Origin of the sequence: Shewanella inventionis (genome assembly GCF_019931735.1) — a bacterium.
Taxonomy (GTDB): Bacteria; Pseudomonadota; Gammaproteobacteria; order Enterobacterales; family Shewanellaceae; genus Shewanella; species Shewanella inventionis.
Window position 1 is genome coordinate 1,499,460 of record NZ_CP082926.1, and the last position, 115,343, is coordinate 1,614,802.

Genomic DNA, 115,343 nt, shown 5'->3' on the forward strand with positions numbered 1-115,343 from the left:
AACCACTCGAACCGAGTTCACTGCCGCACAGGCAGCTCAGAAATATTGGCGTATCTATGACAAAGCTGCTGAGCAGTTCACTGCCGCACAGGCAGCTCAGAAATGTTGATTACATGAATAGTAATCAACAGAAGTGTTCACTGCCGCACAGGCAGCTCAGAAAGTTAGAACCCTTTCCATAAAGATTACGGCCATGTTCACTGCCGCACAGGCAGCTCAGAAATCGAGTTGTTTAATTATATGCAAGGTGAATGTGTTCACTGCCGCACAGGCAGCTCAGAAAAATAAAAGACACGGACGTCCTGAACTGGCTGAGTTCACTGCCGCACAGGCAGCTCAGAAATCAGAGCGATACCAAACAGTGTCAAGCCCCTGGTTCACTGCCGCACAGGCAGCTCAGAAATTTACGGTCTTTGATGTCGTCGTACGCGCTCGGTTCACTGCCGCACAGGCAGCTCAGAAATACCATGCCCACACATGGGCGCATAAAATACCGTTCACTGCCGCACAGGCAGCTCAGAAAGTTTCAAACTGACTCGCTAATGTTGGCGTGATGTTCACTGCCGCACAGGCAGCTCAGAAAACATAACGCAGCAGTACAACGCGGGTCGTTAGGTTCACTGCCGCACAGGCAGCTCAGAAATGATTGGTTGTTCACGACTGACTTAACGTCGAGTTCACTGCCGCACAGGCAGCTCAGAAAGATAACCGGTTAGTGTGGGTGTCTGACGATGAGTTCACTGCCGCACAGGCAGCTCAGAAAATAAAGGAAATAGTATGACTCAAGTACCAACTGTTCACTGCCGCACAGGCAGCTCAGAAATGCCAACTTACCGACAGCCTCAAGACTTAAATGTTCACTGCCGCACAGGCAGCTCAGAAATGAAATCATGCTGAGAGCTCAGTCGTTGGTAGGTTCACTGCCGCACAGGCAGCTCAGAAATTCAATGATTCATACGTAAATCCTATACGTATGTTCACTGCCGCACAGGCAGCTCAGAAAAGTCCAGAGCACTTTTGGCATCCCAATGGATTGTTCACTGCCGCACAGGCAGCTCAGAAATTTGCCATTGGCTGGGGTAATGGGGAGTCTTGGTTCACTGCCGCACAGGCAGCTCAGAAATTAGTCGATAATACCTCCTTGAATCGTTTTGCGTTCACTGCCGCACAGGCAGCTCAGAAATAATGGGTCGTGCTTTGGCGAAGGCAAATAAAGTTCACTGCCGCACAGGCAGCTCAGAAAATCTGAATTAGAATCAAATTCGTATGTATAAAGTTCACTGCCGCACAGGCAGCTCAGAAATTTAGGTGTGCGCTTTCTGAATATATGCTCATGTTCACTGCCGCACAGGCAGCTCAGAAATCAAATATAAGCGAAACCTCATCATCGGTATAGTTCACTGCCGCACAGGCAGCTCAGAAAAACAAAGCCATACTTGATGACGGGTCTGAAATGTTCACTGCCGCACAGGCAGCTCAGAAATACACAATTAGTATCTGTTAATCTCGGTAACGGTTCACTGCCGCACAGGCAGCTCAGAAATTCACTTTTTCTAACATCACAGTTTCATATGCGTTCACTGCCGCACAGGCAGCTCAGAAATGAAATAGATTGGCGAGTTTTACCATCCAGAAGTTCACTGCCGCACAGGCAGCTCAGAAAGCATTGATCTGTGCTTCAAATGCATTTAGTAAGTTCACTGCCGCACAGGCAGCTCAGAAATCTACGATACCAACCCTCCCTTCGTATAGCCAGTTCACTGCCGCACAGGCAGCTCAGAAAGATTAAATTGTTTATGTTTGCTGTAGTTGCATGTTCACTGCCGCACAGGCAGCTCAGAAAATCAAAGATATGAGCGCTCAGAACTTGATCGAGTTCACTGCCGCACAGGCAGCTCAGAAATTCTAGAAGAGTAAGCCTTACAAACTTAGAGCGTTCACTGCCGCACAGGCAGCTCAGAAAAGTAATCAAATCGTTTTACACTGGCGATACACGTTCACTGCCGCACAGGCAGCTCAGAAAGCAGAGAGCAAGCGCCTAGTGATATTGCTTACGTTCACTGCCGCACAGGCAGCTCAGAAATGGCAATTAAAGGGTTAAAAGTGGCGGCATTCGTTCACTGCCGCACAGGCAGCTCAGAAACGACTGTTCATGCACTCGCTTACACAACTCTAGTTCACTGCCGCACAGGCAGCTCAGAAAGATCTTCTTGGCTTTAAAGAGTGGTTTGATGAGTTCACTGCCGCACAGGCAGCTCAGAAATCTACAAGCTTGATCCTTCGAGTAATGAGTTGGTTCACTGCCGCACAGGCAGCTCAGAAATGATTGTTTTCCCGCTAAAAATCGGTTTACCGGTTCACTGCCGCACAGGCAGCTCAGAAAGTTGATAATGCTGAGAACAGCTCGAATTTCAAGTTCACTGCCGCACAGGCAGCTCAGAAAGCTAAAAAGATAGAAGGCTATAAAGGTGTCTGGTTCACTGCCGCACAGGCAGCTCAGAAATCTGGTATAGCGTCCCTAAATTGCTTTAGATGGTTCACTGCCGCACAGGCAGCTCAGAAAATCAGCAAGAACGGTTACTTGTGTGGAAATATGTTCACTGCCGCACAGGCAGCTCAGAAAAAGCACTTCTTGCACAGCGAAAACAGGGTGGCGTTCACTGCCGCACAGGCAGCTCAGAAATGATAGCGATTATGCAAACTCGATTGGCTTTAGTTCACTGCCGCACAGGCAGCTCAGAAAAGAAAACGAGTATATAGGCGATCTCATGGATTGTTCACTGCCGCACAGGCAGCTCAGAAATGATTATGAAATTAACAGAGAGAATCCGTTATGTTCACTGCCGCACAGGCAGCTCAGAAAGTAGAGTGCTAGTTTATCATTAAAACGATTATGTTCACTGCCGCACAGGCAGCTCAGAAATAAGGTTGGTGAGTGATGAACAACGACTTATGGTTCACTGCCGCACAGGCAGCTCAGAAATTATTATCGAATGAAATAACAACTAAATGCAAGTTCACTGCCGCACAGGCAGCTCAGAAAGCAAATGTTGAATGCTCACTAACAAATTCAGTGTTCACTGCCGCACAGGCAGCTCAGAAAGCAATGCTAGACGGTTACGACCCATACAAACAGTTCACTGCCGCACAGGCAGCTCAGAAATTATTCAAACCCGCTACCGTTCGTTCAGCAGGGTTCACTGCCGCACAGGCAGCTCAGAAAAATTCGTTATCGCAGTCAAACCGCGAATTTAAGTTCACTGCCGCACAGGCAGCTCAGAAAGTTGCTAGTCTGACATTTAACGAGATAGACAAGTTCACTGCCGCACAGGCAGCTCAGAAAAGTCAAGTGTTGTACTCATATTTTACTTATGAGTTCACTGCCGCACAGGCAGCTCAGAAATCGAGCAAGTGATGGTAATACATCTGTTGTAAGTTCACTGCCGCACAGGCAGCTCAGAAATTCTCTCAAAATTTGCGACCATGCAATCCGATGTTCACTGCCGCACAGGCAGCTCAGAAATCAGGAGCAGGAAGATTGGTGGAATGAGGGTAGTTCACTGCCGCACAGGCAGCTCAGAAAAGAAAGAGCCAAATCAACAGGCCGACCATTGCGTTCACTGCCGCACAGGCAGCTCAGAAAATCAACCGGTTGCGTGAAGGCAATATCAAGTAGTTCACTGCCGCACAGGCAGCTCAGAAAGCAATGGGAAGCCTTGTTCATGCTCAATAGGAGTTCACTGCCGCACAGGCAGCTCAGAAAATATTGGCGGGGCGGTTGGCGGTGACATTACCGTTCACTGCCGCACAGGCAGCTCAGAAATGAACATCATCAGCTCCATAAAGTCGAGCAACGTTCACTGCCGCACAGGCAGCTCAGAAAACAAAAAGCGGGTAAACCTTATCGCGCTCATTGTTCACTGCCGCACAGGCAGCTCAGAAATTTTGGGTATTCTAGGGGTTTTTGAAATATGCGTTCACTGCCGCACAGGCAGCTCAGAAATTTAAGTAGCTCGCCTTGGTCTGCTTCTTGTGGTTCACTGCCGCACAGGCAGCTCAGAAAGCAATTCGCAAGTGCGCAAGACGTTTGCGAGAGTTCACTGCCGCACAGGCAGCTCAGAAATCGTAGAGTGTGAAGCTGGTCGCGCAAATCCAGTTCACTGCCGCACAGGCAGCTCAGAAATGGAGATAAAAATGAAATCAATACGCAACCTCGTTCACTGCCGCACAGGCAGCTCAGAAATTTTAGCTATTTAAATCCGATGCTAATTTTCAGTTCACTGCCGCACAGGCAGCTCAGAAATCTCACTAATAACCCAATAACACCCGACTTCAAGTTCACTGCCGCACAGGCAGCTCAGAAAATTCGCAAGTATTATGCGGATTTGGGGAGACTGTTCACTGCCGCACAGGCAGCTCAGAAAACTATCATTCGTATCTGGCACGTGGCTTTTTGGTTCACTGCCGCACAGGCAGCTCAGAAATGGTAAGCGCGGCGCATAGGGATCACCTCACCGTTCACTGCCGCACAGGCAGCTCAGAAATGTCTATTTTGGCCCATACTGCTGCAAAGTCTGTTCACTGCCGCACAGGCAGCTCAGAAAATGTGTTTATTAGTCAGCCACCGACTGATCCTGTTCACTGCCGCACAGGCAGCTCAGAAATGGTCACAAATCACCGACGACGGCATTTATATGTTCACTGCCGCACAGGCAGCTCAGAAATTCTAATTCTGTAACTTTGTCAGAAATAGAAGGTTCACTGCCGCACAGGCAGCTCAGAAAGTAAGCAACACCGAATTAACTGACTATGTCGAGTTCACTGCCGCACAGGCAGCTCAGAAAAATCGGGCCAGTGATTACATCAAGCACATCCAGTTCACTGCCGCACAGGCAGCTCAGAAAAGTTACATCATCTATTATTTCTGCACGATTTAGTTCACTGCCGCACAGGCAGCTCAGAAATCAAGCACTAAAGTCTGCAAGCGGTTACAGAGGTTCACTGCCGCACAGGCAGCTCAGAAATTTAATGCGAAGTGTGACGGGTGAAGATACAGGTTCACTGCCGCACAGGCAGCTCAGAAATTATTAATTGCTTATACTTCCATCGGCTCATGGTTCACTGCCGCACAGGCAGCTCAGAAATGTTCGTCACGCACCATGCGCGGTACGCCATAGTTCACTGCCGCACAGGCAGCTCAGAAATCGTTGACTATCCATACTGCTGGCTTGGTAACGTTCACTGCCGCACAGGCAGCTCAGAAATCAATAACCAGGATTTAGGGCTAGAACTCAAAGTTCACTGCCGCACAGGCAGCTCAGAAAAGAGGGACTGGGAATTTGAGGAAATGATTATGGTTCACTGCCGCACAGGCAGCTCAGAAATTCCATTATGAAACCCTCTTTAAGTAAGAACTGTTCACTGCCGCACAGGCAGCTCAGAAACGAAAAGGCACGTAATCGCCCAATGCAATATCGTTCACTGCCGCATAGGCAGCCTAAAAAATTAAATTTTACTCAAAAAGATTCTTGAGTTTTAACACATTATGCATCTCTTGGTAGGCCTTTTTGTATTGCTCTTATAACCCGTTGGGTTTTGCGTGAAAGTGCTTCTTGTGGCGCTTTTTGCTTTTGTTGGGTTATGGCCCAGTCGATATGTTCGAGTACCATGTCGTCGACTTCGTCGCTGTGTTTACGTTGCTCGAGTGCGTTGATGATATTTGGGTTTGCTGGGGCATTGCCTAATGCTATGGCGATATTGCGTAGCCAGCGTTTGTGGCCTATTCGCCTAATGGCGCTGCCTTCGGTTTGGCGCAAAAAAAGCGCTTCTGACCAGTTAAATAACGTGATGAGTTCTGGCTGGATCAGTGCTGGGCGGGTATGAAAGTCGGTTTCGGCTGTTACTGGTGCCTGGCTGTTAACCGGGCAAACGAGTTGGCAGTCGTCGCAGCCGTATATGCGGTTGCCTATTAACGGCCTAAATTCTTCAGGAATGGCGCCTTGTAGTTCGATGGTTAAATACGATATACAGCGGCGCGCGTCGACCACGTAAGGCTCGACTATGGCATTGGTTGGGCACGATTTTATGCAGGCTACACAGGTGTTGCAGCCTTCTTTGATTGGGATGTCTAAAGGCAGTGGCAAGTTTACGAGTAACTCACCTAAAAAAAACCAGCTGCCTGCATCTGGATGTAAAATCAGCGAGTGTTTACCTGTCCAGCCTATGCCTGCTTTGTCGGCTAATGGCCGCTCTAGTACGGGGGCTGAGTCGACAAATGGCCTAAAGTCTGTGTCATTAAACCCTAAGGTTTTACAGTGTTCGGTGATTTGATCGCCAAGCTTTTTGAGCCGTTGGCGGATCATTTTATGGTAATCGCGACCGCCAGCATATCGCGAGATGTAGGCTAGGTTGGGGTCGGTTAAGTTACAGGCAAAACCTGCATCTGGTGGCAGGTAATCCATTCGGGCACAAATGACTCTTAAGGTGCCTGGGTGGAGTTCGTGAGGTCTTGCTCGCATCATCCCATGGCTGGCCATGTAATTCATTTCGCCGTGATAGCCTTTGTTTAACCAGCTTTGTAAATCAGCTTCGTGTTGGCTTAAGTCAATATCGGCCACGCCGATATGAGCAAAGCCAAGCGCTTTTCCCCAGTGTTTTATTTGTCTGCTAAGTGCATCAAGCTGGGCCTGTGTTAATGGGCATGGCTCAGTTGTTATAGTCGTAGCTGCGGTGTTTGGTGCTGGGGTTGTGGCTGTCATGGTGTTGTCATTTAGTAAACTCGCCGCAAATTATACGCGTTTTACTCGGCTTTGACACAGTTTCTGCCAGCAGCTTTGGCTGAGTAGAGCGCTTTATCGGCTTTGAGTAATAAGGGGGATAATTCTGTTTCGTTACTGTAGCTTGCCACTCCGGCACTGACGGTTTGCACTAAGTTAGGCGAAATTTGGCACCAATCATAATTGGCGATGGTGTCAATTAAACGAGTCGCGATGTCGATTGCCTGTTGCTTGTCGATATTAGGAAGCAAAATTAAAAACTCTTCGCCGCCTACTCGGCCTACCACATCGGTTTCGCGCATCATACTTGAGCAAATTGAGGCTAATTTGATGAGTACTTTGTCGCCGATTTCGTGGCCTAAATTGTCATTCACTTTTTTAAAGTGGTCTGCATCAAATGAAATGATAGAAAAGGGTTTACCAGACTGTTTGGCCGTTTTTAAAAAGCGCTGGCCTTGTGTGTAGGTGTCGCGACGGTTTGATAGGTTGGTTAGTTCGTCGGTTAATGCTAAAGCTTTAAATTGTTGTTTTCGCATAACTTGTCTGTATGCAAATACCGATACAATGGCTAAAATAATGGCCACGAGAACAATAATAATAATTTGCATTTGTTCATTGCGTTGCAGTATTTGTAGTTGCTGCTCTTTGTCTTTGTCTCGTTGTACTAACCATTCGTTTTCTGATTGTATTTTGTTTGTGTCAAATCGAGTTTGCATTTCTGCGTTGCGATCTGAAATGGATTGTTTGTCGAGTGCTAGGTGTGAGTTAACATACGCAGATAACGAGTAGTATGCATCGGACCATTGCGCTAACGCTTCATAGATTGTGCTTGTTAGCATTAAGGCTTGATTAAGGCCCCGAGTGTTTTCGCTTTCTCTAAATGCGCTTTGTGCTTTTTGGGTGTATGTTAACGCGATTTTGTGCTGACCAAGTTGATGATGAACTTCAGCCAGATATAAATTTAAGTAGCCGTAACTGCCATTATTGTTTGATGTGATGAGCTTTTCGGCTTGTTCGAGTTGTTTTTGTGCTTGTGTAAAGCGACGTAATTTAATTAAGTTACCGCCAATGTTTACAGACATGTTTGCCGCGGCTGCGGGTTCTTTTTCGTTAAGCCAAAATGCATGACTTTGTTTAAATCTGTCAATGGCTTGCTGATATTGGCCGAGCTCTTCAAGTGAATAAGCAATGTCGGTATTAATTTGTATAGCGGCAAAGAATTGCTTATTTTTACGGTAGTACTGTTCAATTTTTAATTGGTATTTTAGCGCTGTTTTTGCATCGCCAAAGCGTCGGTAAGTGTTAGCCAGCTCGCCTAAGTTGACGTTGGCCCAATAAGGGGTATTGAGTGTGTCATACAGATTTTGTGCTGTGATGAGATCTTCTAGTGCGGCAGAAAAGTGCCCTTTATAAGATAAAATGGTGCCTCGAATACTGCGGCCATCGGCAATTAGGCGTGGGTCTTCTAGTAAATAGGCATTTTCGATAGCGGTGTTTAAATCGTCAAAAAGCACATTGTTTTTGTTAAGGTAATGCAAGTGCCACGCTTTGCAATATTGTAAGTCTACCTGAATGAGTGATGGGCTAGGTTGGCTGTAAATCTTGAGGTACTCATTGGCATAATCTACCGCTGCGTTGAGTTGCTCTGGGGTGTCTGCGGGTAAGTTCCAGCAAGTTAATCTAATGTGTAATTGTTGCCTAATTGAATCGTTGGCAGCTAATGTATTTTTATACTCTGCTAGTAGCTTGTTTACTCTTTCTTCGGGTAAAAATTCACCACTGTCAAACAATCGATAAATTTCATCCGCCCGCGGGTTGTCGCTAGGGGTGGCATTTGCTTTGCCAGTTATTGTTATTAACAACAGCACTATTAGGCAATAAATGATTGTTGAGAATATTGATTTAAACAAAGCGACTGAGTCTCATTTTAATTATTATTGTTTAGATTAGCGTTTTTTTAAACAAATGTCTTGTATACAAACAATGCTATGCAACCATGGATGTTGATTTTTTGTTACACCTTAGCTGGGCAGTCATTGTGACGCTAAAGCATGTTTGCATTCGGTTTAACACCCGGGTATAAAGACGCCTTTGTGATGTTGGTTTGTATACCCAATCAACTTGACGATACGAGGTTTTGCGTATTCAGGTTGTTTGGGTATATACACTTGGCTTTATTCACCTAGCCTTGCAGAGTTGGCAGACAAGCGCCTGAGCGTTGGCCAAACATCATGTAAATTATTGCTAAAGTAGAGAGAGTATCATGAGCAAAGTTGATCAAGAATATGAAAAAGTAGCAAAGCAAATTTCATATAATGTGGCTAATAAAGTGTTACCCATGGACAAATTACCTGAAACACTATTAGAGGCTTACGAAGGCTTATTTAATGAGTTGGTAGCAGACAATGCCAATGTGTTTGCTCAAGCTTGGGATGCTTTACCAGGTAGTGCACAAAAGTTAATGACTAAAGCTGAGTTTCATGGTTTTTATATTGCCAATGCGTGGATGCAACTTAGCCGCGTTGCGCAAGAAATTGCAGACAGTGCCGATTCTGAAGAAGAAATGCAAAACAATGAATACGATGGCGTATTTGGCCGTTTAGCTGAGCAGTCGCTTAAAGAGTGCATTCGTAAGCTTAAAAAAGCCCGTACAGATCGCTCAATGTTTAACAGTTTTAAGCAGGTAATGTCGGCTTAATGTTTACTTAACCATTGTAAGCAAACATAAAAAATCCCAGCCTAGCTGGGATTTTTTGTTTTAAGGCGCTTAATATTAATTAAAACGAGGTGCGTCTATAGCGGCGATATTCTGGTTCCCAGAAGTTGGCCTCTATCGATTGTTTTAGCAGCTCATCGGTACATGGCAGTGCTAACCCTTGGTCAATGGCGGTTCGGGCTACTGCAAAGGCAATGTATTTGCTGACTTCTTGAATATCTTCAAGTTTTGGCAGTAACGAGCCGGTACCACTTTTACCCAATGGCGAGCATTCTGATAATGCCTGGCTAGACGCCATAAGCATTTCATCTGACACGCGTTTGGCGCCACATGAGAGTACGCCTAAACCAATACCCGGGAAAATAAAGCTGTTATTACATTGGGCAATTTCATAGGTTTGACCATTAACCACAACGGGCTCAAATGGGCTACCTGTTGCCACTAATGCTTGGCCAGATGTCCAGTGCAAAATGTCTTTTGGTGTGGCTTCAACACGGCTTGTTGGGTTTGATAATGGAAACACAATCGGGCGTTCACAGTGGCTGTGCATGGCACGAATGATTTCTTCGGTAAACAGCCCAGGTGCACCAGACACGCCAATTAATACGGTTGGTTTGGCATTGTTGACAACATCGAGTAATGAAATGTTATCGCTGTAGTTGTCCCAAGTGTTTACGCGTTTGCTTTGCTGAGCTAACTTTTGCTGAAATGGCAATAAGTTAGGCATGTTGTCCAGTAGTAAGCCCCAACGGTCTACCATAAAGACTTGCGAGCGAGCTTGTTCGTCGCTAATACCCTCTGCAACCATTTGCGCCACGATGGCTTCGGCTATACCACAACCGGCACTGCCGGCACCTAAAAAGGTGACTCGCTGCTGGCTTAATTTGCTGTTAGCGGCTTTACAAGCGGCTAGCAATGACCCAACGGTAACGGCTGCAGTGCCCTGAATATCGTCATTAAAGCTGCAATATTGATCTTTGTAACGCTCAAGCAATGGCATGGCATTTTTTTGTGCAAAATCTTCAAATTGGATTAACGCATCTGGCCAGCGACGATTCACCGCTTGCATAAATTCTTCAACAAATTCTGCGTATTCGTCGCCACCAATACGCTGGTGGCGCCAGCCCATGTACATTGGGTCTTCGAGTAAGTGCGGGTTATCTGTGCCCACGTCTAGGGTAACAGCTAAACAGTATGCAGGGCTGATACCACCACAGCTGGTATAAAGCGATAATTTACCAATGGGGATCCCCATGCCGCCAATACCCTGATCGCCAAGGCCTAAAATACGCTCGCCGTCGGTAACAACAATCACCTTCACTTTATGACGAGTAGAGTTATTTAAAATGTCGTCAATGCGGTCTTTGTTTGGGTAAGAAATAAATAACCCACGGTTACGGCGATAGTTTTTAGAGAAACGCTCACAGGCTAAGCCTACTGTTGGGGTGTAGATAATCGGCATCATTTCGCTGATGTGATTACGCAGTAAACGGTAAAATAAGGTTTCGTTGGTGTCCTGGATGTTGCGTAAATAAATATGCTTATCAAGGTCGTTGTTGAAACTTTTGAATTGATCGTAAGCGCGTGATGCTTGCTCGTCGATGGTTTCAATCACCCAAGGCAATAGGCCTTCGAGGTTAAAGTAAATGCGTTCTTCTTCACTAAATGCAGTGCCTTTGTTAAGCAGTGGTGATTCAAGGATCGCAGGGCCAGCGAAAGGAAGATATAGGGGGCGTTTATTATCGTCCATGGGGAACCTTAATGTGTGAGATCGTATTTGATCGTTATTAAAATATTTATCATTATAGATTATCACGTCTGGTATTTTTTGTGGTCTGTTAAGTGACTAAAATCACCTTTTTTATCTTGTACTTTTATTCAGTTGACTCAAGTGTGTTGTTTGAATGCATATCCCAGGGCGACCGCATGAGTGATTAAATTTCAAGCAAACTGGTAAATCCTGCCCTTAACACTTCTTCTAAATACTCAGGTTTCATCCATGCTCGTTTTTGTTTCATCGGGATACTTCCTTTAGATGATTCTGAGCGGAGCATATTTAACGATAGTTTGCGTAATAATGACCAATTCTCTGCTGCATGATTTTGATAAATCTGGCAATGGTCTTCACCCATTGAAGCATCCAAAACCCAGTGTAAACTGTTTTCGATAAACCAGTGAGAGCGCACTGCATCTGCAAATTTCTGCTCTGGTAATTCTGCCGAACTTATATAGTATCGATAGGTTAATGCCCCCTTACCATTGCAATGTCTATAGCTCATCGCCATGCCAATTGAATGTAAACCCTGCCATTCACTAAAGTCACCTTCAAGCTCATTTGCACTAAGTACATGATAAGCTCGCGCTTCAACTCTACCGTGTTTGTTCTCGATAGCTAGCGGTGATAAAGGGGCTTTGCGGACTGAGGAAAAAGCCGACATTATCGCGTCATGCAATGATTTTTGATTCGATTTTACAGCAAGTAGATAATCACCATCTTGCTTAACTATTTGTGCGGCGATTGACTTCTGACATCCCATTGCATCGATGGAAACAAGTTTTTCTCTTATATCTAAGAGTTGCAGCAAATCAGGAATGGCGGTGATTTCGTTAGATTTGTCACTGGTCTTTAACTGACCCAGCACTAACTTATTTTCGCAAGCAAATGCGTTGACCATGTGTATCGTTGATAAACGGTCATTACGATGATAAGAACGCTTTAACGTTTTTCCATCTATCGCAATAAGTTGGCCATCACTTGCACTATGGACGGCTTGCATCCATTGCATGAAACATGCACTAAACTCATCTGGGTCAATACGAGAAATAATTCGAGCAATCGTATCATCAGCAGGTACACCTTCCTTTAAGTAACCGTGCTTTTGAAACCACGCTAGATGACCATCAGCATAACAATGTATATCTGCCCAACCCTCAGCGCCTGCGATGACGGCACATAAGCTCACAAATAAGATATCCTCTAAAGGATATGTCACCTTGGCCGTTTGGCGCTGGTCGATGATGTTACTAAAGTGGCTTGTGAAGGCTTCGATATACATGCTTATACTCCTGAAAAGAGAGTATAAGATCACGAACGCTGTATTAGGTCAAATAAGATTTAATCGATAGCGTATTTTGTTTAAAAAACGTTCGCGATCTCACCCTGATGCATATCCCTAGGGACAAATATGAGTGACAAATATCAGAAACAAAAATGCGCAGCCTAAGCTACGCATTAATATAATAAGGTTACTGTATATTACTTACCACGATGTTTAATCGATAACCCTTTTACAAAATTACGTAACACTTGATCGCCGCAGGTTTTATAGTTTTTGTGGTCAGGGTTACGAAATAGTGCGCCAAGCTCAGATTTTGACATGGCAAAATCGGCTAGGGCTAAGGTGGCTATGATGTCTTCTTCACGCATTTCTAGGGCAACGCGTAATTTTTTAAATATTAAGTTATTGGTTAATTGCTTTAATGGTGCTGGCACTTCAGTACCGGGTTTTAGACCACGATTATTGATAATCAATCCATCTAAAAATTGACACATTAATTTGTCATTACACGCTTGATAACCTTCTTCGTCCTCTTTTTTCAGTAAGGCAATAATTTGATCTGAGGTGATTTCGGTATTAGCTTGGCTGAAAATGTTAATCATTTTGGCGTTTGAGTAGTCAAACACAAAACGAATACGGCGAAGAATATCATTGTTAATCATAAGGTTCTCTGGCGCGGCTGCGCATGTTTGGTTTAGGTCAAGTGACGAATGACTATTATAACGAGTTATGTGCGAAGCGTCAGATTATTCGTCAGTTTTTAATTGATTTCTTATGGCCAGGCGGATTTTGTCATGCAAACCAAATACGCGCTCCATGTTGTTTAGGTCCCATGAGGTGTTTTCTAAAATCACGACGCTTAATTGCGTTTGTGGGTAGTAGAGCATCAGGCTAATGTAGCCGGGCAGGTAACCTGTATGGCTGTATTCAACCAGGCCTGCATTCTGGCTAATTTGTAAACCATACCCGTAACCAAGTTCGCCCCATCGATATGGCCTTTTGGCATTAGGTGATGTCATTGCTTTTATGCTGGCAGAAGATAAAAACTGGGGTAAGCCTGAAATAAATGCAGCAATCCCTTGGCTAGTGGCCTGCATGGCGCCAAAAGCAATTAAGCCATTATCTATGGTGAGCTCATCTAACAGCACTTGTTGCTGTTGCTGCTCCATCAATCCGGGCACGAGTCGTGGCTGCTTTGCATATAGTTCAGTGATTTCACCTACGTCAGCGCTTATATCGAGCTGATATTGCTTAGCAAATTGGTTTACCAGGTCAGAGTAGGGCATTTGATAGCGCTGGCTCAGTATATCGCCAAGCAGTTTGTAGCCGTAATTTGAGTAACTAAACTGGCTGCCCGGTGTAAATTGCATTTGTGCATGTTGCTCCGTAGATGTTGGCGGGAGTATGCCTGAGGTGTGATTAAGTAATTGCGCGACAGTGATTGGTTGTTTGGTGGTGATATTAAGGTGATCGCTAATGTTATCGCTTAATGATAATTTTTGTTGATCAACCGCGCGCATAACTAACGTGGCAGTAATGGTTTTAGAGATGGAGCCAATGAGAAAGCGGCTGTCTGCGTGAATGCCTTCTCCTTTGGCTAAGTCGACATAAGTTTGCTGGCTGTCGCGGATTAATATATTGCCTGTAAAGGGTCTTGAGCCCTGATCGACTATTGTTTGCACATCGGCATTAGTTAGGGTTAACCCCAAGGCAGATAAAGGTAACAGGTTTAGGCTGAGTAATACCGCAGCTTGCTTTAACCTTTGTTTGACGCGGTTTATAACCATCATTTTAAAAACATCACTTTGTTAAATACCAATAAATAAACAGTAAGGCAAAACCGACTAAATACACTAGGCCAAGCCAGGATAGTGCCACCATTGCTGAGCCGTAGCGATGTTGTTTTGGGAGGTTATCACTCACCATTAAGCGGAAGTTTAACCAGGCAAAAATCACTGTGGTCATAAAGGCTAGGATCATCACAAACTCAAGCAGTGGCAGTAACGCGCCTTTAAAAAATAAAATCAGCAATAATGCTAATGTGCTTACCGTTAGCATGATAGGGGTTAAGTAACTGCGTTGTGAATGGCTGCTAGTTAATAATTCCCAGCCCATATCTAGGGTGCGGCTGTAGCCATCGATAACAGTGACTGTGGTGCTAAAAATACATAAAAACGCCACAATTCCAATCAAGTAGCGGGTTTCGCTGCCCATCACCTGGCTATAGAGGGTGATGAGTTGTGAGGCAAATACCGCCCCAGAATCTGAGAAGCGCTCACCACTGCCGTGCATTACTAATGCGCCCAGGGCTAAAAACACAATCGCCAATATTGCGGTGGTGACATACCCTAGGTTGAAGTCGAAAATTGCCTGTTTTGCTGTTACGGTTTGGCTTTTGCGTTTTTCAACGAGCCATAAGGAGTTCCAGGCACTGACTTCAATTGGGGCTGGCATCCAGCCCATCATTGCCACTAAAAAACCGACATAAGCCCATTGCCAGGGGGATTCACTGACCGATGGCGTAGCAAAGCCGGTTTGGTGATTAAATGCTAATGCAACGGCGATGAGTGTGGTGAGCGTGAGGGCAAGCATAATCACTTTTGTGAGTTTATCGAGCAGTTTGTAATGGCCAAATATCAGTAACGCCAGTGAGCTCAGCAATACGATTAGGGCTAATACATCAATTGAGAGCGGAATAAACTGAGTTAGCATGGCGGCCGTGAGCATGCATACCCCTGCTGTGCTGGCGATAGCGGCTATGATGTTTAACCCAGTAAACAGCATTAAATACCCTCGGCCTTGTTTTTGGTAACCCTGGAGTAAGCTTTCCCCTGTTGCGGCGGTATAGCGAGCGCCTGCGGCAAAAAAGGGATATTTTAGAATGTTGACCAACAATATTAGCCAGGCTAATTGCCAGCCAAACTCAGCCCCTGCACGTGTCGATGCGACTAGATGTGATGCCCCAATGGCGGCTGCTGCCATTAAAATACCAGGGCCGGTTGCTTGCAAAAGACTCTGCATTTGTGCAAAAAATGAAATGGAGTTTTTGTTGTGATTCATGATAAATAGCAAATGCTTATTGTTTTTGGTTAGAGGTTAATGCTTGTTCTATTCGCAATAGCGTGGCGTTTATTTGTTGTAGATTTTCCACTAATAAAGCCTCTAAAGCGGGTGGCTGCGAAACGTTTTCTTTGCGCTGGTTTAATAATGATTTTTGATATAACACCCGCTCTCTAAATGCCTGCACATCAAATACACCTACCAGATTAATTAATGCACCATGACCAGATTGCCCTGCGGTTTCAACGGTTAACTTGTGTATGCCAAATAAGCGCATTAAAGGGCCTTGAATCAGCGCCATGTCGGTGATTTTATCCAAAGGTATGGTGTTTTCAGTTCGGGTTAATAATCCTTTGCGCACAATGAGTTTTTGTTCGGTTAATTCGGCGCTCATGTTGGCAATATACCGTCTGACTGCCCATAAACCCAAAGGAAACCACAATAATAACAAGGGAATGCCAACAATACTGACGGTAAAAAACACTGCACCAGACACCAGCCAGTATAGGCCTAGGTTTGCATGAAAGTGTGCACTAACTTGCTGTTCGTCTGCCATAAAGCCTTCTTGAGGTAAGAATTAAAATTCACTTTTTTTACTTAAATATTCTTGATTAAGTATTTGGTTACATTTACATTACGGCCTTGTTTTGACAATGTGTTGACATTGTTAAAATATAACTTAACTTGAGTATGCAAATAAAAAATCCAACAAAGTCGTATGCGGTAATTTAGATACCGCAGTTTGCAGTAGTCATGGATATAAAACAATAAATTAACGTTAAGGATGATCATGAAAAAACCTAACCTATTACGCAGCGCTTGCGCTATCGCTGTTTCACTTTCTTTAGCCCCTATTTCACTTGTTGCACAAGCTGCTGATGAAGCACAGGCAAAAGTTGAACGTATCGAAGTGACGGGATCTCGTATCAAACGGACTGATATTGAAGGCCCTTCGCCAGTACAATCGTTAAACAAAGAAGACATTGCTAACATGGGCTTTGACAACCTACAGCAATTACTTGAGCGCATGCCAGCTAACGGCTCTGGCGCATTTTCTACTCGTGGTAACAGCCAAGACTCTACCGCAAACGGTGGCGCGTCTATCAGTTTACGTGGCTTAGGGCCTGATGCGACATTGGTATTAATTAATGGTCGCCGAGTTGGTGCAAGTGCCTTTGCTGAAGGTATTTCAAACTCGTTTGTTGATATTAACAATATTCCAGTGTCTGCCATTGAGCGTATCGATATTTTAAAAGATGGCGCATCAGCTATTTATGGTTCTGACGCTATTGCCGGTGTGGTTAACATTGTATTGAAAAAAGACATTGAGGGTCTTGAAGTTAACCTAGGCTACGGCGATGACAGCGGCACAGGTTATGACGAAACCACAGCAAGCCTTGTATGGGGCGTAAAAGCTGATAAAGGTAGTGCATCAGTTATTTTAGATTATTTTACTAACGGTACTTTGTCTGCCGAAGACATGGGCCGTTTTGGTACTGCTAATCAATCACCTTATGGTGGTGAAGATTACCGTTCATCACGCGGATTCCCTGGGTATTTCTATGTAAATGGCGTAAAAACCATTGACCCTGATTGCCCAGCCGACAGCGCAACGGCAAGTGGTAGTTGTTTGTTTGATTACGGCCCATACAATTTAACCATCCCAACGGCTGAGCGTGTTGGAGCTATTGGTCAATTTGATTATATGTTGGGTGAAGATTTAACGGCATTTTTAGAGTTGTCGGTACAGCACAACACCTCTGAAGCGGGCGGTGCACCAACGCCGTTAGATGAAGATGCCGGTTTAACCGTTCCAGGTACCCACCCAGATAACCCATTTGGACAAGATATTGATATTGGCCGTTATCGTACGGTAGATGCTGGCGCACGTCGTTGGGATATTGAGTCAGATACTATGCGTATTGTTGCTGGTCTTCGCGGTGTGGTAAACGATTGGGACTGGGAAGTGTCAGCTCAACGTGGCCGCAGCGAATCAACCCAAACAGGTGACCGTTCGCAAGGTTGGGTAAGAACAGATTACCTACAAGCTGAGATTGATGCTGGTAACTACAACCCATTTGGCGGCACCATTAACTCACAAGATGTGATTGACCGTATTACAACCAGCCTAGTTAGACAAGGTGAGTCGAACATTACCTCTTATGATGCCAGCATTTCTGGTCATGCATTTTCTATTGGCGATCGCGATATTATGATGGCCGCTGGTGCTGAATACCGTGAAGAAAGCGTTAGCGATATTCCGGATGAGCAGTTCCAACGTGGTTTGATTTTTGGTACTGAGGCCATTTCGGCGTTTGGTTCACGCGATCAACATGCAGCTTATGTTGAGTTATCTATCCCTGTTGCTGATAACTTTGAGTTACAACTTGCTGGCCGTTACGACAGTTACAGTGACTTTGGCTCAACTACTAACCCTAAAATTGCTTTCCAATGGGGTATTAGTGACGAATTAACCGCTCGTGGTTCTTGGTCAACTGGATTCCGTGCTCCTTCACTTGCGCAAATCGGTTTAGGCCCATCTGAAAAGAGTGATTTTTTAGTTGATAGCTATCGCTGTGCCGCTGACAACGTTGATTGTGAGTTATTAGATTACAACTTTATCTTTGCAGGAAACCCCGATCTTGAGGCTGAAGAGTCTGAAACTTGGAACGTGGGTATGATTTGGGCACCAAGTCAGCAATTTGATATTGGGTTTGATTTATTCAATATTGTTCAAGATAACAAAATTGACTCACTGCAAAACCAAGATATTTATGATGAGCACTGTGGTGACCAAAACAGTACTGTTTGTGTGCGTAATGCTCCACAAGCTGGTGAAACCTTTGGTACGATTGATGTAATCAACTCAGGCTTTGTTAACATTGGTTCGCAAGAGGTTCAAGGCCTTGATTTATCAACTCATTATGGCCTTGAGTTAAATAGCTATGGCGATGTTAAGTTTGGTTTAGAGTACAGCTATTTAATCAGCTTCGAAAAAGAAGTCGATGGCACAACGATTGATTACACTGGCGAGTATGAGTACCCAGAGCACCGTTGGTTAGCAACAACTAACTGGATGATGGATGACTTTGCCGCCAACCTAAACCTAAGTTACATTGGTGAGTTTGAAGACTACAACCAAACTCGTACCGTTGACTCGCAATTGTTAGTGGATATGTCTGGTTCGTATCGCTTTAGTGACATGGTTAAGTTGACTGTGGGTGTTAACAACGTGTTTGATGAAGACCCATCATTTGCTATTGGCGATGGTGATGCCGACCTTTACGGTTACGCAATGGGCGTACATAACCCACTAGGACGTTTCATTTATACTAAAGTCTCTATGAACTTCTAATGACTGCGTTATAAGATAAATATCAGCCACATTACACGATAAGTGAATGTGGCTTTTTTATTGGTTTTAATCTGTTGAATTAAAAATAACACCATCATTTGCAGTGGTATTACTTGTGCAGCACTTAACTTCAGGCGAGTATGATTGTGAGTTCAAGTGACACATTATTTTCCACAGTCAAACTTGTAGAACATGGTCTTGAGCTTAATCATGGAGGAGTCGTGCAATGAGTTTTAGTTTGTATCTATTTGCCTTTAAACATCATCAAGTTGATTATCGCAATGGTGACGAGTTAGCCAGTATGCTGTCGGCGCATGAAAATATTAATATCGTTGAAGCAAGGCGTTTTGACTATCAGCATGAAGACGGCGGTCGTGCTTTATTTAGCATCGCGGCCGACGAAAACGTGTCGAGTATTGATGTTACTGTTTTTCAGCTGACTAAAGGGTTAACCGATTACTTATTTGAGCTACAACAACAATGGCAATTAGTGCTGATTGATGTACAAGGTGATGTTAAAACATCAAATAATGAAGATGAACACCCAATTATCTTTGTGCTGTCTCAAGCAGACGTTGAACACCTTCCTAGTGATTATCATTCACCGCGTTGCGTTCTTGAAAATAAAGTCATGCTATACGATTACTTATCTACCTCGTTTACTGCTTGGCAGCGTTATCGCGATCAAGTTATCGGCAGGGGTAACTCTCAGCTTATTGATGACAGCAAGTGTTTATTCGAACTGATTGCTGCACCACTACCGTTAATGTTACGTCAGCAGCTTTGGGCCAAAATTCAGCCTAAGTTAGTTGAGCATGGCGTTGAGGATGCTTTTCATGATGTGTTGTCATCATTAGATGCGCAGTTAAATGGCCAAAAGCAGTGGGTATGGTTACAAGTAGATGTGCGCGATCATAATGAAGTGTTATGGCAAGCCAAGGCTATTGCAAAAACGTTAGATTTAGGCGAGTTCATTGATGATGACCGCGGTAAAGATGATTTGCTGGCCGACTCTGCCTGTTTGCATGCCTTGTCTGGATTTGATTTATGGCTGAGCCAATTTGGGCGATCATTTATTTTGATTGAAAATGGCGATACCTATTTCGGTTTTGTCGTAGCTGATGAAGATGTCGACAATACGCTCGGGTTATTTAAGCGGCTATCGATGAATGGACAAGCTATTCGGCACATAGCCGATGATTATGCCGCAGCGGTGAAAAAGTCGCTTGATGAAGCCAAAGCGATGGCGACTGAGAAGGGATTAATTAGTGAATTTCCGACAGATTACCCAATTTTAAAACAAGATACTGCTCAATCTGGCGTGATGATTATTCCTCTTGAGGTAAGTAAAACATCGTTGAAAAATAGCGTGGCAGAACAAGCTAACAATGCTTTAGCGTTAGGCAGAATACCATTGATTTGTTTATCAGCACCTTGGTGTGAACCTTGCCAAGATATGTTTGTTGTATTGCATCAACAAGGTGCGCAAAGTGTGATGCAACAGATTGTCATAATCCTATTAGATATAGAAGATTGGGGCGCACATTTAGGCAGTATTGATATACAACCTAGCTGTATCCCTGTGTTTTTTGATGTCAATGTAGATGGTAGTGCAGGCAATAATTCGGTTGATGGTAATGCTTGGGGAGAACCTGCAGATGCTATTGAAATAGCAGGTATTTTACGTGAGACCTTTGGATTACATTAAGCGGATTACATCCAATATTTAGCGGCCAATAAAAAAGGAAAACCTATGGTTTCCTTTTTTATTTTATGGCGTAGCTAAACGTTACACTAATTGAGTTGCAGCCCATTTTGCACGGCTTTCACGACTCTCGCTCATGCCGTTGTCTGCGCGGTAAGCTTTATAGGCTTCGGCATCAAGTGCCACTAAACTTACGTCAACCTCAAGTACTAATTTACACTCTTTTTTAATGCGCCATGCTGCTGTGCTATAGAGCTCTGTTAATGGCAGTGTGCTTAAAAACTCAGGATTATACTGGGTGTAAACCGCTTGAGTTGGGTATACCACAAAGGCTAAACGGCGTTTAGGCTCTTTTTTGAACAGCTCTTCAATGCCGTCTGTGGTGTTGAGTACTTGCATTTCGATGATGTCATCTATGTCGAGTAGCTTTTTTTGCACAGGTACTGGCGTGTCTGTTTCACCGGCTTCCCATGCTAATACGTCTTGGTGAGTGGTACTTGTGATGCTAGCAACTTGCTCAGTGGTTAGGCCCAAAGATAAGCGTAAATATTGCATTTCAATGGCGTTCAGGCCAGTATTTTTAGACATGTTTATTCTCGTATTCATTATATTGTGTATGTTTTTGGCGTGGTGGCCGTTTGGTTATTGTTCTAGCCAAACATCTTCTATCCAATCCCACAGTGACTCCCAGCCTTCTTCGCTAAAGTCGCCATCTTCCCAAAACTGCACTTCACCTTCTTCATTGATGCAATAAAAACTTTCGCCAACCTGACAAATGGCGATTTGGTCGCGCGGCATACCAATTGACCAGGCATAACTGGTGACCTCTGGTAGGTAGGTGTGTGAGTATGGATCGGCAACGGTGACGGGCTCTAGGGTGCCGTAAATTACGTCACTGGCATATAGCAGGTATTCTTTTAAATCATTGGGTAGGCCAATAAGAATTTGTTCTTCAACTTCAACAATTTGTTCAAATGTGGGCAGCTCAAGCGGAACGGGTACAGTTTCGCTTAATTCTTGCAATTGATCAATAATTTCGTTCATGTCTATGTCCGGCAGGAAGCTCTTTTGCGCGAGTATAGCAGATGTGGAAGACACTGAGTTTTTTCGGATAAAAAAAAGCGCTCAATGAGCGCTAAAGGGTGGAAACGGTAAGCCATGGGAGTGGTTAAGCTGCTTGAGTCGATGGCGCAGCGCTTTGGCGTTTATAGTACAACCAGGCTTTATGATATTGCTTATGTGAATCTTGGCGCAATTTAGCAATACTGGCATGTTCAATGTCGTTTAATGCTCTTTGCTCTGTTTTGGCATGTAGTTCAATGGCTTGAATTTGCTCATATACCTGGTGCTCTGGGCCACTTTTAATTTCGGCGATATCATTTAAATGAAACTGTACCTCAACCACCATTTGGCTTTTTGGGAGTTTTACCAGCACGTTTAAGTCGCGATACCCTGAGGTTTTTGGCTCAGCAAAACGGTTTTTTAACTGCACGACATCGGTCGATTTGCGCAATTGTTGGTAACTGGTTAGTAAGCTATTGACATCATTGGCGACCACACTTGCACGTGCGATATCGGTTAATAGGCTGGCATCGCCGTTAAACTTTAATTGCACTTTTTGGGCTGCGCGAGCATAACTTTTGGTTGCAGGAATAATCGCAGAGGTATAGCTGGTTTGGTTGATATGCGTGAGCAGTTCGATTAGTTCTTGCTGGGCTGCTGGAGCCCGTGCCATTAAGCTGTCTAAGTTTTGAGTGTCTTGTTGTGCAAGCCCGGTGGTTTGCTCGCTTAGGTTAATTAATTGCTCAATGTCATTGTGTGATTTTTGGCTGAAGTCTGAGGGCTCGTCGAGCTTGTTATATTTAATCTCATTGGGTTGAGCAATTGCGCCGCGGGTAGACAGTAAAATTAAGAAGATAAAAAAAGTACGAAATAACTTATTCATTGAATAGCTCCAGCGTAATGTCTGTGGAACCACTTTACCGTTTTTTGGCTGAATAGGGGCTAAATGAACAAGGTTTAATTATACCGAGGATATGGTTAGCGATTATGGGTGTATGTACATATATATCAGTGGTTTAATTTATTTTGTTATAAAAAAAGGGCATCAAACGATGCCCTTGTTGTGTGTAAGTGTGACCTAGGTCAGCTTTTACATGGTTGATTACCAGATTTTAACGCGGTTTTCTGGGGCGATGTACATTTTGTCGCCTTCTTTCACGTCGTAAGTGGTATAGAACTCAGGCATATTTGACAATGCGCCAAGTGCACGGAAGTGGCCTGGTGAGTGCGGATCAGTCGCTACGCGGTTACGCATGGCTTCTTCTTTCATTTTTACTCGCCAAATTTGAGTAAAGCCCATAAAGAAACGTTGGTCGCCAGTTAAGCCATCAATTACTGGTGCTTCTTTTCCGTTAAGTGACATTTTGTAGGCTTTATAAGCGATGGTTACGCCTGATAAGTCACCAATGTTTTCACCTAATGTTAGGCTTCCGTTAACGTGTAGATCGTCAAATACTTGGTAGCCGTTGTATTGTTCAATTAGGGCTTTGCCTTTTGATTCAAATGCTTTTAAATCAGACTCTGTCCACCAGTCACGTAAGTTGCCTTCGCCGTCAAACTTAGCACCTTGGTCGTCAAAACCGTGGCCCATTTCGTGACCGATCACCGCACCAATACCACCGTAGTTTACTGCGTCATCCGCTTCTAGGTTAAAGAATGGCGGTTGTAAAATCGCAGCAGGGAACACGATTTCGTTCATGGTTGGGTTGTAGTAAGCGTTTACGGTTTGTGGCGTCATGTGCCACTCGTCTTTATCAATTGGTTGACCCAATTTAGCGAGGTTTTTGTTGTGCTCAAATATAGCTGCACGTTTAGCGTTACCCACTAAATCATCTGCTTTAATGCTGAGTTTGCTGTAGTCATCCCATTTGTTTGGGTAACCAATTTTTGGGTTAAACTTAGCTAATTTGTCTTTTGCAGCTACTTTGGTGTCTGCGCTCATCCAGTCGAGTGAGTCAATGCTTGAACCATAAGCGCTACGAAGATTTTCAACTAACTGCTCCATGCGAACTTTTGCTTCTGGAGCAAAGTGACGCTTAACGTACACTTTACCTACTACTTCGCCTAGGGTGTCACTTACTGTGCTCACACCACGCTTCCAACGCGGCTCTTGTTCTGCTTGACCATTTAAGGTTTTAGAGAAAAAGGCAAAGTTTTCATTGTCTAATGCTTCAGACATGTTGCTCGCGTTGTGAGTTAAGGTCATCCAGGTTAGGTAGTTTTTCCAGCTATCAAGACTGTTGTTCTTGATCACTTCGCTTAACCCTTGAACATAGCTTGGTTGGTTAATAATGATATCTGTTTGCTTATCACCACCCACAGCTGCTAAATAGCCATCCCAGTTAATCTCTGGTGCCAATGTAGGCAAGTCTTTAACCTGGTATAGGTTATAGGTTTTGGTGCTGTCGCGGGTTTCAACTACGTCCCAATGCTTTTCAGCAATTTGGGTTTCGAGTGCAAGAATGGCTTCTGCATTAGCCTTAGCGTTAGGTAAACCTGCTAGGTTGTACATTTTTTCAATGTGTTCAACGTAGGCTTTACGTATGCTAACAAAGCGCTCTTCTTGGTTAAAATAGTAGTCTTTTTCAGGCAGGCTTAAACCATATTGCCAGATGTGCGTGGCATAACGGCTAGAATTTTTGGCATCGACTTCAACATAGAATGCTAATGGAGTGCCGCCGCCGTTGGCTTGGTTTTCGCCAAAAAATGCGGTTAATTCGTTTTTGTCTTTTAATGCAGTAATTTTGTCTAACTCTGCCTGGATTGGTGCAATACCTAGTTTATTTAAGGTTTCAACGTCCATAAATGAGCGATATAAGTCAGCCACTTTTTGCTCATCAGTGCCGTCTGCTAAATCAGAGGTTGCACTTAAATCTTCGATAATGGCTTTAACATCATCACGAGCGTGTTCACGTAAGTCATAAAATGCACCAATGTTAGTGCGATCGCCTGGGATTTCAGCATTCTTCATCCATGCGCCGTTTACATACATGTAAAAGTCGTCTTGAGGGCGAACTGACTTGTCGATGTTGTCAAAAGTAATGCCTGAGGTAAGCGCTTTTTCAACGGCAACGGCTGCAGCTGTTTTGGCCACGTCTGCTGCTGGGGCGACTACGGCTTTGTCATAACTACAAGCACTTAGGCCTGCAATTAACGAGGCACATAAACCTCCAATTACTAATTTTTTCATTGTGTTTCCTTTGCTTTAAATTTAGGCGCCTCGGGTTCAGGCGTGTGAGCATATTGTATTTTTATTATGTCGTTAGCTTTAAAATGGGAATTTGTGCTTACCATTTTTTGTGGTGATTTTATCACCTACATCGCTGACGATTTTTTGTGAAGACTATGTTACGGCCTTACTTGCCTATAAAACAAGGCACTTTTGGTCGTTTTTGCCTGATATGGTAAGGGGATGTGTAACTAAAAATTACGTATAGGGCAAAAAAAGCGTGGATTGATTTCTATTTAACCTTAATAGGTCGCATAATAGCGCCATTATCAAAAAGTGAGTGTGTATTGTGCGTTTAGACAAATTTATCTGTGAAAGTACCGAGTTAACCCGTTCATTGGCCAAAAGAGCCCTGCATCGTGGTGATGTAACCTGTGATGGCGAGGTGGTTAAAGATTCTGGTTTTAAGGTGTCACCACATATGGATGTGCGCTTAGAGGGGCAGTCTATTAGCATTGTGGGTGAGCGTTATGTGATGATGAATAAACCCGTGGATACCATTTGCTCAACCATTGATGAGCAATACCCATCGGTATTAAGTTTGATGGACATTGAAAAAGTCGACACATTACATATTGCGGGGCGACTTGATGCCGATACCACGGGTTTGGTGCTTATTACCAGTGACGGTCAATGGTCGCATAAAATTACTTCGCCCAAGAAAGACTGTGGTAAACGGTATTTAGTGGAGCTTGCCGATCCTATCGATAACAGTTTGATTTCGGTGTTTGCGAACGGCATTGAACTGCGTAATGAAGAAGGACTCACTAAGCCTGCATTGCTTGATATTATTACGCCGACTCAGGTGCGTTTAACCATTAGTGAGGGTAAGTATCACCAAGTAAAACGCATGTTTGCTGCCGTTGGCAATAAAGTGATTAACCTGCACCGTGAAGCGGTAGGCAGTATTGAATTAGATGCTGATTTAGCACCAGGTGAGTGGCGTTATTTAACCGATGATGAAGTGAATTCAGTAAAGTAATGCTAGCCTGGTTAAGCGAACTCTCGTTAAGGTTAATCTTAATCTGTAACAGCGTTGCTCAGCGATATTAGTGTCATGTATTATGCCTAACGATAGCGATGCCCAGCGATAGCGATGTCACTGGGCATTTTACTGTATGGCATTAGTCAACGGATGTAATGGTATTACTTCACGCTAATGCGGCCGCTGATGGTGTTGATATTGACCTGGCCGTCTCCTGATAAGCTTTTAAATTGTAAACTTTGGCTTGAAGAGTATTTTTGTTTTAACGGTTTATCGTCTGTTAATTGATTGTCAATTTTGCCGCCTGGGCCGCCGTCTATCATAAAATGAATATTGGGAGCAGCGTTAAAAGCCATTGTTACGTTGCCGCTAATGGTTTCGAGATTGCCTTTACTGAGCTGTGTGCCGAGGTTGAGATTTGCATCGCCACTGATGGTGACCAGATTAATCTGGTTTAATTGCTTTAGCGTCGCCTCGATATCGCCAGAAACCTGATCAATGCTCACTTGTGTAAAGTCGCTGTGAGTCTCTAATTCGCCACTGACTAGTCTAAATTCTGCCTCTCCCTGGCTTTTGTTGTCGTTTATATCCCCTGATACGGTTTCTAGATTGATTTTTCCGCTTAATTGTTCGCTATTAATGTTGCCCGATACCGTGGTCAACTTGTTGCTGCCACTCAGTTGTTTGGCCTCGATATTACCGCTGACTAATGCGATGGCGATTTGGCCGCCGAGTTTAGACAGGGCAAAGTCGGCAGATACGCCTTGTGCGTCTAAATTTAGCTGTGTGGGTAAATAAATAGTCAGTTGTGAGCCTTGTTTATTATTGCCTTGATAACTGCGCGGCAGCTTGTCTTCAATCACGACTGAATTGTCTTTTACATCAAATATAAAGCCTTCGCTTAGTTCATCAAGTTCGCCTTTAACTTGGATGCTGTTTTTGTCCCAACTCACAAACGCCACATTGCCACGTTGTACTTTGATACTGACGTTGGGGTTAGCTGCAATATCTTGTTGTTGGTCGACCGACTCTGCTGCCATGGTAAAAGCGCTTATGGCCATTAGTGGTGCTAACCATGCGTATTTAATGCTGCTCATAGGGTATTTCCTTGTGATGGGCGTGTGTGGGTAAAAGGCAATTTTTGCCCTTGTTGTAATAAGGTGATTTGACGCTGCATTATCCAGCGCCATAATTGCCAAAGCTGTTGGTTAGTCGGCTGTTGGATTAAGGCTGCTTGCACTTGAACTGAGGCACTTTCTAGCTCTGCAAGCGCCTTGGCAATGTCAGTTTGAATATGTTCATTTTGGTCTGCTGATAACTGCCAGCTCACGGTATATTGATTGCTTATAAAGCCATTTAGCTGGCTTTGATGGGTTTGGGCAATTTGGTTTATCAAGTCTATTAAGTGATTATCGACTTCAATTGAAGCAGCAGTGCCTGTTGTCGCCATGCTGACATTTGCCGTTTGCACCTGAGTTGGTTCTGGATGGTCGCGCCATTGCGTTAACCATAATATTGAGCACACTACCAGTGTTGCAGCGGTTGCTAATAGAGGGCGAACGACACTGTTATGATGCGTTTGTGGCGGCGTTAAGTGTGGCTGTATGCCATTCCATAAGTCAGTGGTTGGCGCAATCTCAGCTGGTAACGTGCCAATTAAATGGTCTAGGTCATGCTTTTTAGCGCTCATGCAAGCATCTCCTGTAGTAAATGTTTGGCATTGTGATATTGCGCCTTACTGGTGCCGACGGCAATGTTCAGCAGTGCTGCTATTTCGTTGTGTTGATAACCTTCAATGGCACATAACACAAACACAATGCGGGTTCGTTGCGGTAATCTGGCGATACATTTGTCGAGCAAATGATGATCGGTTAACTCGACGCTTGGCACGTCTTGATGGGCGACATCTTCTGCAGGTAAAAAGCGTCGCCATAACGATTGTTGTGCCTTGAGATCATTTATAGCCTGGCGAACACATAATCGATGCAGCCAGGTGGTAAATTGGCTATCGCCGTTAAATTGCGCCAACTTTTTCCATAAGCGAATAAAACATGCCTGGGTCATATCGTCAGCCAAACTGGATTGGCCACTGAGCCGAAAACAAATGGCGTACACTCGCTGATGGTGCCGGCGATACAGTTGTTCAAAGGCCTGCTGACACCCGGTGGTTGCAATGGCGACAAGTTGATTGTCGTCTAGCTGCGCAAGGTGATTTATTGGCTGTGAATTTGGCTGATTGATACCGGCATCCTTAATGTTCCAAACTGTCGATTATGATTGTGTAGTTATTTGACAGGTGCAAGTCGGTAAAAGGTTTATATGGAGGTAAAGTTTTTTCTTCAGTGTGGATATATAGCGAATGCCAGAATTTTTTGACACCGTGAACAACCTTGGAGAGATGGTGATTTAAGGCTTATAGCAGTTAAAAAAATGGCCTAGCAAATTTGCGAGGCCATTTTTCACCATTTTTCACCATTCTTAAGTAATAGCAGAGGCTATTTGAAAGTATGCGGGGTAATTACAAGGTAACGGTATTTACACCGTCTGGTGTGCCCACGAGTAATACATCTGCGCCGCGGTTTGCAAATAAGCCGTTAGTGACAACACCAACAATGGCGTTAATTTTAGTTTCCATGACTTTTGGATCTAAAATTTGCATGTTGTAAACATCTAAAATCACGTTACCGTTATCGGTAATAACGCCTTGGCGGTAGACTGGGTCGCCACCTAGCTTAACTAACTCGCGTGCCACATAAGAGCGAGCCATAGGGATAACCTCAACAGGTAAAGGGAAGTTGCCTAAAATAGGCACCTGTTTGGTGTTATCAACAATACAAATAAATTGTTTAGCCACGGCTGCAACAATTTTTTCGCGAGTTAATGCCGCTCCACCGCCTTTAATCATGTCCATGCGGTCGTTAATTTCATCTGCGCCGTCTACGTATACGTCAATAGAGTCAACACTGTTTAGGTCGAACACTTCAATGCCGAGTTCTTTGAGTTTTTTGGTTGATGCTTCTGAGCTTGATACCGCGCCTTCGATGTCGTCTTTCATCGTGGCAAGCGCATCAATGAAGTGATTTACGGTTGAGCCTGTGCCAACACCGACGATGGTGTCTGGTTTGACATATTGCAACGCTGCCCAGCCTGCTGCTTTTTTCATTTCATCTTGTGTCATTATGTGGTTCCTGTTGCTTGATAGTCAGAAATCTTAATTGAATTGGCGCGATTATAGCGCACATTAGTGTTTAGGCATTTGCTATGCATCATAAAAATGTGCATTTTTGTATGCGCTTAATACCCTTATGTTAATGTCGCTGATGAATTTTTTTTCTAACCTTACATCCATTACATAAGCCTTAACGGTAATGGTTTGTTGGTATTGGCCAAACGAGAAGTCATTGCCTAAATTAACTATGATGGGCTTATTTAAAAAAGTATAAGGAGAGCATTGGGTTGCCTCCCTTGCAAGTGCAATGGCTTTTTTGTGATCAACATGGATAGGCAGGGTAAATTTAACCACGACCATTTCATCTAGGGCACCGCTATTTGCATTAGACACGGCTGTTTTTAACGCTTCAGCGTTAGGAACCATAATGGTGTTGTCGTCAAATGTACGTAGCCATGTGACGCTCCATTCTAGTTTTATTACTTCGCCGTAATGGCCTGCTAGAGTTACCATATCGCCCACCCGATAAGGCGGATTAATCATAATAATAAAGCCCGCAATCATATTTTTAGCGGGTTCTTGAGTGGCTAATCCCACCACAATACTAATAGAGCCAACCACGGCGAGAATAAGGTTTTCGTGAGGGTTTATGATGCCAACAATGGAGTAAATAATTACCGACAACCACACAAATAAACGCACAAATGGGTAAGCTCTATTCCAAATTAAGCGGTATTTAGGCAGTGCTTTGCTTAATTGGTTTAATAAAAACTCGATAGCAACTAACAATAACCAGGCAAACAGACACAACAAGATAATGCTGGCAATTCGGTCAAACGATATGATGGCTAGAAATGCTTGTAGAGCTTCGCGTGAGTCGTCCATGTTGGCCTCGTTTAATTAAACAGTTTATTGTTATTGACTAGGTGACTGGCGATAATTTTTGATAATGCAGGTGTAATAAAATAAAAGTGCTGGGCAAAGTCTTGTTGTGAATATTGAGCAATAATTAAGCCCTGACGTGCCAGGTAAGCCAGTTGTAAACTGCTTTGTTCAATTGTTTGGGCAAAAATATGCGCGTGTTGTGCGACCCGCAATCCGCCATGAACGTATACCTCAGCCAATGAAAACAAGTCATTGTCTTGACACAACTGCAATGCCGATGAATTGATTTTACAAATACAGTGTGTACTGCTGTCGCCGTTACTCGACTCAGTATTGGTTTGTTGTTGAAACGAATATTGCAATAATAATATTGCGAGCGTCGGATGTCCCTGACTGATGGTGTGCAACTGCTTTAGTTGATCATCAAACGGATTCACGGCTTCATCTGTTTCATGTGCTGAGTGAGAGTTTTTAGATGATGTTTTAGCAAGACGATGCTCTGCAGGGGGAGCGACTTGTGTATCGTCTTTGCTAATTAACCCTAGGTTGACCAACTGTTTTGTTTGTATGCTGGCCAGTTCTTTGGCGCTGAAATAGTCGACAGTGATAACGTGCTTAATAAATTGGGTAATTTGATATTGTGCACTGAGTCGTTGCCAGGCAAATTTTTCACAACCCAAAATCCAACAGTGATGTTTGCGTGTTTCCATTACTATGGTGGCAAAGGTCACTAATGCTTGCGCATTGCCCATCATCCTCAGCATCAGCTTGTGTAAATCATCGATAACAATTAACTGTGCAGGTAGCTGGTTGATGGCGAAAATAATATCGGTAATACTGGTGTCTGTTAGCGTTGTGGGTGGCTTTATACCAAAGCAATAACACACATTTGCAATTGCGTCGCTTGCCGTTAGTGGAGCAAGATAAAAGCTCATGATTAGCCCATTTTTAGGCAAGGGTTTCGCTGTTGATTCTGGGTTTTCGGGTTCAACACTGTTAGATTGCACTAGGCTAGGTAATTGACCTAATAATGTAGACAACCCTGCGCCTGAGGGCGCTACAATGGCACTTATTTCACCGTGATGATTACGCCATAAATTAATCACGTCAGTGAGTTGCGCTATTTGGGAACTGCGGCCAATGAAGCCTTGCTCTGTGAACACAGGCATGGATGACACTGTGCTATCAAGGTTTTTTGGGGTTGCTTGCCCTTGATATTGATTGGCGATAGTTAACAGTGAAATCAGCCCATTTTGTGCGTCATCTGACTCAGTTTTAAGGCTTGCTTTTGGGGCGCGAAGTGTATTGAACCATTGGCTCAATTTATTTAAAAAACGTAAGTTAATATCCATTTACACTCTCTTTTTTATCGCGTGATTTAATCTTAACATGAAGTAAACAAAAAGCGTTATGTGTGGCGATAAGGGAATTAAGTCATGTATCAATTAACGTTGTCGAACAAGCTGTGGTTGCTGAAACGAATGAATATTAGCCATAGCTAATGCTTTTGCTTTGATCTGTGTTAATAACTTGCAAAAAAATTACTAAAAACCCATTCATAATGACTATTTATCTATTGTTGAGCTAAGCCTTTATCGTATACTCAATGCATTATAAGGTTTGTTTTTTTCAAGTGAGAGTCATGAAGCTCCGTTTCTTTTTAGCCTGTGCTTTATTGTGTTCAACTACGTTAAGCAGTTCTGCATCTTTTGCAGCCACAGCAGTACAAGGTAGCCCACAACAAGAATTAGCCTCAAGTAGCGCTATGTTAGTTGATTTAGCCACCAACGAAGTGTTGTATGCCAGTAATCCTCATCAACCTGTCCCAATTGCTTCGGTTACCAAATTAATGGCAGCGATGGTGACGTTAGATGCCAAATTACCCTTAAATGAAAAAATATCGGTTAAGATCACCGACTCACCTGTAATGCGCAATGTGTATTCGCGAGTGCGTTTAGGCAGTGTAGTGACTCGAGAGACAATGCTGTTATTGACGTTAATGTCGTCTGAAAACCGTGCTGCGACTTCGCTTGCTCATCATTATCCTGGTGGATTTAAAGCATTTGTGCGCGCAATGAATGACAAAGCGGCAGCACTTGGAATGAAACAAACCCATTATGTCGAGCCAACAGGTTTATCTCCTGATAACGTATCAAGTGCCAATGACCTGATTATATTATTAAAAGAAAGCCAAACTTACCCCATGTTAGGCAAGCTTAGTTCTACCCCAAAAAAGCATGTGATTTTTGAGTCGCCTCGCTATGCGTTAGATTTTCAAAATACCAATAAGCTGGTGTTTAAAAACAATTGGAATATTGCCTTAACCAAAACAGGCTTTACTAACAAAGCTGGGCACTGTTTAGTTATGCTAACTGAAATGAATAAACGTAAAGTGGCGTTTGTGGTGTTGGACTCATTTGGTAAGTACACCCATATGGCAGATGCGAGCCGATTAAAAAATTGGCTAGAAACAGGACGAACAACGCCAATCCCTGAGTCGGCAAAAGCGTACAAAAAACAGCGTCAAGCCGCGCAACAAAACAGAATTTAACGACGATTAGCAAAAAAGCCCAGTCATTTTACTGACTGGGCTTTTTTTTATTAACAATCCCGTCAACTTGCTGATATGGCCAATATCAATGATTAGGCCGGCAAACTACAGAAAAGTACCTACTTTTTTATTGATAGTGAAAGCCTTACACTGCAACGATTGAAAGAGTGGGAGGTTAACATGTTAAACATGGATTTTAGTCAGCGAGTGGTGATAAACACTCATGAGCTTGAGTGGCAAAAAAGCCCCGCACCAGGTGTGTTTCGTAAACGCCTTGCGCGTGAAGAGGCCGAGCGAGGCCATGCGACCAGTATTGTTAAATATGAGGCTGGCGCTAAGTTTAACTCTCATCCTCACCCATTAGGTGAAGAGATTTTAGTGCTCGATGGGGTGTTTTCGGATGAAACGGGCGATTACGGTGTCGGTACGTATTTACGTAATCCAGAGGGGGTTGTCCATGCGCCATTTAGTGTAGGCGGTTGTACATTATTGGTTAAGTTGCATCAGTTTCAACCTACTGACTCGCAACAAGTGAACATTGATACTCATAGCGCCAAATGGCTGCCTGGGCATGGTCAATTAAAGGTAATGCCATTGCATCAGCATGGTACAGAGTCGACCGCACTAGTAATGTGGCCTGCTGGAACTCATTTTCAACCGCATCGTCATTTTGGTGGTGAAGAAATTTACGTCATCAGCGGTGAGTTTATTGATGAGTTTGGCCGCTATCCTGCAGGTACCTGGATCCGCAGCCCGCATTTAAGTCAGCATAACCCGTATGTTGAACAAGACACGCTGATTTTAGTGAAAGTCGGGCATTTGTAATTTTACGCGTTAATATTGTTAATACGCCCTATTTGGCGCGGCTCAATGTTATTTATTTTTATGCGATTAATGCATCAATGGGTACTCAACAGACTCAGCTTAATACTGCTTCACTCTTTAAGGACAAAAAGTGCATAGCGATGTCTCGATAGCACGATTTAAACAGTTTCCACGTTTAATGTGGATATTGTTGTTTGGCTCATTTATTACCCGCGGAAGTTATTTTATGGTGTGGCCATTTTTGGCTGTCATCTTATATGAAAAATTTGCATTAACCGCCACTGAAGTGGGGTTAGTGTTGTCGGGTGCCGCGCTTATTTCAGTGTTTACTAGTTTTATTGGTAGCGCTTTGTCTGATCGCATCGGTCGCAATAAGCTTATGTACCTTACTGGGGTGCTATACATCATCTCTTTTTCGTTGTTGGCTCAAGTTGATAGCGTGAAAGGCTATGTGGTGGTGATGACCTTGTGCTCAATTGCCACATCATTGTGGCGGCCACTTACCTCGGCAACCATTGGTGATGTGATTGATGACCCTAAAACCCGCGAGCTGGCAATGCAGTCATTGTATTTTGTGGTCAATGTGGGCTGTGCGGTTGGGCCTATGCTGGGGGTATGGCTTGGACTCACGGGAAAGCAATCAAGTTTTTACATTACCGCAGCTGCATTTGCGATATTGATTTGCCTACTATTTTGGGGGTTTAGGCATCAAGCTCGTCAAATGGCGCCAACTTTTACAGAGCAGGTTCCCGACCTGCTTATCCCTGCTATGGGCGATGCAACATCTGCTGTTAAGCGTAAGCCAGCAATGGTAAGTCGCCAGCAAATTATGACCATTTTACGCCAAGATAAATTGCTGCAATGCCTAATTGTGGCAAATATATTATGCATGTTCATTTATGCGCAAATGGACAGCTCGTTAATTCAATATTTAACCCGTGAAGATGCCCCTGAATTGTTGACACTGATCTCGGCGATGATTTTTACCAATGCCCTGGTGATTATTTCAACTCAGTTTGTTTTATTAAGGATAATGGCGGCTTACAGTTTAATTCACCGTATTCAATTTGGCTTGATGTTGCTGATCTGTTCGCAGATTTGGCTGGCTCTTAACCCCATAGAATTATTTTGGGGCTGGATAGGTGCCATTATTGTGATGAGTTTGGCCGAGACCATTTTGTTTCCTACTATGAATGTTCACATTGACAGATTGGCGCCCAAACATTTACGGGGGGCATATTTTGGAGCCGCTTCATTTTATGAAATTGGCTTTGCCTTCGCGCCTTTGGGCGGCGGGATTATTTTGGATAATTTAGGCGGTTTTTGGCTGTTTATGATTGGCGCGTTGATGTCGTTAGTGGTGATTTATTTATACAGCATATTAGATACGTTAAAGAGGCCTGATTTTGCCGCGATGAAACTGGAGTGATCTTGGCTGTTGAGTGCGCAAGAGGCTTAGGATTAAGACTTTTTCACTATAGAAACAGACGCTATTTTGTTATTGTTTTTCAATTACAATAAACCTTAGGACAATTGTTATGAGTACAACACAGGTAAGCCGTTTTATTGCAACGTTAGATGAACGTGCACATGAGTTACGTTTTGAAGAAACCATGGCCTTGATTGATGCGAATTACGACTTTACCCCAAGTGCTTTTAAAAATGGCGATCAACTAAATGATGCTGGGCAAAATTCAGGTTCTTGTAAAGTGTTTGCTTTTGGGCAAATTCAGCAATTAACACAGCAGCAAACATTAACCTTATTTGGTGAGCATTATCGTGATGTGCTTGCCACACCTCAGGGTAGCGATCATCAAAATATTCGTCAGTTTATGCAGCACGGTTGGGCTGGGGTTTTGTTTTCTCAGTTGGCGTTATTGCTAAAAAATAAACCGCTGTAGCGTTGTGAAATCTAGAAAAAGCGCCAAACTTACCGTGAAAGAGCAAGTACTATCAACAGGATAAACGATATGAATCGCCATTTACTTCCGTTTTTGCTTATGAGTTTACTATTGGTGTGCACTGTAAATACCAGTGTTGCTAAAGATAATGAATCTAAAGGGCAAAGTAAGCAGCAATCTGAAAAGCATGAAAAAAAACATAAACATGATCAAGGTAATGATCAGGTATTTTTTAATAATGACCGCCAAGTTATCATTCATAATTACTACCAAACGAAGAGTAAAGCTAAAAACTGTCCACCAGGATTAGCAAAGAAAAACAATGGCTGCATAGCGCCCGGCAAAGTGAAAAAATGGCAAAAAGGTCATGTTTTGCCTGCAGATGTAGTTTATTACGATGTGCCATCTGAGCTGATTGTACAAATAGGCCGTACGCCAGAAGGACAGAAGATTGTGCGTGTAGGGACTGATCTTTTATTAATAAGTATTGGTACAGGTATGGTTATTGACGCAATCCAAGACCTAAATGATATTTTTTAAGGTGAGGTAATCAGTTTCAGTAAGTTAGTGGTGTTTACGTGGTTATGTTTAGGTTATCTTTGCCTGCGTAGCCACGTTATATTCGCGTAGACTAACTTGTCGAGCCAACAGTGTTTTGTTAGGTGTTGCTGACATATTTATATGTCGTTTGTGATTAATTTTTCCTTGCTCATAAGATCGCATTAACGATCAAATTGCATCTGTGATAAAACGCGCTAATAAGGACTCTGTGGCAGACCTCTCAAATAATTCATTTGATTGATACCAATCTCAACTGTGGATCTTCTCCGCCCATCTTGGTGCTAAAAACTATTAAATTTTGATGTTCCTCCTTACACTGTAAATAGCTTAATTACCTTGAGTTATATCGATGACACCCATTATTTGCCAAAGTGCGTTAGAAGCAGTTTCGTTAATACAAAGTGGTGAAACCCTATGGACACATTCTATGGGAGCCACGCCAACCTTGTTACTTGATGCATTAGCCGAGCATGCACTTACCAAGCATGATTTAACGTTATTGCAGTTACACACTGAGCATGCTGAGTCGTTAAGTCACCCAAATTTAAAAAAACATCTTCGTCATCGCTGCTTTTTTGGTGGTGCACCTACCCGTGCGCTTTTACAACAAGGTGATGCCGATTATGTGCCTATTTTCTTGTCTGAAGTGCCAAAACTCTTTCGCTCTGGCGAGCAAAAAATTGATACGGCGATTATTCAAGTGTCGCCACCAGACAAACACGGTATTTGCTCATTAGGGATCTCGGTTGAGGCCACACTCGCCGCTTGCCAGGTGGCGGGTAAAATTATTGCCCACATCAATCCTCAAATGCCCCGCACTCATGGTGATGGCTTTATTCACTACAACAAGTTGGCTGCGGTTTTTGAGCAAAGCAAGTCGCTGCCGCAACATGTAATCGACTCAAGTGATAAAACCAGCCAAGCAATTGGTCAACATGTTGCTCAATTAGTGCGTGATGGTGACTGTTTACAAATGGGCATAGGGGCTATTCCTGATGCGGTATTGTCGTGCTTAACACAGCATAAAAATTTAGGTGTTCACACTGAGCTGTTTTCTGACGGTGTGCTAAATCTCGTTGAGTTAGGGGTGATAAATAACAGCCTTAAAAAGGTGCATCCAGGTAAAATCGTGACCGGTTTTGCACTCGGTAGCCAACGGCTTTACGATTTTGTCGATGATAACCCGTCAGTGATTTTTATGGATATTGAACAGGTGAATGACACGGCAATAATTCGTAAAAACCCTAATGTGATGTCAATTAACTCTGCACTACAAGTTGATATATCGGGCCAAGTTTGTGCCGACTCGTTAGGCACAAAAATATACTCTGGCGTAGGCGGGCAAATGGATTTTATTCGTGGGGCTGGGTTGTCGGAAGGCGGTCGTTCTGTTATTGCTCTTCCTAGTACAGCCGCTAACGGCACTGTCTCGCGGATTGCTACGGTATTATCGCCAGGGGCTGGCGTTGTAACCACTCGTGCGCATGTGCATTATATACCCAATCAACTTGAAGATGCGGATTGTAACATCTGAAAATTGTCATTGATCCGCGACGTCAAATCGCCACCCATTTCCGGCAGTGTTTCTTTAAAAAATTTTGATAGAGCGGCCCTAAATTCGCGCTTACTTTTGAAATAAACGCTGTTTCTGGCATGCTCATTCATCACCTTCCACAGCCGCTCTATTGGGTTCAGATTTGGGCTATAAGGCGGTAAATAATGCAGCTCTATCTTAAGCAAATCGGCCATTTCTTTGACCTTCTTTGAGCGATGATAACCTGCGCCATCTAAAATGAGATGCAACGTGTGAGGTGGTGGATATTTCTCCCTTAACACCTCAAAAAATTGAACAATACTGTCGCCATTAACATAGTCATATTCGTTAACCGTTGCGTTAGCGATATCATCAAGGTCAATCGCACCAATCAGATTGATACGTGTCCGACTACCAGTGGTTTCAACGGGTTTATCTTGTCCTGTGCGGATCCAGCCATGCGATATTTTTGTCGCTTGGGTAGGATGAACTGCGTCGATAAAGAGAATAGTCGAATCCTCGCCACAGCTGGCTTTAAGGTTTTCATACTGCTCAACAAAAGCCTGTTGCTTTGCTTCATCAAACTTATGCGGCACACCTTTAGGCTTTTTGTAGCTAAAGCCATTTTTATGCAGCCACTTGTGCATGCCAGCGACAGTATATTTAACACCGAACTGCGCTAACACATAGCCGACAATTTGATGGTTATGCTGGTAAGTATGGGCAGTTAAATGGGTAATTAACTCCGCCGTTTGCTTAGCGGATAAATGGCTTTGTGAGCCGCCATTTTCAGGCTTGAGTTTATCCGACAAGGTATAGTCTGCAAGATGTCGCAGCACGGTGGATTCGTGAATGCGTAGCGCTTGAGAAATCATAACCGTAGACCAGCCTTCTGAGGTAAGGAGGACGGCTTTGATGCGATCACGAACTCGCCCATCGCGCGCTTGAGCATGCTGGGTTTCGAGCTGTTTCTTCTGGTCATCGGTGAGGTATATTTTCATGAGGTGTAGCATGATCCTGATTTGAAATAAAATCAAGCACCTTCAATGATCACCGGTATATTGTTACCGAGTATGGTTGTGCATATTTACGCGCTAAATCGTTAAGAGAACGTGCCCGTGCGCTAATTGATATTGCCCACCCTAAGTTTAGAGAGCAACTGTGCCAAGAAGCCTTTGAAGTTTGGCGACTTAGGGTTTAACTCTTGCTAGTGGCTATTGTTAGGTTTGGTTTTTATTTTGACTTATCTTGCGGTTTTTATAGGTTTTTACTTTGGAGATTCTGCATTTTTATAGATGAAACTCATCAAGTTTATAGTTAGCTTTATTTGAATGATTTCATTTACAAGGCTGGTATATTGAGTCGTTGTTGATCAAACACGACAAATGTTTTTACACTCATCATGTATATCGCAGTTCATCCCCTAACTGTGTGCTTAAGCAAAGTTTTATCGTGCTTTTTACCTGATAAGTCACATCGCTGTATCATTTTGTTTACTTTCGCACTCTATGTGTAAATATTTTTATACATTATTGGCTTGTTATTCAACTTTTGTCTTTTTTTATTCACTATTAAATCGACTGTATTTCTGTAAACTGCGCGCCTTCTAGGTGTTGTTGCATTGCGCATCACCAGTTTAAATGATGTATAAACACATTAGTTAAAGAAGGATAAACATAACATGCAGTTCCCAACACATCGATTTTACGAAGACATTATGGCTTTGTTTTGTGCTGGTGTAATGGTGTCTTTAGGTGTAACACTTTATAACAGTAATCAATTGCTCACAGGCGGTACGGCCGGGCTTGCGATTATTGGTATGCACTTATCATCTTATAGTTTTGGTGTGTTATTTTTTATCGTCAACCTGCCATTTTACTTTCTTGCATGGACCAAGCTGTCAAAGCGTTTCACCATCAATACCTTCATTTCTGTATCGATTATTTCGGTTATGACAGATTACATGCCGCGATTTATTCATATCGATAATGTCTATCCTGTATTTGCTGCAACGGTAGGCGGAATGTTGATAGGTGTAGGTATGTTGATTATGTTTAGGCATAAATCAAGCTTAGGCGGTTTAGGTATTTTGGCGTTGTATTTACAAAATAAGCATTCAATTCGCGCCGGTAATTTTGGCTTATTAATAGACACTATTATTTTAAGCTCATCGTTGTTGATGTTCCCAATAGAAGTGGTCCTACTGTCAGTGATGGGCGCCGCTATGCTTAATGTGTTGATTGCGATTAATCATAAACCTGGCCGTTATCAAGCTTATGTCGAACCTAAAAAGCCCAAAAACACCGTGATTTTTAACCCCGAAAAAGCGTAAATCAAACAACATATTCCACAGTTATGTCTAAACACTCAGTTATTTTGATGCAATTACAGCCATTAGTTTATGTCTTATTATGTGGTTTTTATTGATGATTTCAGATGATTATGTGTAAAAATCGAATTAGAATAATTAATCTAATGATTTTATGGCTCATTAATCGTTAATGGGTATTGAGGTTGTATCGCAGTATGAATAAATTGGCAGCTCCACGCCAAACAGGATTTACACTGATTGAGTTGGTCGTGGTTATTATTATATTAGGTATTTTGGCTGTTGTAGCAGCGCCTAAGTTTATCAATTTAAAGACTGATGCCCACATATCAGCGATTAATGGGGCTGTTGGGTCAATTAAAACAGCAGTGACATTATTTAAAACTAAAACCTTAACTTCAGGCAGTGCGATGACTGACACGGTTGAGTTTTCTGGTGTGAAAGGCAGTAATTATCAACCTTGGGCCGCAGCTGCGAATACCAGTGGCAGTGGTTTTAATTCGGGCTACACCACGCCATCTGAAATTTTTGAGGCGGCAGGCTTGGACATGAATGAATGGGCGTATCGAATTTTTGTGTTAAGTGGCAGTTATGTTGTTGCCGCAGCGCCTCAAGGGGTGCTTGATATCGCACAGCCCACATCGGCTCAAGTGATTGCAACCAATTGTTATTTCCAATACCACTGGAAGAGTGCAGGTGAACCAGAGATTACAGCCGTCACCACAGGTTGCTAACCTTTCCCTTTTTATAATCTACGGCCATGAAGGCCGTAGCGCTTATCACATAAAAATAAGAGGAAACCATGTTAATTTTCCTCTTAAGCATACTTCTCCCAAACATGGCCACCCAAGGTCTTTGGATACTTCTCCTAAACATGGCCACCCAAGATTTCTGGCGAATATTTAATCGTTAGTCTAGTCTTTAAGTATCCTTATATACTTGCAGGTAATGAATGATGGCGAGGCCCAGACAAACTATCGTGAGCTTAGAAGATACACCTTATTATCACTGCTGTTCGCGTGTAGTCCGTAAAGCCTTTTTGTGTGGTATTGATCATGCGACAGGCGAGAACTTTGAGCATCGACGCGAGTGGGTCGATTCACGCATTCTAGAGTTGGCGACGATCTTTGCTATTGATATTTGTGCATACGCTGTGATGAGTAACCATTTGCATGTGGTGTTAAAGGTCGACCCAGATAAAGCAAGACAATGGTCAGATAAAGAGGTGCTGATTCAGTGGCACAAAGGCTTTAAGGGTACATTGCTAACTCAAAAGTATCTTAAAGGTGAAGACCTTAACCAATTTGAACTTCAAACAGTTGATGAGTGCATTACAGAATATCGTAAACGTTTAATTGATATTAGCTGGTTTATGCGCTCCCTCAGTGAACCAATAGCAAGAATGGCCAATAAAGAAGATAAATGTACTGGTCGTTTCTGGGAAGGAAGATTCAAGTCTCAGGCATTACTCGATGAGGCCGCAGTATTAGCTTGTATGGCTTACGTCGATTTAAACCCCATCCGCGCTAATGTGGCCGCTACTCCTGAAACTTCTGATTACACCAGCATTCAACGCCGAATAAATTCAGCGATAAAAGGTGAGCAACCAACCGAATTATTACCCTTTATTGGTAATGAGCATTTAAACATGACTAATGGGCTAATGTTCAGTGTCAAAGACTACATCAAACTGGTTGATGACACTGGCAGAATTATTCGAGAAGATAAGCATGGCGCGATAAGCTCAAGTAGCCAAGATATCTTAAATAGACTCAATATTCCTGCTGAAAATTGGCTTAAAATCACTACTGAATTTGGTTCATTATTCAAAGGTGCCGTTGGTGCATTACCCGCATTAACTGAATATTGCGAGCATTTAGATCGAAAACGACGACAAGGTGCTTCAAACTGCCAGCGCTGGCTGTGTGCTTAAGCTCTAATATCATTCCTTAGAACATCTTATCTGATACTTGATCATTATCAAGTCCTTCTGCTGTGAAGTGTTTAACCAAATATCTGATTTTGTACATGTTAAGTGATCTGCAGTGAATAATTTTGCTGATTTTGTTTGTTGAGAAAAGAATAACCAATGTTGGTAACTCAAATCAAAAGGCGTTATGTTGTTAGATATAATTATGGGTGGCATTTTTAAAAGAGTTATTCAGTTATTTCTCATGATTTAATCATGGGTGGCATGATTGAAGAGATATTAAAAGAGTTATTCAGTTATTTCTCACGATTTAGTCATGGGTGGCATGATTGAAGAGATATTTTGAAAATATTATTTAAGTTTTTGTATAAAAAGATGTGTCTGCGTCAGAAATTTATTCTGTTAAATGCGGGCTTTAGATATAAAAAGGATGTTTTATGATAGATTTTAATAATAAAGGCTTTTTTAAGCTTAAGCAAAACCCTGACTTTGCTGAAAAAGTGACAGAGTTGCTGTTAGATGATGAGCGAATCGTCGACGCCTACAAAACGATGCGTGATGGGGTGGTGTTTACTAATAAGCGTATTATCGCGGTTAATGTTCAAGGTATTACGGGCAGTAAAAAAGATTTTACCTCTTTGCCTTACAAAAATATTGTGGCTTATTCTATCGAAACGTCAGGCACGTTTGATCTTGATTCTGAATTAGAAATCTACTTCTCGGCCATCGGCAAGGTAAAATTTGAGTTCACGGGTAAGTCTTCAATGTTGGAAATATCAAAGATAATTTCGAGTCATTTATTATAAGTGCCATTTGTTGCAGGGTGGGATCGCGAACGTTTTTTAAACAAAATACGCTATCGATTAAATCTTATTTGACCTAATACAGCGTTCGTGATCTTATACTCTCTTTTCAGGAGTATAAGCATGTATATCGAAGCCTTCACAAGCCACTTTAGTAACATCATCGACCAGCGCCAAACGGCCAAGGTGACATATCCTTTAGAGGATATCTTATTTGTGAGCTTATGTGCCGTCATCGCAGGCGCTGAGGGTTGGGCAGATATACATTGTTATGCTGATGGTCATCTAGCGTGGTTTCAAAAGCACGGTTACTTAAAGGAAGGTGTACCTGCTGATGATACGATTGCTCGAATTATTTCTCGTATTGACCCAGATGAGTTTAGTGCATGTTTCATGCAATGGATGCAAGCCGTCCATAGTGCAAGTGATGGCCAACTTATTGCGATAGATGGAAAAACGTTAAAGCGTTCTTATCATCGTAATGACCGTTTATCAACGATACACATGGTCAACGCATTTGCTTGCGAAAATAAGTTAGTGCTGGGTCAGTTAAAGACCAGTGACAAATCCAACGAAATCACCGCCATTCCTGATTTGCTGCGACTCTTAGATATAAGAGAAAAACTTGTTTCCATCGATGCAATGGGATGTCAGAAGTCAATCGCCGCACAAATAGTTAAGCAAGATGGTGATTATCTACTTGCTGTAAAATCGAATCAAAAATCATTGCATGACGCGATAATGTCGGCTTTTTCCTCAGTCCGCCAAGCCCCTTTATCACCGCTAGCTATCGAGAACAAACACGGTAGAGTTGAAGCGCGAGCTTATCATGTACTTAGTGCAAATGAGCTTGAAGGTGACTTTAGTGAATGGCAGGGTTTACGTTCAATTGGCATGGCGATGAGCTATAGACATTGCAATGGTAAGGGGGCATTAACCTATCGATATTATATAAGTTCGGCAGAATTACCAGAGCAGAAATTTGCAGATGCAGTGCGCTCTCACTGGTTTATCGAAAACAGTTTACACTGGGTTTTGGATGCTTCAATGGGTGAAGACCATTGCCAGATTTATCAAAATCATGCAGCAGAGAATTGGTCATTATTACGCAAACTATCGTTAAATATGCTCCGCTCAGAATCATCTAAGGGAAGCATCCCGATGAAACAAAAACGAGCATGGATGAAACCTGAGTATTTAGAAGAAGTGTTAAGGGCAGGATTTACCAGTTTGCTTGAAATTTAATCACTCATGCGGTCGCCCTGGCTGGTATATCAATACGAGTTAAAGGTGATTGTAGACAAAGTCTGCGCATCATCTTGTGCTAATTATATTGCTACTGCCAGTAATGATGTTATGGTCAAACAAGGTGGCCTACTAGGTTGGCATGGCGGTGCATTGCAGCCACTCTACTTATCTTTACAGCAATCCAAAAATCAAGTTGATAAATCTAACATAAAAGATGAACAATTTATTGCGAAATGGCGTCAAGCTGAACTCGACTTTTTCAACAAGGTAAAGGTGAATCAGATTGTGACGGTGATAGGCATGATGCCGGGGTTACACGATAAAAGAGACGCGCAGTTATTTAGTTATGATCAGAAAACCTTAAAGCGATTAGGCTTACACATTGCCTATGAAGGTGAGCAAGCAACCCATTCAAGTTCTGGTGAGTATGTAGTGCAAATTTTTAGTTTATCGCCTGAGGTATTAGACTTGTTGTTAATTCAACATAGTAAGATTTTAGAACAAGAAAAACTTGGCTTGTTATCACAAGGGATTTGATAATTATGAAAAAAATACTGCTCATTGGCTTAATCTGCATCGCGTTATTTGGCTATTTAGACAAAAACGCTCAAACCACACAAATAGTACAAAACATTTTCGCGGCTGATACCGTTGTCAGTGTCAGTGTCAGTGTCAGTGTCAGTGCCAGTGCCAGTAATAGCGCCTTACAAAATGCCATTGATAATCGACAAAGTAATGTTCAAGTGGCGGGTTCTGGTAATGTGATAAAAGTACTGTCAGATGATCTTAAAGGCAGTCGTCATCAGCGGTTTATTTTGAAAATTGCCAATGGTGGCACTTTACTCGTTGCCCATAATATTAATAACCGAACGGGTTATTTTTAATGTTTATCAATTTACGCTAAAGCAGTTTTTCGTGATAATTTATTTTAACTCAACATCATAATGGAATATGAATGCGTAATTTACTTGTTGTTTTACTTTTCACCTTAGCTGGATGTGCAAGCCAGCCTGAACCTTTCAGTGTGGTGATTGATCCACTCTCAGCAAACACAATTGTTTATAGTGGTGAAATCACCGCTGATAATGTCGGCTCTTTTGAACAGCTTATAACTAACAGCCCAACAAAAATAGAATCACTGATCATCAATAGTGGTGGCGGTGAAGTATTCGCAGGCATTCGATTTGGTGAGCTGGTTTATCAATACAAGTTAAAGGTGATTGTAGACAAAGTCTGCGCATCATCTTGTGCTAATTATATTGCTACTGCCAGTAATGATGTTATGGTCAAACAAGGTGGCCTACTAGGTTGGCATGGCGGTGCATTGCAGCCACTCTACTTATCTTTACAGCAATCCAAAAATCAAGTTGATAAATCTAACATAAAAGATGAACAATTTATTGCGAAATGGCGTCAAGCTGAACTCGACTTTTTCAACAAGGTAAAGGTGAATCAGATTGTGACGGTGATAGGCATGATGCCGGGGTTACACGATAAAAGAGACGCGCAGTTATTTAGTTATGATCAGAAAACCTTAAAGCGATTAGGCTTACACATTGCCTATGAAGGTGAGCAAGCAACCCATTCAAGTTCTGGTGAGTATGTAGTGCAAATTTTTAGTTTATCGCCTGAGGTATTAGACTTGTTGTTAATTCAACATAGTAAGATTTTAGAACAAGAAAAACTTGGCTTGTTATCACAAGGGATTTGATAATAATGAAAAAAATACTGCTCATTGGCTTACTCGGCATCGCGTTATTTGGCTATTTAGACAAAAACGCTCAAACCACACAAATAGTACAAAACGTTTTCGCGGCTGATACCGTTGCTAGTGCTAGTGCTAGTACTAGTGCCAGTCATAGCGCCTTACAAAGTGCCATTGATAATCGACAAAGTAATGTTCAAGTAGCGGGTTCTGGTAATGTGATAAAAGTACTGTCAGATGATCTTAAAGGCAGTCGTCATCAGCGGTTTATTTTAAAAATAGCCAGTGGTGGCACTTTACTCGTTGCCCATAATATCGATTTAGCCCCTCGCATAAATGGCCTTAATGTTGGCGATACCGTCGAGTTTTATGGTGTGTATGAGTTTAATAATAAAGGCGGGGTTATTCATTGGACTCACCACGATCCACGCGGGCAGCATATCGGTGGATGGCTGAAGCACAATGGCAGCACCTATCAATAAGCTATTGGGGTATGGGAGTTCTGTCGGGTGGGAATGTTAAACAATGCCTGCAAAAAAGACGAGTAAGTGGAGTGGCTGATAAATCATCTTGATGATGCGTTAAATGCATCATCAAGATGATAGGTGAATCAAAGTCTATTCAGGATCACTCTTTACTCAAGATCACTTTCAACAAAGAGTCACTTTTACTCAGGATCACTCTTTATTCAGGGTCACTCTTTATTCAGGATCATAGTCAAGCACTGGCGCGAGCCACTTTTCGGCTTCTGCTACTGTCATGCCTTTACGCTTAGCGTAATCTTCAACCTGATCTTTGCCGATATTAGTCACGCCAAAGTAGCGTGACTTAGGGTGGGCAAAATACCAGCCAGAAACCGCTGCGGTTGGGAACATGGCGTAGCTTTCAGTGATGTTAAGATTGATAGTTTCATCGGGTTTGAGTAAATCCCATAACAAGCCTTTTTCGGTATGATCTGGGCATGCTGGGTAACCCGGTGCTGGGCGAATACCTTTATAACGTTCACGAATTAACGCTTCGTTGTCTAAGACTTCATCGGCAGCGTAACCCCAAAACTCTTTACGAACACGTTCGTGCATGCGCTCGGCAAAGGCTTCGGCTAAACGGTCTGCTAAACATTTGAGCATAATGGCATTGTAGTCGTCGTGATTAGCTTCAAAGCGCGCTACGTGCTCGTCAATACCATGGCCTGCAGTCACCGCAAAGCCGCCCATGTAGTCGGCAACGCCTGAGTCTTTTGGCGCAACAAAGTCTGCAAGACAAAAGTTGTCGTTACCCACACGTTCAAGCTGCATGCGCAAATGGTGAGTGGTCATTTCAACTTTGGTGCGGCTTTCGTCGGTATACAGTTCAATGTCGTCATGATTAACCGTATTGGCAGGAAATAGCCCAATTACGCCTTTGGCGGTTAACCATTTCTCTTTGATGATGGTCTCTAGCATGGCTTTGCCGTCGGCAAACAGTTTACGCGCTTCTTCGCCCACGACGTTGTCGTTTAAAATTTCAGGGTAATGGCCGTGTAGTTCCCAGCTTCTAAAGAAGGGTGTCCAGTCGATGCGCTCCACTAAGTCTTCTAACGGATAGTCATCAAACACCTGACGCCCAAGTACATTAGGCGTAAATGGGGTGTAGTTTTCCCAGTCGTGTTTGCAACGGTTTTCACGAGCCGCTTCAATCGATACGATGGTTTTACGTTTGGTTTGCGACAGGCGTTTTTCACGCATAATGTCGTATTCAGCGTAGGTTTCGTCAATGGTGGCTTGGCGGGTTTCATTATTAACCAGTTTTGACACCATAGGCACAGCGCGCGAAGCATCGGCAATGTAAATGGCACCGTGTGGGTAATGTGGGGCAATTTTCACTGCGGTATGAATTTTAGAGCAGGTTGCACCGCCAATAATGGCTGGAATGGTTAAGCCTTCGCGGTGGAAGGTTTTCACGTTGTGGACCATTTCATCTAGGCTTGGGGTAATCAATCCAGACATACCAATAATGTCGATATTGTGCTCTTTTACCGCCTCGAGAATTTTCTCAACCGACACCATCACACCTAAGTCGAATACTTCAAAACCATTACACGCCAGCACCACGCCAACAATGTTTTTGCCAATATCGTGTACATCGCCTTTTACGGTAACCATCAAGATTTTGCCGTTCGATTGGCCTTCGACTTTTTCAAGTTCGATGTACGGGTTTAAATAGGCGACGGCTTTTTTCATTACCCGGGCTGATTTGACCACTTGCGGTAAGAACATTTTGCCGGCGCCAAATAAGTCGCCAACTACGTTCATGCCATCCATTAATGGCCCTTCAATCACATCAAGTGGGCGGGTGGCTTCAAGACGCGCAGCTTCGGTGTCTTCGTCGATAAATTCGGTAATGCCTTTAACCAGAGCATGAGACAGGCGCTCTTTAACGGGCCAGCTACGCCAGGCTAAGTCTTCTTTTTTGGCCACTTGCGTGCCGTCGCCGCGGTATTGCTCGGCAATGTCGAGTAACTGCTCGGTGTTGCTTGAGTCGGCCACTGGGCAAGGCAGATTAAGGACCACGTTTTCGACTTTGTCTTTTAGCTCTTTATCGATGTCATCGTAAATGGCTAATTGGCCCGCGTTAACAATCCCCATGTCCATACCTGCTTGAATTGCATGGTATAAAAACACTGCGTGAATGGCTTCACGTACTGGGTTGTTACCTCTAAACGAGAACGAAACGTTAGACACACCACCTGAAATCATTGCATGTGGCAGAGTTGCTTTGATGTCTTTGATGGACTCAATAAAGTCGACGGCATAGTTGTCGTGCTCATCAATACCGGTGGCGATAGCAAAAATGTTTGGGTCGAAAATAATGTCTTCTGGCGCAAAACCGACTACATCGACTAATAAGCGATAGGCGCGGGTACAAATGTCGGTTTTACGGGCGCGAGTGTCTGCCTGGCCTTGCTCGTCAAACGCCATCACAATCGCCGCAGCGCCATAGCGTTTCACTAATGTAGCTTGTTTAATAAAGGCTTCTTCGCCTTCTTTCATCGAAATTGAGTTAACAATCGACTTGCCTTGCACGCATTTAAGGCCAGCTTCAATGACGTCCCATTTAGATGAGTCGATCATAATCGGTACGCGAGAAATATCTGGCTCAGAGGCGATTAAGTTTAAAAACTTGGTCATCGACGCGGCGCCGTCGAGCATGCCTTCGTCCATATTGACGTCAATGATTTGCGCGCCATTTTCAACTTGCTCTCGCACTACATCGAGTGCTTCTTCAAACTTTTCTTCTTTAATTAAGCGTAAAAATTTAGCAGAGCCGGTGACGTTGGCGCGCTCGCCGACGTTCACAAATAATGAGTTTTGATCAATGGTTAATGGCTCTAATCCCGATAAACGACAAGCAACGGGGATCTCAGGTAGCGTACGCGGTGCATGGCGTAATACCGCTTCACGAATGGCACTAATGTGCGTTGGCGTGCTGCCACAACAGCCGCCGACAATATTAAGCATGCCTGCTTCTGCCCATTGAATAATGACCTCGGCCATTTCTTCTGGGGTTTCATCATAACCACCAAACTCATTAGGTAAGCCCGCATTAGGGTGGGCAGACACATAACATTCGGCAATACGTGATAACTCTTCTACATAAGGGCGCAGCTCTTTTGGACCAAGGGCGCAGTTAAGGCCAATCGATAACGGCTTAATATGACGCAGTGAGTTGTAAAAGGCTTCGGTTGTTTGGCCGGTTAATGTACGGCCTGATGCGTCGGTAATGGTACCCGAGATCATCACTGGTAAACGTTCGCCAATTTGATCAAATACGGTTTCAATGGCAAATAAAGCGGCTTTGGCGTTTAAAGTATCAAATATGGTTTCGACCATAATGATGTCTGCGCCACCTTCTATTAATGCGCTGGTTGATTCAACGTAGGCTTCCACTAATTGATCAAAGCTAATATTACGAAAGCCTGGGTCGTTTACATCTGGGCTGATTGAACAGGTGCGGTTAGTGGGGCCAAGTACCCCTGCAACATAGCGTGGGTTACCGGTTTGTGCGGCCACTTCGTCAGCTGCTTGGCGAGCGATGCGGGCACCTTCACGGTTAATTTCGGCAGACAAGGCTTGCATGTCGTAATCTGCCATGGCGATGGTGGTGGCATTAAAGGTGTTGGTTTCAATAATGTCGGCACCGCCGAGCAGGTATTTAACATGAATAGCTTTAATAAGCTCGGGCTGGCTGAGTACCAATAAATCGTTGTTACCTTTAACATCGCAATGCCAATCTTTAAAGCGCTCGCCGCGATAATCTTCTTCTTGCAACTTATGATTTTGGATCATGGTGCCCATTGCACCGTCTAAAATCACAATACGCTCTGCTAACAATGCGTTAAGTTGTTTAAGTGTTTGACTGTGAGAAGTCGATTTCGCCATAACAGTTACCTTTTTATCACTTTGTAGCAAATACCTTGTTTGAGATAAGCATACCCCCATTTTGATAAGAGTAGGGCGATAAAATCATTGTTAAGTGAAATGATTTTCTGCTAAATGATTATCTTTTGAATTGGTATTTTAGACATATAAACGTATAGACGTCCATAATACGCGAATGTAGACTCCTAGAGCAAGGCTGAATTAAATGAAGCGAGCTAAATAGCAACAGGCTGAGCTTGAACCCCATGCCATTCATGGTCACTAGATGTGTTATTTGATGGCGATGCATTGAATGCGGTGCTCAGAGATGCATTATTCGCTAACCTGGCGTTCACCTATGCTGCTATGATGTTACTTGATATTGCTTGATGTTTATTGAACAAGTCATGTTGATACAGATACTGCGCAACATGATGAAAATAATGCTCAATTCAAGGTTAGCTTTACATTGTATTGGCCTCAAACCGGGCTAATGACAGCTCCTTAATCGTTATGCAATTCAAGGTATTGGGAATTGGGATAAGCCCAAACTGTGCCCGCAACTGTAAATGAGCAATGGCTTTGCTCATAAGTCAGATACCAGCCTTGAAATGCCCTTAAAAACCATACCTAAGCGGGTGACTTAGGGGAGTGAGTATGTTGCGTTGTATTTCTATTAATCAGGCATGGCGAGGTGTGAAGCATGTCTGAATCTGTTTTAGATGTTAATCATCTTTTTTGGCAAGTTGAAGGTAAAACTATTTTAGCCGACATTCATTTTAATTTACCTCAAGGGCAAATGTTGGGGTTGATTGGGCCTAATGGGGCTGGTAAGTCGAGCTTATTACGTTGTTTATACCGTTATATATTACCCAGCGGCGGTAATATTGATTTGTTTGGTAAAGACTTAACCGCTTATTCGCCAAAGGCGTTAGCTCGCACTATTGCTGTAGTGCAACAAGACACTCCGCATTATTTTGACCTCACCACAGAGCAGTTGGTTACTATGGGACTAACGCCACATAAAGGTTTATTTGATGCAACCACCTCAGATGACAAAGCGCTCATTGAGCAGGCATTGAGTAAAGTCGGGCTAATTAAGCATGCCCATCAACCCTATGAGCAATTGTCTGGCGGTGAAAAACAACGTGCGCTTATTGCCCGCGCTATTGTTCAGCAACCTCAGATATTAATTTTAGATGAACCCACCAATCATTTAGACATTCGTTATCAAATTCAAATTTTAGAATTGGTTGCGTCACTCGGTATCAGTGTGATTGCGTCTATTCACGATTTGAACCTGGCCAGTGCCATGTGTGATAAGTTATTGCTGCTAGACAAAGGGAAATTGATTGCCAAAGGACACCCCACACAGGTGCTTACAGAACGCCAAATCAGTGATGTGTTTGGTGTTTGTTGCGAGGTTAATTCACATCCTCAACACCATAAGCCATTAATTAGTTATTTTTATGGATATCAAACCTCTAATAAAGAGGAGATAAATCATGATTAATGCTTTTCAACATCGCTATTACTATTGTGTCGGTTTTTTAATTTTCGCCACCATATTAACTCCAATCTTTGCGGCGAGTTTTGGGGCGGCTAATATTCACTTTGCAGATGTGATAAGCGTGTTTAAGTCTTTGTTTACCGCAAACGGCTTGGCCCCAAATGAGGTTAGTCCGTTAAATCAACGTATTGTATTAGAGCTGCGTTTACCGCGTATTGTGTTGGCGTTTGTCGCTGGGGCGGGATTATCGATTGCTGGCAGTGTATTGCAAACCGTAACTCGAAATCCTCTGGCCGACCCCTATTTATTTGGTATTAGCTCTGGCGCGTCATTTGGTGCGGTTTTAGTGATCTCGTTGTTTAGTCAATCAGGTTTATTGTCTCAATGGTTTGACGGAGTATTACAGGTGTCAATGTTAGGCGACAATGCATGGTGGTCATGGTCGATGCTAAGCCTTCCGTTGGGAGCATTTATCGGTGCCAGTTTATCGGTGCTTATTGTGGTTGTGTTGTCAGGCTTTGGCCGTTCTAGTCAGGTTGAGCGTATGTTGTTGTCGGGGGTGGCTACCTCATTTTTGTTTGGTGCATTAACCAGTTTGCTGCTTTACTTTTCAAGCCCACAAGCCGCTGCATCGGTACTGTTTTGGAGTTTAGGCAGCTTTGCTAAAGCCAGTTGGGCGCAATTATGGCTACCGAGTTTAACCGTGACGATAAGTTTATTGGTGATGCTGGCATTTAAGCGGCAAATTATGGCGTTGCAAGCCGGTGATGAGAGTGCACATACCCTGGGGGTAAACGTTGCTAAGCTTAGGCTAAGCATGCTGCTATTATGTTCATTAATTACAGCCGTGCTGGTGGCCAGTTGTGGTGGTATTGGTTTTGTTGGATTAATGATCCCCCATACTGTCAGGCTATTGTTTTCTGGCCGTCAGCCGATGGTATTAACCGCGGTAGTGGGCGGCTTGTTTATGGTGTGGATTGATGTTGTTGCTCGTTGTTTGTTAACAAATCAAGAATTACCCGTGGGCATTATTACGGCAGCACTTGGCAGTGTGTTCTTTTTATTTATTTTGCGTCATCGCCGCTGATTTTAGTGCCAAGGAAAATGACGAGCATGTACGACCTTTTATTCCATCTCGCGTTAATGTCTTTGTCGTCAGTTTTGTGTTTGTTTTGCAGTATTTGATTACAGAATTTACTGTCGTTAAGAGGGATTGCCACAGTGATAAATCAATGCATCTGTATTCCCGTTAAGCATTGACGATGTAATGTGAATAAAAAAGTGACAATTAATTAATCAAGCTACTAAATTGCATCGTACTAAAATTACCTTGGCAGAAGCGGTTAAAGCAAATTTGGGCAGTTTTGCAAGTGTACAAGGTTGGCGGCTGAACAAAAAATAATACTGTTGATAGCGGGTTTTATCGCTACTGCTGCGGCGTTAGTTGCGGTAAAATTAGCCCCACAATCAAGCGATTATTCAGCCTTTGCTTATGATTCTAAGATCAAGGGCGCAAAAGAATGTTACAACAACGGCAAGCAACACCTTTGCTGACGTTGGGTTTACGGCTTGGAGAGGGTAGATGGGTTGCATTAGCCTTACCCCTTATTCAGGCAACAATGAATTTTTATCATCAAATGGCCAGTGTTGCTGATGCTGGCGTTAATAATGTGGTTTAAGGGATCAAAATGTCTGGCGATATAAAATGGTTACGGCAGTTAAATTTATTTTTTGTGGCGATGAGTTTTTTTACTCGGATCCCCACACCATCTTGGGTAGTCATAGATAATGATAAATTGAATAAGGCCAGCCGATATTTTGGGTTAGTCGGTTTATTTATTGGGCTAATTTGTGCGTTAGTGTTTTGGTTAGCGCAACTCATTTTACCTGCTAGCATCGCAATTTTATTGGCCATGGTAGCTGGAGTGCTAGTGACCGGTGCATTCCATGAGGACGGCTTAGCTGACACGGCTGATGGGTTTGGCGGCGGTCATACGGTGGAAGACAAGCTGCGCATCATGAAAGATTCGCAATTGGGCAGTTATGGTGCCTTGTCATTAGGTTTGGTGTTATTGCTTAAATGGCAGTTATTGGTTGAGCTAGCGTTATACAGCCCAATGGCTGCGGTAAGTGCTCTTATTGCGGGTCATACATTAAGCCGGGTTGTAGCGTCTAGCCTGATTTTTAGTGAGCAATATGTTCGCGACGAAAATACAAGTAATCCTAAACCGATAGCACAAGGCCAACACTTAAATGATTTATTTATTTTAATCGCCAGTGGCATTTTTGTATTGCTATGGCTTAATGGTGTGGCGGCATTTGTACTGTTTATTACCTTGTGGTTGGTGCGCATTTTGTTGGGCGGTTTTTTCCGTAAACAAATTGGCGGATATACCGGTGATACATTAGGGGCTGCACAGCAAATCAGTGAAGTGTGTTGTTATTTAGTGATTTTAGCGGTGGGTTTAAACTAATGAACCATTTGGTGCTGGGCGGTGCGCGTAGTGGTAAAAAACGGTACGCTGAGCAATGTGTCGCCCAGTAAGCTGTTGTTGGGTATTGATGTGGCAACTGCAACTGCACTAGCCCCTGAAATGCCTGCACGTATTAAGCATCAGCAGGGTGTAATGCCTCGTTTGCGCAACGGGGCATTACACCAACAAGCCATCTTGATTGACTGCTTCAACTTACCTCTCTCTAACTATTTATTAGATGTCGAACTAAACAGTTGGCAGTGAAAAATCGTTATTGTTCAATGTATTGCGGGGTGAGTCTGTTGTCGTCAGTAAAATGTGGGCTCAGGCTTAGCCCCATGGGCGAATTTAGCTGCAAATGTGTTGCAAAGTCAGGCTGTTTTTCAAGCCGTTGCGCAAGAGGCTGCCAGAGTGACTTTGGTGGTTGCGGGCTTGCTTTTACATTAAAGCAATAACATTTCATTGCACTTGCACTCGATGTACACCCAATTGCACAACAATCCGATCTACGAATAGCCTTTCATGCGTATTGTTGCCTAAATAAAAGCGCACTTGGATATGAGCACACTGACAGGAACACAGATATGACAACCGATAATCAAAAAACTGAGCAAACTAAGGCAATTGATGCCACTAAAGCACAACGCCATAAAGCGCGTCAGCAAAAAGTAAAACAAGAAGTTGATGCAAAAATTGCCGCAGCACAAGATGAAAAGGGTATTTTGTTAGTGCTTACCGGTAATGGTAAGGGCAAATCGACATCGGGTTTTGGCTCCGTTGCGCGCGCGGTTGGTCATGGGCATAAAGCGGCCGTGGTGCAGTTTATCAAAGGCACCTGGGCGTGTGGCGAGCGTAATTTATTAGAAGGTGCAGGGGTTGAGTTTCATGTCATGGGCACGGGCTTTACCTGGGAAACCCAAGATAAAGAAAAAGACACCGCCGCTGCAATGGAAGCCTGGGTTGAAGCCGAAAAATTACTGAAAGATGAGACGGTTAACTTGGTACTGCTTGATGAGTTAACCTACATGGTGAGTTATCACTATATCGAGCTTGAGCGAGTATTAACGGCGTTAAAAAATCGCCCACCCATGCAGCATGTCATTATCACTGGCCGCGCTTGTCACCGCGACATTATTGAATTAGCTGATACAGTCAGCGAAATTACTCCGATAAAGCACGCGTTTAATGATGGCATTAAAGCGCAACTTGGGTTTGATTATTGATTTATTAATTGTCGCTGAAAGCATACATTGACAAATTTAACCTATACGTTGACATAAAAATGGTAATTGAAGTAAATGGGGTTTTTATAAGCTTAATAAAAACAATAAATTGAATGATTATTGAAGCATAGTCTGACAAATTCAAAAAAACTGCCGAAAAGGCAGTAATATTAGGTTTTTGATTTGTCAGTCAATGGGTACATTTTATGTCAGAGTATGCTTATATTTTTAGCTAAGTTATTGAAAGCAGAAAGAGGCGTATGTCAGGCTTGCTTCCATCGACAATTGTAATCATTCTCCCAACTAAGATACATCAAATTTAAATAGAATCGATCTTAAGCATAACCGCCCAACTGGGCAGACTTAATGTACTCGATAAAAGCCTTAGTGTGCCCATTTTCGCAAAAACTTAACGCTGAAATATTCCCAAATGCAGGTATTAGCTCATTATTAAACCAAAATATGGCCTGGTCTGAACATCCTGCCCACGCAAGTAAGAGAGGAAATACATAATCTTGTTCTTCGGCTGTAAAATAATGCCCTAATTTGAGTTTTAGTTGCTCAAAGGAAACTTGGGTAGTAGTCATTCGTTAACTCCTAAAGCTTTAATAACAAATATGCAGCGAATTAGCATATTTAAATATAACAGAGTCCGTCAATGAAGGTGTCTTAAGAGTCCGACTGCTTAGATTAACAGTAAGAAGTTTTGCTGGGCTTGTATTGCAAGTTATATTATCTAGAGCTTAACTACTAACTCGCTTTTGCCCCATTCCTACTTAGATCTGTAAAAACTAACAATTTCATAAGAAACTTTTTGACTTAATATTACTAATGATTGAACCTTATTAGGGGTTTCTTATTAGGAAATGTAAGGGGGGAGAAAATGAAAGCATTGCTTCTGATATTAGTTAGTGCTTTGGCCTTAAATGTACATGCTACTGAAAGAGTGGATTTTGAATATTGGTCTGTGCTAAAGCACGAGCATCATGAGAATTCTCATTTCAGCCACATCAGTAGGCTTTGATGTTGATAGTGAGCAACGGATTTGGTTTACCTGTGCATACAGAAAAGACGGTTTTCAAGCTGAATTCTTGAAACTAAAAATGACTGAGTTCGGGCTGGATTGAGCCCAAATGGATCAGAGCGAAGGTTTTGGTTAGATTCTAAAGCCGTGGCCAAATTAAGTTGACCACTACATTGATTGGTTAAGTTGGTTGACTTATAATCTGATCATGTTGATAAATTGTTCTATACTTAATCGAATGAGTACAAAACAATCGTAGTGAATTGTTGATTACCTAGAGTAAATGATAGTTTGCTATTTTCTTTACGAAGAAAGTCTATCAAAGTGATTTTAAATTTCTTATTTAGTCATCAAATAGCCGTCTTCCAAAGTTATCAATCACAATAAAAAATTTTCACATATTTTTTACATATGATTAATTACTGAGGATAAAAAAATGTTAAAACAATATATTCTTCCACTCATCATCACATCAATACTTGCTGGTTGTGGTGGTTCGTCAACAAATCCAACAACCCCACCCGATCCTACTGTACCAACCCCACCTACATCTAGCGCTACTACAACAGAAATTACGGGAGTTATTACTGGTTTTGGTAGTGTCTTTGTTAATGGTGTTGAATACGAAACCGACTCCGCAGAGGTTTCAACCGATGATAATGCAGGAGCAAGTGAAACCGATTTACAGATTGGTATGATTATTACGCTCAATGGTGAAATAAATGAAGACGGGACTACGGGTAACGCTAGTTCTATTCATTATGATGAACAAATAAAAGGACCGCTTGATAGTATCGATCTAATTGGCAATTCTTTGTCTGTGCTTGGACAAACCATTTTGTTTGACGATTTAACCAGTTTGGACAATGTCATACTCATCGAACTTATACCCGGAGACTTTCTCGAAATCAGTGGCTTTTTTGATGCAGATGGTAACTTGTACGCGACAAGAATTGAAAAAGAAACTGAGTCTACCAAGTTAAAAGTGCAAGGCATGGTTGAAATGCTAGACACTGTTAATAAAACGTTCACTTTAAGTAGTCTAACAATTGATTATAGTTCGGCAGTATTCGACGATTTTGTTGAAGCAGACTTGGCTGAGGATCAAGAAGTACGTGTTAAGGGCCTATCTTCAGCATTAGCCAATGATATATTTGTGGTGAGTGAAATAAAACTCAAAGAAAGCAAAGAAGTGCATGAAGACGGTGATGATAAACATACCGAAGGATTTATCACGAGTTTTGAATCAAATAGTAGTTTCATTGTTAATGACATTCACGTAATTACTGATGAAAATACCGAGTTTGAACATGGTTCAGTTGATTCTTTAATGTTAAACGTGCGGGTAAAAATTAAAGGGGAATATAATGCCACTGGTGATTTACTGGCAAAAGAAATCCGCATTCATCAACGAACTAACTTAAATTTAGAAGGTGCTATACAAGGAGTTGATTTAGATTTAAGTACAGTGACCGTACTTGACGTTGTGTTTGAAATTAGCAACCAAACAAAGATGAAAGATGAATCTGATAGAGGCGAACGTTTTTTTGATTTAGCTGATTTAACCGTTGGCGATTTTGTTGAAATAAAAGGCTTTATTGATAATGAAGGCAATAATATAGCAACAAAAATGGAGCGTAAAAATGAAGGCGATGATAATGATACAGAGTTAAAAGGCACTGTAAGTAATATTATAGACTTTAGTTTTGATATTGTCGGCGTGAACGTTAGTACCAATGAAAATACATTGTTTGAGGGTACTGATGGAGACGATGTCACCCAAGCAACATTTTTTGAACAACTGCAAAATGGCATGCTGGTAGAAGTTAAAGGTCAAGTCCTTGATGGTATTCTTGTCGCATTTAAAGTTGAAATAAAAGAAAACGAATCTGACAATGATCACTCCGATGAAGGTATGCACCGTACTGAATTAAGAGGAATTGTTGAGGATATTTCAGACCAGACGCTAGTCGTTTCAGGCCATGATGTTTTGATAACCTCAAACACTGAATTTGAATTTAATGATGACAAACTTCCTGCTGACGAATTCTGGAAAATAGTTGTTACAGGCGACCAAGTAAAAGTGAAAGGTCACGTGAGTGCTCAAGGAATTATTACCGCTAAGTCCATAGAGTTAGAGCGTTAAGGATAAGGAAAGTATGAGGATACATGATTTTAAAAATCAATAATGTATCCTCATAATACAAAAAACTATAGAAATGTATTTTTAGAAAACAGACCAAAAGCAGTCTATATACAGTGAATATGAAAGACTATTCTGGTCAAGCACAACCGGACACCTGACTTTGTAATTTCTCATAGCTGATTGGTGTTAAGTCACTGAGCTTTGTATGCAACCGTTCATGGTTGTAATACCTAATGTATTGTTCAACATCTTGCTTCATTATTTCTCGTGTCAAATGCACAACATTCAACAGCCGTTCATTCTTCAAACTACCAAAGAAGCGCTCAATAACGGCGTTATCCAAGCAGGCTCCCACACCACTCATCGAAGCTATAATGCCTTTTCCTTGAAATTTTTTACTCGTATATTGAGCGCCTCTATTGCTGTGAAACAGTATCCCCTGACCTCGTTGACGAAGCGTTGAGGCCATTTGTAACGCACGCTCAACTAAACTGACGGTCATCCGCTTTGATATCGCCCACCCGATTATGCGCCTAGAGTTTAAGTCCATCACAATCGCCAGATATAACCATCCTTGATTAGTTATTAAATAGGTCACATCGTGAGCTTACGGCAGCGTAGCTCAACTTATTTCAATTAACCTGATTTAATCATTGTAACTAAATCAACCCGGTCACAATGATGCCAGATAAACTCCTTAACACCCTCGCTAACTTTGAACAGTGGCGAAGCAATAAACCTTCTCGAGGTAGTGCAATCCCTGAAAATTTGCGCCAGCAAGCGATCGCCCTTTTACCGCATTATTCAAAAACAACCATTGTTAAAAAGTTGCGTATTAGTCATGAGCAATTCAATACTTGGCTTACCGCCAACTCATCAAGTGATGTATCCAATCACTTTATTTCACTACCCAATGCAACGCCGATAACCGAGTCGCTTTCTATCTCCCTGAAGTTCAACAATGGCAATTCTTTAGCCGTATCTGGCGAAGTCAGCGAAACACGGTTTGCTCAGTTAATTGAGGCCATAAAATCATGATCCATTTAACCCGTCATAGCGACATTTTGATTGCTACCCAGCCCGCTGATTTTCGTCAAGGCATTGATGGGTTAGCTACGCTGTGTAAACAACGCCTTCATTGTGAGCCTCGCTCTGGTACCTTGTTTGTTTTTATTAATCGTAACAAAACCATGGTGCGCGCACTCGCTTATGAAAATAACGGTTTTTGGTTGATGACAAAGCGTTTATCTAAGGGCAAGTTCTCTGGCTGGCCAACCATTAATAGTGCCATGACGTCCGTGGACGCCAAACATTTACGGCAATTGCTCAGCGGGAATTACCACCCATTATAAATAACCGCTTGATTTCATTTTAAATGGGATCATACTCCATCCTCTTTTTTATTCCCGCAGGCAAAAGGCTTATTGTGGCAAAACCTTTTAACGATATCGATGCACAATCTCTCGATGATTTAATCAAGCGAGTGATTGAAGCCAAAGAAAATAATCTTGCGCTTAGCGCTGATGATTATCAGTTATTGCTTGATGCGTTACTGACATTAACAACAACACAAAACAAGCTAGCTGACCACGGTATCACCGTGCATAAATTACGTAAGTTACTTGGGATTGAAAAATCATCAGAAAAACAAAGCGACCTGTGTAAAGCACAGAAAAAAACCAGCAAGAAAAGTAAAAAACTAAAAACACAGGATGAAGACTTTACACAGGTCAAACCGGTTATCATCAAACATGCGTTAAACGAAGTAAATAAAGGGGATAGCTGCCCAGAATGTTTGAAAGGTAAGGTCTATAAAGTCGAGCCTGGCAGTTTGTTGCGCATTACAGGGCAAACGCCTTTTACCCCAGAGCAACATATTATGGAGCGCTTGCGTTGCAATGCGTGTGGTGCCTATTTCACGGCAAACCTGCCCGATGAAGTATTACATGACGGTAATAGTCATCAAAAATATGGTTACTCTGCGCGTGCGTTAATGGCGATTTATAAATACTTTGCAGGGCTACCTTTTTATCGTCAAGGCAACATCCAAAAGCTATTGGGCGTCAACATCACTGCGTCGACGGTGTTTGACCAAGTAGAGCTTGTCTGTGATGCGATTTATCCTGTTTACCAGCACTTGTTTGAGTTGGCTGGCGATGCAAAGCACTATTACTTAGATGACACCACCCACCGTATTCTTGACGCCAAGCCAGTTGAAAAGAAAGTACGTAATAGCGAGAAAACACGCTTGCGCTCAGGTGTTTATACATCAGGAGTGATTGCCAGCTTAAAAACGGGCCATGATATTGTGTTATTTGAAACCAATATTGGGCACGCAGGTGAGTTTATCGACCGCATACTCTACAAACGACAAGTCACTGTCGCACCGATATTAATGAGTGATGCGCTCGCCAGTAATCAGCCAAGTACTTGCGAGGTTGAAACATCACTTTGTAATAGCCATGCAAGGCGCCAGTTTGTCGATGTCATTAATCATTTCCCCGAAGAGGTTGAAAATATACTCACACTCTATGGTGAAGTTTGGCGCAATGAACAGACAACCATTGAACGTGAACTCACCGCACGCGAGCGACTTGAGTACCATCAGCAACATTCATTACCCATACTTGAAGCGATTAAAAGTTGGGGTGAAAAGCACTTTACTAATGAAAGCATTGAAGAAAATAGCGGTCTAGGCAAAGCTATCCGTTATTTTTTAAAACACTATGACGGGCTGAGTTTATTTTGCCATCACGAAGGGGTAAAAATAGATAATAACCGCATAGAATCGATGTTAAAAATAGTGGTGCGAGATAGAAAAAATGCGATGTTTCGTAAAAGCTTACTCGGTGCGAACATTGGCGATGTTATCACGTCGATGATAGCAACAGGCAATGAAGCAGGCATCAATGTATTTGATTACTTTACGCGACTGCAACGAGATGCGGATGATGCAAAAAAGCATCCTGAAAAATACCTACCTTGGAATTATCTCGACCAATACCAATAATAAACCGCTCATAATCAAGCAATGCTTGGGCCAGTGGCCTAAGTATTGCCGTGCCTGAAATTTAAGAAACCAGATTTTTTGCTTTATTACTTATGTCACGCCATGCTGCCGTAAGCTCACGTCACATCACCCGCCCAAACCTGATTAGGCAAGGCTGCGGTGGTTTAAAGTTTTGGTTTAGAGCATTACCTGCAACACTGTCGCTGTGTTTTCGCTTCGTCGTTACTTTATAAGCTTGCCGCTGAGTCACGACTAAGCCAAGCTTACGCATAATAGAGCGCTGACGTGAGCCTAAGCTGTTACGACTACGCCTGAAAAGACACTTTGCCGTTTGGTATAGGTTTAGCTAATTTTCGCTAATAATCTTAGCGGGTCTCGTTAGCCAGTCATAATAGACACTGCGACTGACTTTCAGTTCCCTACAAACTGTTTTTATTTTGAATTGAGAGCGGTTGTTTCGAATATACCGAAACTTTAATTCATTTCTTTCGCGAAGAAGGCACTGGCCTTTTTTAGTATTTCTTTCTCTACCCGAAGCTGTTTAACCTTGTTCCTTAGAGATAAAAGCTCAGCATATCTGATTACCATACTTTTTTTAATCAATGTCAGATTAATTAGACTCCATGATCTAAATTATTTCTGTGCAAATTCCACTAACTATAATCGTGATGACCAAGCAACCAAAAAGGAGGTCATCATGGTCATATTAAACCGTGGGCAACGAAGTGGTGTCAAAAAGCCTTTTCGTCTTGAAGAAATTTGGCGAATTCGTACCAGACTTGAGATTGAGAGCAACTTGATGCAGTTAGCACTGCTCAATTTGGCAATTGATAGCAAACTTAGGGCGAGCGACTTATTACCTTTGAAAGTATGCGATATTTCTTCTCAAGACCGGATATTTAATCGAGTTAAGCATATCCAACATAAGACTGACATTGAAGTTCAGTTTGAAATCACGTCAAGAACCCAACAAAGTCTGATTAAATGGATCTTGCTTGCATCGTTAAGCGCAAGCGATTTTGTTTTCCCCAGTCCTAGATTAAAGCAACAGTCGATTAGCTACTCATACTATAGATACATTGTTAGGAAATGGGCATCCGATCTGGGATTAGATCCGAACCTATATGGAACCCACTCTATGAGGCGAACCAAGGTGACTATTGTCTATGCAAAAACAAAGAATATTCGAGCAGTTCAACTTTTACTAGGTCATACAAAGGTAGACAATACGATAAGATATCTTGGTGTTGAATTAGAAGATGCTCTCTTACTTTCAGAAAGTACAGATTGCTAATATTAAATGGCCCTACAACCTAGGGCTACTTTATCAGCTAAAGGCAACGGTTTTATTACTGGCAAATCTTTGCCCCAAAGCTTGTTTCGCATGCCTAGATTAGATTTGCTTGATACTGGCCTGTTGGCCTAATTTTAGTAATGCTACAGAGTGTCCATTGAACTAGGTCCACTCCAGATAATGCACCAAAGTGTTTACTATTTCTGTGACGATTTAAATAATACAGTGGCTTGTCTATCTATGGATACAGTCTCAACAGCAAGAATGGATAACAAAATATTAATCCTGATTCAAGTTAACTTTCCAATTGACTATGCTATAGAAATATTACTTGATGTTGAATCGATGCAGTTAGATAGGCTGAATTTTAGTTAAGTTACCAAGCCAGAAAGCCCAGAATGTTTAGTCTTCACTTAAAATTCAGCCAATTTTCAACTATTTAAATCACATACAAACTGATGCATATTTGGCTGTAACGCTGTTAGAGTACTTCGAGCATTGCCCCTCATTATTGCAAGCTCGAACTCTGAACTCTGTATTTTGATTAACACTTACTTGATATGCTTTATTTGTAGTTGTTGCGAAGTTTGAAAACGCATACCCTGAATTTATCTGAATCTCATAATAATCAGCATCATCATTATATGATGCCCAATTGAGAGAGTTTTCGCCGTAGCAATAATGGTAATTTACGTTTAAATCAACTTCTTGAAGATAACCGTACATTTCTCGAAGAGTAGAAATGTCTGTCGAAGTCATAACAGAACCACCTAGAGAAGACATACCGTCATTTCTCGAAATAGTTGCTTGACCATTAGAGCTAAAAGCGGTCGAGTGATAGTGCATTATAGAATTATAGTCGTAGGGGCCAACATCTTCCCCATCAGAAATATGTTGTTCAAAATTGTGCTCTTTCCCGGATATAATATTCTCCCAATTAATTGTAATATATGAATCACGATCTTCCCGTGATTGTTCATGCCAAAAGCCTGCAGCATGTAGGAGTTCATGTGTAGGTGTTCCGCCGCTAAAGCAACCATCTGCTAAACTAACATTTTGAGAGCCACCTCGCTTCCCTACTTGAGAGCTGCAACCTGAGCCCTTGTATATAGAGATATAGTCCGCTTGATTCGAGCGTTCGACAAAAATAACACCTGAAACATCTTCTATATCACTCATCGCCTGAAGAATTGAATTTATTTGACTGGTGCTATAATTTGTTGAAATGGTATAAGGAATTACACCCAAATCCCATCTATATTGACTACCGCTAATGATAACGGAATAAGGAGTTGGAGTGTTTAGAGTTTCAATATGCTCAGTGACAATGATATCTCCTTCAAAAATATATTCACCTTTTGATCTCTCAACTGTTAGAGTTTTGTGAACCAACACATTATTTTCATCGGCGCCTTCTACCAATATATCATACGTTTTCGAGTGTGAGTTTAGTGACAGTGTAATGCATGAAGATAAGATTAAATAGTTAAATAATTTCATTCCTTCGATCCTATTTACAATCAATAAAAGTCCGAAATTGGTTTTTATTCAGAAATTTAATTAGAAATAAAGATAGTAACATATGTAAAAATTTTGTTACCAAGATGTGATCTGCGTCTATTTACTGTTTTTATTTTGTTGCTAATATAAAAATTTATAATTATGTTTATTTATATCCAATAAAACTAAAGGATTAGTGTTATGCAATCTAAATTTTCATTTTCATTTTTGTTTTTTGTTTGCCTTATGTTCGCGTCAGCTTGTAACAATTCAGACGAAAAAGACGCTTCATCATATGAACAGTCAACCTCCATAGCTTCTTATATGCAACCGTGCACAGGTGTAAATCAAATGCTTTGCGTTTTGGCTGATGGCAAGCTCTTTTATGACGAAATTGAAGGCTTTACTTATATGTGGGGGTATACTTATGAGCTTACAGTCGAAGTCAATGAGGATGGCTCACCTTCTGCGGACGCTTCAAGTAAACAGTATTCATTGGTTAGTATCAACTCATCGGTTGAAGATGAATTGGGTGTGGAGTACGTCATTGATAATGTTGAACTTCTTGACTCAACAATTCATATGAATGATGGTGAGTACTTTTTTTTAAGTCAATCATTTGAGTGTGAAGATACAGCGTTGTGTGAGTCTTTATTAAATATGAATAACTCAGGTGGAATAGTGACAATCACTTTTAAATATATGGGGAATGGTGTTATCAATTTAATTTCATGGAATTAGAAATCTATCAATTTGCAAATAAGAAAGCCATTATAGTGCAATTATAAGTGATAAATTCGCTCTAGTAACAATCAATATTTGTAGCGGCCGATAAATATTGGCCGTATTGAATCACCATTACTTCACATGTTTAGAATTTTCCATATTTTTCAAAACTGAAATCTATAGTGGTTCACTAAAACTGGCCACTGATATAGAATTTTCCCATATTTTTATTTATGCGAACAAGGCATACACTGATGGCATTCGTAACTCAGAAATGTCCAGAAATGCGTTAGTTCTTCCAATTACAAACAAGGTTAAATCGAAGATACCCATACGGCGGATGTAATCGCGGCTATGACCTTCGAAAACATGGATGTTTTCGTAGAGCGCCCAGGGATGGGTTTACCGCGTGTCATAGAAGTGATTTCATTGAGTATCGTTGCCTAACATCTTATTTTTGTTTGAGTTAATAGCTCTATCTGGCCTATTTCCATTGGCCACTCTTGATCTGGTTTGGCCGAAAACCATAAAAAGCAAAACACCTGTGTCCCGGCTCAAGAGCATTGCCGGGACGACGTTAGAGTTAGGACGATATTAAAGTTAGGACCATGAGACAGTTGTTAACATGCCTTTGTCCAGAAATGCGTTAGTTCTTCCAATTACAAACAAGGTTAAATCGAAGATAGCCATACGGCGGATGTAATCGCGGCTATGACCTTCGAAAACATGGATGTTTTCGCAGAGCGCCCAGGGATGGGTTTACCGCGTGTCATAGAAGTGATTTCATTGAGTATCGTTGCCTAACATCTTATTTTTGTTTGAGTTAATAGGATGTCACTCTTTGCTTCCAGTGACAATTGCTGTTGTTTGATGTGATGTAGAACGTCGAATATACAATTGAGCCTCTTCTCATTTTATGGGCAGAGGCTTTTTTGTCGCAGAACAAAGCAACGAAATTATCAATGATTTCATTAGGGTATGTTGATTAGACATGAAATTCATTTATGCCCCGAAGTTTGTTTAGGTTATGGCTTGCGGCCACTAACGTCGTGGCGCTTCGCCCGCACAACACCAATAGGAAACCAACAGCTGCTTCCTCTTAAAAGAATAGGCCTAGCCGCTACATCAAAATTATCCAGTTGATTTGAGCAGTTTGAAAGTTGTAAATCAGAAGATAAAACAATTGGTTTGCAGTAAATTGTCAGCCAAACAGGAGGCTGTAAATAATTTTTTGTATCAGCTAATCAAAAGTTAACGACTCAGTCGGATGTTTAGTTTGCCATTTTAGAAGAAAAAAACAGAACAGGAAAAAATATGTTAACTTATTGTAAAATTTATTTTTTCATTCTTTATAATGGGCCCATTTTTTACTCATTTGCTTTTATTAGCAAAAGTTGCTAAACCGCGAGGCTGCTGGGTTTTATTAAAAAGAATTAATGAAAAACAGTACTTGCTATTTTTGTTACTAGGCTGTTTAATTGCGCCGTTCCTACCCCCGTATTATGGAGGCGTTAAATGAAAACAGTACTTTGTAGTTTGTTAGTCGTTGGTGTCCCCCTGTGTCAGGATAGTTGTCGCCTCAGTTTTTCATAAAAATAAAACAGGGAGCGGTAAGTTAGTTATGAATGAAGCATTATCCAGAAGAGCATAAGCAAGCCGTCATTAGAAAGCTCCTTGAAAGTGGCTTATCATTAGGCCAATTCGCAAAGCTAGAAAGTATCAACTTATCTACTTTGTATTCATGGCGAGATAAGTATTTAAAAGTAGGTTCTAGTTTGGCAGAGAGTAATAATTTAGATGGTTGGTCACCAGAGCAAAAGTTCTCAATTGTTTTAGAAACGTCAGCATTAAGCGAAATTGAGTTAAGTGAGTATTGCCGTGAAAAAGGGCTTTACCCTGAACAAGTTAAAGAATGGAAGCAAAGCTGTATTGCAGGCAATCAAACACAAGCCCAGCAGCGTAAGCAATTAGCCCAAGAGCGAAAAGCCGACCGTAAGCGAATTAAAGAGCTAGAAAAAGAGTTAAAACGTAAGGATGCAGCCCTAGCTGAAACCGCGGCATTATTGGTGTTAAGAAAAAAGTTAAATGCCTACTGGGGGGAAGACGAGGACAGTTAACCTCACTCTCAGATAGGCTGCATTACACATCCTTGATTGATAATGCCGTTACCTCAGGCGCAAGAAAAGAGAAAGCCTGTGAAGAAATTGGTTTGTCTATACGGACGTTACAGCGCTGGCAAGAAGGCGGTGAAATCATCGGTGATAAAAGACCTATAGCGGATAGACCCCAGCCCCCAAATAAGCTAACAGAGGAAGAACAGCAAGCCATATTAGCTATCAGTAATCAAGAAGAATACGCTAATTTAGGGCCAAGCCAGATAGTACCAATGCTGGCAGATAATGGGCAATATATCGCTTCTGAATCAAGCTTTTATCGTGTGCTGAAGGCCAACAACCAACTCACTCATCGAGGAAAAGAAAAACCTAAAGGTAGCCGAGCTAAGCCTAGGGGGTACACAGCGACAGGACCAAATCAAGTGTGGACCTGGGATATCAGCTACTGTCCTTCAACAGTGATTGGACGGTTTTTCTACCTTTACATGATAATCGACATTTTCAGTCGTAAAATTGTGGGTTGGGAAGTTCATGATAGTGAATCAGGTGACTATGCTGCAAAGTTGCTTGAGCGAACTCTCTGGGCTGAGAAATGCGTTAAACAAAACGTGGTATTGCACTCAGATAACGGCAGTCCGATGAAATGCTTAACGATGCAGTCCAAGATGCTTGAAATGGGAGTAATAGGCTCTCGTAGTCGTCCAGGTGTCAGCAATGATAATCCGTACTCGGAATCACTGTTTCGCACGGTCAAATACAGCCACCGCTGGCCAAGTGAAGGCTTTAAAAGCCTTGAAGATGCAAGAACTTGGGTGAAAGACTTCGCGAATTGGTACAACAATGAGCACAGACATAGTCGTATCAAATTCGTGACACCCGCACAACGTCATCATGGTGAAGATAAAGCAATATTGGCAAAACGCCGTGAGTTATACAAAAAAGCGCAAAAAATTAACCCTAACCGCTGGTCAAATGGCACCAGAAACTGGGATGAAATCGGTGAGGTGGAGTTAAACCCAGAGAACAAAAAAGAAGCAGCTTAACAGCTTAGGCGACAACTACCTTGAAAAACGCCGGTGTAGTTGGGTTGTCAGGTTGTTCTTCAACTCAGAACACATTTGCTTCTAAAATTAAAGCCGAAAGTGAAAAGAACCTCGACTTATCTCAGCAATGGGAGCAAGGTCAAAAGGACGTTAAAAAAGGCCAAGAATTACTTGCTGATGGTCGCAAAGCAATGGACAAAGGCAATGCTCAAATTCGTGAAGGCGAAAAATTGATGGCGCAAGCCGTACAAGAAGCCCAAAAACAACGTCAAGCATTTCAATCTATGGCAAGTTCGTTAACAGGTGCTCAAAATGGTAAACGTGCAGCTGCAATTGTTGACAGATTAGATGACATCGCTGACGACTGGGAAGATGCCGATGAAAATTATGTTGACGGCAAAGAGCTTGTTGAAGATGGCAACACTAACCTAGCTGAAGGTCAAAGTGAAACTGAACAGGGCCAAGCCCTAGTGAATAGTGGCCGTACTAGAATGCAACAAGCGGAGTCTGCATATCAGCAACGTACAGGCCAAGGTCTGGTTGAACAGATGCATTTAGAAGAACGTCCAAGTAACTTCTAAAAAGCCATTCAATTGTTATAACTAACGTTGTAATTAAAAAGTAAAAACCGATATTGTTAGCTCAATATCGGTTTTATTGTTTTTATCGCTCTTATTGAATTATTCAAAATCCGCTTTTACTTCAAATACCATTGCTTCACCTGACTCAGGATGCGTTAACGCTAAATATTGAGCATGCAAATGCAAGCGGTTGGCGGCAATACCATATAAATCGTCACCGACAATTGGCATGTTTAGGCCATCGTGATGGGCACAATGCATGCGTAATTGATGTGTTCGGCCTGTTTTAGGGTACAAATGCACCAACGTTCGATGGCCTTGACGCTTAAAAATCTGCCAATGGGTTTGTGCATGCTTACCATGTTCATAACAAACAAGTTGCTTAGGTCGGTCGTCTAAATCTACCCTCAGCGGCAAACTAATATCGCCTTCATTTTGGTCTGGCACACCTTCAATTAACGCAATATAACGCTTGGTTACGCTGCGCTGAATGAACTGTTGCTGTAAATTTTTATTAGCCTCTTTGGTGAGTGCAATTACCATTAAACCTGATGTAGACATATCAAGGCGGTGCACAATCAACGGCCCCGTGGCATTGGGGAATTGTTGCTGCATACGGCTAAACACGCTGTCGATAATGTTTTTACCGGGTACCGATAATAATTCAGCAGGCTTATTAATAATCGCCATCACTTCATCTTGGTAAATAATATCAATGGGCAGATCTTTACCTGGATTAATCAGTAATGGGTCGGCGTCAACCTGCATGCCCGTCAACATGTGGGCTAAAATAGGTCGACATTTGCCATGGCACGCAGGGTAGTAATTTTGATGTTGTTTGATTTCTGATTTTGGCGATGCGCCCCACCAAAATTCAGCCATGGCGACAGGCGTTAACTGTTGTTTAAACGCATATTGTAATAATTTGGGCGCTGCACACTCGCCAGCACCCGCAGGCGGCAAATGGTTTGGCGCATCGTTAAATATATCGTTTAAGTCTCGTGCATCACCCAAGGTATTTAAAAACTGATACTGTGCAAACAGCTTTTTTTGCAAGCTGTTAGACAGTTGTTTGCGTTGGCGCTTAAGCTGTTTTATTTGTTGTTGCAGCTCATTTAGCTGGGTTTGCGTTGCCGTGATTTGGCTTTGCCATTGCTGCTTTAATGCATTGAGCTGATGTTTTTGCAGCACGCTTTGACGGCTAAGCTCAATTGATAAGGTTTTATGCTCATCACTGCTGATATCGGCCTGTATTAATGCAGTATCTGCTTGCTCGCGTTGCTGTTTACGCTGTTTACGGCCTTCGACAATTGCGTTGCGTTGTTGCTCAAGCTCACGTTCTGCTTGCTGTTGCTGCTGAGTTAACTGCGTGGTTAAGTTGGCCAGTAGCGGGGCGCTTTCATGCTGGTGGAGTAACTGGTTAATTTGGTTAATCTGTTTGTTTTCAACGCTGAAAAAGCTGTCTTGAGTGAGCATGTCAAACACCGGCGGCACAAAAGGCGGCAAGATATTTTGCTCGGCTAATTTGCCTGAAAACGCCGCTAAAAAGCCAAGTTGCCCTTGTGTATTTTTCACCACCAACACACCAAACATTTTACCGATGACCATACCGCAATCGGTGCTACTGTCTAATCCAAAGTTATGTTGCCATGGATTAACTTCAAGCATGGTTTGTTGCAGCTGCTCGGCAGCCTGAATACAAATAGGGTGAGGTTGATAGTAAAACGGAAAAGTAAAAGACTCTGGTAAGCTGTGATGGGCAATGCTGTCATTAAAAAAGATAAAACATGGGTCGTTAACAGTCATTACATACACTCACAACACAAAAAGGCGGCTATTTTACCCCTTCGTAGTCTGTAATGCATCTGTATCAGAGATTAAAGTGATGGTCTGCCTGTGGATGAGGCAGGCCATCATTCTTTACGCTAACTGAACGGAGTTAACTGAGGTTATACCGATCAGAATTAATAAGTAATCACATTCTTATGCTGATTGGGATTAATTACATTCTGTGCAGAGCGCACAGTTTGTTGCCATCTGGGTCGCGAAGGTAAGCTAGATATAAGTCCATCCCTGGGGCTGAACGCACACCTGGCGCGTCTTCACAGGCTGTGCCGCCATTGGCAACGCCCGCAGCATGCCATGCATCGGCTAATGCTGGGGTTTCTGCAGCAAAACCAAGGGTTGAGCCATTACCGTGACATGCTGGCTCGCCATTAATTGGCTTAGTTAATAATAAGATGCCGGTTGGCGTCATGTAAACGCAACGTCCCTTTGGGTCAATTTTTCCGGGGGCGATGCCTAAAGCGCCTAAAGTGGCGTCATAGAATTTTTTTGACGTTTCAATATTATTAACGCCGAGCATAACGTGACTAAACATGGTAACTCTCCTTGTGTAAGTTCAACTGAACTATAAATTAACGACTGTTTTTTTGTATGGTTTTTAATGCTGCATTTTTAAATCAGTGTTGGCGTGAGACTCGTATGACAGTAACTCTATGGTGTGACTTAGCAGTGTAGAATCACCGATTTTGCCATGCCCAGGGACAACCATTTTAGCCTCAGTAAATTGTGCTTGTAACTTTGCCACTGTCACAGGCCATTGTTTTAGGTCTGCTTCGCTGGTATAGCCTAGAGTGCGTGAACTCAATGATTTTATTAAGCAGCCGCCAAATAATATTTGTTGCTTTGGCAGCCAAACCACTAGGTTGTCGACCGTGTGTCCTGCACCTAGATAATAAACTTCAATGAGTTGAGGCTGCAAAATGTGTTTATTAGCAGCAAATGTGTGTGTTGCTGTGGCCAGTTGGTTTGCCGTTAATATGGCCTGTGTGTCATTAGATACCCAGGTGGCAATGCCGTTGCTATTAAGGTAACCCACACCGCCAGCACGATCTTCGTGGGAATGGGTAGAGATACTCGCTACAGTGGTTAACCCTTGCTGGGTAATCCAATCAACAAGCTTAGCGGTATCGCTATTTGTCCAGGGTGTGTCAATAATAAACGCCTGTTTGCCTTGCACCACCACTAGGCCGTTTGATTCAACTAACCCAAAGCCGGTAACGGTTTTATACGACCTATGTAAATACACATTTTTAGCTATCAATGACACTGATAACTCAGCAGTTTGGCTAATCGACTTAGTGAGTTGTTGAGTTGAGTTTTGCGCTGCGCTAAGGGCAAAAGTGCTTGAGCTAAATAGACATAACACCCAAAAAATAACCCGAGATGGCCGTGTAATATTACCGATAAGCATAGGGCGTCCTGTTGTTAAGCTTGGCAATTGCAGTGTAGTAGCAAGTTATAGGGTGTTAATAGCGCTAGGCGTTGTGTTTGCTTAAGCGCGTTACATCTAAAAACAACTGATTAACCTTCACTTTGGCGTTAAGTTTTGCCGCCAATAAATACATACCTGCTAATTTACGATGGATAAAAATAGCATCGGTTGGCGGTGTATGCCATTCATTTTGTTGTGTGCTCATGGCTTTACCTGCCTGAGTAATCCTTTTTGCTAGGTCGCTTTCGCCAAAGTGATATGCCTCTTGGGTGCGCAATGGCTCACAGGCCTGGTAAAAAATGTCGATGATCAGTTGTTTTTGTTGCGGGTCTATCTCATCTTGAAAAAAGCCTATTTGCTGTGCAGCCATCGCCATTTGTTGTTTATTTTGGGCAATCGCGCCTTGCATTAGTTGCATATAACCTTGTGATAAGGTGTCGCTAATGGCGCGGGTGGCTCCAAAGTCGAGTAAAACTATTTTTTGGCTCTGTGCTTGATACTGAAAATTGGCAAAATTAGGATCGCTTTGTAGCAGTTGAAAACAAAATAGCTCTTTAAAGCATAACTCCATTAGGGCACTGGCTACTGAGTCGCGGACGTCTTGCGGTGCACTTACAAGCGACTCAATGGCAACCCCCTCTATATACTGCATGCACAATATACTTTTGTTGCTCAATTGCTGGTACACCTTAGGTACAATAAAGTTTGAGCTGTCACCTAGTTGTTGCTGGTAAAGTGCAATTTGCTCGGCTTCAAATTGATAATCGGCTTCATTGTGTAACTGCGCTTTTGCTTGTGCGAGTAAGGTATCGAGCTTGACGTTTGCAGGGATGAGCCGTGAGACTGTTAATAAACTGGCGACGTTATCAATATCGCTGTCTATGCTGTCGCGGATCCCTGGGTATTGAATTTTAATCGCTACTTTTTCGCCAGTATCTAAGTATGCTAAATGCACCTGGCCAATTGATGCCGCGGCAAAAGGGTGAAGCTCAAATTGGGCAAAAGGCGCTAACCAGTCAGGCCCCCAATGCTGAACTAGCAACTGAGTGAGCTGTTTGTGTGGCATGGCTTTAGCATCAGAACGTAGTTTAGCGAGTATTTCTGCTAGCTCTGGCGGCACGAGATCGCCTGCATCCATCGACAGCATTTGGCCTACTTTCATGGCTGCACCGCGAAGTTGCGAAAGCTTATCGGCCACATGCCCTATGTTGGTAGGGGTCATCATCAATTGCTGTATAGACGGCGATTTACCTTGGCTAAATTGCTTTGCGCCTTCAAGCAATACATTGCCAGCAAGGCGAGAAGCAAGCCCTCCCATTTTAGTTAAACGAGAAAATCGACCGGTTGGTACTTTGGCTTCATTATTTTTCATTACAACTCACTTTGTTACAGCAATAGCGCGAATAGTTAATTGTACGCATCGATGGGGTATTTCGTTCAAATAGTCCATGTTGTGTGGTCAATTTTTACTGTTTTCTATGTTACTCTGAAAGTTGAGGCATTTAAGCCGTTCTTTGGGTGAGCAAAATAAAAATAAGGACCCTAGTTTGAGTATTATTGAACAATATTTGAGCCAAGCGGAAGCGCTGTTTCAATCTAAAAATTTATCATCTGCCAGAATGTACGCCCGAAAAGTGATTAAACGTGATGATAAACATATAGGTGCATTATGTTTATTAGGCCAAATTCATTTACAGCAGCAGCAATATTCTGAGGCTGAAGGTTACTTTTTAAGTGCTGCTGCAGTTGAGCCAGGAGCGGTTCCTGTTTTGACGGGATTGTTGACCATTGCTGAAGTGAAACAAGACTTCTTTTTAGCAAAAAAATATTTGCTGCAATTGATTCACACACAAGGAAACACGGCTAAATTTCGCTATAAACTTGGATTAGTTGCCACAAAAGTGGCCGATATGGCTTTAGCTGAACAGTGTTTTAAATGGTGTGTTGCCCATAATGTTACCGACCCAGCGGTACAGCTTAATTTAGGGCATATTTATAAAGCCAAAGGCGATACCGAAAAAGCGGCTCATTTTTACCATCAATATAACCGATTAAACCCAACACAAGTCGGGGTGGGGTATTGGAGTCTAGCGGACTTAAAGCAATATCGATTCACTCATGATGATTTAACCTTATTACAAGGTTATGCCATTAACGAATCGCTAAGTCAGCAAAACTTAGCGCTAGTGCATTTTGCTTTGTGCAAGGCCTACGAGCAAACTAAACAAATAGATAAAGCCTGTGAGTCTATGTTGTTGGCTAACCAAATCATGGCGCAACATAGACCCTTTAAACACACTCAGTTTGCCAGTATTGTGCTGTCGCTACTTGGGCATACGCCCTCACCACACATTAATGAATTGCCTAGCTGTGAACAAATCCCCATTTTTATTGTTGGCATGCCTCGCTCTGGCACTACATTAGTTGAGCAAATTTTGGCGTGTCATACTCAAGTAGGCGCTACTGATGAGCTACCGTTTATGGAGCGATTCGCGCTGCAAATGGATATGTCAGGGGGCTACAATGCAAATCTAAGTCAGCTTTCTGCCCGTCATATTGAGCAGTTCCGTCAGCGCTATTTAGCAGAAATTAATCATTATTTTTCTGATAGTCCAACGTATGTTATTGACAAAAACCCCAACAACTTTTTACATATAGGGTTAATTAAAACGTTATTTCCTCAAGCTAAAATCATTAACGTGGTCCGTAACACCGTAGACAATGGCTTGAGCGTGTTTAAACAGTTTTTTAGCTTTGGCCACGACTATTCGTATTCATTCGCTGGGATTTCAAGTTATTGGCAACACTATTTAGACATCATGAAACATTGGGATAGCTTGTACCCAAATGAGATATTACATGTTTGTTTTGAACAATTAGTACAAGATCCTGAGCCACAAATTCAGCGAATATTGGATTACTGTGCGCTCACCACACAAGCCCAATGCTTTACGTTTTATGAGTCAGAACGTGCCGTACTAACGCCAAGTGCCAGCCAGGTGAGGCAACCGATGAACCCTAAAGCGATAGGCCAAGCAAACAAGTATAAAGCTTTTATACCTGATCAAATTGCAGAGCTAGAGGTTATTGCCAATAAAGCTGCATTGCAATTTTTTGCGTAACTTAAATCTAGCTGAAAGAAATGGCGCCTCATGGCGCCATTTCTGCTTAATGTTAACCTCAACTCTGGATAAGAAATGTATTGAATTTAAGCTAGCTTTCCGTGACAGGCTTTATAACGCTCACCGCTACCACATGGGCACGGGTTATTGCGTGATGGTGGAGCAATTATAGGTGCGGTTGACGAAGCGTTTACAGGTGCTGAGCTAGAGGTATTTTTGGGGGCCGCAACAGTTTGTTTGGCAAGAGTATGCTGGTCACTTAACTCTACATTCATGCAGGCAACAATGACGAGTTGTTCAAAGGCTTTTAAGGCTGAGCCAGAGTGGCTAAGTTGCAGAGTTTTTGCACACTGCACTGCTTTTATCATGGTTTGTTCTCGTAGTGCATGATAGCGTGGCCAACCCGTTTTAGTGGATTCATATTGTAACCAAAGTATGCGCCAATCGGCGATAAATTCAGCGATAACGAATGAAAATGCAGTGACCTCGGCCTCAGAATTTTGCGGATTACTTTTCACTTCTGTTAATAGCTCATTGGTTAAAAACTCCACCTCTGCAATAGGCATGATAATCGGCGCATTAAATTGCTCTGTAGCAAAGGTGGTTGCCGCTTTTGGGTTAACCCCAATAAATTGCTTGTTGAGTTGTGTAGATGATATATCAGCAATTGACCGTGAGTGTTGAAATATTGTACGCCAGAATGCACTTGAACCTGCTAGGTCAATCACTAAATGAACCCGATATTGGTCACTATTATTCTCAACTTTATGCAGTTTCCACGAGTCGAAAATCCAACACTCTCCAGCGCCCATATGCACTTGCTTATCATGGCAGTAAAACTGCACCTGTTCGGTGGTGGTAATAGGTATATGCACTCTAACGCGCTTATACCAATGGTAATTAATGTCTGAATGCAATGGCACTTGTGCGCCTGGCGCTAAACGCATTAGGCGTGAGCGGCTAAGCACTTCTCCGAACGAGGCTAGTATTTGCTGAATGTAGTGGCATTTTTCAAGGGCCGCAGTTGGTTTCATTGGCCCTTTAAAGTCGTTATTAAATTCGCCGTTGACCGAGATTAACGGAATGGCCGAATTACCCTTAAAGCCCTCATGGTGGGTTACCCAATCGTCTTCGGTAAATTGGCTGATTTCTTCAATGAGTGTCGCCACATCAAAGTGATAAGGGAGTTGATAAAATTCATGAGGTAACTTCATTATATGACTCTCTTTTTATTAACTTAACGCACCATGGCATTGTTTAAAGCGTTTACCTGATCCACATGGGCAAGGACTATTACGAGGCACAGAGCCAACATTAACCGTAGGTTGTGGCGGCGCTATATCATGCTGTTGCCATTGTGATTCAAAAACGGGGTAGCCGTGTGCGCTTAATTGCTGATTAATACGACTAAGTGTATCAGCAATGGTCGGCCACACTTTTTCAATATCGTGATAATTGTCTAGCCACTTATTGGCTTTAGGCGTGGTAATGGTGTAGCGCGAGTGCGGTAAAGGTTGGCTGCATATGCTGGCTAAATCTGGGTCAAACTCAATACCAGCAAACTCACATAGTGCATTAACTGTTTGTTCAGGTTGAGAAATTAACTGGTCATACGACAACATACACCAACGCTTAGATGGCAACCTTTGCAATTGACTCATAATGGCATCATTCGCCGCTTGCCATTGAAATGCTGCGATATTATGCAACGGTTGTTGATTAAGTTGTTGCCAGTTTGGCGGCAACAACAAAGACCAGTGGCGTTTATCCCACCCAGGAAGATTAGGGTAGGTGACAAATTTATTGGAACGCCAGGCCTGCATAATGCTGCTGATATTTTCTTTTGGCTCGCGCACTAGATAGATAAATAAGGCATCTGGAAATAGTGCGTTAAAAAAATCAACTCGCAAGCTGTTTTTTGGGGTTTTCTCAAGCAGCCTAACCGGTGATGTTTTAGGCTTTTGGCCTTTACTGTCTCGCAGCTCATCACTAAAGCGTTGTTGTAGCTGGTTACGTAATGCTTCGTCAATATCGTCTGCGCTTAAGGCGTTGGAGCTAAACTGACGATAGGCAATATTGAGTTTAGGAATAGTTTCAATCAATGCATGGCTTTCACCGCCAATAGTATGCAGCGATTGGCTTTTTGACAGCACTTCAAACAGTAGGGTACTGCCAGAACGTGGCGCGGATAAAATAATAATGGGCCGATCAAATTGGTGCATAGCGGTATGATGTTATTGTTATATTTTTTACATCATACCCACACCGATCTTATATGGCTACTTTATCAGTTTGAGTAATGCCTTAAAGCGATCGCCTTGGGCCACATGTTGTAACTCAAACAATAGCGACTCAACGTTAGTGAGTTTTGCGCCATCGTTTAGCATCATTTGTACTCCAAGGGTTTTGTTTTCTAATTCTCTTGATGACACCGCGTCATTCACCACATGCACGGTAAAGTTGTGCTCGAGTAAATCTTGGCAGGTTTGGTAAACACACACGTGGGTTTCTATCCCAGCTAAAATAACATTGCGACGGTTTAATGTGTTGAGTTGTTGCTTTACCTCATCACAATGCCAACCGCTAAAGTGCTCTTTTGCGATAGGCTGAGTGGTTTTTGAGAGTATTTGTGCCAAGTCTTCACTGGTGTGGCCTAGCTTGTCAGGCAATTGTTCTAGCCAAATAACTGGAATATCAAAAAGTTGTGCCCCTTGAATTAATACAGCCAGTTTTTGATGTAATTGTTCAGATTGCTGCATCACTTGGGCAAGCTTGCCTTGCACGTCAACAATCATCAGTACACTTTGCTCTGCGGTTAACATATCGCGATTCCTTTTGCTGAGAGTTCATTGACGAGTATTGAGTATTTTCAGGCGTGTTCAAATAGGCTTTTAGTCTATAGTGATAGCAAGATGACTATGGCTGGACGACTTAGGCAGGGAGCTGGGACTGTGATGAAAAAACGTATTGTGATTTGTGCCGATGGTACATGGAATCGGCCTGAAAAGGATCTTGAAAAAGATCATGCAACCAATGTGCTCAAACTTGCCAGAGCGATTAAACCGCTAGGTGGTGATGGCGTGCCGCAGCAGGTTTTTTATGACTGGGGGATTGGCTCATACCATGACGCTATGATTGGCGGTGCAACTGGCCGTGGTTTACATAAAAACATTATGGATGCATACCGTTACATAGTGCAAAACTACTCCCCTGGTGATGAAATCCATCTGTTTGGCTTTAGTCGCGGCGCTTACACTGTGCGCTGTTTGTGCGGCTTAATTAATAACTGCGGTATTGTGATTAGGCCAGATGCCAAATTGATTCAACAAGCATTTGACCACTATAAAATGAAGAGTAAACCGTTTTCACCAGAAGGTGAGCGCTCGGTTGAGTTTAGGCAGCAGCATTCACATCCATCGCGCGAAGTGGCGTTTGTCGGTGTTTGGGACACTGTGGGGGCCATGGGGATCCCGGTGTCATTTTTAGGGTTATTTGAAGATAAAGACGAGTTTTACGATACCAAACTTGGTCGCAATGTTAAGGTGGCGCGTCATGCTTTAGCATTAGATGAACATAGAAGTGATTTTGAACCGACTATTTGGGCGCCTCGAACGAGCATAGATATTCAACAAGTGTGGTTTGCGGGTGCGCATAGCAACATTGGTGGGAGTATTACCCCTAATACTGATGGCACTAGTTTGTCTGACATTTCGTTGCAATGGATGATAAATCAAGCTCGAGCCGTTAATTTAACCGTGGAACCACACTTAGTCGATAGGTTATTGCCGAATGCGATGGCGGAGATTCATGATTCATATCGTAGCTTTTATCGAATTAAAAAACGTTTTATTCGCAAACTAGACCCACAGCAAGTACCGATTTTATTGCACCAATCGGTAAAAACCCGTTGGTTGAACGACAACAATTATCGACCTAAAAATTTAGTTAATTATATTGATAACCATGGCTGGCCAGATACACTGGTCGAATAAGCCATTTAAGGCGTTATACCGTCCCATTTTTGTTGTGTAAGGATATTGTTTTGTTACGTTTATTTTATTCGTTAAGTCTGGCAATTACGCTAATTTTTACAGGAATTGTGTCGGTAACAGCGTATGCAAATGAGATTTCTGTTGTAGACAACCCCGCAGTGTCACCAGCTAAACGAATTATTGCCTTGTCGCCTCAAAGTGTAGAAATGCTCTTTGCCATTGGCGCGGGTGATTCTATCGTCGCTACAACTGATTATGCTGATTACCCAGAACAAGCCAAAAAAATCCCCAGCATTGGCGGTTCATACGGGGTGCAAATAGAGCGAGTGATTGAGTTAAATCCCGATTTGGTTGTGGTATGGCAAAGCGGCAATAAAATGGAAGACATTAAGCAACTGCAAGGTTTAGGCTTTAACATTGTAAATAGCGATCCTAAAACATTAGCTGACGTCGCGAGCGACCTTGAACTGCTTGGTAAATTGACAGGACATTCAATTAAGGCCAAACAAGTTGCAGATGATTATCGTCAACAATTAGCAGATATAAAACAGCAAAACCAAGCTAAACCAGTGGTAAAAGTGTTCTATCAATTGTGGTCTACCCCATTGATGACGGTGGCGAAAGGCAGTTGGATCCAAAACTTGATTGACGTGTGTCATGGTGAAAATGTGTTTTATGACGCTGCGAGTGAGTACCCACAAATTAGCATCGAAAATGTGCTACTCACTGGTGCTGAAGTGATTTTACAAAGCCAGGATGAAGGCAACGTATTAGGCATTAATTGGGCCGATTGGCCAGAGCTTCCCGCAGTTAAAAAACAGCATATTTACCAGTTCGATGCAGATTTACTCCACCGCGCAACCCCAAGAGCCATTTTAGGCGTTAATGCAGTTTGCGAGGCGTTGGATAAAGTAAGAGGGTAAATGGTAAAACTGATGAGTTTGGGCACGGTTTCTTATGGCCTACGGCCACTCCAGAGTGTTCAAGCTTCGTTTGAAATAAGATCGCAAGGTTCCACCCTGCAAGGGTTAAATACGGCGTCATTCCGGCAATACTTTTGAGCCGGGATCCAGGTGTTTGCTTTTATGGCCTGCGGCCACTAACGTCGTTGAGCTTCGCCCACACCCGAGTAAAGGGTAAAGCATCATATGATCAATAAAAAAGTTACTTATCGGCCTAGTCCAATAAGTGATTTAAACTCTGCAAACATTTTAAAGCATGAATACAAAAAACGTTAACCGCGAATTGGAGGTGACATGGAAAGTCTAGACGATATAAAAGTACTAACACGTGGCAAATCTGCAATCATTGCAGGAGTATGCTCAGGTATTGCTGAGTATTATCATTTACGAAAAAACAGCATTAGGTTAGCATTTTTGTTAACTAGTCTATTTTTTGCCATTCCCGTATTCGCTTATATTGCCTTGTGGTTAGTGCTACCCAAATATCCGACGACAGACGCGATGGCTCGAGACTTACGACGAAAGAAACGACAACGAAAATAAGGCACTTTGTCTTCGATGACGCTGTATAAAGATATTGTCTTAAACAGAGTATTCAAATGATGAGGTACAGTATTAGCCATAGAAAAGCTACAACACGCGATGCAATATGAAGGGGATACCCTTTTACCTCAAAAACGCGACAAACCCGCCTTAATTCCCCTCAAACGGACTGAAAAAACAACAAAACTACTTGTGAAATAATAATCTGAACACCACTAAACAATTGAATCAAAATATAAACTCAGATATTGTTTGTTTTTTAATCAAAATAAGTTTGAAAACGAGTAATTATACTGGCTCGCTACAAGTTATACTCGGCCTCATAATTTGTACTAAAATGTAGTACAAGTAAATACAAATAGAGGTGTGGCATATGGGTGTTACAAGTATCCGTCTAAATTCTGAGGTTGAAATACCTCTAGAACATTTAGCGAAAAAACTAGATAGATCTAAAAATTATATTATAAATCAAGCTATTAAAGAGTTTTTGCAACGGCAGTCAATGGAAGAGTCACGCTGGGAAGATACACTAGAAGCTTTAAACTCAATAAAATCTGGTAAAGCTATAAATGGCAATGAAGTTACTGCATGGCTAGAAAGCTGGGGAACTAAAGACGAATTATAGCCTCCTAAATTATGAATATACAGTATTCACCTGAGGCAATTGGTGATTTGGTTCGGCTTAGAGAGTTCATCAAAGTTAACAACCCGTATGCTGCTAAACGAGTTGCTGATCGATTAATTGCAGGCATTGAAAATCTAAAGGCTTTACCTAAAATAGGCTTGCTAGTTCAAAGGTCACCAGATCCAGAAAAAGTTAGAGATCTTTTCATCACTAATTACACAGTGAGGTATCTATTAGGTGAAGACACTATTTTTATTCTTCGAGTCTGGCATGGTAAAGAAATTGAAAAAGACTTGTAATCAGTTAGCTAGAGGTATCTAGCCTCCAGCCCCCACACCACTCTGCATGCGGCTCCGCACACGACTGAATGGCCAATGATGCTCCAGGCATCAACATGGCATTCCCGCAATCCATGGCGGTCAGATTCAGGAGGTAGAACAACGCAGGAGCATGTTGCCGAGGGCGGTTAATTTACTCTCTTTAAAGAAATGACCTAACTCACTTTCTGGTTCGCTTCTTGGTTTTGAGAGTGAACTGCGATCCATCCATCTCTTAGTGAATATAATCCTGCTTTCTTCAGATACTCATTACTCCGTGCTTGCTGTATTCCTGGTGTATTCGAGCTACGCCAAGGGCCTTTACTTGTGATACTTCAAGCAACAGCAGCTTGGATGCTGACGCCACGTTTTAATAAGTTTTGTACCTTACATATAAGAGTCTTCAACGTAGCTAACAAGCCTTGTCCAGAAATGCGTTAAATCTTTAAATTACAAACAAGGTTAAATCGAAGATAGCTATACGGCGGATGTAATCGCGGCTATGACCTTCGAAAACATGGATGTTTTCGCAGAGCGCCCATGGATGGGTTTACCGCGTGTCATAGAAGTGATTTCATTGAGTATCGTTGCCTAACATCTTATTTTTGTTTGAGTTAATAGCTCTAGTTGGCCTATTTTCATTGGCCACTCTTGATCTGGTTTGGCCGAAAACCATAAAAAGCAAAACACCTGGGTCCCGGCTCAAAAGCCTTACCGGGACGACGAGAAAGTAGTTCTCAAGCCTTGTCCATAAATGCGTTAAATCTTTAAATAACAAACAAGGTTAAATCGAAGATAGCTATACGGCGGATGTAATCGCGGCTATGACCTTCGAAAACATGGATGTTTTCGCAGAGCGCCCATGGATGGGTTTACCGCGTGTCATAGAGGTGATTTCATTGAGTATCGTTGCCTAACATCTTAGTTTTGTTTGAGTTAATAGCTCTAGTTGGTCTATTTCCATTGGCCACTCTTGATCTGGTTTGGTCGAAAACCATAAAAAGCAAAACACCTGGGTCCCGGCTCAAGAGCATTACCGGGACGACGCCGTATTTGGCCGCGCAGGGTGGAATTGCAGCCTCAAGCATTCGTGGCCGAAAACCATAAAAAGCAAAACACCTGGGTCCCGGCTCAAAAGCCTTACCGGGACGACGAGAAGGTAGTTCTCAAGCCTTGTCCATAAATGCGTTAAATCTTTAAATAACAAACAAGGTTAAATCGAAGATAGCTATACGGCGGATGTAATCGCGGCTATGACCTTCGAAAACATGGATGTTTTCGCAGAGCGCCCAGGGATGGGTTTACCGCGTGTCATAGAAGTGATTTCATTGAGTATCGTTACCTAGTGTGACAATAAAGCAGTAAAGCAGAGTCACTCACAGCAAATCCTGCACAAATGTTCAAAGCAAAAATAACACCTGGATCCCGGCTCAAGAGCATTGCCGGGACGACACCTTATTTGGCCAGTGCAGGGGGGGGAATTGCAGCCTCAAGCATTCGTGGCCGCAGGCCATAAAAAACAAAACACCTAGGTCCCGGCTAAAAAGCATTGCCGGGACGACACCTTATTTGGCCAGTGCAGGGGGGGATTGCAGCCTTAAGCGTTAGTGGCCGCAGGCCATAGGTACAAAAAGTACATAAGTACAAAGTAATCCAAAGTGTCCGCTCGGACACTTTCCCCATTACCGGACAGTTTTTAACGCTGTCCGCGGACACTTTTAACGTGTTCGGCTCTCTTGTTTTATTATTATCGTTATGAAAAATAACAATAAATAACTATTGGCATAGCTTGTGCTATATCTTAGATATAAACGTGACGTAGTACGTGCTGTCAACGTGTTACCTAAGGATTTGAGATGATTAAAGACACAAGTAGCCAAGATACTGTCGTTACACCTACCGCTGGCCGTAAATTGCGCCTGCCTTTGATGATAGGTTGCGGCGCCATTTTGATGAGCGCGTTGGTGTGGGCGAGTTTTAGTCATGACAGTAACCAGCGTTCGGTCGATGGTGCCGATTTACGCTTAGCCACCATTACTCGTGGCACCTTGGTGCGTGACATTGCTACTACCGGTAAAATTGTCGCCGCCAATGCCCCCATTTTATACAGCACTGAAGAAGGCGTGGTGACGCTATTAAGCCAACCGGGTGATGAGGTTGAACTCGGGCAGGTGGTGGCGAAGGTTGAAAGCCCACGTTTGCAAAGCGAGTTGCAGCAACAGCAATCATTACTTGAAGGTATGCAAGGCAGCCTTGAGCGGGCTAAATTAGATGCCCGCCGTGAGCAACTGCGTGTTAGCCAGATTTTAGACATGGCCAAAGTGGATTTAGAAGCCGCAGATCGTGAAAGCCGTCGTGGCGATCAACTGATTGAGTCGAGTTTGATCAGTAAAATCGATTTTGAAAAAAGCAAAGATGACCTACATAAAGCCAAATTATTGCATAAACACGCCCAGCAAGAAGTTGAGCTGATGCGCGACACCCTCAGCTTTGAAATTAAAAACCGCACCCTTGAAGTACAACGTCAGGCCTTAGTGGTGAGTGAACTCACACGCCAAGCGAATGCGCTTAATATTATCGCACCGGTTAGCGGCATTATTGGTAATTGGCTGGTGGAACAAAAAGCCCGAATTGGTGCTAGTCAGCCAATTTTAACAGTGGTCGATTTAACCGCTTTTGAAGCAGAGCTTGCTGTACCTGAGTCTTATGCCGATGAACTGGGGTTAGGCATGGATGTTGAGCTCAGTTTTGGTAGCGAAAATGTGGTTGGCCAATTGTCGTCTATTTCACCCGAAGTGCGTAATCGCGAAGTGACTGCCAGAGTGCGTTTTGCTAACAGTAACACGTTATCGTTACGTCAAAATCAACGATTGTCTGCCAGAGTGTTACTGGAAAACAGACCCAATGTATTAATGGTTAAACGCGGCGACTTTCTCAACCTTGGTGGCGAAGTGGCGTATCACGTTAACGATGCGGTCGCGCATAAAAAAAACGTCAAATTGGGCGCACGCAGTATGAGCCAGGTTGAAGTGATTGAAGGCGGTGAAGAAGGAGATGTTTGGGTGATATCTGGCACCGAAACCTTTAAAAATGAGCCTACCATTCAAATTCGATAAACAGATTAATAGACACTCAACTGAGTAAGGACATTCTATGACTTTTATTCAACGTAGACAGCTTATTGCGCTAGTGGCGTTATTTATTTTGGCAATGGCTGCTAGTTATCGCATTGATAATAATACAGATTGGTTATCAGTTAGTTTGCAGATAATTGATATCAGCAGCCATGCCAGCACGCGATTAATAGACATCAATTCAGCGGTTAGTTTGCACATTAATATTAACGACATGCTTAAGGTTAAGCTGCAGTTTTAGCCCCATTCAATTTAAGCATTCAATTTAAGTATTCGAATTCAGCCTAATAAGACATTCGCAGTAGAAGCTCTGGAATGCAACAACCGAATAAACCAAGGAAGCCAATATGTTATCGATGAAAAATATCAACAAGGTATTTAAAACGGATTTAGTTGAAACCCATGCGCTGCGTGACTTTAACCTTGAAGTGAATGAAGGCGAGTTTGTTGCAGTAACAGGCCCATCGGGCTCTGGTAAAACCACCTTTTTGAATATTGCAGGTCTGCTTGAAGGCTTTACCACCGGAGAGTTCAGCCTTGATGGGGTGAATGTGTCTAATTTAAGTGATAACCACAGCGCTAAAGTGCGTAATGAAAAAATTGGTTTTATCTTTCAGGGGTTTAATTTAATTCCCGATCTTAATTTAGCCGAAAATGTTGAAGTGCCGCTACGTTATCGGGGCATGAATGCCAGCGAGCGTAAGCGCCGAGTAGAGTCAGCTTTAGAGCAAGTCGGCTTAGGTGCGCGAATGAAGCATTTACCGACGCAACTCTCTGGTGGGCAACAGCAGCGGGTCGCGATTGCACGAGCGTTAGCGGGGGAGCCACGGTTTTTACTCGCCGATGAACCAACCGGTAATTTAGACAGCTTAATGGCGCGCCAGGTGATGGAGCTTTTAGAGAATATTAATCAGCAAGGCACCACCATTATTATGGTGACCCATGACCCTGAATTGGCCCGTAGAGCTCAGCGAAATATTCAAATTGTTGATGGTCAGGTGTGTGATTTTTCGATGTACCAACCTGCTGCAACTGGCACTCGTTAAGGGGAACATCATGTTTTTTTATTATTGCGATTTAGCCTGGCGAAGCATTCGTAAAACGCCGATGTTATCCATGTTAATGGTGTTAGCTATTTCAATTGGTATTGGTATTACTATTACGACTCTTAATGTATATAAAACCATGTCTTATAACCCCGCGGGCGATCGCAGTGAGGTGATAAACTCGGTGCAGTTATGGAGCCAAGGGTTAGACACCTGGGATGAGTTTAGCTCAAATATGACCTACACAGATGCTATGAACTTGCGTAATAACAATGAGCTGAGCTTCAAAGCTGCAACCTTTCGTACTGGTTTGGCGATGCAGTCTGACAACCCTAAAATTGAGCCAGTGTTGCAAAGTGTTAGGGTGACAGATAGAGACTTTTTTAAGATTTTTTCGGTGCCATTTTTATACGGCAGCTATTGGGATGTGAGCGTTGATGAACGCCCTGCGTATCAAGTAGTGATTAGCCAAAAACTCAATTTACGTTTTTTTGAAGGTAAAAACAGTGTAGGTAAAACGGTATTTTTAGACCGTAAGCCATACCAAATTGTTGGCGTAATTGAAGACTGGAATCCGCAACCTAAATATTACGACCCGCTTAATGGTGCTTTTAATGATGCAGAAGAAATCTTTATTCCTTTTTCGTTAACTGCTCAAGAAGAATTCGATGTATGGGGAAACACCAGTGGCTGGAAATTTGAACCAATGTTGACCTATAACGACAGATTACTCTCTGAAAAAGTGTGGATTCAATTTTGGACCGAGCTTAGCAATCAAGAGCAAAAACAAAGCTATTTAGCTTGGTTAACCCGTTATGTTGAGCAACAACGCACAATGGGGCGTTTTACCGACTCAGCCAAAACGCCCTCAGAGTTGGTGCAAATTAGCCATGTAGAAAAGTGGCTTGAAGACAACAATGTTGTGCCTAAAGATACCAGAATACTCGTTGGGTTAAGCCTGCTGTTTTTAAGTGTGTGCTTGGTGAATATTCTTGGATTGTTACTGACTAAGTTTTTAAAGCGTGCGCCTGAAGTGGGAGTTAGACGTGCCATTGGTGCCAGCAGAGGACAAATTTTTAGTCAGTATATGGTTGAGGTTAGCATGATTGGTTTTATTGGTGGAGTAGTTGGTTTGCTATGGGCCTTCGGTTCGTTAACTGCGTTACATGCTTATTTTGAAGTTGACCAAAGTTTGATAGGGCTTGATATGAGTATGTGGTTTATCACCCCGCTTATTGCTATTTCTACTGCGGTAATAGCGGGTATCTACCCAGCATGGGTTGTGTGCCGCACTAAACCGAGTGTGTATTTAAAAGCACAATAATGGATTTAATAAGGACATCATTATGTTACATATCAAGCCGATTTTATCCAGTTTAATGCGCAGTAAAAGTTCCCCTATTTTATTGTTATTACAAATTATTTTATCTGTTGCGATAGTCGCAAATGCCAGTTTCATTATTAATGAACGATTATCGTTAATGCAGCGTGAGTCGGGCTATGCAGAAGAACAAATACTGACGTTTAGTGTGTATAACTTTGACCCAAGCATCGATAACATGAAGCAAAACCAAGTCGATCAGCAGATTTTACGATCTTTGCCCAATGTTATTGATGCCAGCTACAGCAATATGTTGCCGTTAAGCGACAGCGGTTGGATGGATAGATATGTAGATGGCCCTGATGAAGATACTGCTAAAAGTACCCCAGGTTTTGCTTTTTATTTAGGTAATGAGCATTTATTAAATGTGATGGGAGCCAAGTTAATTGCGGGTAGAAACTTTAGCGCCGACGAAATTAATACCGGTCTGGATGACAGTGGCATGTTGGCATTGGTGTCGCAACCTTTAGCTAAAGCCTTTTGGGGGGATGAATCTCCACTGGGTAAAACCATGTATCAAGGTACGCAAACCGTGACCATTATTGGTGTCGTTGATAAGTTACAAGGTGCCTGGGTCGATCATGAAAACTTTGAATACAGTGTGATTCAGAATATCGATTTTGGTGGCAGTAGCAGCAACAAATCATACATGGTACGAGCTTTACCTGAACATATTAAAGGGTTGGAAGAGACCATTCGTAAGGCTTTTCATGCTGAAAACCCAAATAGGGTTCTCGATAATTTTCAAACCGTGGCTGAGCTGCGGGACAGAAGCTACAGTAACCATCGTTTAATGGCGACCGTATTGAGTATTATGGTGGTGTTACTGTTATTAATTACTGCGCTAGGGTTAACGGGTATGGTGATGTTTAATATTCAACGCCGCACTAAACAAATAGGCACACGTAGAGCACTAGGAGCGCGCAAGCGCGATATTATTCAATACTTTATGGTAGAAAACTATTTGATATGTATTGTCGGTGGTGTGATAGGTGGCATGTTGGCATTAGTGCTTGGGCAGCAATTAATGTCGCTTTACAGCTTACCTATGGTACCTGTGATTTATCCGATTCTGTCTGTAATTGGTTTGCTGGTGGTGACAACGCTTGCGGTGATCGTACCGGCAGCTAAAGCGGCAAATATTTCACCTGCTCTGGCAACGCGCAGTGTGTAATTTGTTAAACTGCGTCGCTTACGTTTAACAATAACATGACCGTGAGTTCTTCTGTCATGTTATTGTTAATGAATATAATATCCTGTTTTTGAATTACGACAACCTAAATGGACTAAAGCCTACTCTAATGGATACTATTTTAATTGTTGATGACAATCATGCTGTTTGCCAAGCGTTAGCGTTAATGGTTGAGCTGCATGATTACCATGCTATTTTTTGTCATTCACCTGAAGCGGCTATGGATATTGTCAGCAAAAAAGAGATCAGTTTAGTCATTCAAGACATGAACTTTAGCCGTGATACCACCTCGGGCGAAGAGGGCAAACAGCTGTTTTATGCCTTGCGTCAGTTACAGCCCAATTTACCCATTATTTTGATGACAGCCTGGACCCAGTTAGAAACCGCAGTAGAGTTGGTTAAAGCGGGCGCTGCCGATTACATGGGCAAACCCTGGGATGATGCCAAGTTGCTAAACAGTATAAGCAACTTATTGTCTATCTATCGACTGTCTCAACAAAACCATCAGTTAAGCCGAATCCACAGTGACCGTATGTCGGCCATTAATGACGCAAACTTATGCGGTTTAGTATTTGCCAGCGGCGCCATGCAGCGTTGTGTTGACCTTGCATTGCAAGTCGCCCGCTCAGATGTATCAGTGATGATCACGGGCCCCAATGGCGCGGGTAAAGACAAAATAGCCGATATTTTACAGGCTAATTCACCGTTAAAAGCCAACCCCTTTATTAAAGTGAACATTGGTGCATTACCAATGGATTTACTCGAGGCTGAGCTGTTTGGTGCAGAAGCAGGGGCATTCACCGGAGCGAATAAAACTCGCGTTGGTCGTTTTGAAGCCGCCGATGGTGGCACATTATTTTTAGACGAGATTGGCAATTTACCCTTGTCTGGCCAAGTTAAACTACTTAGGGTGCTACAAACGGGTGAGTTTGAACGTTTAGGTAGTCATCAAACGCGCAAAGTGAATGTACGCGTGATTAGTGCGACTAACGCTGATCTTGCCGATGACATTGCTAATGGACGTTTTCGTGAAGACTTATATTATCGCTTAAACGTAATTGAGCTCAGTGTGCCACCCCTAAAACAGCGCCAAGACGATATTTTACCCTTGGTAACCCATTTTATGGGTGAGCAGTTTATTATTAATAAATCGACTCAGCAGGCGTTAATTAATCATTGCTGGTCTGGTAACGTACGCGAGCTAGAAAATGCCTGTAAAAGGGCTGCATTGCTAGCTAAGTCAACACAATTAACAATTGATGATTTTGGCTTAATTCCCCTGCCTACAAGTCAAATGGAAGCGGGGTCAAGTCATAATCATGAAAGCCAATCTTATTCTACTTCGCTAGTTGAACAACAAGATAATGCGCCCTTAATCAATGAGCCCGATAAACAGCAAATAGAAGCAGCATTAACTCAGCATAATGGTGTTATTGCCAGAGTGGCTAAGTCATTTGGTTTAAGCCGTCAGGCCTTGTATCGTCGTATGGATAAATTTGGTATTCGAGATACAAAATCATGATGTTGTCGCTGCGAACTAAACTGGTGCTAGCCAATATGCTTAGTTGCCTGCTAGGGGGACTTTGTGGCGCGCTGGTGTGGTTTAGTCTGGGGGACACCGCCTTATGGTTAGCGCTGATTGTGATGCTGGTAGTCTGCTATTTTTGCACAACCTGGTTAACAAAACGATTAAGCGATAGCTTGCAAGCACTTGAAATCGGTTTACTTAATTTTAAAGATAATGATTTTAGCGTGTCGTTGCATTCTTACGGCGAGCCACAATTAGATGCGCTAGTGAGTCTATACAACCAAGCGTCAACAAAGCTGCGCAGTGAACGTCAATTTATTTATCAGCGTGAGCTAATGCTCGATAAGGTGATCCAAAATTCGCCTAATGTGATGTTATTAATTGACGATTCGCAGCGGATTATTTATGCCAATGGTGCTGCCAGGCATTTATTTCATCAGGGCGTGAAGATAGAAGGTATGCTGCTACCTGAACTGGCGGTCATGTTGCCCGACACATTAAAAGCTGCGTTAAAAAGCGAGCAAGAAGGGTAACACCATTCAGTTAAGAGTTTCTTCTCTTAACTGGATAGCGAGTTTTGTTAATTCGAACGGTCCTACTTTTGGGCCGTTTTCGTTTTTTGGGCAAGATAAATTGTTTAACGTTTTCCCTCATTGCTTTGAGCTTTTTAGGGATCGTTCCTGGCGAAGCAATTGCGCACCACATCAACTCATCCTGTATATAACGCATCGCCATTACAAAGCTAATCCGCAATGGTGACACCTCTGCCTCTTTAGCGATTTGGCTTATTTCAACTCTGATCAAGTTATACGCAATCAGCATTCCCCAAATCTCCTGATAAACGCCTTCAACGGTCTGACTTCTTAGTAAAATACTCTCATCAAGTTGATATTGCTTGATTTCTCCATAGCCATTTTCTATCTCCCAGCGTTCGAAATAGACATCTAATATATCTTGAGAGGAATATTTGCTTGTATTGGTTAATGAGCTCAGCACACCTGTAATATGATTGTCCTGGGATTTTTCTTGATAGGTCACTAGTCTTGCATGCCACTTTTCAGGTAGCTCTGGGTTCTTTTTTCTCGCTTGTGGTGATACTGGCATTTCAACTAGATAATCGTTATCAGCGTATTGCTCGATAACTTCAAAGCGTGTATTACATTTGAGTGGAGTAAGCCAATGACTATTTGGGTTGACTCCCCACCAACTTGTCATAAGATCTGCACTAAAGTAACAACTATCAAAAATAGTGAGAGAATTAGCTGGAACTGATTCAATTAGCTCTCGAGCATAACTAATTTCGCCTTTACTACACGGACCAAATTTTACATCTCTTATCATACGACTTCGTAATGACATGAGTGCGCATAAGCGGGCTACTGGGTATACGGACTGCTTCCTATGCTGATTACTGATATAGCCAAAATGCTCTGAATTTTCGGTATTTTCTGCACATCGAAATGTCGTTCCGTCAACAGAAAATAACTGAAGACCATGCCATGTATCTTGGCTGTCTTCCCTATGACACCAGTGTTTAGAAGTGATATTAAAAAGGGCTTTAAGGGGAGCGGCTGTAAGTCGCTGTCTGGCTTGCGGGATAGCACTTGGTGCAACGGTTTCGCCCAGCTTATCAACTAACTTTAAGTCGAGCTTCGAGACGACTTCGGCGATGGAACGATTTCGATAGAGGCCAATGCCAACAATGAGCCAAACGACTAATTCTGCAGGAAGTTTTCTGCGCCTAATACTTGCTTTGTTGGTTAGCTCTAACGCCTGTTCAATCCATTCCAATGGCAATTCTTTTTGAAAGATAGAGAGTTCTTCGGGGGCAGCAAGTAGTTCAGTATCAATAAGCCAGTTAGACAGCATAAAAAATAACTCCGTTCAAAAGAAGGAGTCATTTTCGTAGGATCATTTTTGCTGTCAACCGATCAGTTTCTTAACTGATCGGTGTTAAGCAAGAAGGGCTGTTTTCGATTGAGGGTGGCAAGGTAAGCGACAGCCATGCCGACAGTGGTGATGTTGAAACCTGGCATATTTCACGTGGGCGCTTTACCCAAAACAACCAACAACACCATTTAATTTTGCTCAAACAGCTCACAAAAGAGCTTAACCGCCAAGAAGTGGCCGTATGGAAAAAGGTGATAAGGATTATTAGCCATGAGCTGAATAATTCGGTGGCGCCCATTGCGTCTATGGTTAACTCGGGTAAGCATTTAACTCAGCATTTAGATAACCCTAAATTACAATTAATTTTTGATACCATCGAAAACCGCACCACACACCTTAGCCAATTTATTTCTCATTATGCACAGTTTGCTAAATTACCGCTGCCACAAAAAACCTTGATTGATTGGGCTAAGATGACTCAGCAATTAGCGCAGCAATATCCATTTAACCTGTTATCCCCTTTACCTACGATGCCAATCGAGCTAGATGCAGTGCAATTAGAGCAAGTTTTTATCAATCTGCTTAAAAACGCTCACGAGTCTGGCGCTAAGGCCGACACAGTGTCGTTAATGTTTGAAGAAGTAACTCATCCCGTTAACGGGTTATTGGTTAAAGTCGAAGACCAGGGTAGCGGAATGTCGACCGAGGTATTGTCGCAAGCCTTGTTACCGTTTTATTCAACTAAGCAGTCGGGTACTGGTATTGGCTTACCTTTATGCCGCGAAATAATCGAAGCCCACGGTGGCCGAATTAGTATGCAAAACCGTGTAGAAGGCGGTTTAAGTGTCAAAGTCTGGTTGCCTTCACAGTAAAAACATTTAGTGAAAACATTTAGTGGGGTCAAAATTTAGTGGGGTCAGGGTAAACATTTATAAAAACACTCTTGTCCCTCAAACCATTTTCTGTCCATAAATGCGTTAAATCTTTAAATAACAAACAAGGTTAAATCGAAGATAGCTATACGGCGGATGTAATCGCGGCTATGACCTTCGAAAACATGGATGTTTTCGCAGAGCGCCCATGGATGGGTTTACCGCGTGTCATAGAAGCGATTTCATTGAGTATCGTTGCCTAAAATCATAAAAAGCAAAACACCTGGGTCCCGGCTCAAAAGCATTGCCGGGACGACGTTAGAGTTAGGACGATATTAAAGTTAGGACCATGAGACAGTAGCTAACATGCCTTTGTCCAGAAATGCGTTAGTTCTTTTAACAAACAAGGTTGAATCGAAGATAGCTATACGGCGGATGTAATCGCGGCTATGACCTTCGAAAACATGGGTGGTTTCGCAGAGCGCCCATGGATGGGTTTACCGCGTGTCATAGAAGCGATTTCATTGAGTATTGATTTTTTATAATTTACATAAATAGCTGAAGACGTCGTAATCGATGTTAATACCAATTCCACTAATTATCTGATTGGTCACATAATTAATGGAAATGGTATAAGATTAAAAACGCCGTTAATGCGGACTAATTAACTCTCACAAAAATGAAGGGATACCATGCACACGATTTTGATTTGTTTACTTATAGCTATGTTATTGCCATATGCCGCTAAAGTGCCTGTTGCGATGGCGATGGCTAAGTTAGGCCGTTATGACAACAACCATCCGCGCGCGCAGCAAGCGCAATTAACCGGTTTTGGCGCGCGAGCCGTTGCAGGGCATCAAAATGCGTTTGAGTCATTAATCGTGTTTGGGGTGGCTGTGCTCACGGCATTAGTGACCAATAATGTCACCGATGTGGTGGCATTACTGGCCATTGTCCATGTGGTTGCCCGAGTGGTGTACCATGTGTTGTATTTATTAGATTACAGCACAATGCGGTCGTTATCTTGGTTTGTGGCGATAGGCGCGTCGATAGCGATATTTTGCCAGGCTTTTTAAAGGCTATAAACGTTGTAATAACCATAAAAAACGCCTTGTTGGCGTTTTTTTATGGCTGTGAGTTAATGCGAGTTTGCTATTGGGGAGCGTCTAGGCTGGCGATACGCTCGTAGCCCATTTCGGTAAGCTGATCGTTAACGCAGTCAAGTAAAAATGCAGCGACTTCGGTTTCAGGTAATTGATCTTCTACCGCTATTTGCTGACAGGCTTCTTTTAACGAAACGATGTCTTTCATTGGTGCTTGAGGCAGCGCACTTGCATTGAAGCTTAAGGCTAAACCGCTAGTAAATAAGGCAGCAATGGCTATGCGAGAAAGGGTAATAGATGTTGACATAATTGTTCCTTCTTGGGAGAACTTTGTTATTTTGACAAATATTACTGTAGCTTAGTTCCTTTGGGTAGTGTCTAAATCGATTTAGGTAATAATGTTATGACCGAGTTTGAGGTGTTACTCAACCAAGTTAATCAATGTCAACTTTGTGCGGCGTCATTAACTGATGGTGTTCGCCCTGTGGTGCAACTCGATCCTCAAGCAAAAATATTGATAATTGGCTAGGGTCTATTGATCTTTGCTGATTGAATTTTGTTCGAGTTAAAAACGTTTTAATCGAGACGAATGGATTGATGCCTAGTCATCTAAGCAAAATCCATTCAACAAAGAGTAAAACGTTTTTAGCCGAACCCTTCGGGCAGCGTTTGTTGGTCATTTTTACTGCGTTATCGACTTTTTATGTAGAATAACTACACCTCAAAGTCTCTGCCTTGTAGAAATGGCCAACAATTCGCTGCAAAAACAACCTTGAAAGATCAACAGACCCTAGGCGCCTGGGCGTAAAGTGCATGAAACGGGTATTCCTTTTAATGATGCCAGTGGTGACAGGTTACGTGAATGGCTAGGCGTAAGCCGAGAAGTATTTTACGATGCTAAGCAGGTTGCCATTATGCCAATGGGGTTTTGTTATCCTGGGAGTTATACTGCGACTACAGCTAAAAAAGGTCAATCGGGTGATTTACCGCCTCGATCGGAATGTGCGCCTAGGTGGCATGATTTATTATTGCAGCGCTTGCTGAATGTAGAGTTGATTTTGTTGGTAGGCCATTATGCTCAGCAGTATTACCTTGGTAGGAATTCCTTAATAAATAAACCTAAAACGCTCACCGAAACGGTAAAACAATGGCACAGCTTTGGGCCTCGCTATATACCGTTGCCCCACCCAAGCCCTCGCAATAATATTTGGTTGAGCCGCAATCCATGGTTTGAAAAAGACTTGCTTAGCGACATAAAACTGCGTGTCGCTAAAGCATTGGCCTAGGCCTGTTTACTGGCGATAAAATCAATGGCACTTGGTGATAAACAACGCTTAGACAAATAAGTGGTGCTTTTTTGCATGGCGATTAAAAAGCCTGCGTCGGTTTGGGTGATGCGGTACACATCGGTCCATAAAATCTGTTGATTTACATGAGTCGATTTGCTGTGGATCCCGCTATCATCAACGACTAATGTAACTGTATCGCCAGCGGCTTTACTGATCATTTGCCGCCATAACCACCAGGTTTTTTTAAAACGAATGCTTAACCACTCGACAACGGCTAAGCCAATAAAAAAGTAGCCTAAGTAATACATTTCTTTTGTATTGGCAGGTAATTGGCCAATACTTTCTTGCATTAAAATGGCCAAACCAATCACTACAAATATAGCTGTTTTGCTGTATTGTTTTAGGCTGGGAGCGGTATTTACCGACTGAGTAAAGCATTCTTCAAAGTAGGTTTTATCGAGCACATACTCTGCGGTGTAATTAAAAGCTGATGACATGATGACCTATGACTGCAATGGAATTACCAAGATTATCGCATAGTCGCCAGTTTGCTCAAAGCTTGAAGCAAACCGGCCTAATTAACCTGTAATTGAACTGACCAATGCCACAGATAATTGTTGCTGCTCTTCTGCTGTGAGCTGTTTATCTTCTTTATTTGATAATGAAAACACGTTATCTGCTCGTTCACCAACCGTACTGATGGTGGCTGAGTGAATATTGAGTTCGAGTAAGCGAAATGCACTGGCAATTTGCTCCATAAAGTCACTGGTGTCCAGTGCAGACACATTCACTAAAGAGCGTGTTGATTTACGTGAGTGCAAAAATTCAATTGTAGGATGATTATCAAAACTTTGGTGACGTCTTGAAGCTCGTTTTTTTGGCAACGCTAAGCCTTTGTCTAGCACTTGATGCAATTTGTTTAATACTTGTTTGCGGCGCTGGGCACTGGTAATGGGCTTTTCGTCAAAATCGAGCACCTTAAATGACTCAACCACATAACCGTCTTTTGTGCGGGCAATTTGAGCCTGTTTTACTGAAATTCGCAGTGCCGCTAGAGTGTTAAACAGCTTTACAAATAATCCAGGGCGGTCTTTGGTATACACAAATACGTCGCTGCAGCCTTTTACAATGGCATCATCGAGTAAAATTAATGTATTAAACTGATTATCTTCTGTTGGTACTGGGTTGTGTTGCAGCATTGCCTGTGTGTATCTAGCTATATCATCGGCTTCAGCATTGCTGAAAAAGGCAATGGGTAATCGCTTCCATAAGGTTTTGATATCGTTTGTGGTGTCTGTATCGCAGTTGAGCAAGTTAAGCGCTTCTTGCTTGTGCTCGCGCACAAGGGTGCGGATTTGAAGAACGTTTTCAAAACCACCTCGCAACGCTTTACGGGTGATAAAATACAGATCTTGCAACAATGAGGCTTTCCAGTCATTCCATAAATCATCATTGGTGGCTTGAATGTCTGCAATAGTGAGGCAATAAAGCGCATCGAGACGGGTTAGGGTGCCGACTTTTTTTGCAAAGGTGTTGATAACGTCTGGATCGTAAATGTCCATCCGTTGTGAGGTGATTGACATCAATAGATGGTTTTCTACCAACCAACAAATTAGTGCTTCTTGAGACGCTTTTAAGCCATGAAATTTGGCAAACATGCTCGCATCTACTGCGCCTAGTTCACTGTGGTCTCCACCACGGCCTTTGGCTAAATCATGAAATAATGCTGCAAACAGTAAGTTAGATTTGTTGGACATTTTTTGGTAAATGTCTGCCGCTAAGGCTAAATCTTTATCAAGACTTTTTATATTTTTGCTGTATGCATAAATGTTTTTCAATACTTTATGAGTATGCTCATCGACGGTGTAGGCATGGAATAAATCAAATTGCATTTGGCCAACCACTTCACGCCATTGCGGCAGGTACGATGCCAAAATACCGTGTTGGTGCATTAAGGTAATGGCCAGCCCCATGCCTTCTGGGTGGGCAAAAATGGCTTTAAATTGCTCGCGGCAACGTTGAAAGTCTTGTAAGTCGCCCATGAGGCGGCGTCTAACTTGGCGCAATAAGCGCAGTGTTTCTGCAGTAATGCCGATGATTTTGTCGTGGTGAATGGCTATAAATTCAAATAACGCCATGATTTGAGTTCGGTCAATAAATACCGTTTCATCACGAACATGAATGTACTGGTCGACAATTTCAAAGTTGTCATTAATGGCAATAATAACTGGATTGAGCTCTGGGATGATTTCGCGTTGAAAATAGGCCATTAATATTTTGTTTAATTCGCCAATGCGTTTCATTGCCCTGAAAAGCTGACGCATCATTTTTTCAATTGCAATACTGCCGCTTTCGCCGATGGACACACTGTCACCAAAGCCCATTAGTTTGGCGACTTCAGCTTGGTATTGCAGTAATAAGCGGTTTTCGGAGCGCTGAGCGGCCTGGTGCAGGGCAAAGCGCACTCTAAACAAAAAGTTTTGGCATTCCATTAGCTCGGCGTATTCGTCGTTGGTTAAAAAACCGAAGCGACGCAGTGATTGCATATTTGCCACACCAAAATGTTTACGAGCCACCCAGGTGAGGGTTTGAATGTCACGAATGCCGCCTGGGCTGGTTTTTAAATTGGGTTCGATGCTAAATGCGGTACCTTGTGCTTTGGCGTGGCGTTCTTGTTGTTCGCTCAATTTGGCATTAAAAAATGCCTGGCTTTGCCATAAATCTTGGCCGTATAGCGCGGTTAGCACTTGTTGTTGATGGTCGCTATTGCCATACAAATGGCGAATTTCGAGCAGGCTGGTGGCAATGGTGACATCGTCTTTACAGGCTTGAAAGGTATCTTTTAAGCTACGCACTGCATGGCCGAGGTCGAGGCCAATATCCCATAACTGAGTTAAAAATTCACTGACTTTTGCGCCATCGTTAGCGCTAAGTTCACCGTCGTGAATGATACAAATATCAATGTCGGAGAAGGGGTGCAAGGTTTGCCGGCCATAACCGCCAACAGCATTGAGTGAAATGTGACGATCATCTAAACCAAGTGATTGCCAACGTTGGCAAAGGAGAGTATCAAAAAATTGTGAACGCTTGTTTAACGTGTCATTAATCGCACTCTGAAAAATGTTATCTTGTAAAAATTGATCCAGTGACTTTATTGCCTGCTTAAGTTCTGCAGTGCTCATGTCTGGGCGCAAATCTGTACTGCCAGGTTGCGAAAGCATGTTACTCCTTAGTTGTGTAGTCCTTTTACAGAATAAGGTATTCTTACCCAAAATGGTATCACTCTATTTTATGAGGTTTTATGGTGTCTAAACGAGGTCGCTTAGACCAGTTTATCGCCCGTACGTTACAGATTTCGAAAAAAGCGGTCCGTAATTTACTGATTGATAATAAAGTATTGGTTAATGGTGTGTTGGCAAAGTCACCTGATTTGCAAATTGATGAATTTACGCATGTTGAATGTAACGGGGTGGTGTTGCGCCAGTATGAAAAACAGTACTTTATGCTTAATAAACCCGATGGGGTAGTGAGTGCAACTATTGATGAACAACACCCAACGGCTTTGAGTTTATTAACGGGCGTTGACCATGACATGCTGCATGTTGCAGGGCGGCTAGATTTACATTCAACGGGGTTATTATTGGTGACCAATGACGCGAAATGGTCAGCGGCATTAATGGCGCCACAAAACAAAGTGGCCAAACAATATATTGTTACTTTGGCCAATCCTATTGGTGATGACTATATCGAGGCATTTGCACAAGGGATGTATTTTGAATACGAGGGCATTACAACTTTGCCTGCGCAACTTACCATCTTGTCGAGCCACCAGGCCAAAGTGGTGTTGCGTGAAGGAAAGTACCATCAAATAAAACGCATGTTTGGCCGTTTTCGTAATCCTGTTGTTGCCCTGCATCGAGTGTCTATAGGGGAAATCGTACTGGATAACACACTGTTACCCGGACAGTTTCGTTCATTAACAAAAGCTGAAGTTGATTGCATTATTCAGCACTAGATCAACTTTTTCTTACCTGCAACATGTTAATTTAAGGTCATCTCAATAGGCCATAGGTGACATGTGAATTTTCAAGCATTGAAAAAAGTCAGTGAGCTTGATGTGTTTAGTTTGCTGGTATTTAAGATTATCTATGAAACTGGGTTTGCTAATTGCGCCGCTAAAGAGTTAGCTGTTTCTGCTCCAAAAATCAGTCGTTGCCTGACCTCGCTAAGGGTCATCTTTAATGATGAGCTGTTTTTTCGTCGCCAACAAGGTCTAAAACCCACGCCACTGGCAGAGCGTTTGTATCAGCCTGTGTGCCAGCTATGTGACATGATTGGGCAAATTGAGCGTGTAGCCGAAGACAAGTCTAGTCACCAACAAACGTCAATATTACATGTGGCTGTATCGCCAAGTATTATTACCAGTGTTGCCATTGCCTTAAGCCAGTGTCCTCGCGATACGATAGGTAAAGTCAAGTTACACAGTTGGCAGAGTGACACCGAAGAGCTGATTTATAATGGTGAGTTGGATTTTGGCATTGGGTTTGATACTCAAGATGCCCATGGTTTAGAAGTGCACACTATTGGCCGTGTCACGTCATTGTGTTTAGTGGGTAAGCAACAACATTCTGTATGGGATAATGCCGATGAAATTACACTTGAGGATGTGATCCAACACTCTATTGTGTATTTGAAATGTCGAGGTTTTAACAATCGTATCGATCCACTAGAACTGTATTGCCAAACACATGGCTTACCGTTAGAAGATATTGAATGTGTTAAAAAACTTGAAGATTGGTATTGGCACATACTTACCCTGGACAGTTTGGCGCTAACGATTTGTAATGAGGGTTCTTTTGCAAGCCAGATCCCCCAGTTGCGCGTTGAGCGATTAGCCGCCTCAGAGTTTGCCCGGCTTAATTCTGTGATGCCTATGCCGGATTACTGTTTAATTGAACGAGCAGAGCATTACCGCAGATATTCTACAGATGTGAAGCAAATGATAATCAATATCACTCGTTCAATAATAATGTGAGCGGATTCAAAATCTCAATGGACGAACGGACAAGGATGTCTTATTAACCACCATGCAGGATAATATTTTAACTTGATAAAAATCAATCGCTTGGGGTTGGTAGTTGATTGGTTTCCACAACTGGATTTATTCTGTCTTTTCAAATACCTCTTTAGGGTTGCAAATAATGAAATTCCCCCTTTCATCTATCAGTATATCCGATAATAAAACTGCAAATTTCTGTTAACGAATTTGCAACCAATCGTCACAGCTTTACTATCTCGCACGGGTATTTTGGCGTAATTCCTTATATTTTGTATGTGTAAGACCTACAAATCTAAATCGGGGGATTTAAGATGAAAAAATATAATAGAACTTTACTGGCTGCAGCGTTTATTGCAGCTTTTGGTATTGCAGGGTGTGGCTCGGATGGATCCGATGGCGCCGACGGCGTTGATGGTGTTAATGGCGTTGACGGAGTAGATGGTGCTGACGGTACGTCTGCTGCATTGACTGTAACAACCGTAGAAAATGCATATGGCTTCAATTTAACGCTCGACCCAGCAGATATTGTGGTGGTGGGTAGCGATCCATTTAGCATTAAGTTTACTGTTTCTGGGATCGGTACAGGTAACAAAGTTGTTCCTTTTTCTGGGCTTGAAAGAGTGGCTTTATATGTGATGAGCCAATCAGAAAATACCACTGATACTGGCGCTCCTATGTTATGGACCAGTCATACTTTAGCCAATGATTTTGGCAGCAGCATGTACTGTAATTTAACCGGTAGCACGACAGCGCGTGATGGCTCTGTGGTTAATGCCTGTACGCTTGCTGAAGATACCGCTAATCCTGGTACCTATACTGGTTCTTGGACTCACGAAGGTAATGCGCCCGTCGTATTAACCGACGGTGATGCTAACGATTTAGTTCGTGTAATTATTCGTGCTTATGATGTAGTAGACGCAGACGGAACAAGTATCAGCGATAAAATTTTATCAACACCGTTAGATTTTATTCCTGCAACGGGTGAGCTAGCTGTTTCTGAAAAAGACTCTGTGTCGAATGCGGCATGTATTAAATGTCACAGCTCATTAGATGGTTACGCTGATACTGACATGCGTATTGCTAATATTGATGCTCACCATAATTATCAAAAAGTGGAAAACTGTGTGGCTTGCCATAACCCAGCCTATGCGGGCGGACAAGATGATCCTGAAAAAGGCTATAACGCTAATTTCAATGCCATGATCCACACCATTCATGCGGGACATCAAATTGCAGACTCACTCACTGGCGAAGCCAAAGAAATGTTTGGTGAAATTGGTTTCCCATCTGAGTTAAATGAGTGTACAGCATGTCATGATAACGGTACTCAGTGGAACGATAACATTTATGCTGAAGCTTGTGTGTCTTGTCACGTTGATGTCGACTTAACCACGGGTGATAACCATAATGGCATTATTCCTGCGAGTGACGCTGTATGTTCTGGTTGTCATGGTGCGGGTAGTTTAAGCCCTATGCAAGCTCATAATGTCGGCGTACGTGCAATGACGACTGATTCAATTGTCATGTCCGTAAGCAATGTGGTTTATGCTGAAGATGCAGTTGATGTAAGCGGTGTAATGCAAGACCAAATGACAATTACATTTGATGTAACAGTTGATGGCTCTCCAATTGTTGATGGATTCGATTTTGCAGATTATGCAAACTACGACGAAATCAAAACAGGTACAGTTGACGCTGATGGTACTTATTATGTGGGTACTTCTGTAAACCTATCTGGTGTAGTTTCATCTGGTGGTAAGTTTGTGGTGACTAAAGTGGCTAACTTTAATGTTGCTGGTCAAACTATCGCAATTACGCCTCGCTTCTCGGTGTGTGCTGATTCAGATGCTAAATTAGTTGCCTGTCAAGATGCCAGCGGTGAAGACCAATATGCTGTTGAATATGTTGCAGTTACTATGGACACCAAATACTGGAATCTAGCTAATGCAGATGGTTCTGGTGCTAACATTGCTCGTCAAAGTGTGCCATCAATGGTGACCGCAGATGAAGCGAAATGTAGCACTTGTCATACTTCTCTTGGCATTGCAAAACACTATGGTAACGAACGTTTTGACCAATGTATGGGTTGTCATAACAACACATGGGGTGGTTCTTACCATGTTACTGTTGAATACAAAACAGATGAAGTTAATGACGATGGTGAACCTGTATTTGCAACCATTGATGATTTAACTTACAACAACCGCGACTTAATGACTGTTTCTCACCGCTTCCACAGTGGTTTATGGGACGATAACCGTGGTTTCCCTGCAATTAACTTAAATTCAGATATGGAAACCCAAGGTTACCCTGCTGTTGCGACTGAATGTTCAGCTTGTCATAAAGACGACATGAATATCTTTGCTGCTGATGGTGGTTTAGCGTCAGGTAAACGTGCTATTGCGGTTAATTCTGCTGGTACTCAGTTTATCTCTCCAGTTGCAGAGTCATGCCGTACTTGTCACGCTCACTCTGATGCCGCAGCACTGGCTCACTTTAAAGCGAATGGTGCAACAGTTGAAGGTGAACCAGATACTACTGCTGATTTACCTGTAGAGTCTTGTGCAACTTGTCATGCTGAAGGTAAAACTTACGGTATTGATACAGTGCATTCAACTGTGGCTCACTAGGTTAATACAAAATACAATTTCTTAATCATCACATAAGAAACTAAGTAAGAGGGCGGCAGCAATGTCGCCCTCTTTTTTTGTTTGATTTTCGGTGTAGCTAGGGGCGCTACGCTGCTAGGGCGGACTTTGTCCTGCTAGGTTGCTACGCTGCTAGAGCGGACTTTGTCTTGCTAGGTTGCTACGCAGCTAGAGTACTACGTCGTCCCGGTAACGCTTTTGAGCCGGGACCCAGGTGTTGGCTTTTGGGGCTTAGGTTCTAGGTCCTAGGAACTCGCAAGCTCGCCAGAGAGCGGACTTCGTCCTGCTAGGGTTGTTTTGCTGCTAGAGCGGACTTTGTCCTGCTAGGTCGCTGCGCTGCTAGAGTACTACGTCGTCCCGGTAACGCTTTTGAGCCGGGACCCAGGTGTTGGCTTTTGGGGCTTAGGTTCTAGGTCCTAGGTCCTAGGTCCTAGGAACTCGCAAGCCAGAGAGCGGACTTCGTCCTGCTAGGTTGCTACGCTGCTAGAGTACTACGTCGTCCCGGTAACGCTTTTGAGCCGGGACCCAGGTGTTGGCTTTTGGGGCTTAGGTACTAGGTTCTAGGTCCTAGGTCCTAGGAACTCGCAAGCTCGCCAGAGAGCGGACTTCGTCCTGCTGGGTCGCTTCGCTGCTAGAGCGGACTTCGTCCTGCTAGGTCGCTTTGCTTCTAAGACTTTATAGATTCTAGCCGCGCAGCGTCCTAGCAGCGTAGCGCTCTAGGTTCTAGACTCTAGCTTTAGACTCAAGAGTGATCGCCATTTTATCGTAGATACAAAAAGGAGGCATTGCTGCCTCCCTTGGAATTGATGATTTGCGGTGCTAATCGAGTGCTATTAGCGGTTACGCTGCCGTTTGTTGGCGCTGCATGGTCAATAACCATTTACCGTAGATAAAGATACCCACAGCCGAAATAATCCCGATAGCAGCAATGATGTACCATGCCATACCAATGTTATTGGCTTCATAAAGCATATGGGTTAATTGTTGTGCTTCCATGCCGGTAAAATCGACTAAACGCATAAAGGCTTCACCTTGTGGAATCGCATCAACATCAGTTTGGCTCATGCCACGGCTGACTAATTCATTACGCGAGATAATCTCTTTAGAGGCATAAATTTGGTAAAGCTTAGGGGCAAAGTAGCCTTCTAAAGTCCAACCTATCCCTTGCGGTAACATCACAAAGCCTAGGTACATGGCTTTTTTACCTTCAGGGGCAATATTACCCATAAATTCGTTTTTCTTTGGGCTAATCATCATTTCACCGAAAGAGAACATGGCGATGGCCAATACAATCATCCAGGCAGCATTAAATGCGCCTACCAGCATGATAGCGGTAATACTTAAGATACAACCCACTAACATGGCGGTGGTAATACGGTACTTGGCAGTAAATGCAGCCACCAAGAAACAGGTAGTCATGATCATACCGGCGTTAAGGTTTAACATGCCTTCTGGCATGACCTTAGTCCCTTCATTATTTAGGCCAAGCCAGAATTGTAAAATACCGTTGCTGGTGCCTTCTGGGCCAAATAATGAGGTGACAATAATGCTGGTATCAACCCATTCGGCAATATGAATAGGCAGTACGTCAAATAACGAGTTATATAAAAACCAGAAGCCTGCAAATACCAACATGTAGTAAATCACGACTGGTTTTTTAAGTTCTCTTAATGCGTCTTTCCATAATGCTTCTTGTTGGATTTCGCCAGATTTTATTTTTTTGGCACGTTCTAAACGTTCATCTTTACCTGGCTCTTTATAAGCCAGTAAAAACAAAAAGTTGAATGAGATGATGGCTGCACAGGCATAAAACACATTGTCCCACGATAACTGACGCATATGCACAGCAACCAATGGCCCTAAGAATCCACCGATATTAACTACCTGGTAAAATATGCCCCAGGCCATTGAGGTGTTTTCGCGTTTAGTCGACAACACTAATGTGCCTTGAATACCGGGCTTAAATACCCCTGTACCTGCGGCAAGCAACATGGCTCCGGCTAAAAATCCCCAAAAGTTTGGGAAAAACGCCATGGTGAGATAGCCCATGATTTTAATGATGGTTGATACAAAAATGGTTTCTTTGTAGCCAACTCGATCGGAAATACCACCAGTTAATACTGGAATAAAGGTTTGTAGCATAGCCCATACAGCAATGATGATGCCGTAATCGTGCAAATCGATGCCTAAACCTCCTTCAGATACGGGGGATTTGGCATATAAACCGGCAGAGGCTTTTACGCCATAGTAGGCGATACGTTCAACCAGCTCCATGCCGCCGACCAGCCAAAAAATATAACCGAGGCTAGTGATTGATGCCCACATTCCCAGTTGTTTTACTTCACTCAGGTCGTTGCCTGAATGCGAATTAGTGCTCATAAGTCACCCTTTATTATTGTGTGTTGAGTTAACGCAAGACACTCTACCTAAGTTGAGGGAAAATATCCAAAAAACAAAAAGCGGATCGTGAGATCCGCTTTGTTTATTGTCAATTGCTGTGCATTTTAGCCGATATTTAGGCGCCACAACATTTTTTATATTTTTTGCCACTGCCGCAAGTGCATACATCATTACGGTTAGGTTTTGCGTCAAACGTAACGGTTTTAGGTTTGTTCAGTAAACCTGTTAGCTCAACAATGTTCTCGGCTTTATCGGCATCAACAGTAATGTTAGCAAATAGCTTGTGCTCAGCGACCATGGTGGCAACTTCTGCTTTGCGATCTTCAGTTTGCACCGTGAGGTTTAACGGTGAAATTTCAGTACCCGGTTTAGTCGCTCGTTTGGTGTTATAACCGCTTTCGCCATAGGCTGGCTTTGGGGTTCTGCGACCTTTAAAAAAGAATTTATCAGACATGGTTTTGACCCATTAAATAGAATGATGATATTGGCGCAAGCTTATACAGCAAAAACGCAAAATGGGATATTAAAGTTTGCTATAAGTATAAAATAAAAAAACCAGCGACACATCGCTGGTTTTTAGTATCAATGTAATTAATTGATTACGCTTCTATTTTAGCCAGCTCAACTTTTTGCTCGTTTAATTTTTCAATATCACGAGTTAAGTCGGTCATTTTTGCGCGCTCTTTATCAATAACGGCGGCAGGGGCTTTGGCCACAAAACCTTCGTTAGATAATTTGCCTTCAATACGGGCAATTTCTTGCGCTAGCTTTTCTAGTTGCTTGTCGATACGGGCCATTTCGGCAGCTACATCAATTAAGCCGGCCATTGGAATGAGTAGCTCCATATTGCCCACTAACTGGGTTGTCGACATTGGCGCGCTGTCACCTTCTTCAAGCACTGTGATGGTTTCAAGCTTGGCAAGACTTGCAAAGAAAGCCTGGTTGGCTTCTAGGCGAATACGGTCTTGATAACTTACACCACGAACCAGCGCATTAAGTGGCTTAGATGGGGCAATGTTTAGCTCAGCGCGAATGTTACGTACTGCCACAATCACTTGTTTAACCCATTCAAGGTCGGCCATTGCTGTGGCATCAACTTGATCAGCTTGATAGGTTGGGAACGTGGCCAACATCAAGGTGTCACCGGTTACGCCGGCTAACGGCTTAACACGCTGCCAAATAGTTTCGGTAATATATGGCATGATTGGGTGCATTAAACGCTGCATTTTTTCAAGCACTGTGACTAATGTATGGCGTGTGCCACGCATTTGCGCTTCGCTGCCACTTTGCATTACAGGCTTGGTGAGCTCTAAATACCAGTCACAGAATTGGTTCCAGGTGAACTCGTATAAAGTGTTAGCTGCCAAGTCGAAACGGTAAGCGGCCATGTGGTCGTCGAAGGTTTTTACGGTTTGGTTGAATAAACCAATAATCCAACGGTCGGCTAATGACAGCTCCATTTCACCTGGTTTGCCGTCAACTAAGATTTGGCCGCAATCAAGTGGTGTGCCAGCTTCGTCGCTGTCTGGGTTGGTTTGAGTTTCTGTGTTCATCAGCACGTAGCGTGATGCGTTCCATAACTTATTACAGAAACTGCGGTAACCGTCTAGGCGCTTCATGTCCCAGTTAATGTCGCGACCGGTTGATGCCATTGCAGCTAAAGTAAAGCGCAATGCGTCAGTACCGTGCGCTTCAATGCCTTCGCTAAACTCTTTGCGGGTACTCTTTTCAATTTTTGCGGCCAGCTGTGGCTGCATCATGTTGCCGGTACGTTTTTCAACTAGCGCTTCGAGTTCAATACCGTCAATCATGTCTAATGGGTCAAGTACGTTACCTTTAGATTTTGACATCTTGTTGCCGGCTTCGTCACGGATAAGACCGGTCACGTAAACGGTTTTAAAAGGCACTTGTGGTTTGCCGTTTTCATCTTTAATGAAATGCATGGTCATCATGATCATACGGGCAACCCAGAAGAAGATGATGTCAAAACCTGTCACCAACACATCTGTTGGGTGGAAGGTTTTTAAGTCTTCTAAATTGTCTGGCCAGCCTAGGGTTGAGAATGTCCATAACGCTGAACTGAACCAGGTATCTAATACGTCATCATCTTGGCGCAGTACGGCTGAGTCGGCAAGCTTATGCTTGGCGCGCACTTCTGCTTCGTTACGACCAACATACACTTTGCCGTTTTCGTCGTACCAGGCTGGAATACGGTGTCCCCACCATAACTGGCGTGAAATACACCAGTCGTTGATGTCGCGCATCCACGAAAAGTACATGTTTTCGTATTGCTGTGGCACAAATTTGATTTCGCCGGTTTCAACCGCTTCGATGGCGGTTTTAGCCATAGACTCAACGGCCACGTACCACTGGTCTGTGAGTAATGGTTCAATCACCACACCTGAGCGATCGCCATAAGGCACTTTTAAGCCGTGTGGCGCGACTTTTTCAAGTAAACCTAGGGTGTCAAACTCAGCAACGATTGCATCACGGGCTTTAAAACGGTCTAGGCCAACATAACGCTCTGGTAAGGCCATTTCGATGTCTTTGTTTGGCGTGCCGTCGGTGTTAATCACTTCAACAAAGCTACGTACCGATGCATCTAAAGTGAAGATGTTGTACATAGGCAATGCATGACGCTTACCTACTTCATAGTCGTTAAAGTCGTGTGCAGGGGTGATTTTCACGCAGCCTGTGCCAAATTCCATGTCGACATAATCGTCGGCAACAATCGGGATTAATCGATTAACGATAGGCAATAGAATGAATTTACCAATGAGTGACTGGTAACGCTCGTCATCTGGGTGCACAGCAACTGCACTGTCACCTAGCATGGTTTCTGGGCGGGTTGTGGCAACTTCGAGGTAGTCTTTACCGTCGGCCGTGAGCGCACCTTGTGCCAAAGGATAGCGGAAGTGCCACATGTGGCCTTGCTTTTCTTTGTTTTCAACTTCTAAGTCTGAAATGGCGGTGTGCAGCTTTGGATCCCAGTTGACTAGGCGCTTGCCGCGATAAATTAATTCGTCATCATAAAGACGCACAAACACTTCTTGAACCGCTTTTGATAAGCCTTCGTCCATGGTGAAACGTTCGCGATCCCAATCAACTGAGGCGCCCATGCGACGAAGTTGTTTGGTGATGGTGCCGCCAGACTGTGCTTTCCAGTCCCAGACTTTATCGATAAAGGCGTCACGGCCTAAATCGTGGCGTGTTTTACCTTCTTCGGCTTCAAGCTTGCGCTCCACCAACATTTGCGTGGCGATACCAGCGTGGTCGGTACCCACTTGCCAAAGGGTATTTTTACCCTTCATGCGTTGATAGCGGGTGAGGGTATCCATGATAGTGTCTTGGAATGCATGACCCATGTGTAAGCTACCGGTTACGTTCGGTGGCGGGATCATGATGCAGTAGTTGCCTTGTGATTCATCACCATGGGGCTTGAAGTAACCTTGCTCTTCCCAGTTTTGGTAAAGGGCTTGTTCGATAGACTTTGGGTTGTATGTTTTTTCCATAGGAGCGTTATGTTCTCTATCTAAATTAAGTGTTTATTCTGCTAATGCTTGGGTGCTAGGTGTGATGCCGGCACTTTGGTATTGACGGTAGCGATTGCGGGCAATGCGCTTGAGTTCATCGTCATTAGCGACAAAATCGATAATATGGGGCAAGTTTACCGCAAAAGTGGGCATTTGGTCTGCAAGATTAATCAGAACTTGGCGACTTTTATTTGGCCCTAGGGTGTCAAAACCAATTTCAACAGGCGCGCCTGTTACTGGGCCTTCACCTTTTAAATTGTGCGGTACAAAGGCGTTTGGCTCAAATTGCCACAGTAACTCGTCAATTGCATAGGCTTGTTGTTTGTCTTTGCAATGAATATAGACGGTTTTTTGCTGGCGATAATGTTGTTCTGCTAACCGGCAGGCAGCCAAATAAAGCGCATCTAATGCACTCATTTGATTATGATTATCAGGCATAAGGTAAAACAAGGCTTGAGTCATGTTGTGCAGCTTTTTAGCGGTTAATAAGTTGGCCACGAGTTTACACTAAAATCGCTTGCGGGTTAATGGCTGTGGTTCTGCGATTTATATGACATTTGCATTAGCTACCCTTAGCGAATTAGTTCACATTTTACATGGGTAGGGCTTGTGCCTTTGGTGCACTCTTTTAATGCTCTGCGTTGCGCTTTTAGCATTGTGTCATAACCAAAACCGTAGCCATAGCGAATATGACCACTCTCGCTAACAGCAACAGCAAGAGCTTTGTGATCGTTAAAGTCTTTAAATTGCTTTAACACTTCAATCAATTTTTGATCATTTGTTATGAATTGACACGCTTTAGCTTTTGGGTTTTGTTCGCAAGTTAATGGATATTGATCAATTACATGATATGAAATATCGATACTGTTAAACCAAGAAGACCAGCTGGTTTCTTTTGTCTCATTTGTAAGATCAGCAGGAACATGAATTTGCAGTTGTTGGTTGTCAGAATCTTGTGGCTCTAACCAGACTAAGTTGAGTTTATTGTCGTTAGGGTGGCCGTCTGCCACAAGCACATCGCCCGCGCAGTTTTCGCACAGTTGCTCATCTGCTTTTATGATTGATATTTGGGTTGAATGGCCAGAAGCGCCGCCGCAGCTTCGTTCAAAGATAACAGCTTTGTACATGTTATCTAATGATAGCGATTCGGTGTAAACGGTATTACCGCACATGGAGCTGAGTAGAAAGCCCAATAAAATTGCCGTTAACCCATAAAGGGCTAACGCGCTGACGATGGTAATGATAATGACTTTTAGCGCTTTCATCTGAATATCCATTTCAATGACTTTAATGCAATAAAGTAGAGGGTATTGGGTATAAAAAGGCTAAATGTAGTAATTAAACAGTCCTTTGCCTTGTTTGCTGCGGGCTTTGGCTTGGTTCATCTTAACCCCATGTAGACGCTAAACAATATAATGGTTACTTTACTTAATTTAACAAGTTAAACATTGTTTATGCTCGATTTTTAGGGGATGACTTAAGCTGGATTATTGGACTTGAGATGCAAAGTATCGTTGGTAGAGTGTTTGATAATGGCCAGATGCTTTTAATTGATCAAATGCGTGTTGCCATTGTGCGACGGTTTCATCATTGGTGTCGTTTGAAAAGGCAATATACAAAGTTGAATCATAAAGTTTAATGGGTGTTTTCTCTATGGTGTTTACATCAATATTGGCTGCTTTGGCCAAAAATGGCATCACCAGTTCGCTCATTGGGGCAACATCAACCCGTCCATGATTGAGCATTTTCAATGATTGGATTTGCGATTTGTCGGTACTTAAATTTGAGAATTCATTCGTTTCTAAATAGGTGTGGTCGGCATTACCTTGTACCACGCCAATTTTAGAGACGCGCTTTAAATCGGTTAACTCTTTTAATGTTAGCCCTGAGTTACGTTTTTGATAAAAATACACACCACTAGTGATAATTGGGCCTACCCATTTCATGTCGTTTTCTCGCTCAGGCCTTTTGGCGATAACAAATAATGCCGTTTGGGGCTGTGTTTTTAAGTTCTGAAATGCGCGATTAAATGGGAGTAGTTCGATATTGGCTTGCATTCCTCTGATTTGAGCCATGCCTTTAACGAGTTCAACAGAGAAGCCCGTTAACTGATCATTTTGTTGATAACTAAAAGGATGTAATGAATGGGTAATAAAGCGGATGTGTCCATCGGCTTGAGCAAATACAGGTGGAGGCATCAAGGCTAGCGTTAGTATAAGCACTAACATAACCGCTGAGGTTAACGACGACATTAACGCGTCGAGGCAGTTACATTTAGGTATGTACACTGACATGTTCACTAAAGGAAGTTTCACTTAATCATTTCCTGAGTGGTCAGTTTTGTATTTGGATTAAGCGATACCATGCAATCAAATCCTTGTGATCGTTAAGCTCAGTTAGTAAATGGTTAGAGATAATTTAATGTGCTCTTAGCTTATACTGATTAATCTTGCTGTTCAATATTTAAGCTTGTTTGGGGTGTAAAACATAATTATTGGAAATGGTATAAAAAAGGGTAAAGCAGCGCTTTACCCTTTTAATGTGCGTTTAATTACAGATTATTCGCTAATATCGACACCAGCGCGATTAATTAAGAACTGGCTTAAAATAGGAACAGGGCGGCCAGTTGAACCTTTATTGGCGCCACTATTCCAAGCGGTACCGGCTACGTCTAAATGTGCCCAGTTGTACTTTTTAGCAAAGCGAGACAAGAAACACGCCGCCGTAATAGAACCCGCAGGACGACCACCAAGGTTAGTCATGTCGGCAAATGGGCTGTCTAGCATGTCTTGGTATTCATCCCACAATGGCATACGCCATGCACGGTCGCCACTTTGCTCACCAGCATTAAGTAACTCATGTGCAAGTGGGTTGTGAGAACTAAATAAACCTGAAGCATGTTTACCAAGAGCAATAACACACGCACCTGTTAGGGTTGCTGTGTCGATAACTAACTCTGGGTCAAAGCGTTCAACATAGGTTAATACGTCACATAACACTAAACGGCCTTCAGCGTCGGTGTTAAGTACTTCAACGGTTTGGCCTGACATGGTAGTTAAAATGTCACCCGGGCGATATGCATTGCCAGATGGCATGTTTTCGCATCCAGCTAATACACCAATTACATTGATAGGTAGCTTCATTTCGCACAGTGCTTTCATAGTGCCAATGACACCTGCAGCGCCGCCCATGTCGTATTTCATTTCATCCATGGCTTCGCCTGGTTTTAATGAAATGCCGCCTGAGTCAAAGGTTAATCCTTTACCGACAAGTACGATGGGTTTCTCTGTGCTGTTAACTGCACCTTGGTATTCCATCACTGTCATGATCGATTCGTTACTGCTCGCACGGCCTACTGCAAGGTATGAGTTCATGCCCAACTTGGCCATTTGCTCTTCACCTACGGTAGTCACTTTAAGGTTTTCGTACACTTCAGCCATTTGGCGAGCTTGAGACGCTAAATATGCTGGGTTACAAATGTTAGGCGGCATGTTGGCCACATCACGACAAAGATGCATACCCGCAGAAACAGATGCGCCATGTTCAATTGCGCGTTCGCCAATAGTGAGCTCACGGCGTGTTGGTACATTAAATACCATTTTGCGCAATGGTCGGCGAGTTTCACCCTTGCGGGTTTTTAAGGCGTCAAATGAATACAAGCTGTTTTGAGTCGTTTCAACGGCTTGGCGTACTTTCCAATAGGTGTCGCGGCCTTTGACATGCAGCTCAGTTAAGAAGCATACTGCTTCCATTGAGCCTGTTTCGTTCAACGTACTAATGGTTTTTGTGATGATTTGTTTGTATTGGCGCTCGTCTAACTCACGCTCTTTACCACAGCCAACCAATAACACGCGCTCACTCAATACGTTTGGTACATGATGCAATAGCAGCATTTGTCCTGGTTTACCTTCAAGGTCACCACGACGAAGTAGGTTACTAATATAACCTTCACTGATTTTGTCCAATTGCTCTGCGATACCAGATAAACGGCGAGGTTCGTAAACGCCAACGACGATACACGCTGAACGTTGTTTTTCGGGGCTGCCGCTCTTTACGCTAAACTCCATGAGCACTCCTAGATTCTTAAAGACAAATTTTTATATTTATTAGATAATGTTTGCATTAGGCCATCTGGCATATAATCAACGAAAAGGTGTTAACTGTTTGGGATTATTAACTAAAAAAAGGCAAAATTTGACAGCCAAAATAAATGTTAACCAAGACCCCAATGCACCTTCCGCGCTGGTCAGAAAACTAGCAAAACTGCTGAAAGTAGACAGTTTACATGAAAGTTGCTCTGATACCAGTAAAAAGATAAGTTTAGCCACCGGATCCTACTTGTGATTGTATTTAGATACCTGATTGGTGAAGTTTTAAAAGCGCAATTTGCAGTACTAATCGTACTGTTAACTATTTTTATCAGTCAGCAATTTGTGCGCGTGCTAGCAGACGCTTCTGACGGCGAATTTCCTGCTTCTTTAGTCATAACACTGTTGGGGCTGAATTTGCCTCAATTAACAGTATTAGTATTACCCTTAAGTTTCTTTTTGGCCATTTTATTGGCCCACGGGCGCATGTATGCCGAAAATGAAATGGTGGTACTGCATGGGGTTGGGGTGAGCGAATGGTATGTTACGCGTGTAACCCTATTAGTGGCTTTTGCCAACTTGATCTTTACGGCTTATTTGTCGGTATATGTGGGGCCTTGGGCCGAAGAACGTCAAAATCAAGTATTAGAAAAAGCCCAGTCTGAAGCCGGACTCGCTGCATTAACTCAAGGGCGGTTCCAGGCCAGCCCAAATGGCCGTGCAGTGTTGTTTGTTGAACGCATAAATAAAGACAATACCCTTAATAACGTGTTTGTTGCTCAGCTTCCCGATCCTGAAGACGAAGACGGCCTAACTAATATTGTGGTTGCCCAACAAGGTCGAGTAATAGAGGACAATATTGGTAGCCAACAATTGCAGCTTGAAAAAGGCGTACGTTATCAAGGAAGCCCAAAATCACTTGATATTCAGGTTATTGAGTTTGGTGGTTATAAGATGGAAATCAAGGAGCAGGAGGTCGATGAGCGTCGACGTAAGTTGTCTGCTCTGCCAGTAGAGCAGTTATTGGCAACGCCTGGCCCAGAAGCCGCAGCAGAATTTCAATGGCGGTTAGCAATCCCTATTGCGATCCCGTTAATGACATTAATTGCGGTGCCATTGGCTCGGGTTAATGTTCGTCAAGGTAAATTTGCCAAAATGTTCCCGGCCATTTTATTGTACTTAGGTTATTTTGGGTTGATGGTCGCGGGGCGTAAAGCATTGCAAGACGAGGTTGTGCCTCAGTATTTAGGTATGTGGTGGATCCACGCCTGTGCATTGATTTTAGGCTTGTTATTACTAATTAAAGAGCGACCATCAGGTAAAAAATTACTGGGCTTATTTAAACGTAAGCAGGTGGCTGCATGAGAATTTTAGATTTTTATATTGCTCGTGTCATTGTGAGCACGTCTGCGTTATGTTTGCTTATTTTAACTGGTTTGTCGGGCATTATTAAATGGGTTGATCAGTTACGTGTAGTGGGACGTGGCAGTTACACGTTAATTGATGCGGGCATTTACGTTTTATTTTTAGTTCCTCGTGATGTTGAAATGTTTTTCCCGATGGCGGTATTACTTGGCGCCTTAATTGGCATGGGGATGCTGGCCTCTAATTCTGAATTAGTGGTGATGCAGGCATCAGGTATGTCGCGTTTACAGATCACTCAATCGGCAATGAAAACAGCGATCCCACTCATGATCATGGTGATGGTTTTGGGTGAGTGGGGCGCCCCCGCAGCAGAAAAAAGTGCTAAAGAGTTACAGGCCGTTAAAGTGTCTGGTGGCAGTTTGATTAAGTCTCATCGTGGGATTTGGGCAAAAGACGGTGATATGTTTGTTAATATTGGCGAAGTTCAAAGCATCGATATGCTTAATAATGTCAGTCTATACCGTTTTGATGATGAGTTAGCTTTAACTGATGTTACTCATGCCAATAAAGCGATTTTTATTGATGATGTTTGGCACCTCTCTGGTGTTGTGACGACTTATGTTCAAGATGAGCGAGTAATAAGAGAACATCTTGATAAAGATACTTGGACATCGTCACTAACACCAGACAAGCTAAGTGTGGTGTCTGTTAAGCCTGAGTCGTTGTCGATTAGAGGCTTACTGGATTATTTAGATTATTTAGAGGTGAATGAACAAGACTCAAGTCGATATGAACTAGCGCTATGGCGTAAGATTATGCAGCCTGTCACTGTTGCTGTGATGATGTTAGTGGCCTTGTCGTTTGTGTTTGGCCCATTACGTACGGTAACCATGGGGGCGAGAGTATTATTGGGGGTTGTCGCTGGATTTAGTTTTTATATCAGCAATCAAATTTTTGGCCCAATGAGTATTGTGTATGAATTACCTGCGTTTGTGGGTGCAGTGACACCGAGTATTTTATTTACCATTTTGGCGATGCATTATATTCGTAAGTAATGGTTAAGCGATAAAAAAACGGCAACTCAGGGGGTTGCCGTTTTTGTTGCTGAGTTAAATTAAGCGCCGTGCCAATTGCGCATTTGATTGGCTTCTACCGATAGCACCACCACTTCTGAGCGGGTCATTTTATCTTGCAGGGCAAGTTTGTCGCTATTGATTAAAATCCACAGATTACCTACACCTAACAATGACCACACTATGCGAGCGCAAGCTGTGATAAAGCTGAGGTTTTGCCCATTAGGATGTTGAACCTTTAAGCGCCATGCCCTCATGCCTAGGGTTTGTCCGCCTCGGCTCCAGAATATGGCATAAAAACCGCCAACGCATAAGGTTAACCAAAGCTGGTAAAGACCATGGTAAATCGGTGTGTTATTTAATAAATCTGACGTGTGTTCAAACCCGTTTAATGAAATTACGCCACTGCTTTGAAGCCCAAAAAAGAAGCCAAACCCAATAGCACCAGCGAACATATATACCGCCACAGCAAGC

94 protein-coding genes, 5 pseudogenes, 1 CRISPR repeat array and 1 riboswitch (2 of these 101 cut by a window edge) are annotated in these 115,343 nt (G+C 42.7%); of the genes and pseudogenes, 56 read left to right on the top strand and 43 right to left on the bottom strand.

The window, feature by feature from the left end; translation table 11 throughout:
• Nucleotides 1-5,504: a CRISPR direct-repeat array (repeat unit 28 nt; unit sequence GTTCACTGCCGCACAGGCAGCTCAGAAA); it begins 1,845 nt to the left of the window's first position.
• Between the two features lie 39 nt (nucleotides 5,505-5,543).
• Nucleotides 5,544-6,758, bottom strand: coding sequence for a tRNA epoxyqueuosine(34) reductase QueG (queG, locus tag K8B83_RS06835; RefSeq protein WP_223419399.1), 1,215 nt, complete (start codon nucleotides 6,756-6,758; stop codon nucleotides 5,544-5,546).
• A gap of 41 nt (nucleotides 6,759-6,799) precedes the next feature.
• Nucleotides 6,800-8,638 (bottom strand): tetratricopeptide repeat-containing diguanylate cyclase, encoded by a 1,839-nt coding sequence (locus tag K8B83_RS06840; RefSeq protein ID WP_223419400.1) that lies wholly within the window; start codon nucleotides 8,636-8,638, stop codon nucleotides 6,800-6,802.
• A gap of 401 nt (nucleotides 8,639-9,039) precedes the next feature.
• On the opposite strand from K8B83_RS06840, the gene K8B83_RS06845 reads away from it, so the two are divergent.
• The gene (locus K8B83_RS06845) at nucleotides 9,040-9,474 is read left to right on the top strand and encodes a DUF3069 domain-containing protein (protein ID WP_223419402.1); all 435 of its coding nucleotides are present in this window, start codon (nucleotides 9,040-9,042) and stop codon (nucleotides 9,472-9,474) included.
• Nucleotides 9,475-9,553: 79 nt separating this feature from the next.
• On the opposite strand, the gene K8B83_RS06850 is transcribed toward K8B83_RS06845, so the two are convergent.
• The 6 genes from K8B83_RS06850 to K8B83_RS06875 form a co-directional block, all read right to left on the bottom strand.
• Nucleotides 9,554-11,242, bottom strand: coding sequence for an NAD-dependent malic enzyme (locus tag K8B83_RS06850; RefSeq protein ID WP_188738447.1), 1,689 nt, complete (start codon nucleotides 11,240-11,242; stop codon nucleotides 9,554-9,556).
• Nucleotides 11,243-11,426: 184 nt separating this feature from the next.
• Complete coding sequence (locus K8B83_RS06855) at nucleotides 11,427-12,548, bottom strand: ISAs1 family transposase (RefSeq protein WP_223418983.1); 1,122 nt, start codon at nucleotides 12,546-12,548, stop codon at nucleotides 11,427-11,429.
• A 200-nt stretch (nucleotides 12,549-12,748) separates the two neighbouring features.
• On the bottom strand, nucleotides 12,749-13,213 hold the full coding sequence (locus K8B83_RS06860) for a YehS family protein (RefSeq protein WP_188738445.1): 465 nt from the start codon (nucleotides 13,211-13,213) through the stop codon (nucleotides 12,749-12,751).
• An 84-nt stretch (nucleotides 13,214-13,297) separates the two neighbouring features.
• Nucleotides 13,298-14,341, bottom strand: a complete 1,044-nt coding sequence (locus tag K8B83_RS06865; RefSeq protein ID WP_223419403.1) for a serine hydrolase domain-containing protein — start codon at nucleotides 14,339-14,341, stop codon at nucleotides 13,298-13,300.
• A 10-nt stretch (nucleotides 14,342-14,351) separates the two neighbouring features.
• Entirely contained in the window at nucleotides 14,352-15,611 is a 1,260-nt protein-coding gene (locus tag K8B83_RS06870; protein ID WP_223419405.1) for an Nramp family divalent metal transporter, read from the bottom strand.
• Nucleotides 15,612-15,627: 16 nt separating this feature from the next.
• Nucleotides 15,628-16,167 (bottom strand): PH domain-containing protein, encoded by a 540-nt coding sequence (locus K8B83_RS06875; RefSeq protein WP_223419407.1) that lies wholly within the window; start codon nucleotides 16,165-16,167, stop codon nucleotides 15,628-15,630.
• Between the two features lie 234 nt (nucleotides 16,168-16,401).
• Here K8B83_RS06875 and K8B83_RS06880 point away from each other — a divergent pair, with 234 nt between their 5' ends.
• Nucleotides 16,402-18,966 carry a TonB-dependent receptor gene (locus K8B83_RS06880; protein ID WP_223419409.1) on the top strand — a complete coding sequence of 855 codons (2,565 nt, stop codon included), beginning with the start codon at nucleotides 16,402-16,404 and terminating at the stop codon, nucleotides 18,964-18,966.
• A 226-nt stretch (nucleotides 18,967-19,192) separates the two neighbouring features.
• Complete coding sequence (locus tag K8B83_RS06885) at nucleotides 19,193-20,674, top strand: hypothetical protein (RefSeq protein WP_223419410.1); 1,482 nt, start codon at nucleotides 19,193-19,195, stop codon at nucleotides 20,672-20,674.
• A gap of 81 nt (nucleotides 20,675-20,755) precedes the next feature.
• On the opposite strand, the gene K8B83_RS06890 is transcribed toward K8B83_RS06885, so the two are convergent.
• From K8B83_RS06890 to K8B83_RS06905, 4 genes are all read right to left on the bottom strand, one after another.
• Nucleotides 20,756-21,259, bottom strand: a complete 504-nt coding sequence (locus K8B83_RS06890) for a DUF4447 family protein (RefSeq protein ID WP_188738435.1) — start codon at nucleotides 21,257-21,259, stop codon at nucleotides 20,756-20,758.
• A 54-nt stretch (nucleotides 21,260-21,313) separates the two neighbouring features.
• A complete protein-coding gene (locus tag K8B83_RS06895; protein WP_188738433.1) occupies nucleotides 21,314-21,715 on the bottom strand; it encodes an SMI1/KNR4 family protein in 402 nt (133 codons plus the stop codon).
• A gap of 124 nt (nucleotides 21,716-21,839) precedes the next feature.
• Nucleotides 21,840-22,616 (bottom strand): nucleotidyltransferase family protein, encoded by a 777-nt coding sequence (locus tag K8B83_RS06900; protein WP_223419412.1) that lies wholly within the window; start codon nucleotides 22,614-22,616, stop codon nucleotides 21,840-21,842.
• A 219-nt stretch (nucleotides 22,617-22,835) separates the two neighbouring features.
• Entirely contained in the window at nucleotides 22,836-24,923 is a 2,088-nt protein-coding gene (locus K8B83_RS06905; RefSeq protein WP_223419413.1) for a M13 family metallopeptidase, read from the bottom strand.
• 328 nt (nucleotides 24,924-25,251) lie between these two features.
• Here K8B83_RS06905 and rsuA point away from each other — a divergent pair, with 328 nt between their 5' ends.
• Nucleotides 25,252-25,944, top strand: a complete 693-nt coding sequence (gene rsuA, locus K8B83_RS06910) for a 16S rRNA pseudouridine(516) synthase RsuA (protein ID WP_223419415.1) — start codon at nucleotides 25,252-25,254, stop codon at nucleotides 25,942-25,944.
• A gap of 164 nt (nucleotides 25,945-26,108) precedes the next feature.
• Here rsuA and K8B83_RS06915 read toward each other — a convergent pair whose 3' ends face one another.
• The 6 genes from K8B83_RS06915 to K8B83_RS06940 form a co-directional block, all read right to left on the bottom strand.
• Nucleotides 26,109-27,044 carry a DUF4097 family beta strand repeat-containing protein gene (locus tag K8B83_RS06915; RefSeq protein ID WP_223419416.1) on the bottom strand — a complete coding sequence of 312 codons (936 nt, stop codon included), beginning with the start codon at nucleotides 27,042-27,044 and terminating at the stop codon, nucleotides 26,109-26,111.
• Nucleotides 27,041-27,637 (bottom strand): hypothetical protein, encoded by a 597-nt coding sequence (locus K8B83_RS06920; RefSeq protein ID WP_223419418.1) that lies wholly within the window; start codon nucleotides 27,635-27,637, stop codon nucleotides 27,041-27,043. The genes K8B83_RS06915 and K8B83_RS06920 overlap by 4 nt, the downstream gene beginning before the upstream one ends.
• Nucleotides 27,634-28,188, bottom strand: a complete 555-nt coding sequence (locus K8B83_RS06925) for an RNA polymerase sigma factor (protein WP_223420015.1) — start codon at nucleotides 28,186-28,188, stop codon at nucleotides 27,634-27,636. The genes K8B83_RS06920 and K8B83_RS06925 overlap by 4 nt, the downstream gene beginning before the upstream one ends.
• A gap of 277 nt (nucleotides 28,189-28,465) precedes the next feature.
• Complete coding sequence (rpiA, locus tag K8B83_RS06930) at nucleotides 28,466-29,125, bottom strand: ribose-5-phosphate isomerase RpiA (protein ID WP_188738421.1); 660 nt, start codon at nucleotides 29,123-29,125, stop codon at nucleotides 28,466-28,468.
• A gap of 81 nt (nucleotides 29,126-29,206) precedes the next feature.
• A complete protein-coding gene (locus K8B83_RS06935) occupies nucleotides 29,207-30,001 on the bottom strand; it encodes a mechanosensitive ion channel family protein (RefSeq protein ID WP_223419420.1) in 795 nt (264 codons plus the stop codon).
• A gap of 11 nt (nucleotides 30,002-30,012) precedes the next feature.
• Nucleotides 30,013-31,353 carry an ATP-binding protein gene (locus K8B83_RS06940; protein WP_223419421.1) on the bottom strand — a complete coding sequence of 447 codons (1,341 nt, stop codon included), beginning with the start codon at nucleotides 31,351-31,353 and terminating at the stop codon, nucleotides 30,013-30,015.
• Nucleotides 31,354-31,643: 290 nt separating this feature from the next.
• On the opposite strand from K8B83_RS06940, the gene pbpG reads away from it, so the two are divergent.
• The 6 genes and pseudogenes from pbpG to K8B83_RS06970 all read left to right on the top strand — a co-directional run.
• Complete coding sequence (gene pbpG, locus K8B83_RS06945; protein WP_188738415.1) at nucleotides 31,644-32,552, top strand: D-alanyl-D-alanine endopeptidase; 909 nt, start codon at nucleotides 31,644-31,646, stop codon at nucleotides 32,550-32,552.
• A gap of 180 nt (nucleotides 32,553-32,732) precedes the next feature.
• Complete coding sequence (locus K8B83_RS06950; protein ID WP_188738413.1) at nucleotides 32,733-33,377, top strand: cupin domain-containing protein; 645 nt, start codon at nucleotides 32,733-32,735, stop codon at nucleotides 33,375-33,377.
• 130 nt (nucleotides 33,378-33,507) lie between these two features.
• Nucleotides 33,508-34,806, top strand: coding sequence for an MFS transporter (locus K8B83_RS06955; protein WP_223419423.1), 1,299 nt, complete (start codon nucleotides 33,508-33,510; stop codon nucleotides 34,804-34,806).
• Between the two features lie 109 nt (nucleotides 34,807-34,915).
• Nucleotides 34,916-35,278 carry a HopJ type III effector protein gene (locus tag K8B83_RS06960; protein ID WP_188741211.1) on the top strand — a complete coding sequence of 121 codons (363 nt, stop codon included), beginning with the start codon at nucleotides 34,916-34,918 and terminating at the stop codon, nucleotides 35,276-35,278.
• A 69-nt stretch (nucleotides 35,279-35,347) separates the two neighbouring features.
• Nucleotides 35,348-35,818, top strand: coding sequence for a hypothetical protein (locus tag K8B83_RS06965; RefSeq protein ID WP_188741212.1), 471 nt, complete (start codon nucleotides 35,348-35,350; stop codon nucleotides 35,816-35,818).
• 370 nt (nucleotides 35,819-36,188) lie between these two features.
• Nucleotides 36,189-37,337: pseudogene (locus tag K8B83_RS06970) on the top strand (acetyl-CoA hydrolase/transferase family protein); the annotation flags it as partial.
• 5 nt (nucleotides 37,338-37,342) lie between these two features.
• Here the strand turns inward: K8B83_RS06970 and K8B83_RS06975 are convergent.
• The gene (locus K8B83_RS06975) at nucleotides 37,343-38,374 is read right to left on the bottom strand and encodes an IS630 family transposase (RefSeq protein ID WP_188741280.1); all 1,032 of its coding nucleotides are present in this window, start codon (nucleotides 38,372-38,374) and stop codon (nucleotides 37,343-37,345) included.
• A 26-nt stretch (nucleotides 38,375-38,400) separates the two neighbouring features.
• Between K8B83_RS06975 and K8B83_RS06980 the strand changes: the two genes are divergently transcribed.
• The 10 genes from K8B83_RS06980 (at nucleotide 38,401) to K8B83_RS07025 (ending at nucleotide 45,870) form a co-directional block, all read left to right on the top strand.
• Nucleotides 38,401-38,574: an acetyl-CoA hydrolase/transferase C-terminal domain-containing protein gene (locus K8B83_RS06980; protein WP_398410842.1), complete on the top strand. Its 174-nt coding sequence runs from the start codon at nucleotides 38,401-38,403 to the stop codon at nucleotides 38,572-38,574.
• A 480-nt stretch (nucleotides 38,575-39,054) separates the two neighbouring features.
• Nucleotides 39,055-39,705, top strand: coding sequence for a YitT family protein (locus K8B83_RS06985; protein WP_188741214.1), 651 nt, complete (start codon nucleotides 39,055-39,057; stop codon nucleotides 39,703-39,705).
• Nucleotides 39,706-39,899: 194 nt separating this feature from the next.
• Nucleotides 39,900-40,436: a type IV pilin protein gene (locus K8B83_RS06990; RefSeq protein ID WP_188741215.1), complete on the top strand. Its 537-nt coding sequence runs from the start codon at nucleotides 39,900-39,902 to the stop codon at nucleotides 40,434-40,436.
• Nucleotides 40,437-40,657: 221 nt separating this feature from the next.
• A complete protein-coding gene (locus K8B83_RS06995) occupies nucleotides 40,658-41,635 on the top strand; it encodes a transposase (protein WP_188741217.1) in 978 nt (325 codons plus the stop codon).
• A gap of 434 nt (nucleotides 41,636-42,069) precedes the next feature.
• Nucleotides 42,070-42,438 carry a PH domain-containing protein gene (locus K8B83_RS07000; protein WP_188741216.1) on the top strand — a complete coding sequence of 123 codons (369 nt, stop codon included), beginning with the start codon at nucleotides 42,070-42,072 and terminating at the stop codon, nucleotides 42,436-42,438.
• 120 nt (nucleotides 42,439-42,558) lie between these two features.
• Nucleotides 42,559-43,680 (top strand): ISAs1 family transposase, encoded by a 1,122-nt coding sequence (locus tag K8B83_RS07005; RefSeq protein WP_223419425.1) that lies wholly within the window; start codon nucleotides 42,559-42,561, stop codon nucleotides 43,678-43,680.
• A 6-nt stretch (nucleotides 43,681-43,686) separates the two neighbouring features.
• Nucleotides 43,687-44,220 carry a hypothetical protein gene (locus K8B83_RS07010; RefSeq protein WP_188741054.1) on the top strand — a complete coding sequence of 178 codons (534 nt, stop codon included), beginning with the start codon at nucleotides 43,687-43,689 and terminating at the stop codon, nucleotides 44,218-44,220.
• A 5-nt stretch (nucleotides 44,221-44,225) separates the two neighbouring features.
• Nucleotides 44,226-44,567, top strand: coding sequence for a DUF3465 domain-containing protein (locus K8B83_RS07015; protein ID WP_188741055.1), 342 nt, complete (start codon nucleotides 44,226-44,228; stop codon nucleotides 44,565-44,567).
• A 71-nt stretch (nucleotides 44,568-44,638) separates the two neighbouring features.
• Nucleotides 44,639-45,394: a Clp protease/crotonase-like domain-containing protein gene (locus K8B83_RS07020; protein ID WP_188741056.1), complete on the top strand. Its 756-nt coding sequence runs from the start codon at nucleotides 44,639-44,641 to the stop codon at nucleotides 45,392-45,394.
• Between the two features lie 5 nt (nucleotides 45,395-45,399).
• Nucleotides 45,400-45,870: a DUF3465 domain-containing protein gene (locus K8B83_RS07025; protein ID WP_188741057.1), complete on the top strand. Its 471-nt coding sequence runs from the start codon at nucleotides 45,400-45,402 to the stop codon at nucleotides 45,868-45,870.
• Between the two features lie 219 nt (nucleotides 45,871-46,089).
• Here the strand turns inward: K8B83_RS07025 and metH are convergent, their stop codons facing one another.
• Nucleotides 46,090-49,806 (bottom strand): methionine synthase, encoded by a 3,717-nt coding sequence (gene metH, locus K8B83_RS07030; protein ID WP_188741058.1) that lies wholly within the window; start codon nucleotides 49,804-49,806, stop codon nucleotides 46,090-46,092.
• Between the two features lie 485 nt (nucleotides 49,807-50,291).
• A riboswitch (cobalamin riboswitch) is annotated at nucleotides 50,292-50,408 on the top strand.
• Nucleotides 50,409-50,488: 80 nt separating this feature from the next.
• Here metH and K8B83_RS07035 point away from each other — a divergent pair.
• From K8B83_RS07035 to cobO, 6 genes and pseudogenes are all read left to right on the top strand, one after another.
• Nucleotides 50,489-51,298: an ABC transporter ATP-binding protein gene (locus tag K8B83_RS07035; RefSeq protein WP_188741059.1), complete on the top strand. Its 810-nt coding sequence runs from the start codon at nucleotides 50,489-50,491 to the stop codon at nucleotides 51,296-51,298.
• Nucleotides 51,291-52,382, top strand: coding sequence for a FecCD family ABC transporter permease (locus tag K8B83_RS07040; RefSeq protein WP_188741060.1), 1,092 nt, complete (start codon nucleotides 51,291-51,293; stop codon nucleotides 52,380-52,382). Before K8B83_RS07035 ends, K8B83_RS07040 begins: the two co-directional genes overlap by 8 nt.
• A gap of 320 nt (nucleotides 52,383-52,702) precedes the next feature.
• Nucleotides 52,703-52,974: pseudogene (locus K8B83_RS07045) on the top strand (nicotinate-nucleotide--dimethylbenzimidazole phosphoribosyltransferase).
• A 9-nt stretch (nucleotides 52,975-52,983) separates the two neighbouring features.
• The gene (locus K8B83_RS07050; RefSeq protein ID WP_188741061.1) at nucleotides 52,984-53,769 is read left to right on the top strand and encodes an adenosylcobinamide-GDP ribazoletransferase; all 786 of its coding nucleotides are present in this window, start codon (nucleotides 52,984-52,986) and stop codon (nucleotides 53,767-53,769) included.
• A 21-nt stretch (nucleotides 53,770-53,790) separates the two neighbouring features.
• Nucleotides 53,791-54,033 carry a P-loop NTPase family protein gene (locus K8B83_RS07055; protein ID WP_188741062.1) on the top strand — a complete coding sequence of 81 codons (243 nt, stop codon included), beginning with the start codon at nucleotides 53,791-53,793 and terminating at the stop codon, nucleotides 54,031-54,033.
• A gap of 320 nt (nucleotides 54,034-54,353) precedes the next feature.
• The gene (gene cobO / locus K8B83_RS07060) at nucleotides 54,354-54,992 is read left to right on the top strand and encodes a cob(I)yrinic acid a,c-diamide adenosyltransferase (protein WP_188741063.1); all 639 of its coding nucleotides are present in this window, start codon (nucleotides 54,354-54,356) and stop codon (nucleotides 54,990-54,992) included.
• Between the two features lie 335 nt (nucleotides 54,993-55,327).
• On the opposite strand, the gene K8B83_RS07065 is transcribed toward cobO, so the two are convergent.
• Complete coding sequence (locus K8B83_RS07065; RefSeq protein WP_223419427.1) at nucleotides 55,328-55,579, bottom strand: hypothetical protein; 252 nt, start codon at nucleotides 55,577-55,579, stop codon at nucleotides 55,328-55,330.
• 873 nt (nucleotides 55,580-56,452) lie between these two features.
• On the opposite strand from K8B83_RS07065, the gene K8B83_RS07070 reads away from it, so the two are divergent.
• On the top strand, nucleotides 56,453-58,162 hold the full coding sequence (locus K8B83_RS07070) for a DUF5666 domain-containing protein (RefSeq protein WP_188741114.1): 1,710 nt from the start codon (nucleotides 56,453-56,455) through the stop codon (nucleotides 58,160-58,162).
• A 136-nt stretch (nucleotides 58,163-58,298) separates the two neighbouring features.
• On the opposite strand, the pseudogene K8B83_RS07075 reads toward K8B83_RS07070, so the two are convergent.
• A pseudogene (locus K8B83_RS07075) lies at nucleotides 58,299-58,769 on the bottom strand (IS3 family transposase); the annotation flags it as partial.
• Between the two features lie 71 nt (nucleotides 58,770-58,840).
• Between K8B83_RS07075 and K8B83_RS07080 the strand changes: the two are divergent.
• From K8B83_RS07080 to tnpC, 3 genes are read left to right on the top strand one after another with little or no spacing between them, the layout of a single operon-like run.
• Nucleotides 58,841-59,200, top strand: coding sequence for a hypothetical protein (locus K8B83_RS07080; RefSeq protein ID WP_086904927.1), 360 nt, complete (start codon nucleotides 58,841-58,843; stop codon nucleotides 59,198-59,200).
• Nucleotides 59,197-59,514 (top strand): IS66 family insertion sequence element accessory protein TnpB, encoded by a 318-nt coding sequence (tnpB, locus tag K8B83_RS07085; protein ID WP_086904928.1) that lies wholly within the window; start codon nucleotides 59,197-59,199, stop codon nucleotides 59,512-59,514. Before K8B83_RS07080 ends, tnpB begins: the two co-directional genes overlap by 4 nt.
• 23 nt (nucleotides 59,515-59,537) lie before the next feature.
• A complete protein-coding gene (tnpC, locus tag K8B83_RS07090) occupies nucleotides 59,538-61,172 on the top strand; it encodes an IS66 family transposase (protein ID WP_223419095.1) in 1,635 nt (544 codons plus the stop codon).
• 127 nt (nucleotides 61,173-61,299) lie between these two features.
• Here tnpC and K8B83_RS07095 read toward each other — a convergent pair.
• Nucleotides 61,300-61,742 (bottom strand): annotated as a pseudogene (locus K8B83_RS07095) (IS3 family transposase); the annotation flags it as partial.
• Between the two features lie 127 nt (nucleotides 61,743-61,869).
• On the opposite strand from K8B83_RS07095, the gene K8B83_RS07100 reads away from it, so the two are divergent.
• Nucleotides 61,870-62,466: a tyrosine-type recombinase/integrase gene (locus tag K8B83_RS07100; protein ID WP_188741112.1), complete on the top strand. Its 597-nt coding sequence runs from the start codon at nucleotides 61,870-61,872 to the stop codon at nucleotides 62,464-62,466.
• Nucleotides 62,467-62,910: 444 nt separating this feature from the next.
• Here K8B83_RS07100 and K8B83_RS07105 read toward each other — a convergent pair whose 3' ends face one another.
• The gene (locus tag K8B83_RS07105; protein ID WP_223419428.1) at nucleotides 62,911-63,966 is read right to left on the bottom strand and encodes a M12 family metallopeptidase; all 1,056 of its coding nucleotides are present in this window, start codon (nucleotides 63,964-63,966) and stop codon (nucleotides 62,911-62,913) included.
• Nucleotides 63,967-64,167: 201 nt separating this feature from the next.
• On the opposite strand from K8B83_RS07105, the gene K8B83_RS07110 reads away from it, so the two are divergent.
• The 3 genes from K8B83_RS07110 to K8B83_RS07120 all read left to right on the top strand — a co-directional run bounded on the left by K8B83_RS07110 (nucleotide 64,168) and on the right by K8B83_RS07120 (nucleotide 68,430).
• Nucleotides 64,168-64,707, top strand: a complete 540-nt coding sequence (locus K8B83_RS07110) for a DUF4377 domain-containing protein (protein WP_160054380.1) — start codon at nucleotides 64,168-64,170, stop codon at nucleotides 64,705-64,707.
• A 1,610-nt stretch (nucleotides 64,708-66,317) separates the two neighbouring features.
• Nucleotides 66,318-67,849 (top strand): IS3 family transposase gene (locus tag K8B83_RS07115; protein ID WP_223417398.1). Its coding sequence is split into 2 segments (ribosomal slippage): nucleotides 66,318-66,780 and nucleotides 66,780-67,849, totalling 1,533 coding nucleotides; the frame shifts between segments, so codons are not numbered across the junction.
• A 20-nt stretch (nucleotides 67,850-67,869) separates the two neighbouring features.
• A complete protein-coding gene (locus K8B83_RS07120) occupies nucleotides 67,870-68,430 on the top strand; it encodes a hypothetical protein (RefSeq protein WP_223419430.1) in 561 nt (186 codons plus the stop codon).
• Between the two features lie 99 nt (nucleotides 68,431-68,529).
• Here K8B83_RS07120 and K8B83_RS07125 read toward each other — a convergent pair whose 3' ends face one another.
• The 4 genes from K8B83_RS07125 to K8B83_RS07140 form a co-directional block, all read right to left on the bottom strand.
• A complete protein-coding gene (locus K8B83_RS07125) occupies nucleotides 68,530-70,236 on the bottom strand; it encodes an RluA family pseudouridine synthase (protein WP_188740962.1) in 1,707 nt (568 codons plus the stop codon).
• A gap of 196 nt (nucleotides 70,237-70,432) precedes the next feature.
• A complete protein-coding gene (locus K8B83_RS07130; protein ID WP_188740961.1) occupies nucleotides 70,433-70,810 on the bottom strand; it encodes a VOC family protein in 378 nt (125 codons plus the stop codon).
• A 63-nt stretch (nucleotides 70,811-70,873) separates the two neighbouring features.
• Entirely contained in the window at nucleotides 70,874-71,686 is an 813-nt protein-coding gene (blaDIM, locus tag K8B83_RS07135; RefSeq protein ID WP_188740960.1) for a DIM/SIM/IMP family subclass B1 metallo-beta-lactamase, read from the bottom strand.
• Nucleotides 71,687-71,750: 64 nt separating this feature from the next.
• The gene (locus K8B83_RS07140; protein ID WP_188740959.1) at nucleotides 71,751-73,079 is read right to left on the bottom strand and encodes an ABC1 kinase family protein; all 1,329 of its coding nucleotides are present in this window, start codon (nucleotides 73,077-73,079) and stop codon (nucleotides 71,751-71,753) included.
• Nucleotides 73,080-73,254: 175 nt separating this feature from the next.
• Between K8B83_RS07140 and K8B83_RS07145 the strand changes: the two genes are divergently transcribed.
• Nucleotides 73,255-74,829: a tetratricopeptide repeat-containing sulfotransferase family protein gene (locus tag K8B83_RS07145; RefSeq protein WP_188740958.1), complete on the top strand. Its 1,575-nt coding sequence runs from the start codon at nucleotides 73,255-73,257 to the stop codon at nucleotides 74,827-74,829.
• A gap of 86 nt (nucleotides 74,830-74,915) precedes the next feature.
• On the opposite strand, the gene K8B83_RS07150 is transcribed toward K8B83_RS07145, so the two are convergent.
• From K8B83_RS07150 to K8B83_RS07160, 3 genes are read right to left on the bottom strand one after another with little or no spacing between them, the layout of a single operon-like run.
• On the bottom strand, nucleotides 74,916-76,043 hold the full coding sequence (locus K8B83_RS07150; RefSeq protein ID WP_188740957.1) for an aspartyl/asparaginyl beta-hydroxylase domain-containing protein: 1,128 nt from the start codon (nucleotides 76,041-76,043) through the stop codon (nucleotides 74,916-74,918).
• A gap of 18 nt (nucleotides 76,044-76,061) precedes the next feature.
• Nucleotides 76,062-77,051, bottom strand: a complete 990-nt coding sequence (locus K8B83_RS07155; RefSeq protein WP_188740956.1) for a sulfotransferase family protein — start codon at nucleotides 77,049-77,051, stop codon at nucleotides 76,062-76,064.
• Nucleotides 77,052-77,108: 57 nt separating this feature from the next.
• Nucleotides 77,109-77,651, bottom strand: a complete 543-nt coding sequence (locus K8B83_RS07160) for a hydrolase (protein WP_188740955.1) — start codon at nucleotides 77,649-77,651, stop codon at nucleotides 77,109-77,111.
• 132 nt (nucleotides 77,652-77,783) lie between these two features.
• On the opposite strand from K8B83_RS07160, the gene K8B83_RS07165 reads away from it, so the two are divergent.
• The 12 genes from K8B83_RS07165 (at nucleotide 77,784) to K8B83_RS07220 (ending at nucleotide 90,082) form a co-directional block, all read left to right on the top strand.
• Nucleotides 77,784-78,821, top strand: a complete 1,038-nt coding sequence (locus tag K8B83_RS07165) for a DUF2235 domain-containing protein (RefSeq protein ID WP_188740954.1) — start codon at nucleotides 77,784-77,786, stop codon at nucleotides 78,819-78,821.
• A 104-nt stretch (nucleotides 78,822-78,925) separates the two neighbouring features.
• The gene (locus tag K8B83_RS07170; RefSeq protein WP_373284949.1) at nucleotides 78,926-79,744 is read left to right on the top strand and encodes a cobalamin-binding protein; all 819 of its coding nucleotides are present in this window, start codon (nucleotides 78,926-78,928) and stop codon (nucleotides 79,742-79,744) included.
• Nucleotides 79,745-80,077: 333 nt separating this feature from the next.
• On the top strand, nucleotides 80,078-80,326 hold the full coding sequence (locus K8B83_RS07175) for a PspC domain-containing protein (protein ID WP_188740952.1): 249 nt from the start codon (nucleotides 80,078-80,080) through the stop codon (nucleotides 80,324-80,326).
• Nucleotides 80,327-80,699: 373 nt separating this feature from the next.
• The gene (locus tag K8B83_RS07180; RefSeq protein ID WP_188740951.1) at nucleotides 80,700-80,951 is read left to right on the top strand and encodes a CopG family ribbon-helix-helix protein; all 252 of its coding nucleotides are present in this window, start codon (nucleotides 80,700-80,702) and stop codon (nucleotides 80,949-80,951) included.
• Between the two features lie 11 nt (nucleotides 80,952-80,962).
• Nucleotides 80,963-81,250: a type II toxin-antitoxin system RelE/ParE family toxin gene (locus K8B83_RS07185; RefSeq protein ID WP_188740950.1), complete on the top strand. Its 288-nt coding sequence runs from the start codon at nucleotides 80,963-80,965 to the stop codon at nucleotides 81,248-81,250.
• A 1,874-nt stretch (nucleotides 81,251-83,124) separates the two neighbouring features.
• Nucleotides 83,125-84,384: an efflux RND transporter periplasmic adaptor subunit gene (locus tag K8B83_RS07190; protein ID WP_223419432.1), complete on the top strand. Its 1,260-nt coding sequence runs from the start codon at nucleotides 83,125-83,127 to the stop codon at nucleotides 84,382-84,384.
• Nucleotides 84,385-84,421: 37 nt separating this feature from the next.
• Nucleotides 84,422-84,643 (top strand): hypothetical protein, encoded by a 222-nt coding sequence (locus K8B83_RS07195; protein ID WP_188740948.1) that lies wholly within the window; start codon nucleotides 84,422-84,424, stop codon nucleotides 84,641-84,643.
• Between the two features lie 106 nt (nucleotides 84,644-84,749).
• Nucleotides 84,750-85,448 carry an ABC transporter ATP-binding protein gene (locus K8B83_RS07200; protein ID WP_188740947.1) on the top strand — a complete coding sequence of 233 codons (699 nt, stop codon included), beginning with the start codon at nucleotides 84,750-84,752 and terminating at the stop codon, nucleotides 85,446-85,448.
• Between the two features lie 10 nt (nucleotides 85,449-85,458).
• Complete coding sequence (locus K8B83_RS07205; protein WP_188740946.1) at nucleotides 85,459-86,772, top strand: ABC transporter permease; 1,314 nt, start codon at nucleotides 85,459-85,461, stop codon at nucleotides 86,770-86,772.
• 22 nt (nucleotides 86,773-86,794) lie between these two features.
• Entirely contained in the window at nucleotides 86,795-88,003 is a 1,209-nt protein-coding gene (locus K8B83_RS07210; RefSeq protein ID WP_188740945.1) for an FtsX-like permease family protein, read from the top strand.
• A 127-nt stretch (nucleotides 88,004-88,130) separates the two neighbouring features.
• Nucleotides 88,131-89,543 carry a sigma-54-dependent transcriptional regulator gene (locus K8B83_RS07215; protein WP_188740944.1) on the top strand — a complete coding sequence of 471 codons (1,413 nt, stop codon included), beginning with the start codon at nucleotides 88,131-88,133 and terminating at the stop codon, nucleotides 89,541-89,543.
• Nucleotides 89,540-90,082 carry a PAS domain-containing protein gene (locus K8B83_RS07220; protein WP_223419433.1) on the top strand — a complete coding sequence of 181 codons (543 nt, stop codon included), beginning with the start codon at nucleotides 89,540-89,542 and terminating at the stop codon, nucleotides 90,080-90,082. The genes K8B83_RS07215 and K8B83_RS07220 overlap by 4 nt, the downstream gene beginning before the upstream one ends.
• Nucleotides 90,083-90,092: 10 nt before the next feature.
• Here the strand turns inward: K8B83_RS07220 and K8B83_RS07225 are convergent, their stop codons facing one another.
• Nucleotides 90,093-91,418, bottom strand: coding sequence for an IS4 family transposase (locus tag K8B83_RS07225; RefSeq protein ID WP_188741272.1), 1,326 nt, complete (start codon nucleotides 91,416-91,418; stop codon nucleotides 90,093-90,095).
• A gap of 110 nt (nucleotides 91,419-91,528) precedes the next feature.
• Between K8B83_RS07225 and K8B83_RS07230 the strand changes: the two are divergent.
• Nucleotides 91,529-92,311: pseudogene (locus K8B83_RS07230) on the top strand (sensor histidine kinase); the annotation flags it as partial.
• Between the two features lie 692 nt (nucleotides 92,312-93,003).
• Nucleotides 93,004-93,387: an MAPEG family protein gene (locus K8B83_RS07235; RefSeq protein WP_188740198.1), complete on the top strand. Its 384-nt coding sequence runs from the start codon at nucleotides 93,004-93,006 to the stop codon at nucleotides 93,385-93,387.
• 76 nt (nucleotides 93,388-93,463) lie between these two features.
• Here K8B83_RS07235 and K8B83_RS07240 read toward each other — a convergent pair whose 3' ends face one another.
• Nucleotides 93,464-93,721 carry a hypothetical protein gene (locus K8B83_RS07240; RefSeq protein WP_223419435.1) on the bottom strand — a complete coding sequence of 86 codons (258 nt, stop codon included), beginning with the start codon at nucleotides 93,719-93,721 and terminating at the stop codon, nucleotides 93,464-93,466.
• Nucleotides 93,722-93,817: 96 nt separating this feature from the next.
• Here K8B83_RS07240 and K8B83_RS21630 point away from each other — a divergent pair, with 96 nt between their 5' ends.
• The gene (locus K8B83_RS21630; RefSeq protein ID WP_263283587.1) at nucleotides 93,818-93,943 is read left to right on the top strand and encodes a hypothetical protein; all 126 of its coding nucleotides are present in this window, start codon (nucleotides 93,818-93,820) and stop codon (nucleotides 93,941-93,943) included.
• Between the two features lie 280 nt (nucleotides 93,944-94,223).
• Nucleotides 94,224-94,700, top strand: a complete 477-nt coding sequence (locus K8B83_RS07245) for a uracil-DNA glycosylase family protein (RefSeq protein WP_188740199.1) — start codon at nucleotides 94,224-94,226, stop codon at nucleotides 94,698-94,700.
• Here the strand turns inward: K8B83_RS07245 and K8B83_RS07250 are convergent.
• Together K8B83_RS07250 and glnD are read right to left on the bottom strand one after the other, a co-directional pair.
• A complete protein-coding gene (locus tag K8B83_RS07250) occupies nucleotides 94,697-95,200 on the bottom strand; it encodes a YcxB family protein (protein ID WP_188740200.1) in 504 nt (167 codons plus the stop codon). The genes K8B83_RS07245 and K8B83_RS07250 overlap by 4 nt on opposite strands.
• Nucleotides 95,201-95,281: 81 nt before the next feature.
• Nucleotides 95,282-97,924, bottom strand: a complete 2,643-nt coding sequence (glnD, locus tag K8B83_RS07255; RefSeq protein ID WP_188740201.1) for a [protein-PII] uridylyltransferase — start codon at nucleotides 97,922-97,924, stop codon at nucleotides 95,282-95,284.
• A gap of 80 nt (nucleotides 97,925-98,004) precedes the next feature.
• Here glnD and K8B83_RS07260 point away from each other — a divergent pair, with 80 nt between their 5' ends.
• From K8B83_RS07260 to K8B83_RS07270, 3 genes are all read left to right on the top strand, one after another.
• Nucleotides 98,005-98,718, top strand: a complete 714-nt coding sequence (locus tag K8B83_RS07260) for a 16S rRNA pseudouridine(516) synthase (protein WP_223419437.1) — start codon at nucleotides 98,005-98,007, stop codon at nucleotides 98,716-98,718.
• 63 nt (nucleotides 98,719-98,781) lie between these two features.
• A complete protein-coding gene (locus K8B83_RS07265; RefSeq protein WP_223419439.1) occupies nucleotides 98,782-99,738 on the top strand; it encodes a LysR family transcriptional regulator in 957 nt (318 codons plus the stop codon).
• A gap of 335 nt (nucleotides 99,739-100,073) precedes the next feature.
• On the top strand, nucleotides 100,074-102,392 hold the full coding sequence (locus tag K8B83_RS07270; RefSeq protein ID WP_223419440.1) for an OmcA/MtrC family decaheme c-type cytochrome: 2,319 nt from the start codon (nucleotides 100,074-100,076) through the stop codon (nucleotides 102,390-102,392).
• Nucleotides 102,393-103,250: 858 nt separating this feature from the next.
• Here the strand turns inward: K8B83_RS07270 and K8B83_RS07275 are convergent.
• The 7 genes from K8B83_RS07275 to pepA form a co-directional block, all read right to left on the bottom strand.
• Nucleotides 103,251-104,789: an MFS transporter gene (locus K8B83_RS07275; protein WP_223419442.1), complete on the bottom strand. Its 1,539-nt coding sequence runs from the start codon at nucleotides 104,787-104,789 to the stop codon at nucleotides 103,251-103,253.
• Between the two features lie 136 nt (nucleotides 104,790-104,925).
• Nucleotides 104,926-105,264 carry a PBPRA1643 family SWIM/SEC-C metal-binding motif protein gene (locus K8B83_RS07280; protein WP_188740206.1) on the bottom strand — a complete coding sequence of 113 codons (339 nt, stop codon included), beginning with the start codon at nucleotides 105,262-105,264 and terminating at the stop codon, nucleotides 104,926-104,928.
• 145 nt (nucleotides 105,265-105,409) lie between these two features.
• Complete coding sequence (locus tag K8B83_RS07285; protein WP_223419444.1) at nucleotides 105,410-108,322, bottom strand: valine--tRNA ligase; 2,913 nt, start codon at nucleotides 108,320-108,322, stop codon at nucleotides 105,410-105,412.
• A gap of 33 nt (nucleotides 108,323-108,355) precedes the next feature.
• The gene (locus K8B83_RS07290; protein WP_188740257.1) at nucleotides 108,356-108,805 is read right to left on the bottom strand and encodes a DNA polymerase III subunit chi; all 450 of its coding nucleotides are present in this window, start codon (nucleotides 108,803-108,805) and stop codon (nucleotides 108,356-108,358) included.
• A 110-nt stretch (nucleotides 108,806-108,915) separates the two neighbouring features.
• Nucleotides 108,916-109,608: a DUF4189 domain-containing protein gene (locus K8B83_RS07295; protein ID WP_223419446.1), complete on the bottom strand. Its 693-nt coding sequence runs from the start codon at nucleotides 109,606-109,608 to the stop codon at nucleotides 108,916-108,918.
• A gap of 222 nt (nucleotides 109,609-109,830) precedes the next feature.
• On the bottom strand, nucleotides 109,831-110,658 hold the full coding sequence (locus K8B83_RS07300) for a substrate-binding periplasmic protein (RefSeq protein WP_223419447.1): 828 nt from the start codon (nucleotides 110,656-110,658) through the stop codon (nucleotides 109,831-109,833).
• Nucleotides 110,659-110,901: 243 nt separating this feature from the next.
• A complete protein-coding gene (pepA, locus tag K8B83_RS07305; RefSeq protein WP_188740210.1) occupies nucleotides 110,902-112,410 on the bottom strand; it encodes a leucyl aminopeptidase in 1,509 nt (502 codons plus the stop codon).
• Nucleotides 112,411-112,683: 273 nt separating this feature from the next.
• On the opposite strand from pepA, the gene lptF reads away from it, so the two are divergent.
• A complete protein-coding gene (gene lptF, locus K8B83_RS07310; protein WP_223419449.1) occupies nucleotides 112,684-113,796 on the top strand; it encodes an LPS export ABC transporter permease LptF in 1,113 nt (370 codons plus the stop codon).
• A complete protein-coding gene (gene lptG, locus K8B83_RS07315; protein WP_223419451.1) occupies nucleotides 113,793-114,851 on the top strand; it encodes an LPS export ABC transporter permease LptG in 1,059 nt (352 codons plus the stop codon). The genes lptF and lptG overlap by 4 nt, the downstream gene beginning before the upstream one ends.
• A 59-nt stretch (nucleotides 114,852-114,910) precedes the next feature.
• Here the strand turns inward: lptG and K8B83_RS07320 are convergent, their stop codons facing one another.
• Nucleotides 114,911-115,343: the 3' portion of an RDD family protein gene (locus tag K8B83_RS07320; RefSeq protein ID WP_223419452.1), read on the bottom strand. Its footprint extends 77 nt past the window's final position; 433 of the gene's 510 nt are visible here — the last part of the coding sequence; its start codon lies off the right edge, out of view; it ends in the stop codon at nucleotides 114,911-114,913.

What these genes read in the sequence shown, in the direction of transcription:
- queG (WP_223419399.1), bottom strand. Translation starts at nt 6,758, where the DNA reads ATGACAGCCACAACCCCAGCACCAAACACCGCAGCTACGACTATAACA.
- K8B83_RS06845 (WP_223419402.1), top strand. Translation starts at nt 9,040, where the DNA reads ATGAGCAAAGTTGATCAAGAATATGAAAAAGTAGCAAAGCAAATTTCA.
- K8B83_RS06850 (WP_188738447.1), bottom strand. Translation starts at nt 11,242, where the DNA reads ATGGACGATAATAAACGCCCCCTATATCTTCCTTTCGCTGGCCCTGCG.
- K8B83_RS06855 (WP_223418983.1), bottom strand. Translation starts at nt 12,548, where the DNA reads ATGTATATCGAAGCCTTCACAAGCCACTTTAGTAACATCATCGACCAG.
- K8B83_RS06860 (WP_188738445.1), bottom strand. Translation starts at nt 13,213, where the DNA reads ATGATTAACAATGATATTCTTCGCCGTATTCGTTTTGTGTTTGACTAC.
- K8B83_RS06865 (WP_223419403.1), bottom strand. Translation starts at nt 14,341, where the DNA reads ATGATGGTTATAAACCGCGTCAAACAAAGGTTAAAGCAAGCTGCGGTA.
- K8B83_RS06870 (WP_223419405.1), bottom strand. Translation starts at nt 15,611, where the DNA reads ATGAATCACAACAAAAACTCCATTTCATTTTTTGCACAAATGCAGAGT.
- K8B83_RS06875 (WP_223419407.1), bottom strand. Translation starts at nt 16,167, where the DNA reads ATGGCAGACGAACAGCAAGTTAGTGCACACTTTCATGCAAACCTAGGC.
- K8B83_RS06880 (WP_223419409.1), top strand. Translation starts at nt 16,402, where the DNA reads ATGAAAAAACCTAACCTATTACGCAGCGCTTGCGCTATCGCTGTTTCA.
- K8B83_RS06885 (WP_223419410.1), top strand. Translation starts at nt 19,193, where the DNA reads ATGAGTTTTAGTTTGTATCTATTTGCCTTTAAACATCATCAAGTTGAT.
- K8B83_RS06890 (WP_188738435.1), bottom strand. Translation starts at nt 21,259, where the DNA reads ATGTCTAAAAATACTGGCCTGAACGCCATTGAAATGCAATATTTACGC.
- K8B83_RS06895 (WP_188738433.1), bottom strand. Translation starts at nt 21,715, where the DNA reads ATGAACGAAATTATTGATCAATTGCAAGAATTAAGCGAAACTGTACCC.
- K8B83_RS06900 (WP_223419412.1), bottom strand. Translation starts at nt 22,616, where the DNA reads ATGAATAAGTTATTTCGTACTTTTTTTATCTTCTTAATTTTACTGTCT.
- K8B83_RS06905 (WP_223419413.1), bottom strand. Translation starts at nt 24,923, where the DNA reads ATGAAAAAATTAGTAATTGGAGGTTTATGTGCCTCGTTAATTGCAGGC.
- K8B83_RS06915 (WP_223419416.1), bottom strand. Translation starts at nt 27,044, where the DNA reads ATGAGCAGCATTAAATACGCATGGTTAGCACCACTAATGGCCATAAGC.
- K8B83_RS06920 (WP_223419418.1), bottom strand. Translation starts at nt 27,637, where the DNA reads ATGAGCGCTAAAAAGCATGACCTAGACCATTTAATTGGCACGTTACCA.
- rpiA (WP_188738421.1), bottom strand. Translation starts at nt 29,125, where the DNA reads ATGACACAAGATGAAATGAAAAAAGCAGCAGGCTGGGCAGCGTTGCAA.
- K8B83_RS06935 (WP_223419420.1), bottom strand. Translation starts at nt 30,001, where the DNA reads ATGGACGACTCACGCGAAGCTCTACAAGCATTTCTAGCCATCATATCG.
- K8B83_RS06940 (WP_223419421.1), bottom strand. Translation starts at nt 31,353, where the DNA reads ATGGATATTAACTTACGTTTTTTAAATAAATTGAGCCAATGGTTCAAT.
- pbpG (WP_188738415.1), top strand. Translation starts at nt 31,644, where the DNA reads ATGAAGCTCCGTTTCTTTTTAGCCTGTGCTTTATTGTGTTCAACTACG.
- K8B83_RS06950 (WP_188738413.1), top strand. Translation starts at nt 32,733, where the DNA reads ATGTTAAACATGGATTTTAGTCAGCGAGTGGTGATAAACACTCATGAG.
- K8B83_RS06960 (WP_188741211.1), top strand. Translation starts at nt 34,916, where the DNA reads ATGAGTACAACACAGGTAAGCCGTTTTATTGCAACGTTAGATGAACGT.
- K8B83_RS06965 (WP_188741212.1), top strand. Translation starts at nt 35,348, where the DNA reads ATGAATCGCCATTTACTTCCGTTTTTGCTTATGAGTTTACTATTGGTG.
- K8B83_RS06975 (WP_188741280.1), bottom strand. Translation starts at nt 38,374, where the DNA reads ATGAAAATATACCTCACCGATGACCAGAAGAAACAGCTCGAAACCCAG.
- K8B83_RS06985 (WP_188741214.1), top strand. Translation starts at nt 39,055, where the DNA reads ATGCAGTTCCCAACACATCGATTTTACGAAGACATTATGGCTTTGTTT.
- K8B83_RS06990 (WP_188741215.1), top strand. Translation starts at nt 39,900, where the DNA reads ATGAATAAATTGGCAGCTCCACGCCAAACAGGATTTACACTGATTGAG.
- K8B83_RS06995 (WP_188741217.1), top strand. Translation starts at nt 40,658, where the DNA reads ATGGCGAGGCCCAGACAAACTATCGTGAGCTTAGAAGATACACCTTAT.
- K8B83_RS07000 (WP_188741216.1), top strand. Translation starts at nt 42,070, where the DNA reads ATGATAGATTTTAATAATAAAGGCTTTTTTAAGCTTAAGCAAAACCCT.
- K8B83_RS07005 (WP_223419425.1), top strand. Translation starts at nt 42,559, where the DNA reads ATGTATATCGAAGCCTTCACAAGCCACTTTAGTAACATCATCGACCAG.
- K8B83_RS07010 (WP_188741054.1), top strand. Translation starts at nt 43,687, where the DNA reads ATGCGGTCGCCCTGGCTGGTATATCAATACGAGTTAAAGGTGATTGTA.
- K8B83_RS07015 (WP_188741055.1), top strand. Translation starts at nt 44,226, where the DNA reads ATGAAAAAAATACTGCTCATTGGCTTAATCTGCATCGCGTTATTTGGC.
- K8B83_RS07020 (WP_188741056.1), top strand. Translation starts at nt 44,639, where the DNA reads ATGCGTAATTTACTTGTTGTTTTACTTTTCACCTTAGCTGGATGTGCA.
- K8B83_RS07025 (WP_188741057.1), top strand. Translation starts at nt 45,400, where the DNA reads ATGAAAAAAATACTGCTCATTGGCTTACTCGGCATCGCGTTATTTGGC.
- metH (WP_188741058.1), bottom strand. Translation starts at nt 49,806, where the DNA reads ATGGCGAAATCGACTTCTCACAGTCAAACACTTAAACAACTTAACGCA.
- K8B83_RS07035 (WP_188741059.1), top strand. Translation starts at nt 50,489, where the DNA reads ATGTCTGAATCTGTTTTAGATGTTAATCATCTTTTTTGGCAAGTTGAA.
- K8B83_RS07040 (WP_188741060.1), top strand. Translation starts at nt 51,291, where the DNA reads ATGATTAATGCTTTTCAACATCGCTATTACTATTGTGTCGGTTTTTTA.
- K8B83_RS07050 (WP_188741061.1), top strand. Translation starts at nt 52,984, where the DNA reads ATGTCTGGCGATATAAAATGGTTACGGCAGTTAAATTTATTTTTTGTG.
- cobO (WP_188741063.1), top strand. Translation starts at nt 54,354, where the DNA reads ATGACAACCGATAATCAAAAAACTGAGCAAACTAAGGCAATTGATGCC.
- K8B83_RS07065 (WP_223419427.1), bottom strand. Translation starts at nt 55,579, where the DNA reads ATGACTACTACCCAAGTTTCCTTTGAGCAACTAAAACTCAAATTAGGG.
- K8B83_RS07070 (WP_188741114.1), top strand. Translation starts at nt 56,453, where the DNA reads ATGTTAAAACAATATATTCTTCCACTCATCATCACATCAATACTTGCT.
- K8B83_RS07080 (WP_086904927.1), top strand. Translation starts at nt 58,841, where the DNA reads ATGATGCCAGATAAACTCCTTAACACCCTCGCTAACTTTGAACAGTGG.
- tnpB (WP_086904928.1), top strand. Translation starts at nt 59,197, where the DNA reads ATGATCCATTTAACCCGTCATAGCGACATTTTGATTGCTACCCAGCCC.
- tnpC (WP_223419095.1), top strand. Translation starts at nt 59,538, where the DNA reads ATGGGATCATACTCCATCCTCTTTTTTATTCCCGCAGGCAAAAGGCTT.
- K8B83_RS07100 (WP_188741112.1), top strand. Translation starts at nt 61,870, where the DNA reads ATGGTCATATTAAACCGTGGGCAACGAAGTGGTGTCAAAAAGCCTTTT.
- K8B83_RS07105 (WP_223419428.1), bottom strand. Translation starts at nt 63,966, where the DNA reads ATGAAATTATTTAACTATTTAATCTTATCTTCATGCATTACACTGTCA.
- K8B83_RS07110 (WP_160054380.1), top strand. Translation starts at nt 64,168, where the DNA reads ATGCAATCTAAATTTTCATTTTCATTTTTGTTTTTTGTTTGCCTTATG.
- K8B83_RS07125 (WP_188740962.1), bottom strand. Translation starts at nt 70,236, where the DNA reads ATGACTGTTAACGACCCATGTTTTATCTTTTTTAATGACAGCATTGCC.
- K8B83_RS07130 (WP_188740961.1), bottom strand. Translation starts at nt 70,810, where the DNA reads ATGTTTAGTCACGTTATGCTCGGCGTTAATAATATTGAAACGTCAAAA.
- blaDIM (WP_188740960.1), bottom strand. Translation starts at nt 71,686, where the DNA reads ATGCTTATCGGTAATATTACACGGCCATCTCGGGTTATTTTTTGGGTG.
- K8B83_RS07140 (WP_188740959.1), bottom strand. Translation starts at nt 73,079, where the DNA reads ATGAAAAATAATGAAGCCAAAGTACCAACCGGTCGATTTTCTCGTTTA.
- K8B83_RS07150 (WP_188740957.1), bottom strand. Translation starts at nt 76,043, where the DNA reads ATGAAGTTACCTCATGAATTTTATCAACTCCCTTATCACTTTGATGTG.
- K8B83_RS07155 (WP_188740956.1), bottom strand. Translation starts at nt 77,051, where the DNA reads ATGCACCAATTTGATCGGCCCATTATTATTTTATCCGCGCCACGTTCT.
- K8B83_RS07160 (WP_188740955.1), bottom strand. Translation starts at nt 77,651, where the DNA reads ATGTTAACCGCAGAGCAAAGTGTACTGATGATTGTTGACGTGCAAGGC.
- K8B83_RS07165 (WP_188740954.1), top strand. Translation starts at nt 77,784, where the DNA reads ATGAAAAAACGTATTGTGATTTGTGCCGATGGTACATGGAATCGGCCT.
- K8B83_RS07175 (WP_188740952.1), top strand. Translation starts at nt 80,078, where the DNA reads ATGGAAAGTCTAGACGATATAAAAGTACTAACACGTGGCAAATCTGCA.
- K8B83_RS07180 (WP_188740951.1), top strand. Translation starts at nt 80,700, where the DNA reads ATGGGTGTTACAAGTATCCGTCTAAATTCTGAGGTTGAAATACCTCTA.
- K8B83_RS07185 (WP_188740950.1), top strand. Translation starts at nt 80,963, where the DNA reads ATGAATATACAGTATTCACCTGAGGCAATTGGTGATTTGGTTCGGCTT.
- K8B83_RS07190 (WP_223419432.1), top strand. Translation starts at nt 83,125, where the DNA reads ATGATTAAAGACACAAGTAGCCAAGATACTGTCGTTACACCTACCGCT.
- K8B83_RS07195 (WP_188740948.1), top strand. Translation starts at nt 84,422, where the DNA reads ATGACTTTTATTCAACGTAGACAGCTTATTGCGCTAGTGGCGTTATTT.
- K8B83_RS07200 (WP_188740947.1), top strand. Translation starts at nt 84,750, where the DNA reads ATGTTATCGATGAAAAATATCAACAAGGTATTTAAAACGGATTTAGTT.
- K8B83_RS07205 (WP_188740946.1), top strand. Translation starts at nt 85,459, where the DNA reads ATGTTTTTTTATTATTGCGATTTAGCCTGGCGAAGCATTCGTAAAACG.
- K8B83_RS07210 (WP_188740945.1), top strand. Translation starts at nt 86,795, where the DNA reads ATGTTACATATCAAGCCGATTTTATCCAGTTTAATGCGCAGTAAAAGT.
- K8B83_RS07215 (WP_188740944.1), top strand. Translation starts at nt 88,131, where the DNA reads ATGGATACTATTTTAATTGTTGATGACAATCATGCTGTTTGCCAAGCG.
- K8B83_RS07220 (WP_223419433.1), top strand. Translation starts at nt 89,540, where the DNA reads ATGATGTTGTCGCTGCGAACTAAACTGGTGCTAGCCAATATGCTTAGT.
- K8B83_RS07225 (WP_188741272.1), bottom strand. Translation starts at nt 91,418, where the DNA reads ATGCTGTCTAACTGGCTTATTGATACTGAACTACTTGCTGCCCCCGAA.
- K8B83_RS07235 (WP_188740198.1), top strand. Translation starts at nt 93,004, where the DNA reads ATGCACACGATTTTGATTTGTTTACTTATAGCTATGTTATTGCCATAT.
- K8B83_RS07240 (WP_223419435.1), bottom strand. Translation starts at nt 93,721, where the DNA reads ATGTCAACATCTATTACCCTTTCTCGCATAGCCATTGCTGCCTTATTT.
- K8B83_RS21630 (WP_263283587.1), top strand. Translation starts at nt 93,818, where the DNA reads ATGACCGAGTTTGAGGTGTTACTCAACCAAGTTAATCAATGTCAACTT.
- K8B83_RS07250 (WP_188740200.1), bottom strand. Translation starts at nt 95,200, where the DNA reads ATGTCATCAGCTTTTAATTACACCGCAGAGTATGTGCTCGATAAAACC.
- glnD (WP_188740201.1), bottom strand. Translation starts at nt 97,924, where the DNA reads ATGCTTTCGCAACCTGGCAGTACAGATTTGCGCCCAGACATGAGCACT.
- K8B83_RS07260 (WP_223419437.1), top strand. Translation starts at nt 98,005, where the DNA reads ATGGTGTCTAAACGAGGTCGCTTAGACCAGTTTATCGCCCGTACGTTA.
- K8B83_RS07270 (WP_223419440.1), top strand. Translation starts at nt 100,074, where the DNA reads ATGAAAAAATATAATAGAACTTTACTGGCTGCAGCGTTTATTGCAGCT.
- K8B83_RS07275 (WP_223419442.1), bottom strand. Translation starts at nt 104,789, where the DNA reads ATGAGCACTAATTCGCATTCAGGCAACGACCTGAGTGAAGTAAAACAA.
- K8B83_RS07280 (WP_188740206.1), bottom strand. Translation starts at nt 105,264, where the DNA reads ATGTCTGATAAATTCTTTTTTAAAGGTCGCAGAACCCCAAAGCCAGCC.
- K8B83_RS07285 (WP_223419444.1), bottom strand. Translation starts at nt 108,322, where the DNA reads ATGGAAAAAACATACAACCCAAAGTCTATCGAACAAGCCCTTTACCAA.
- K8B83_RS07290 (WP_188740257.1), bottom strand. Translation starts at nt 108,805, where the DNA reads ATGACTCAAGCCTTGTTTTACCTTATGCCTGATAATCATAATCAAATG.
- K8B83_RS07295 (WP_223419446.1), bottom strand. Translation starts at nt 109,608, where the DNA reads ATGAAAGCGCTAAAAGTCATTATCATTACCATCGTCAGCGCGTTAGCC.
- pepA (WP_188740210.1), bottom strand. Translation starts at nt 112,410, where the DNA reads ATGGAGTTTAGCGTAAAGAGCGGCAGCCCCGAAAAACAACGTTCAGCG.
- lptG (WP_223419451.1), top strand. Translation starts at nt 113,793, where the DNA reads ATGAGAATTTTAGATTTTTATATTGCTCGTGTCATTGTGAGCACGTCT.